General features: G+C 42.8%; 89 protein-coding genes and 1 other RNA gene (1 of these 90 running past the window's edge). 34 read left to right on the top strand and 56 right to left on the bottom strand.

Going from position 1 to position 115,343, the window contains the following annotated elements; translation table 11 throughout:
• Positions 1–1,862, top strand: a 1,862-nt coding sequence (locus tag Q8M62_RS14470) for an MBG domain-containing protein (protein WP_304899083.1), incomplete at its 5' end; no start/stop codon positions are given.
• Positions 1,863–2,117: 255 nt separating this feature from the next.
• Here the strand turns inward: Q8M62_RS14470 and Q8M62_RS14475 are convergent.
• The 18 genes from Q8M62_RS14475 to Q8M62_RS14560 all read right to left on the bottom strand — a co-directional run bounded on the left by Q8M62_RS14475 (position 2,118) and on the right by Q8M62_RS14560 (position 17,974).
• The gene (locus Q8M62_RS14475) at positions 2,118–2,675 is read right to left on the bottom strand and encodes a GNAT family N-acetyltransferase (protein WP_304899084.1); all 558 of its coding nucleotides are present in this window, start codon (positions 2,673–2,675) and stop codon (positions 2,118–2,120) included.
• Positions 2,676–2,693: 18 nt separating this feature from the next.
• Positions 2,694–2,987: a phosphoribosylpyrophosphate synthetase gene (locus tag Q8M62_RS14480; protein ID WP_304899085.1), complete on the bottom strand. Its 294-nt coding sequence runs from the start codon at positions 2,985–2,987 to the stop codon at positions 2,694–2,696.
• A gap of 1,091 nt (positions 2,988–4,078) precedes the next feature.
• A complete protein-coding gene (locus tag Q8M62_RS14485) occupies positions 4,079–5,044 on the bottom strand; it encodes a transketolase family protein (protein WP_304899086.1) in 966 nt (321 codons plus the stop codon).
• A gap of 24 nt (positions 5,045–5,068) precedes the next feature.
• Positions 5,069–5,920 carry a transketolase gene (locus tag Q8M62_RS14490; protein WP_304899087.1) on the bottom strand — a complete coding sequence of 284 codons (852 nt, stop codon included), beginning with the start codon at positions 5,918–5,920 and terminating at the stop codon, positions 5,069–5,071.
• Positions 5,921–5,929: 9 nt separating this feature from the next.
• Positions 5,930–6,379, bottom strand: a complete 450-nt coding sequence (bcp, locus tag Q8M62_RS14495) for a thioredoxin-dependent thiol peroxidase (RefSeq protein WP_304899088.1) — start codon at positions 6,377–6,379, stop codon at positions 5,930–5,932.
• 27 nt (positions 6,380–6,406) lie between these two features.
• Positions 6,407–8,284, bottom strand: coding sequence for a M23 family metallopeptidase (locus Q8M62_RS14500; protein WP_304899089.1), 1,878 nt, complete (start codon positions 8,282–8,284; stop codon positions 6,407–6,409).
• Positions 8,271–8,882 (bottom strand): fumarylacetoacetate hydrolase family protein, encoded by a 612-nt coding sequence (locus tag Q8M62_RS14505; protein ID WP_304899090.1) that lies wholly within the window; start codon positions 8,880–8,882, stop codon positions 8,271–8,273. The genes Q8M62_RS14500 and Q8M62_RS14505 overlap by 14 nt, the downstream gene beginning before the upstream one ends.
• A gap of 104 nt (positions 8,883–8,986) precedes the next feature.
• Positions 8,987–9,646 carry a DUF4377 domain-containing protein gene (locus Q8M62_RS14510; protein WP_304899091.1) on the bottom strand — a complete coding sequence of 220 codons (660 nt, stop codon included), beginning with the start codon at positions 9,644–9,646 and terminating at the stop codon, positions 8,987–8,989.
• Position 9,647: 1 nt separating this feature from the next.
• Positions 9,648–10,322 (bottom strand): hypothetical protein, encoded by a 675-nt coding sequence (locus tag Q8M62_RS14515; protein ID WP_304899092.1) that lies wholly within the window; start codon positions 10,320–10,322, stop codon positions 9,648–9,650.
• Position 10,323: 1 nt separating this feature from the next.
• Positions 10,324–10,593, bottom strand: a complete 270-nt coding sequence (locus Q8M62_RS14520) for a hypothetical protein (RefSeq protein WP_304899093.1) — start codon at positions 10,591–10,593, stop codon at positions 10,324–10,326.
• 541 nt (positions 10,594–11,134) lie between these two features.
• Positions 11,135–11,761, bottom strand: a complete 627-nt coding sequence (locus tag Q8M62_RS14525; protein WP_304899094.1) for an SGNH/GDSL hydrolase family protein — start codon at positions 11,759–11,761, stop codon at positions 11,135–11,137.
• A gap of 131 nt (positions 11,762–11,892) precedes the next feature.
• Complete coding sequence (locus tag Q8M62_RS14530; RefSeq protein WP_304899095.1) at positions 11,893–12,930, bottom strand: LD-carboxypeptidase; 1,038 nt, start codon at positions 12,928–12,930, stop codon at positions 11,893–11,895.
• Between the two features lie 262 nt (positions 12,931–13,192).
• The gene (locus Q8M62_RS14535; RefSeq protein ID WP_304899096.1) at positions 13,193–13,780 is read right to left on the bottom strand and encodes a hypothetical protein; all 588 of its coding nucleotides are present in this window, start codon (positions 13,778–13,780) and stop codon (positions 13,193–13,195) included.
• Entirely contained in the window at positions 13,770–14,282 is a 513-nt protein-coding gene (locus Q8M62_RS14540; protein WP_304899097.1) for an RNA polymerase sigma factor, read from the bottom strand. The genes Q8M62_RS14535 and Q8M62_RS14540 overlap by 11 nt, the downstream gene beginning before the upstream one ends.
• Positions 14,279–15,133 carry an alpha/beta fold hydrolase gene (locus Q8M62_RS14545; protein ID WP_304899098.1) on the bottom strand — a complete coding sequence of 285 codons (855 nt, stop codon included), beginning with the start codon at positions 15,131–15,133 and terminating at the stop codon, positions 14,279–14,281. The genes Q8M62_RS14540 and Q8M62_RS14545 overlap by 4 nt, the downstream gene beginning before the upstream one ends.
• Positions 15,134–15,466: 333 nt before the next feature.
• Positions 15,467–16,810: a D-alanyl-D-alanine carboxypeptidase gene (locus Q8M62_RS14550; protein ID WP_304899099.1), complete on the bottom strand. Its 1,344-nt coding sequence runs from the start codon at positions 16,808–16,810 to the stop codon at positions 15,467–15,469.
• Positions 16,807–17,196 (bottom strand): DUF423 domain-containing protein, encoded by a 390-nt coding sequence (locus Q8M62_RS14555; RefSeq protein ID WP_304899100.1) that lies wholly within the window; start codon positions 17,194–17,196, stop codon positions 16,807–16,809. Before Q8M62_RS14555 ends, Q8M62_RS14550 begins: the two co-directional genes overlap by 4 nt.
• Positions 17,197–17,305: 109 nt before the next feature.
• A complete protein-coding gene (locus tag Q8M62_RS14560; RefSeq protein ID WP_304899101.1) occupies positions 17,306–17,974 on the bottom strand; it encodes a YggS family pyridoxal phosphate-dependent enzyme in 669 nt (222 codons plus the stop codon).
• Positions 17,975–18,023: 49 nt separating this feature from the next.
• On the opposite strand from Q8M62_RS14560, the gene Q8M62_RS14565 reads away from it, so the two are divergent.
• From Q8M62_RS14565 to Q8M62_RS14585, 5 genes are all read left to right on the top strand, one after another.
• Complete coding sequence (locus tag Q8M62_RS14565) at positions 18,024–19,574, top strand: GH3 auxin-responsive promoter family protein (RefSeq protein ID WP_305668188.1); 1,551 nt, start codon at positions 18,024–18,026, stop codon at positions 19,572–19,574.
• Entirely contained in the window at positions 19,571–20,194 is a 624-nt protein-coding gene (locus Q8M62_RS14570) for a LysE family translocator (RefSeq protein WP_304899722.1), read from the top strand. Before Q8M62_RS14565 ends, Q8M62_RS14570 begins: the two co-directional genes overlap by 4 nt.
• A gap of 36 nt (positions 20,195–20,230) precedes the next feature.
• Positions 20,231–20,830, top strand: a complete 600-nt coding sequence (locus Q8M62_RS14575; protein ID WP_304899721.1) for a hypothetical protein — start codon at positions 20,231–20,233, stop codon at positions 20,828–20,830.
• 72 nt (positions 20,831–20,902) lie between these two features.
• Entirely contained in the window at positions 20,903–21,436 is a 534-nt protein-coding gene (locus tag Q8M62_RS14580) for a DUF4136 domain-containing protein (RefSeq protein ID WP_304899720.1), read from the top strand.
• 90 nt (positions 21,437–21,526) lie between these two features.
• Positions 21,527–21,865 carry a zinc ribbon domain-containing protein YjdM gene (locus Q8M62_RS14585; RefSeq protein WP_304899719.1) on the top strand — a complete coding sequence of 113 codons (339 nt, stop codon included), beginning with the start codon at positions 21,527–21,529 and terminating at the stop codon, positions 21,863–21,865.
• A gap of 275 nt (positions 21,866–22,140) precedes the next feature.
• Here Q8M62_RS14585 and ald read toward each other — a convergent pair whose 3' ends face one another.
• A complete protein-coding gene (gene ald / locus Q8M62_RS14590; protein WP_304899718.1) occupies positions 22,141–23,256 on the bottom strand; it encodes an alanine dehydrogenase in 1,116 nt (371 codons plus the stop codon).
• A 428-nt stretch (positions 23,257–23,684) separates the two neighbouring features.
• On the opposite strand from ald, the gene Q8M62_RS14595 reads away from it, so the two are divergent.
• On the top strand, positions 23,685–26,099 hold the full coding sequence (locus tag Q8M62_RS14595) for a thiamine pyrophosphate-dependent enzyme (protein ID WP_304899717.1): 2,415 nt from the start codon (positions 23,685–23,687) through the stop codon (positions 26,097–26,099).
• Positions 26,100–26,129: 30 nt separating this feature from the next.
• On the opposite strand, the gene Q8M62_RS14600 is transcribed toward Q8M62_RS14595, so the two are convergent.
• Positions 26,130–26,810 carry a hypothetical protein gene (locus Q8M62_RS14600; protein WP_304899716.1) on the bottom strand — a complete coding sequence of 227 codons (681 nt, stop codon included), beginning with the start codon at positions 26,808–26,810 and terminating at the stop codon, positions 26,130–26,132.
• A 69-nt stretch (positions 26,811–26,879) separates the two neighbouring features.
• Here Q8M62_RS14600 and Q8M62_RS14605 point away from each other — a divergent pair, with 69 nt between their 5' ends.
• Positions 26,880–27,875 (top strand): acyl transferase, encoded by a 996-nt coding sequence (locus tag Q8M62_RS14605; RefSeq protein WP_304899715.1) that lies wholly within the window; start codon positions 26,880–26,882, stop codon positions 27,873–27,875.
• 266 nt (positions 27,876–28,141) lie between these two features.
• On the opposite strand, the gene Q8M62_RS14610 is transcribed toward Q8M62_RS14605, so the two are convergent.
• Positions 28,142–29,299 carry a sigma-54 dependent transcriptional regulator gene (locus Q8M62_RS14610; RefSeq protein WP_092734408.1) on the bottom strand — a complete coding sequence of 386 codons (1,158 nt, stop codon included), beginning with the start codon at positions 29,297–29,299 and terminating at the stop codon, positions 28,142–28,144.
• A gap of 15 nt (positions 29,300–29,314) precedes the next feature.
• Positions 29,315–29,747: RNase P RNA component class A (gene rnpB, locus Q8M62_RS14615), an RNA gene on the bottom strand.
• 159 nt (positions 29,748–29,906) lie between these two features.
• Here rnpB and Q8M62_RS14620 point away from each other — a divergent pair.
• Positions 29,907–32,339, top strand: coding sequence for a TonB-dependent receptor (locus tag Q8M62_RS14620; protein ID WP_304899714.1), 2,433 nt, complete (start codon positions 29,907–29,909; stop codon positions 32,337–32,339).
• Positions 32,340–32,643: 304 nt separating this feature from the next.
• On the top strand, positions 32,644–33,207 hold the full coding sequence (locus Q8M62_RS14625; RefSeq protein ID WP_304899713.1) for a DUF3109 family protein: 564 nt from the start codon (positions 32,644–32,646) through the stop codon (positions 33,205–33,207).
• 5 nt (positions 33,208–33,212) lie between these two features.
• Here the strand turns inward: Q8M62_RS14625 and Q8M62_RS14630 are convergent, their stop codons facing one another.
• The 8 genes from Q8M62_RS14630 to rocF form a co-directional block, all read right to left on the bottom strand.
• Positions 33,213–33,938: a GDSL-type esterase/lipase family protein gene (locus Q8M62_RS14630; RefSeq protein ID WP_304899712.1), complete on the bottom strand. Its 726-nt coding sequence runs from the start codon at positions 33,936–33,938 to the stop codon at positions 33,213–33,215.
• Positions 33,938–34,291, bottom strand: coding sequence for a translation initiation factor (locus Q8M62_RS14635; RefSeq protein ID WP_304899711.1), 354 nt, complete (start codon positions 34,289–34,291; stop codon positions 33,938–33,940). Before Q8M62_RS14635 ends, Q8M62_RS14630 begins: the two co-directional genes overlap by 1 nt.
• A gap of 54 nt (positions 34,292–34,345) precedes the next feature.
• Positions 34,346–35,200, bottom strand: a complete 855-nt coding sequence (locus tag Q8M62_RS14640) for a universal stress protein (protein WP_304899710.1) — start codon at positions 35,198–35,200, stop codon at positions 34,346–34,348.
• 75 nt (positions 35,201–35,275) lie between these two features.
• Positions 35,276–36,184: a 1,4-dihydroxy-2-naphthoate polyprenyltransferase gene (locus Q8M62_RS14645; RefSeq protein ID WP_304899709.1), complete on the bottom strand. Its 909-nt coding sequence runs from the start codon at positions 36,182–36,184 to the stop codon at positions 35,276–35,278.
• 16 nt (positions 36,185–36,200) lie between these two features.
• Positions 36,201–36,785 carry a glutathione peroxidase gene (locus Q8M62_RS14650; protein WP_304899708.1) on the bottom strand — a complete coding sequence of 195 codons (585 nt, stop codon included), beginning with the start codon at positions 36,783–36,785 and terminating at the stop codon, positions 36,201–36,203.
• Positions 36,786–36,858: 73 nt separating this feature from the next.
• Positions 36,859–38,649, bottom strand: coding sequence for an arginine--tRNA ligase (gene argS, locus Q8M62_RS14655; protein WP_304899707.1), 1,791 nt, complete (start codon positions 38,647–38,649; stop codon positions 36,859–36,861).
• Between the two features lie 74 nt (positions 38,650–38,723).
• Positions 38,724–39,134 (bottom strand): GxxExxY protein, encoded by a 411-nt coding sequence (locus tag Q8M62_RS14660; RefSeq protein ID WP_304899706.1) that lies wholly within the window; start codon positions 39,132–39,134, stop codon positions 38,724–38,726.
• A gap of 31 nt (positions 39,135–39,165) precedes the next feature.
• Entirely contained in the window at positions 39,166–40,116 is a 951-nt protein-coding gene (gene rocF / locus Q8M62_RS14665) for an arginase (protein WP_304899705.1), read from the bottom strand.
• Between the two features lie 194 nt (positions 40,117–40,310).
• On the opposite strand from rocF, the gene Q8M62_RS14670 reads away from it, so the two are divergent.
• Positions 40,311–40,754 (top strand): hypothetical protein, encoded by a 444-nt coding sequence (locus Q8M62_RS14670; RefSeq protein ID WP_304899704.1) that lies wholly within the window; start codon positions 40,311–40,313, stop codon positions 40,752–40,754.
• A gap of 99 nt (positions 40,755–40,853) precedes the next feature.
• On the opposite strand, the gene Q8M62_RS14675 is transcribed toward Q8M62_RS14670, so the two are convergent.
• Entirely contained in the window at positions 40,854–41,231 is a 378-nt protein-coding gene (locus Q8M62_RS14675) for a PH domain-containing protein (protein ID WP_304899703.1), read from the bottom strand.
• Positions 41,232–41,730: 499 nt separating this feature from the next.
• Between Q8M62_RS14675 and Q8M62_RS14680 the strand changes: the two genes are divergently transcribed.
• Positions 41,731–43,119 carry an arginine decarboxylase gene (locus Q8M62_RS14680; protein WP_304899702.1) on the top strand — a complete coding sequence of 463 codons (1,389 nt, stop codon included), beginning with the start codon at positions 41,731–41,733 and terminating at the stop codon, positions 43,117–43,119.
• Positions 43,120–43,206: 87 nt separating this feature from the next.
• Here the strand turns inward: Q8M62_RS14680 and Q8M62_RS14685 are convergent, their stop codons facing one another.
• On the bottom strand, positions 43,207–43,929 hold the full coding sequence (locus Q8M62_RS14685; protein ID WP_304899701.1) for a DUF5715 family protein: 723 nt from the start codon (positions 43,927–43,929) through the stop codon (positions 43,207–43,209).
• Between the two features lie 541 nt (positions 43,930–44,470).
• Between Q8M62_RS14685 and Q8M62_RS14690 the strand changes: the two genes are divergently transcribed.
• Positions 44,471–45,331 (top strand): Bro-N domain-containing protein, encoded by an 861-nt coding sequence (locus Q8M62_RS14690; RefSeq protein ID WP_305668189.1) that lies wholly within the window; start codon positions 44,471–44,473, stop codon positions 45,329–45,331.
• A gap of 85 nt (positions 45,332–45,416) precedes the next feature.
• Here the strand turns inward: Q8M62_RS14690 and Q8M62_RS14695 are convergent, their stop codons facing one another.
• From Q8M62_RS14695 to uxaC, 5 genes are all read right to left on the bottom strand, one after another.
• Positions 45,417–47,198, bottom strand: coding sequence for an acyl-CoA dehydrogenase (locus tag Q8M62_RS14695; RefSeq protein WP_304899699.1), 1,782 nt, complete (start codon positions 47,196–47,198; stop codon positions 45,417–45,419).
• Between the two features lie 131 nt (positions 47,199–47,329).
• Entirely contained in the window at positions 47,330–47,908 is a 579-nt protein-coding gene (locus Q8M62_RS14700) for an O-methyltransferase (RefSeq protein ID WP_304899698.1), read from the bottom strand.
• 397 nt (positions 47,909–48,305) lie between these two features.
• Entirely contained in the window at positions 48,306–49,487 is a 1,182-nt protein-coding gene (uxuA, locus tag Q8M62_RS14705; RefSeq protein WP_304899697.1) for a mannonate dehydratase, read from the bottom strand.
• A gap of 149 nt (positions 49,488–49,636) precedes the next feature.
• On the bottom strand, positions 49,637–50,458 hold the full coding sequence (locus Q8M62_RS14710) for an SDR family oxidoreductase (RefSeq protein WP_304899696.1): 822 nt from the start codon (positions 50,456–50,458) through the stop codon (positions 49,637–49,639).
• The gene (gene uxaC, locus Q8M62_RS14715) at positions 50,458–51,897 is read right to left on the bottom strand and encodes a glucuronate isomerase (RefSeq protein WP_304899695.1); all 1,440 of its coding nucleotides are present in this window, start codon (positions 51,895–51,897) and stop codon (positions 50,458–50,460) included. The genes Q8M62_RS14710 and uxaC overlap by 1 nt, the downstream gene beginning before the upstream one ends.
• 183 nt (positions 51,898–52,080) lie before the next feature.
• Between uxaC and Q8M62_RS14720 the strand changes: the two genes are divergently transcribed.
• Entirely contained in the window at positions 52,081–53,106 is a 1,026-nt protein-coding gene (locus Q8M62_RS14720) for a LacI family DNA-binding transcriptional regulator (RefSeq protein WP_304899694.1), read from the top strand.
• Between the two features lie 268 nt (positions 53,107–53,374).
• Here the strand turns inward: Q8M62_RS14720 and Q8M62_RS14725 are convergent, their stop codons facing one another.
• The 4 genes from Q8M62_RS14725 to Q8M62_RS14740 all read right to left on the bottom strand — a co-directional run bounded on the left by Q8M62_RS14725 (position 53,375) and on the right by Q8M62_RS14740 (position 61,129).
• Positions 53,375–55,051, bottom strand: coding sequence for a RagB/SusD family nutrient uptake outer membrane protein (locus Q8M62_RS14725; protein ID WP_304899693.1), 1,677 nt, complete (start codon positions 55,049–55,051; stop codon positions 53,375–53,377).
• 19 nt (positions 55,052–55,070) lie between these two features.
• On the bottom strand, positions 55,071–58,088 hold the full coding sequence (locus Q8M62_RS14730) for a TonB-dependent receptor (RefSeq protein ID WP_304899692.1): 3,018 nt from the start codon (positions 58,086–58,088) through the stop codon (positions 55,071–55,073).
• Positions 58,089–58,397: 309 nt separating this feature from the next.
• Positions 58,398–59,747 carry a Gfo/Idh/MocA family protein gene (locus Q8M62_RS14735; RefSeq protein ID WP_304899691.1) on the bottom strand — a complete coding sequence of 450 codons (1,350 nt, stop codon included), beginning with the start codon at positions 59,745–59,747 and terminating at the stop codon, positions 58,398–58,400.
• The gene (locus Q8M62_RS14740; protein ID WP_304899690.1) at positions 59,747–61,129 is read right to left on the bottom strand and encodes a DUF1080 domain-containing protein; all 1,383 of its coding nucleotides are present in this window, start codon (positions 61,127–61,129) and stop codon (positions 59,747–59,749) included. The genes Q8M62_RS14735 and Q8M62_RS14740 overlap by 1 nt, the downstream gene beginning before the upstream one ends.
• A gap of 171 nt (positions 61,130–61,300) precedes the next feature.
• On the opposite strand from Q8M62_RS14740, the gene Q8M62_RS14745 reads away from it, so the two are divergent.
• The gene (locus tag Q8M62_RS14745; RefSeq protein WP_304899689.1) at positions 61,301–62,464 is read left to right on the top strand and encodes a class I SAM-dependent RNA methyltransferase; all 1,164 of its coding nucleotides are present in this window, start codon (positions 61,301–61,303) and stop codon (positions 62,462–62,464) included.
• 210 nt (positions 62,465–62,674) lie between these two features.
• Here Q8M62_RS14745 and Q8M62_RS14750 read toward each other — a convergent pair whose 3' ends face one another.
• Positions 62,675–63,418, bottom strand: a complete 744-nt coding sequence (locus Q8M62_RS14750) for a DUF1080 domain-containing protein (protein WP_304899688.1) — start codon at positions 63,416–63,418, stop codon at positions 62,675–62,677.
• Between the two features lie 191 nt (positions 63,419–63,609).
• Here Q8M62_RS14750 and Q8M62_RS14755 point away from each other — a divergent pair, with 191 nt between their 5' ends.
• Positions 63,610–64,509, top strand: a complete 900-nt coding sequence (locus Q8M62_RS14755) for a neutral zinc metallopeptidase (protein ID WP_304899687.1) — start codon at positions 63,610–63,612, stop codon at positions 64,507–64,509.
• Positions 64,510–64,639: 130 nt separating this feature from the next.
• Here the strand turns inward: Q8M62_RS14755 and Q8M62_RS14760 are convergent, their stop codons facing one another.
• Positions 64,640–65,866 carry an Nramp family divalent metal transporter gene (locus tag Q8M62_RS14760; protein WP_304899686.1) on the bottom strand — a complete coding sequence of 409 codons (1,227 nt, stop codon included), beginning with the start codon at positions 65,864–65,866 and terminating at the stop codon, positions 64,640–64,642.
• A gap of 87 nt (positions 65,867–65,953) precedes the next feature.
• On the opposite strand from Q8M62_RS14760, the gene Q8M62_RS14765 reads away from it, so the two are divergent.
• From Q8M62_RS14765 to Q8M62_RS14815, 11 genes are all read left to right on the top strand, one after another.
• Positions 65,954–66,970 carry an alpha/beta fold hydrolase gene (locus Q8M62_RS14765; protein WP_304899685.1) on the top strand — a complete coding sequence of 339 codons (1,017 nt, stop codon included), beginning with the start codon at positions 65,954–65,956 and terminating at the stop codon, positions 66,968–66,970.
• A complete protein-coding gene (locus Q8M62_RS14770; RefSeq protein WP_304899684.1) occupies positions 66,960–68,201 on the top strand; it encodes a DNA recombination protein RmuC in 1,242 nt (413 codons plus the stop codon). The genes Q8M62_RS14765 and Q8M62_RS14770 overlap by 11 nt, the downstream gene beginning before the upstream one ends.
• Positions 68,202–68,360: 159 nt before the next feature.
• Positions 68,361–69,707, top strand: coding sequence for a Trk system potassium transporter TrkA (gene trkA / locus Q8M62_RS14775; protein ID WP_304899725.1), 1,347 nt, complete (start codon positions 68,361–68,363; stop codon positions 69,705–69,707).
• 3 nt (positions 69,708–69,710) lie between these two features.
• On the top strand, positions 69,711–71,159 hold the full coding sequence (locus Q8M62_RS14780; RefSeq protein ID WP_304899683.1) for a TrkH family potassium uptake protein: 1,449 nt from the start codon (positions 69,711–69,713) through the stop codon (positions 71,157–71,159).
• Between the two features lie 459 nt (positions 71,160–71,618).
• Positions 71,619–72,182: an RNA polymerase sigma factor gene (locus Q8M62_RS14785; RefSeq protein WP_304899682.1), complete on the top strand. Its 564-nt coding sequence runs from the start codon at positions 71,619–71,621 to the stop codon at positions 72,180–72,182.
• Between the two features lie 274 nt (positions 72,183–72,456).
• Entirely contained in the window at positions 72,457–73,554 is a 1,098-nt protein-coding gene (locus Q8M62_RS14790) for a FecR family protein (protein WP_304899681.1), read from the top strand.
• Positions 73,555–73,714: 160 nt separating this feature from the next.
• The gene (locus Q8M62_RS14795) at positions 73,715–77,176 is read left to right on the top strand and encodes a TonB-dependent receptor (protein WP_304899680.1); all 3,462 of its coding nucleotides are present in this window, start codon (positions 73,715–73,717) and stop codon (positions 77,174–77,176) included.
• 28 nt (positions 77,177–77,204) lie between these two features.
• Positions 77,205–78,761, top strand: coding sequence for a RagB/SusD family nutrient uptake outer membrane protein (locus Q8M62_RS14800; protein WP_370690531.1), 1,557 nt, complete (start codon positions 77,205–77,207; stop codon positions 78,759–78,761).
• Positions 78,762–78,868: 107 nt separating this feature from the next.
• A complete protein-coding gene (locus Q8M62_RS14805; protein ID WP_304899679.1) occupies positions 78,869–80,233 on the top strand; it encodes a Gfo/Idh/MocA family protein in 1,365 nt (454 codons plus the stop codon).
• Positions 80,234–80,324: 91 nt separating this feature from the next.
• Positions 80,325–82,067 carry a GMC family oxidoreductase gene (locus Q8M62_RS14810; RefSeq protein WP_304899678.1) on the top strand — a complete coding sequence of 581 codons (1,743 nt, stop codon included), beginning with the start codon at positions 80,325–80,327 and terminating at the stop codon, positions 82,065–82,067.
• 11 nt (positions 82,068–82,078) lie between these two features.
• Positions 82,079–82,783, top strand: coding sequence for a gluconate 2-dehydrogenase subunit 3 family protein (locus Q8M62_RS14815; protein WP_304899677.1), 705 nt, complete (start codon positions 82,079–82,081; stop codon positions 82,781–82,783).
• 94 nt (positions 82,784–82,877) lie between these two features.
• Here Q8M62_RS14815 and Q8M62_RS14820 read toward each other — a convergent pair whose 3' ends face one another.
• Positions 82,878–85,334 (bottom strand): ligase-associated DNA damage response DEXH box helicase, encoded by a 2,457-nt coding sequence (locus Q8M62_RS14820; protein WP_304899676.1) that lies wholly within the window; start codon positions 85,332–85,334, stop codon positions 82,878–82,880.
• Entirely contained in the window at positions 85,324–86,916 is a 1,593-nt protein-coding gene (locus tag Q8M62_RS14825; protein ID WP_304899675.1) for an ATP-dependent DNA ligase, read from the bottom strand. Before Q8M62_RS14825 ends, Q8M62_RS14820 begins: the two co-directional genes overlap by 11 nt.
• A gap of 131 nt (positions 86,917–87,047) precedes the next feature.
• Here Q8M62_RS14825 and Q8M62_RS14830 point away from each other — a divergent pair, with 131 nt between their 5' ends.
• Positions 87,048–87,560 carry a hypothetical protein gene (locus tag Q8M62_RS14830; RefSeq protein WP_304899674.1) on the top strand — a complete coding sequence of 171 codons (513 nt, stop codon included), beginning with the start codon at positions 87,048–87,050 and terminating at the stop codon, positions 87,558–87,560.
• A 172-nt stretch (positions 87,561–87,732) separates the two neighbouring features.
• Here Q8M62_RS14830 and Q8M62_RS14835 read toward each other — a convergent pair whose 3' ends face one another.
• From Q8M62_RS14835 to Q8M62_RS14865, 7 genes are all read right to left on the bottom strand, one after another.
• Positions 87,733–88,359: a hypothetical protein gene (locus Q8M62_RS14835; RefSeq protein ID WP_304899673.1), complete on the bottom strand. Its 627-nt coding sequence runs from the start codon at positions 88,357–88,359 to the stop codon at positions 87,733–87,735.
• A 200-nt stretch (positions 88,360–88,559) separates the two neighbouring features.
• A complete protein-coding gene (locus Q8M62_RS14840) occupies positions 88,560–89,156 on the bottom strand; it encodes a hypothetical protein (RefSeq protein WP_304899672.1) in 597 nt (198 codons plus the stop codon).
• Between the two features lie 12 nt (positions 89,157–89,168).
• Entirely contained in the window at positions 89,169–91,478 is a 2,310-nt protein-coding gene (locus tag Q8M62_RS14845; protein ID WP_304899671.1) for a TonB-dependent receptor, read from the bottom strand.
• Between the two features lie 456 nt (positions 91,479–91,934).
• On the bottom strand, positions 91,935–92,369 hold the full coding sequence (locus Q8M62_RS14850) for a hypothetical protein (protein ID WP_304899670.1): 435 nt from the start codon (positions 92,367–92,369) through the stop codon (positions 91,935–91,937).
• Between the two features lie 67 nt (positions 92,370–92,436).
• The gene (locus Q8M62_RS14855) at positions 92,437–93,618 is read right to left on the bottom strand and encodes a class I SAM-dependent rRNA methyltransferase (RefSeq protein ID WP_304899669.1); all 1,182 of its coding nucleotides are present in this window, start codon (positions 93,616–93,618) and stop codon (positions 92,437–92,439) included.
• Positions 93,605–95,002, bottom strand: coding sequence for a sodium:solute symporter family protein (locus tag Q8M62_RS14860; protein ID WP_304899668.1), 1,398 nt, complete (start codon positions 95,000–95,002; stop codon positions 93,605–93,607). The genes Q8M62_RS14855 and Q8M62_RS14860 overlap by 14 nt, the downstream gene beginning before the upstream one ends.
• A gap of 11 nt (positions 95,003–95,013) precedes the next feature.
• Positions 95,014–96,633 (bottom strand): ABC-F family ATP-binding cassette domain-containing protein, encoded by a 1,620-nt coding sequence (locus tag Q8M62_RS14865; protein ID WP_304899667.1) that lies wholly within the window; start codon positions 96,631–96,633, stop codon positions 95,014–95,016.
• 173 nt (positions 96,634–96,806) lie between these two features.
• On the opposite strand from Q8M62_RS14865, the gene Q8M62_RS14870 reads away from it, so the two are divergent.
• The 5 genes from Q8M62_RS14870 (at position 96,807) to Q8M62_RS14890 (ending at position 109,643) form a co-directional block, all read left to right on the top strand.
• Positions 96,807–99,938 carry a PKD domain-containing protein gene (locus tag Q8M62_RS14870; protein ID WP_304899666.1) on the top strand — a complete coding sequence of 1,044 codons (3,132 nt, stop codon included), beginning with the start codon at positions 96,807–96,809 and terminating at the stop codon, positions 99,936–99,938.
• Between the two features lie 52 nt (positions 99,939–99,990).
• Positions 99,991–103,152 carry a PKD domain-containing protein gene (locus tag Q8M62_RS14875; RefSeq protein WP_304899665.1) on the top strand — a complete coding sequence of 1,054 codons (3,162 nt, stop codon included), beginning with the start codon at positions 99,991–99,993 and terminating at the stop codon, positions 103,150–103,152.
• A gap of 29 nt (positions 103,153–103,181) precedes the next feature.
• Positions 103,182–106,319, top strand: coding sequence for a PKD domain-containing protein (locus tag Q8M62_RS14880; protein ID WP_304899664.1), 3,138 nt, complete (start codon positions 103,182–103,184; stop codon positions 106,317–106,319).
• A 62-nt stretch (positions 106,320–106,381) separates the two neighbouring features.
• Positions 106,382–107,392 (top strand): UDP-glucose 4-epimerase GalE, encoded by a 1,011-nt coding sequence (gene galE, locus Q8M62_RS14885; RefSeq protein WP_304899663.1) that lies wholly within the window; start codon positions 106,382–106,384, stop codon positions 107,390–107,392.
• An 85-nt stretch (positions 107,393–107,477) separates the two neighbouring features.
• Positions 107,478–109,643, top strand: a complete 2,166-nt coding sequence (locus Q8M62_RS14890; RefSeq protein WP_304899662.1) for a TonB-dependent receptor domain-containing protein — start codon at positions 107,478–107,480, stop codon at positions 109,641–109,643.
• A 32-nt stretch (positions 109,644–109,675) separates the two neighbouring features.
• Here Q8M62_RS14890 and Q8M62_RS14895 read toward each other — a convergent pair whose 3' ends face one another.
• The 4 genes from Q8M62_RS14895 to Q8M62_RS14910 all read right to left on the bottom strand — a co-directional run bounded on the left by Q8M62_RS14895 (position 109,676) and on the right by Q8M62_RS14910 (position 114,855).
• Positions 109,676–110,626, bottom strand: coding sequence for a YihY/virulence factor BrkB family protein (locus Q8M62_RS14895; protein WP_304899661.1), 951 nt, complete (start codon positions 110,624–110,626; stop codon positions 109,676–109,678).
• Positions 110,627–111,685: 1,059 nt separating this feature from the next.
• Positions 111,686–112,099, bottom strand: a complete 414-nt coding sequence (locus Q8M62_RS14900; RefSeq protein ID WP_304901642.1) for a PPC domain-containing DNA-binding protein — start codon at positions 112,097–112,099, stop codon at positions 111,686–111,688.
• A 210-nt stretch (positions 112,100–112,309) separates the two neighbouring features.
• Positions 112,310–114,004 (bottom strand): gamma-glutamyltransferase, encoded by a 1,695-nt coding sequence (gene ggt, locus Q8M62_RS14905; protein ID WP_304901641.1) that lies wholly within the window; start codon positions 114,002–114,004, stop codon positions 112,310–112,312.
• A gap of 191 nt (positions 114,005–114,195) precedes the next feature.
• Entirely contained in the window at positions 114,196–114,855 is a 660-nt protein-coding gene (locus tag Q8M62_RS14910; protein WP_304901640.1) for a metal-dependent transcriptional regulator, read from the bottom strand.
• Positions 114,856–115,078: 223 nt separating this feature from the next.
• Here Q8M62_RS14910 and Q8M62_RS14915 point away from each other — a divergent pair, with 223 nt between their 5' ends.
• Positions 115,079–115,343, top strand: partial view of a TonB-dependent receptor gene (locus Q8M62_RS14915; protein WP_304901644.1) — the 5' portion only. It continues 1,991 nt past the right edge of the window; the window shows 265 of its 2,256 coding nt (coding positions 1–265); the start codon lies at positions 115,079–115,081; its stop codon lies off the right edge, out of view.

Genomic DNA, 115,343 nt, shown 5'->3' on the forward strand with positions numbered 1-115,343 from the left:
GTATTGCAAGAGCAGCAGGAGAGAATGTGGGTACTTATACCATCACGCCGTCCGGCGCTGCTGATGCGAACTATACGGTAGGATTTGTGACTGCACAGTTTGCGATCACCCCGGCCACCTTAACGGTAACTGCGGACAACAAAACCAAGTATGAAGGTCAAGTCAACCCTCCTTTCACAGTATCCTACTCAGGTTTTGTTAATGGCGATGATGAAGGCGATCTTCTTGGTGCTTTAGTTTTCTCTACAATTGCCAACGTAAATTCTTGTAATGGGAACTTTGATGTAACTCCTTCAGGATTGACCTCAGGTAACTATAACATCAATTTTGTTAAAGGGACTTTGACTATCCTAGGCGTAACAATCGACGCTTCAGGCAGCAGCACTCCAGTGCCAATGGGTCAGGCAGCAAATCTTACAGCTACTATATCACCAGCTGTAGCAGGTGTAAGTGTCACCTTCACGGTGACGAATGAAGCTGGCGCAACAGTCTACACGACAACAGTGTTGACCAATGGTTCCGGGATAGCGACAGCAACTACTGGAACTCTTGAAACTGCCGGGGTATTGAAAGTAACTGCAACAGTTGGGACAGGATGTGCAACTTCCACTGCTTATATCCCAGTATATGATGCGAGCGGAAGCTTCGTAACAGGCGGTGGTTGGATTAATTCACCAGCTGGTGCCATGCCGGCAAATCCAACAGCAGTTGGTAAGGCCAACTTCGGATTTGTTTCCAAATACAAGAAAGGTTCTAACCAGGTTGACGGAAACACTGAATTTCAGTTCCAAGCTGGTGCAGTCAACTTTAAATCAACGATGCATGAATCTGGTTCTTTGGTTATTTCAGGTAAAAAAGCAACATACCGGGGTACAGGAACTATTAACGGAGAGTCAGGATACAAATTTGTTGTCGTGGCAATTGATGGAAACTGGAATGGACAATCCAATCCGGATGCATTCAGAATCAAAATAACCACTACTTCAGGTGTTACCATCTATGATAACCAAATCGGTAAAGATGAAAACACTGAGGATGCAACCATCCTCGGTAACAACGGAACCGGCGGCGGATCAATCGTAATCCATGAAGTGAAGAAAGGCAACAAGCGTGTATCTACTGAACTAATCACCGTAGATTGGAACACTCCAGTAAAAGTGATTAAGGAGAAAGTAGATCAAATGAGCGCCACCTGGTTTGAAAGTAGAAAACTACCGATGACCCTAGATGCAGGCAACTATGATCCATTGACTCCAGGTATCTATGAACTGAAAGTTGGACTGTCTGAAAACGACTTCTACGAACTCGAAGAGCCGATTTCTGTAAATGTCCTAGTCTTGGACAAACCACAGGCGCTTGATATCACGATCAGCAATGATAAGGTAGCCAAGGATGCAAGATCCGGACAGGTAATCGGTACGCTGAGCACTATCGATCCGGTTGACGCTATCCATACCTACGAAATTGCTGAAAATGCAAATCTGACACTCGATGGTGACAAGGTGATCTGGACAGGAACTTCGGTACCTGCACAGTTGACGCTGACAGTATTCAGTACTGACAGAGCGGGTCAGACTATCAGCAGAGAGATCAAACTCAGAAAAGAGTTGAAGCCAGGTGAGTTCTTTATGTATCCAAACCCAGCTACTACCGAAACCAACATTATGTTGGATCTGGACGAAAGCGCAACTGTTGCATTCCAAGTTTATGATGCGATAGGCAGATTGGTGATCCAGGATGAGGTGTACAAAGAAGGAAGCTTCACCCATACCATTAAGGTGGATGGATTGGCACCGGGCATGTACACGGTACAGCTGAAGGTTGGAAATATGGTAATGACCAAGCGATTGATCAAAAAGTAATCGCCAGGATCATTTCAAAACAAAGAATCCCGCTTCGAAAGAGGCGGGATTTTTTGTTTTATAGTAAATCGCTCACAGATGACACGGATGATCACAGATTTTGGCCACGAAGAGGCTCGAAGACGCTAAGTTTCTTTGTGGTTAAAAGCCTTTGCGTCCACTGCGACTCCGCGGTAAAAATTAAAGTTTACAAAAAGCTCACAGATGTCACGGATGATCACAGATTTTTGCTGCAATGGCTCGATGGCATTCAAATTAAAGCGTACGGACTATATTCTTTTTCATGATCTGAATATTTCTGTACTCAGGAAAGATGCGTTCAAAATCTAGCGTATAAGTCAGAATTTCACGATAGCCCACTTTTTCATAGAATTTTCTTGCTTGCATCTGACATTCCATTGCCTCCAGCCAAATAGCTTCCAGGCCATTTTCTACCGCAACTTTTTCGCAGTGATCCATGAGGATCCTTGCGATTCCTTTACCATGAACTTCAGGATGGAGGTAAAGTCGATGGAGCTTCATTGCATTGGGTATTTCCAATTCCTTGGGAGAAAGTGGAAAGTCATACTTGAGTATACCAATTTTTTTACCTCCCAATTCAACAAAGAAATAATGGCTTGTAGGTCGCTTGAGTTCTTTGTGTAAGGTATGCCGATTGTATATCAGATTCACATACCAATCTCCCTGATCTTCCCAGATATACCGATAACCTGATCGATACACTTCGTCCATCAACTGGTAGAGAACCTGTTGATCTTCTGCCTGAATAGGATTTAAAAGTAGTTTTAAGCCGGAATCAAGGGTGATATTCATCCCCGAAAATAGGAAAACCTATTTGAATTTTTCCATCAACTCGTCGGTCATATCATCGGAATAAACTCCGTATGAATTGACGACTACGCCTTTTAATTTTCCGTCAAGGGAGGAGATAGCATACAAAATTGCTTCATCTGATGGGTCTGTATTTCCTTCAAATCTGAATGTCTGATCCACTTCAAATTGAGAAGGGAGTAAGCAGACATCTCCGCAAATCAAGCTGTCAAATCGGATATTGAAATCCTCGGTGTATCCTTTTTTTCTGAGTTTTTCAAGCGTTTCTACCAGTGTGGTTTCGTAGTGTTGCATAGAGTTAAAAATTTGTTTCTATAGTTTACGAGACCAGCGCTATAAAGTGCTAATAATAAAAAACCTTTTGCCACAAGGACGCGAAAAGGAGCAAAGGGTTTTTACCACGGAGAACACTGAGAAAAGCTAAAACTTTTTGGTTTTTCGCTACAAAGATTGAAAAAGAAAATTCTCCCACAGATTAGCACAGAAAAATTCACAGATAAACACAGATTTTTTCTGCTTGCTTTTCCAAGTCAATAAAGCGAAGCGCATACTCTGTGACCTCAAAAAAGGCAACTAGAGCACTAAATGAATGAGGTTCTTTTTACTTTTAACTTCACAAAACTTTTCTCTTAGGGAACTCTGTGGTAAAAATTTTCCTTTGCGAAAACCTTTGCGTTCATGGCGGCTCTGCGGTTTAAAAACAAAAAACTTTCCCGCAGCTTAACGCAGATAAATACACAGATTACCACAGATTATTTCTGCTTGCTCTATAGTAAATACCAAGTCAATCAAGCGAAGCGCATACTCTGTGACCTCAAAAAAGGCTACTGGAGCACTGAATGAATGAGGTTCTTTTTACTTTTAACTTCACAAAACTTTTCTCTTAGAGAACTCTGTGGTAAAAATTTTCCTTTGTGAAAACCTTTGCGTTCATGGCGGCTCTGCGGTTTAAAAACAAAAAACTTTCCCGCAGATTAACGCAGAAAAATCCGCAGATTTCCACAGATTATTTCTGCTTGCTCTATAGTAAATACCAAGTCAATCAAGCGAAGCGCATACTCTGTGACCTCAAAAAAGGTCAGCTATAGAATGATCGATTGAAGTTCTACAATTGATCGAATATCTTGCTTAATAAACTCTCCTTTTTCTTTGCGGTAGAAACCTTTGCGCTACTTCGTGTTCTTCGTGGTTTAAAAACAAAAAAACCTTCGAGTACGCCGCGGCGCACTCAAAGGTTAGTTTATTGGAATTTTTCCAAATTAATTAAGCGAAGCGCATACTCTGTGATCTCAAAAAAGGCTACAAGAGCATTGGTTGACTGAAGTTCATTTTACCTTTTGACTTCATGAAACTTATCCCTCCGTGAACTCAGTGGTAAATTTGCCTTATTTCTTCCTCGCCAAAGCTCTTTTTGCAGCTTTCACAATATTCTCAGCATTCAGCCCGTATTTTTCCAGCAGTTGAGTCGGGGTTCCTGACTCGCCAAAGCTGTCATTGACACCCACATACTCCAAGGGCGCAGGATGGTGACGGATCAGCGTATTCGCAATGCTGTCACCCAAACCACCGTTGATCTGATGCTCTTCGGCAGATACCGCGCAACCTGTCTTTTTCACAGATTCCAAGATCGCTTCTGTATCCAATGGTTTGATGGTGTGGATGTTGATCACTTCGGCGTAAATCCCTTCTTCACGCAGCATGGCTTCTGCAACTACCGCTTCCCAAACCAAATGTCCGGTTGCGAAGATGGTCACGTCCTTGCCATCGATCATTTTCCATGCCTTTCCGATCTCAAACTTCTGATCGGCAGGAGTGAAGATTGGCCAGCTCGGTCGTCCAAATCTCAGGTAAACCGGGCCTTCGTACTCAGCAATTGCCAACGTAGCGGCTTTCGTCTGATTGTAGTCGCATGGGTTGATCACCGTCATGTGAGGGAGCATTTTCATCATGCCCAAGTCCTCCAGTATTTGATGAGTCGCTCCGTCTTCTCCAAGTGTCAAACCTGCGTGTGAGGCGCAGATTTTCACATTTTTGTCGGAGTAGGCCACGGATTGACGGATTTGGTCATAGACACGTCCGGTGGCGAAATTTGCAAAGGTACCTGCAAAAGGAATCTTACCTCCGATAGCCAAACCTGCTGAAATGCCGATCATATTGGCTTCTGCAATTCCTGTTTGGAAGAACCGATCCGGGAATTCCTTCTGGAAATCACCCATTTTCAGGGAACCGATCAAGTCGGCACAAAGTCCTACTACGTTGGGATTTCTTCTTCCTGCTTCCAAGAAACCGTCACCGAAACCGGAGCGGGTATCTTTTTTTTCTGTATAAGTATATTTTAAGTCTAAGCTCATCTTCTTGTGTTTTGGGAATGGGAATTAATAATCGCCGAGGGTTTCTTCCAATTGGCCCAATGCTTTGGCCAATTGTTCGTCGTTAGGCGGTGAACCGTGCCACTTGTGCGTGCCCACCATGAAATCGACCCCAAAGCCCATTTCGGTGTAAAGCAGGTTCAGGACAGGCTTTCCTTTTCCGGTTAAGGACTTGGCTTTTTCCAAGCCTTCCAAGACGGACTTCATGTCATTCCCTTCTTTGATCTCATTCACTTCCCAGCCAAAGGCTTCCCATTTTGCCTTTAGATTCAACAGATCCATGATCTTTTCGGTAGGGCCATCGATCTGCTGACCATTGTAATCTACTGTAGCAATCAAATTGTCGACCTTATGGTGTGCCGCATACATGGCAGCTTCCCAAACCTGTCCTTCCTGCAATTCCCCGTCACCCATCATGACATAGACTAATTTGTCGTCTTTGTCGATTTTCTTGGCCTGAGCCACGCCCAATGCCACCGATAGTCCCTGACCCAATGAGCCGGAGGCAACACGGATACCCGGAAGGTGTTCGTGTGTCGCAGGATGGCCCTGAAGCCTGGAATTCAACTTTCTGAAGGTCTTCATCTCCGCTACAGGAAAATAGCCGCTGCGCGAAAGCACAGAATACCAGCCTGCCGAAAGGTGTCCGTTTGAAAGAAAAAAGACATCTTCGCCTTTTCCGTCCATTTTGAAATTGGGGTCGTGTCTCAGCTGATCAAAGTAGAGCGCGACGAAAAACTCAGCACATCCAAGCGGTGCTCCCGGGTGACCGGACTGAACGGCGTGAACCATTCGCAACACGTCTCTTCTGAGCTGGGTACAGATTTTTTGGAGTTGTTCAATTGATTGTTTTTCCATTACATCGATTTATTTTAGGATTTGAGCAGTATGGTTTTTGGTATCGACTTTCTCGATTACTTCTGCAATTTTCCCCTGCTCATCGATCACAAAGGTGGTCCGGGCGGTGCCCATATACTTTCGGCCATACATGGATTTTTCAACCCAAGTACCATAGGCTTCATGCACTTTCAGATCGGTGTCGGCGATAAGCGAAAAGGGAAGGGATTGCTTTTCAATGAATTTTTGATGGGATTTTTCGGCATCGGAGCTAATTCCCAAGACTACATAACCTGCTTTCAGTAGTGTGTCGTAATTGTCGCGCAGGTTGCAGGCTTGGGCGGTGCAGCCTGGAGTTGCGTCTTTGGGATAGAAGTAAAGTACTACCTTTTTCCCTTTGTAATCGGAGAGTTTGACGGTTTCTCCCGTTTCAATTTTTGCTTCGAATGCTGGGGCCATTTGGCCTACTTCTAATGACATAATGATTTTGGTTTTGTGAAACAATGATTAGGAAATGGTGCCTTTCCATTCGGCAACGTTGCCGGCCATGTCGGTCACCTTGAGTAAAACAGCTCCCCGAAGTGGTTGTTTATTCAAAGTTTCAGACCAAATCACGGCTTGCTTGTGCTCATAGCGCATCAAAATCCATTTTCCATCTACAAAAGCTTCAAAACTCTTAATTCCGGATAGGTTATCCTTAATCGTAAATCTCATTTCCTGACCATTGACTCTAATCGGTGTAATTGTTGGTTTGACATCATCCAAGGCCAAAACAAAACTACCAAAATTTCTGGTTTTGAAGCGGATTTGGCCTTCTTCCCATTCCCCTCCGACAAAAGATCGGGAACCATTGGGTGAACGCGCGTACACATGGGTCCTGCTTTTGTTGCCGGTATAGCCACTTACATCCCAAGTCAGCTCTATTGGATTCCATAGGTACTCGTTGGTTTCATGCAGGCGGAGTACAGGCGCGTTTGCCGGCCCGGAAAGGTTTACTCTCAAGTATAAATCTTCCAAAAGGCTATTTTCTTCCGTTCGGATTTTAAGTTTGTCGATCGCATGCAGATGCTCTTTTCCAACCGGAAAATGTCCAATCAAGTCTGGTATCAGGATTTCTGAACAAAGGTCAATTTTGGATGGAATACCAAATCTTAAATCCCACAGGTAGGTGCGAGTCTGAGAATCCTGATAAGCAGGAAGGATTTCATAGACCGTATTTCCGATAAAAAATTGAGCTAAACCTCCCTTAGTCGTCTGAGCAACCTTGATCTTCATGTGATGCTTTGCATAGCTCGTTTGAGCTTTGGCAGGGGCTGCACCATCTGAGATGGTAGAGTCAAGATCGGCCCCCGTCAAAGTCATATTAACTAGGCGAGCATTATTATTCGCATCCAGAAGTTTTATGGTTACCGCCTTTTTCTGTCCGGCGGCAAGTTCAAAGTAACCTGTTCCGGGAGAGTTTGGAGTGAAGTACTCAAACTTCAAATTGGACTGATGATATAATTTAGTGAAGCGATTTTGATGCGTATGCAAAAGAAAATGTCGGGTATAATTGAAGTCCACTCGATCTATATTCATAGAATAAAGGAGTCCAGATTCATCGGAAACTTCAAATTTTGGGAAACCGTTTTGGTTTTCCGCTCCGTCTAGTTTGTCGTAGGCTTGAATTTCCAAACCAACTCTACCAGTTACTCGGATCGTTTCCGGAATCCGGTAGCTAGCGCCACTCAGAACAGGTGTAAGTTCGATCCGTTGAAATTTTCCATTCACTCGGCTGTCAATTTCCAGCGGGACGATTGCAATTTTTTGAGGAGTGGGAGGAATGTTGTCCAAGATTTCAGTAAATCCCGCCAAAAGTGGATCCATAGCCCGATCCAAACTGTCACGAATTTCGAAATGAAGATGCGGACCGCCTGAACTTCCTGTATTTCCCCCATTGGCAATTAGCTCCCCCTTTTTGACAGGCAGTTCCCCAACACTCGGAAATACCTCCAGTTCATTAGCTTTAGCTTCATACATCTTCTGCCTTATCCATTCGGTCAGCTTGGGATTGAAATTGCGCAAGTGACCGTAAAGTGTGATATGCCCAGTGGGGTGCTTGAGGTAAATGACATTTCCATAGCCAAACGAGGAAACCTTGATCCGGTGAATCCAACCATCCGCTGCGGCATAAATCGGCTCGCCTTCAGTACCACCAAATTTGTAATCCAAACCTGTGTGGAAGTGATTGGGCCGTAGCTCTGAAAAGTTACCGGATAGGTAATTTCTTCCTCCTGGTTTGACTGGCGATCTGAAAATTCCTTTTTCGATTTGTTGGGCCGAGAGTCCAGAAACTGTCAAAAAGGCAAGAAATAGGGCAAAAGAGGGTACTTTATTTAACTTCAAAATCAAGCATTTTTTCTGTTCCAATAAAACCAGTCAGGTGATCCCCAACTTTGACGGGCCCAACTCCGGCGGGTGTACCGGTGTAAATGAGGTCGCCTTTCTTCAACGTGAAGAATTGGGAAACGTAGGAGATTATTGTAGCAAAATCGAAAAGCATCAGGCTAGTGTTTCCCTTCTGTCTGAGTTCTCCATTGATTTCGAGGTGAAAGTCAATGTCTTTCAGGTCTTTAAAATCAGTGACCGGCTTAAAGTCACCAATTGGCGCAGAACCGTTGAATGCTTTTGCGATTTCCCAGGGAAGACCTTTGGCTTTGCATTGGTCCTGAAGGTCACGGGCTGTGAAGTCAATTCCCAAGCCGATTTCATCGAAATACCGATGGGCAAACTGAGGTTGGATGTATTTTCCTTCTTTGGAAATTTTGAGAACGAGTTCTACCTCGTGGTGAATATTTTCGGAGAAATCCGGATAAAAAAAAGGCGCACCAGCTTTCAAAAGAGCGGTGTCCGGCTTGAGAAAAACGACAGGTTTACCGGGTTTTTCGTTTTTGAGTTCTTCAATATGAGCGGCGTAATTTCGGCCGATGCAGATGATTTTCATGATGGTTTTTGCGGGGTTTTGCCAAAGCTCTTCAAGCTTTGATGCCGTGAAATTAAGCATATCTGCGGTAAAAAATGGACGAAAACTTAGGATAAAGGAGAATTTTAGGATGAAGGTTCGAAGCGGATCAGGAGATTGCCTGAAGCATCAAAAAATTCCAAAAAACCTTTCGGGGTAATTTGATATTCGACGGTATTACCTGTAAACCCAAAATCTGCCCGGGGAGGAGGGTTTTGGGCAAGGCATATCTTATCGACATCCAATCGGTAGTACTTATCAGCTAATTGAATTTTTCTTTCACTTACTTCTCCCAATCCAGTTAATCCACTAGCGCAACCTCCAAAAGTCACCAACGATCTATTCACTTTATTTATACGGATACTTATTGGAAAATAAGCTTGCCCGGGAATTGGAACATTTCGCCAGTTGCCTTCTATTCTGCTTATGAAATCTTTCTTTTTTTCAAGGACTGAGTTAAGTTTATATTTTTCAGGAGGAGTATTTTCTTCGACCTTGACTTTGAGTTTGTAGAAATATTCTTCCTCAAATTTGAAGCCTTTGATTTCGAAGTTTTCGCTTCTTCTATTCCATCTGGAATAGTCTAGATTCTCTGATTCTTGAGTTAACAAAAAAATTCCCGGTTCTGCATAGGGTGACAATTCTCCGTTGAGCAGATAAGGGTAAATCCAAATGGTTTTTGTTTCCTTTTCAGCACAGGAAAAAAGGAAGAAAAAAATGAGGTAAAAGAATTGCTGTGGTTTCATTTCATTTCAATTTTTCCCAAACTGCAATTTCCACTTTCTCTTCGCTGTAAAAAGTAAGGACATTTCCTTCTCGTTTAAAGATTGCACCAATTCCTGGAAAAGGAGGGTATTGAAGTTCGTTAAAACAACCTTTTGCCGTGGAAGTTAACGATCCAAAAGATAGAATTTTATTAGGTCCTACTTTTCGAATTTCAAGAATTAGTTGATTGCAACCATCCGTGGATACTGCCATCCTAATTCCGGGTAGTATACTAACTGATTGCCCTTTCGGGAATTTTTCGTTTGGAAGGCCTTCACCCATAAATATTTGGACTTTCCATCCTCCTTCGATAAGGTCATAATTGTCCTTTTCTTCAGCTAAAACCTGAATTAATTTCCTTTTAATATCACCAGTAGTCGTGTTTTCGATTTTTCTAACCAGAATCTTTTGGATAAAAGTTGGTTTAAAAGTAAATCCCTCTATTTCAAAAGGTATTCTTTCTAAAGCAGGCCAGTTAAAATCAAACTCCTCTGCATAGCTAATTCCTAAACATGGAGATGGTATGTTGGAGGAGTGATCACATTGAACAGGATAACTGTATACCCAAAAAGTTTCTTCAACGCCCTGCGGCTCCTCATTTTCCGAACAGGAAAAGAAAAAGATTAATCCGATAAGAATAAAATAAGCCTTTTTCATCTCAATTTACTTTTTCTAAAACCATAAGTTCGCCTTCAATTTTATCGAAAAATATAAGGTCATTTCCTTCCCTTTTGAAATTTTTATTAATCCCAATAGTAGGGGCAATTTGAGGAGGACAGGGTAAAAGAGACTTCGGAAGCGATTCAAATTCAAGGATTTTATCTGATCCTACCTTCCCAATTAAAATACCTACTTGGTTGCATCCATCGCTGGTAAGTATCATCCTGGGGAATTCATGAAATCCGATTGCACGACCTTCCAATTTCACTTCAAATGGAAATAGATTCGCCTTGAATCTTTTCACCTTCCAATTCCCAAGCAACAAATCAAAATAATCCCTTTCCTGAGAAATGATTTTCACAAGTCTCCTTTCCACAAGCGTTCCAGGCAGATTTTGAGATCTAAGGATGCGAAGCTTGTATGTGTGACCGGGAAGAAAGTCGAACCCCACAATATCGTCTGGTATTTTTTCAAAGCTTTTATGAAAAAAATCAAATGGATCAACTTGAGAAATAACAAAGCAATTTTTTGAGGATGAAATTGAGGGATGGCAGGGGACACTAAATCCATAAATCCAAATATCCTCAATTGTATAAGGACCTATATCCTCATTTTTGACACAAGAAAAATTGAACAGTAAAACAAAAGAAATTATTAGCCAAAAATAGGATCTCATGAGAAAGATAAATTTAAGCTCTTATCAAACTTAAATTCTATCCCTTAAAGCAACTCACTCAAAATTGCAAAATCTGAAATTTTTATTCTCAGATTTTGCAAAGAGAAGTAAAAGGCTGAATCCTTTTCAAAGCTTAAAACTTGATTTTTTTAACTTCTTTGAGAAGTTTCTCCATCCATCGTTGATATACCAAGCCTGAAGGGTGAAGTTGATCTTCTACCACCATTTCAGGCCTTGCACCGATGGCACGGTAGTCTTCCGTAATATCAATAAAAGTGATTCCGTACATTTTGCAGATGGCTTTTTTGGCTGAGTTATAGGTATCAATTTCCCTTGCCACTTTCCCTTGATCAGACTTTCGGTTGATTGCAAAAGGAGTTATGCCCCAATCAGGAATCGAAAGAACCACGACATGACTTGTGTTTCCCCTGGCAAAAGTAATTGCACGGTTCAGCATCAACTCAAATTCCTTTTCAAAGTCTTCAACAGGTCTGCCACGGTATTGATTATTTACCCCAATCAATAACGTGACTAAGTCGTAGCCTTCACTTTTTGTGTCGGTAGCCTTGATTCCCATTTCCAATTCATCCACAGTCCAACCGGTTTTGGCGATGATCTGAGGATCGGAAAAATTTAACTTTCCTGCCTTAGATAGTGTATTTACCAATTGTACAGGGTAGCGGTCTTTTTCCGAAACTCCTTCGCCAATGGTGTAGCTGTCGCCGAGTGCGAGGTAGCTTAGATTTTTGGTGTTTGACATTGGGCCGGAATTTTCAGTGGACTTGCAGCTTATTATAATTAAAGCCAATACTAATGGAATTGCGAATCTCATAGAGTAAAGAAAATTGAATGGGATCTAATTGGAATATCTGAAAGCAAATAAAAACCTAATCAAGAAAAGACTTGCTCCAAAATCGAAAATATCCCTGCATCCGCATCCATTCTGACTTTGGCACCCACAGGAATAATAAACTGCCTCGGAATGTGCCCAATCATTGCACCGGTGTAGGCCGGAATATTCAGGGGCAGGATATAGTGGTCCATGATCTGATCCACAGACAGACTGCCATACCCTCCGCCAGGCTTGCAATCCGAACATTGCCCGAAAATAAAGCCTTTGATCTTGGCTAAAGTACCATTCAATTGAAGGGTACTCATCATCCGATCGATGCGGTAAGGGTCTTCTCCAATGTCTTCGATAAATAAAATAGAATCTTTAAAATCAGGATAATAGGGTGTTCCTGATAAAGAAGTCAATACAGTCAGATTTCCTCCCAGAATTCTCCCTTCAACGGTTCCACCTTTAAGGGTTTGAATTCGATTTCCTTTGGAAACGAGATCGTCGCCTTTGGTCAATTCATTTTGATAGGTTACCAATTCCTTCTCGAAAAAGACCTTTTCAAACTGTTTTACATTAAAGCTGTTCCAGCTGCCTGTGCCATTTTGACCGTGAAAGGTGATCAAACCGGTTTGGCTGTAAATCGCGCAATGCAAAGCCGTGATATCCGAATAACCCAAAAGCGGTTTCGGGTTTTTTCGGATCAGATTGTAATCAATTAAAGGTAGGATTCTTGCGGCTCCGGAGCCTCCTCTAATGCAGATGACGGCCTTCACCTCGTCATCAGCAAACATGGCATTCAGGTCTTTAGCGCGTTCTTCATCAGTTCCGGCAAGATGGCCAAATCGGTTTTTCAGGTTTTCGCCGAGTTTCACTTTGAACCCCAGTGCCTCCATGGCTTCTTTGGCGTAGGTGAATTCCATTCGATCGGCTGTGGCAGCTGACGGGCTAATGATTCCTACGGTGTCGCCTTTTTGGATTGATTTAGGCAACAGCGTGCGAAGATCCATTGTCTCTTTGAAATCAAAACCCAAAGCAGGAGTACTTGCTGCGAGCAACCCGAGAGATTTGATGAAAGTGCGCTTGTTCATGATTGGAGGATTTTGGGTGAAAATAAGTGCTTTTTCCGAGGGCTTGATAATTAATTAGAAAGTGCTCAAAAGTTTCCAGATTTTAATTTTCTATTGTTAGTTCAAATCACATTTTAGATTTTTAAAAAATTCCCGCAGATTAACACAGAAAAGGACACAGATCTGCGCAGATTTTTTTGATTGAGAAGGTGTAGTAAGATCTTATATTCTCTTTTTGTTCAAAAGTCTCAAAGAAAAACCCTGCCAAATGACAGGGTTTTGTTTAATTTTTTGCGTCCAACAAAAGCTTCTCCAACTGCTCCATCATTGGTTTGAGTGTTTTATCATATTTCCTGATCCGCCTCCTGATGCTGAAATGCATAAAACCCAAAATCATTAGCGTCAACCCAACATGTATTGCTATTCTTATGCCACCTGAAAGTGGAGCAAGCAAAACAAAATAGGCGATATTAAGCGCAACTGCTAAGAGAACAGCATAGAAATACATGTGCTTTCCTGCGATTGTGTAGCGCTGACGAAGTTTTTCAAGTTGGATTTTTAAATACTCCCTGTTGGAAAAACTGTCAGAGTCGTCGCTAGGCTTAACCACAGAACTGAAACTTAACCAAGCTACCCAAATCATCGCCACGGCAATTACCAGAAGGCTCAGCAAAATAGCTTTGCTCTCTTGCCAAGGCATAAATATGAACAAGAAAATGAGTGTGGCAGGTGTGATGATTGCAATGGATATTTTTTCACGTCTTTGTTTTATTTCCGTTTTTTTTAAACCATCGATCAAGCCCCTGAGGTCAAAATCATCTGTTTTTTGGCTCTGCCAAAGTTGTTGGATATCGTTGAAGTTAGTTTGCATGAGGTTGAGGATTGAGTTTTTGGGTTAGAGCTGCTTTGATACGGTTGACTTTGACCGAGACGTAGTTTTCAGAAATCCCGCTAATCTCGGCTATGGCTTTGTAAGCGGTATTTTCCAAAAGAAGTGTTGCAATCACCCGATCCAATTCAGGCAGCTCGTTGATTGCTTCGTAGAGCATTTGAATGCGGATTTCCTGTTCTGAGTTATAGTTTTCGGGTTCGCTCAGATCCAGATTTGCAGGTATTTCGGTTTTCTTTTCTTCCTTTTTCTTTTCCCTTGCGGAAAAAGTCAGGGCAGTGTTGTAAGCAATCCGATAAATCCAGGTGCTGATATCGCTTTCGCCTTTGAAGCTGTCCAAGTGCCGCCAAATCTTTATCAGAATTTCTTGGAAGAGGTCATTTGCCAATTCCTTTTCCCTTGCAAAACCAAGGCAAAGTCGGTACACCTTGTCTTTATGACTTTGGTATAATGCTTCGAATTGAAGTTCTTTAGTGCTCTTCATTTGATAAATGCGGTCACTTTTTCCATAAACCATTCCGGGTTGTCCCACATGATGAAGTGGTGAGCCGTCGGCGCCATTTCAATTTGGACATTTTCCGCAAGTTGGTATTGGGTCTCAAAAGTTTTTTTGGCGCTTTCTTCTGTTAATCCGTAGGCTTTGCCGGAATGCCAAGCTCCAAGAACCAAGATTGGTGTATTTATTTCAGCCAGATCATCTCGATAATCAGTCGTCATCAGTTCGTAAAGTGCCTGACCTGTCGTCTCCCGATCACTTTCCATTGACCATTCAACTGCGATGGGTAGTTTTTCTTTATTAGTAGTCATCATCGGCATAGACGCTTCCTGTTGAGCTCGATATTGTTCAGCACTCTGAGCCATGATCAATTCCTTCATCTGAGTGGCCATTCCGACCATGTTTTCTTCAGTTGCTGCGGGATTAAAGGCAGCGGAGTAAAAGGGAAAGGAGTCGACGATGATGGCGCGATCGATTTTGTCAGGGACGCTCCGGGACAGCCTCAGCGAAAGAAATCCGCCAAGGCTGTGACCGATTAGGGTGACTTTTTCCGTTTGTTTGGAGATGTAATCCGTGATTAGGCTTTCCATAGTGAAGAGGAAACCATCCTGCATTTCGATTTTCGGGTTCGTGCCAAAGCCAGGAAGCGTTAAGATATGGCATTCGAAGTTTTTCGAAAGTTCGGCAACTGTCTCGTCCCAAACTTCACCGGAAGACGCCAGTCCTGGAATGAGGATGATTTTTGGGCCTTTGCCTGAAACCTGGACATCCAAGCCTTGAGTAAATGCAGTGGATAAACTGCCAAAAAGGATAAAGTAGAGAAGAAATAGCTTTTTCATATTGTTTGCTTTTTTTCTTCTTTAGACCAAGAGGTGTTGGAAACCTTACAAAAATTTTTAAAAAAAATTTGACAAAGGCATCAAGATGGAAGACAGAAGTCAGAAGACCGAGGCCGCAACGACCTCACCCGGACGAGCAACCTGATTTTCTCTAAAATATCTATTTGTAAACCACATAGTCACAAAGAAATTATAGTGAAAGAACTTTAAGGAATGATAAACTATGTGCTCCTATGAATCTATGTGGTAAAAAAACTAGGATACAACTCACCACTTACTTTTTACCACTCACAACTTCCTGACCTCCTTGCTTCCCAACTTCCCAACCTCCCACTACAACATCTCCCTCACCATCACCAGCACTTTTTCCATTTCTTTCCGGACAGCGGAAGCGGAGTAGGGGTAGTTGGAATTCATAAATGCCATGCAGTAGGTTTTTCCGCTTTTGGTTTTGATCAGACCCACTAGGCTGAGGTTGTTACTCATGGTTCCAGTTTTGGCAAAAACGTAGGGTTCAACGGCCTGATAGCTGTTTTTCAATGTTCCCGTTTTTCCGCCAGTTGGCAAGAGGTCATAAAGTTGAGATTCTGGAAGAATCCGGTATAGTTTCTCAAAAAGTGCGACCATGGATCTTGGGGTAAATAAGTTATGTCGGCTGAGGCCGCTTCCATCTACCCATTTGGGTTGATCGGGTAGATCTGTCAGATGTGTTTTTAAAATATACTCAATAGCCCGTTCGGTGTCTAGTTCTTTGAAAAGTCGATCCGAAACCATAAACAACAGCTGCTCCGCAAGGAAATTATCGCTTTCAAGCATCATTTCTTTCAGCAGGGGATAAATTGGAGCTCCCCTAAAAATCTTGTGATTTTGAGGGAGACTTTCAGTGGAGTAAATCCATTTTTTCCCAGTGGCCTCTGAGGCCAAACGAACAAAGAGATCGGGATTGTTCAGAAAAGGAATAGCCCCTTCTCTGCCCAAAAAGGTAGCAGGGTTATACGCAAAGGTATTGCTGTGGAAGTCCCGTTCCAGCTCTTTGATGGGCTTGGTGGTGGTGCGGATAGCAGATTGGAATAAGCTAGGAAAAACCTCCGGACGATTGCCGATTTTTTTGACCTGAACCAGATTGCCATAGATCGGCAGCGAACTTCGTTCGGCTGAATAGTCATAGAAGTAATCGTCCCATTGCCAGCCATAGCCAAAGGAAGGTGAAACTTGATTGACATCCGAAAAAACGACTACAGAATAGGATCCCAGAAGTTTTTGAATATCCGGCTGCTTAAATTTCTTGTATTTCCAGCTTGGATCGCCGGAACCCCAGATTTTGATAGTATCTCCTGATGTCACATAGCGAAGCGTCTGTGTGCTGTCCTGAAGGATCAAAATGCTTGCAAATAGTGTCCATAATTTGGTCGTAGAAGCAGGGACAAACCGGATTTGGCTATTTTTCTCAAACAAGACAGCTTGAGAGTCTAGGTCATAAAGCATAAATCCTGTCAAATGTCCGCTGAAAAAGCTCTGATCACCGAGCGCAGATTCAAGTTTGACGAACTGATCTCTCGATAGTTGCGCAAAGGAGTAATTAGTGAATAGAAAAAAGGAAATTAGGAGAACGGTAATCGACTTATAGAGCCTTAGCTCTTTCTTTTTGTATTGAAATAATTTGAGAGGACTGATCATTTGGATCCGGGACTGGTGAAACTACCCCAAAACAAGCCTAGCCAACCCAAAATAAAGGCTACGCCACCTAAAGGCGTAATCGCTCCCAGCCAAGTGATTCCACTCAGACAAAGGACATAGAGCGAACCTGAGAAAATTAAAATTCCAAAAGTAAAACCCCAATAGCCTAAGTTCAGTTTTTTCCATTCCGGCTTGATCATAGCCAACATTCCCAAGCCAAATAAGGCCAGAGAATGGTAAAAATGATATTTGACCGCAGTTTCAAAAGTTTCCAATCGACCGGAAGCTTCCAGCATTGGTTTCAAACTATGGGCTCCAAAAGCTCCGATTCCTACGGCGATCGCTCCGAAAATAGCTGCGGTTTGGATGATAGTTGTTGGTTTCAAGTATGGGGTGGTTATTGGTTAATAGTTAATGAGTTATTTTAAACCTAAAATTGATCGGTTGAGGCTTGAATTTGGTGAAAATCCGAAATCCGAAATCCCACATCCGAAATCAATTCCGGCTTCCAAATATCGCTGAGCCGATCCTCACCATTGTGCTTCCCTCTTCCTGAGCAATCTGATAATCACCGCTCATTCCCATGGATAGTTCTTTCATTTCAACAAATTCAGGAAGATTTCGATTTTTTAAGTTTTCGAAAAGTTGCCGGAGTCCGCGGAATTCTTTCCGGATTTGATCTTGCTTATCAGTGAAAGTGGCCATTCCCATCAAGCCTTGAATTTTCACATGAGTTAATTCGGAAAATTCTTTTGATGCAAACATTTCCTCCAATTCAGCCTGATCAAACCCGAACTTGCTTTCCTCTTCGGCAATGTGCATCTGAATCAAAACGGAGAGCTGCCGGTCGATTTTTTTACCCTGTTTATTGATCTCCTGAAGTAATTTGAAGGAATCCAAGCCGTGGATCAGATGAACAAATGGAGCGATGTATTTTACCTTGTTACTTTGAAGATGTCCGATCATGTGCCAACGGGTGTCGGCAGGCATTTCCGGTTGTTTGGCTTGTATTTCCTGAACTTTATTTTCTCCAAAATCACGAATTCCGGCTTTGTATGCTTCCCTTAAATCTTCAAGTGGCTTAGTTTTACTCACTGCAATCAACTTGCATTCCGGATTTACAAATGATTTTTTTACGAATTCAAGGTTGGCTTTAATGTTCATTTTCTAATTTTAGACTTACACTTTTATCCCAATCGGCACTTACAAAGATATGGCAATCATCAGCACTTTGCTAAAAAAAGGCATCCGCCTCAGAGAGAGTTTAGAACAGGAATATTCCAGTCCAATCGATCTCCAAAAGCAACAATTGAAAAAGCTTTTGCTTAAGGCTGAGCGAACAGAGATTGGAAAAAAATATGATTTTCACGGGATTTTGAACACTTTCCGATTGGGCAATGAAGAATTCTATGAGCGCTATAAGGATCAAGTTCCAATTTATGACTATGATTCAATTCATGCTGAATTTTGGCAAAAACTTCAGGAAGGCAAGAAAAACATCACTTGGCCGGGTGCAGTCAAATATTTTGCTTTGAGCTCGGGCACTTCAGGGGCTACATCCAAATATATTCCTATCACCAAGGATATGGTAAAGGCAATACGTCGGACAGGGGTGCGGCAGATTTTGAGTCTTTCCAAATACGATTTGCCGGACTCATTATTTTCCAAAGGGATTTTGATGCTTGGAGGAAGTACGGATTTGGACTTTAATGGCACCTATTTTTCTGGAGACTTAAGTGGAATTACAGCCAGCAAGCTTCCGATTTGGCTTCAACGCTTCTATAAGCCGGGTAAGAAAATCGCACGGAACAGGAATTGGGGAGATAAGCTGGATCAAATTGTGAAGAAAGCAAAAGATTGGGATATAGGGATTATCGTAGGTGTTCCGGCCTGGCTGCAGCTGTTGATGGAAAAGATCATTACGCACTATGGAGTGAAGGATATTCATGAGATATGGCCTAATCTTCAGATTTTTGTGCATGGTGGAGTCTCATTTGAACCTTACAGAAAAGGCTTTGAAAGCTTACTTGGCAGGCCCTTGATCTACATCGAGACCTATCTGGCTTCAGAGGGGTTTTTGGCTTTTCAGGCTATTCCAAACCGTAAATCCATGCGTCTGGTACTCAACAATGGGGTTTTTCATGAATTTATTCCCTTTTCGGAAGCAAATTTTGATGAAAATGGAAATGTAAAAAAGACAGCTAAAACGCTCAAAATCGATGAGGTCGAAGAGGGTAAGGATTACGCGCTGCTGATCACAACGTGTGCTGGTGCATGGCGGTATTTAATCGGTGATGTGGTCAGATTTATATCCAAAGAGGAGTCTGAAATCATCATTACCGGCCGAACGAAGCATTTTCTCAGTCTCTGCGGTGAGCATTTATCGGTAGACAATATGAATAAAGCTATCGAACTGGCAGCTGAGGAGCTTAATTTCCGAGTGAAAGAATTTACAGTATTGGGTGTTCCTTACAAAAACCTGTTTGCTCATCATTGGTTTGTAGGTTCCGATGACTTGGTGGATTCAGAGAAGCTGAAAGAAGCGCTTGATTCTCATCTTAAAGCCCTCAATGATGACTACGCCGTCGAACGAAAACATGCGCTTAAAAAGATAGAAATTGATGTTTTGCCCTCCTCCCTATTTTATGATTGGATGAGAGCTCAAGGAAAAGAAGGTGGTCAAAATAAATTCCCACGGGTTTTAAAAGGGGAGAAGGCGGACAGTTGGCAGCAGTTTTTGAAAGAATCAACTTCCGGCCAATGATACAAACACTTTGGGAGGGAGTCAGTATGGGACTTTTGCTTTCGGCAATTGTAGGCCCGGTGTTTTTCACTTTGATACAAAACAGCATGGAGCATGGATTTAGATATGCGGCCGTGCTGGCCTTGGGAATCCTTCTGAGTGATACAGTTTATGTAATCCTGACATTTTTTGGAATCAAATTTTTAGCAGAGGCTATTTATTTCCAACTGATTTTAGGCTACGTCGGAGGGTTGATCTTGATCGGCTTTGGAATCAGCTCCTTGTTAAAAAAGAAAATTTCCCGACCAAACACCGGAGGGATTGAAATCCCAACAAAGCGAAAGCGGACTGCATTTGCAAAAGGATTTGGTGTAAACGGGGTGAATCCATTCGTACTTCTTTTTTGGATTTCGATCGCAAGTTTAGTCTCAACCAAAGACCTATGGCAGGGAGCAGACATCAGCGCTTACTATTTTGGGATTTTGCTCACTGTTTTTGCAATAGATTTATTAAAGGCTTTTTTAGCTAAGCAACTGTCGCACATGATGACACCGCGGCTGATGTGGTTGCTAAACAAAGCGGTAGGGCTAGTGATGATATTCTTTGGTTTGCGATTGATCTGGCATACTTTCGGGAGCTAAACCAAACCTTCGATCTCACTTTCGGTTTTATAGAAAATGAAAAAATCACCGCTTATCATAAGCTTACTCGTAGTTTTTATTCTTTTGCTGACCTCAGAGGCCTTCGCACAGGAAATTCCGGCATTATCCGATTTTAACCGAACCCGATTGGACTATAATCAAAAGGGAATGATAATCCTTGGATCCTGGGCTGTTGGAAATATGGTTTGGGGTGGGATAGGAGCGAGTCAGACTATCGGGCAAAACAAAGCCTTCCACCAAATGAACCTCTATTGGAATTCAGTCAACCTGATGATTGCAGGATTTGGCTATTGGCAGGCTACCAAGGAGGTGCCCGGGACTGATTTTTGGGCGACAATGGAGGGACAGCAGGGAATTGAAAAAGTCTTGCTCTTAAATGGAGCCTTGGATGTGGCCTACATGGCTGGAGGGTTTTTTATGAAGGAGCGAGGACTTCGAAAAGGCAACGACCGACTTATCGGTTTTGGAAAATCAGTCATTCTTCAAGGTGCTTTCTTATTGGCTTTTGATGGAGTGATGTACGGCTTTCATCACGTTCATGGAAAGGAGCTTCCGAATTTGGTCCAAAATATCAGTTTGGGGCCTACAGGTGTATATTTCAGAATGAATTTTTAAAATAATGCTTTATTTTGAACTAGTTTTTGAATAATCCGTAATTTTAGTTATTTCCTTTATAATCCTCGTATTATGAAAAACCTATTCCCATTACTCGCTCTGGTTTTTATTTTGGGTTCTTGCAAGGTTTCAGAAGTCGTTTCCGTGGATACCCTTACAAATCCTGAAATGATGAAAGCGTATCAGACATTTAAAATGATAGAAGAGGATTATTCTGACAAAAGGAATGAACAGATCAAACTTTCGTTTAGAGATAAGTTGATTGAATTTGGATTTGAGGAGACTTCAGAAAATCCTGATTTTTTGATTCAGGGTGTCATTGTTTCGAGAGATTTTATTAAAGAAGGAGGACAATTTTATACTTCGTCTATTCCGGGCCCTTTTTATAGTGCCAGTAATTCAGGTAATTCGATTCCTAGCGCTGGCAGTAGAGGAGTGATTAATCGTGGAATGATCGGAAAGGTCATTTTCCTTATTCAAGATTCCAAAACAAATGAAATCGCCTGGATGGGAATCAGTTCAGGAGTCGTTTATGGGGGTAGTCGTCAGTTTGAACTCGATAAAATGGATCTTGTACTCCATCAGTTACTGACTTCGTTATACTGATAATGAAGCGAGGTAGTCTAATGCGTAGAAGGTGGAGTCTGTAAGAAATGAGGGCAAAGCTTAGGTTTAAAATACTTTTATCTTTGTCCTATGGAAAATTTATCGCCTTGCCCTAAGTGCAATTCCGAATACACGTATGAAATGGACAACTTAATGGTCTGTCCGGATTGTGGATATGAATGGGATCCCAATGAAATGCCGGAAGTTGAAATCGGGCTGGTGGTAAAAGATGCAAATGGGACAATGCTCGCCAATGGAGATTCGGTGGTAATTGCAAAAGATCTTCCCGTAAAAGGTGCTCCAAAATCAATCAAAGCCGGCACTAAAGTCAAAAATATCCGACTCGTCGAAGGCGACCATAATATTGATTGCAAAATCGAAGGTTTTGGTTCGATGGCACTGAAATCGGAGTTTGTAAGGAAAGCTTGATTTTGAGTATGCAGTCTCAGTTTTCAGTAGGCAGATTAAAAAGCTTTAGCTTTTTTCTTTGTGGACTTGAAAAGGATTAATTCCCTTTTAATTCTTGGAGTTCTGTGAAGGATTGGTACTGCCTTTTCTTTTTTCCTTGGTGCATTCTTTGCGGTTAAAAAACTCACCATGAAAGCGGTTTCGCCCTGAGCGGAGTCGAAGCCTGTTGTCTATATGACAAAAAAAATCCCTCCGGAGTGAACCAGAGGGATTTTATCAATTTAAAAGCTTTTAGATTAAGCCAAATATTTATCTACTGGCGTGTAAGGCATATTGAATGCCTGAGCGACTGCTTCATAGACGATTTCTCCATTGATTACATTCAAGCCCGGAACCAAATCAGGATTTTCCTGCGCCGCTTTTTTCCATCCTTTGTCAGCCAATTGCATAGCGTATGGCAAAGTGGCATTGGTCAAGGCCAGCGTAGAAGTATAAGGAACTGCTCCAGGCATGTTGGCTACGCAATAGTGTACCACATCATCAATGATGTAAGTAGGATTTTCGTGAGTGGTTGGTCTGCATGTCTCAATACATCCACCTTGATCCACAGCGACGTCAACCAGGACTGTTCCAGGTCTCATTTCCTTTAACATATCACGGGTGATCAGGTGAGGAGCTTTTGCCCCCGGTATCAAAACAGCCCCGACGATCAAGTCATGGTCTTTGATGAGTTTGCGAACATTGTATTCGTTGGACATCATCGTTTTTACATTGGCAGGCATGACGTCTGCCAAGTATCTCATTCTTGGCAGCGATACGTCCATTATGGTGACATCAGCTCCCAATCCCGCTGCCATCCAGGCCGCCTGAGTACCTACGATTCCACCACCCAGAATAAGAACTTTTGCCGGAAGCACACCCGGGACACCACCCAAAAGGATACCCCGACCTTTTAATGGCTTCTCCAAATAATTTGCTCCTTTTTGGATTGCCATTCTACCGGCTACCTCAGACATTGGAACCAGCAGCGGAAGACTTCTGTCTGCTTTTTCAACAGTCTCATAAGCCAAACAAACTGCTTTGCTTGCAACCATTGCCTTGGTCAAGGGCTCATACGAAGCAAAGTGAAAATAGGTAAACAACAACTGATTTTCCTTGATCAATTTGTATTCAGATTCGATCGGCTCTTTGACCTTCATGATCATTTCGGCGATTTCGTAAGTAGCTTCAATGGTTGGTAGAATTCTGGCACCTGCAGCCTCGTACTCAGAATCCAGAAAACCGCTTCCTTCGCCCGCTGTATGCTGAACATAAACGGTATGACCTCTCTTGATCAATTCTTTTGCGCCAGCCGGAGTGAGGGCCACCCGGTTTTCGTTGTTTTTAATTTCCTTAGGAACACCTATTATCATGACTAGTGTATTTGGATTTGAATATTCGCTGCAAAGATAAGAAGCAAAGAGAATCCAAAAAGTCGATTAAAAAATAGTGTTTGGTATCGATTTGGTGAAATGATGTATTTCCAAAGTTTATTTCACTTTTCTTCTGGATAATACAGATTATTCCAAAATTTAATTTTTTAAAGATGAATATTTCGAATATTTTTTTCTTAAAACTTTTATTGAGGGTATTTTTCTCAATTGTTGATTTTCAAACAAAACGATTGTTTGTTACAAAATCTCAAAATAAAATTTCATTGAGCTGAAAATTTAGCAATTGATTCGAAATTTTTGATTGTTAAAATGTAATCCCGAAATTTGCATCGAACTCAATTTTGGCTATTTTTGATAGTAACAAGCACTAATTCAAAGCCCAAAGTAACCCTTAGATTAAATTACAAATGGCAATAACCAAATCACAAACACATTTTCCAGTGATCTCACCCCTTCACAAAGAAGAAGTTTTGAAGGATTTCAAATTGGCTGTCACCAGTAGACATGCTTCTTTGATGGGACGAAAAGAAGTCTTCATGGGAAAAGCGAAATTTGGGATTTTTGGAGATGGGAAAGAGCTGGCTCAGATTGCGATGGCTAAAGCTTTTCAATTGGGAGATTTTAGATCAGGATATTATCGCGATCAAACTTTTATGATGGCAATTGGGGAGTTGAACGTACAGCAATATTTTGCGCAGCTGTATGCACACACCGATGTGGAAGCTGATCCCGCAAGTGCGGGACGATTGATGAACGGACATTTTGCAACCCGATCCATCGACGATAACGGTGCTTGGAAAGACCTCACCAAAAAGTATAATTCAGCAGCTGATATTTCACCTACAGCGGCTCAAATGCCCAAGCTTTTGGGTTTGGCATACGCATCCAAACTTTTTCGTGAAAATAAAGGACTCAAGGGGCTCAGTCAATTTTCTGTCAATGGAAACGAAGTAGCTTGGGGTACCATCGGCAACGCATCCACCTCTGAGGGGATGTTTTTTGAATCTATCAATGCTGCCGGAGTACTTCAGGTACCGATGGTAATCTCTGTATGGGATGATGGATATGGTATCTCGGTGCCTAAAGAATATCATACGACCAAGGGAAGCATTTCCGAAGTATTGATGGGATTTGAGCGGAATGAAAATGAAAAAGGATTTGAAATCATCCGTGTAAAAGGTTGGGACTATGAAGGATTGAAGCAAGCCTTCAGTCATGCCGGAAGTGTGGCACGGACATCCCATGTTCCGGTTTTGATTCATGTGGAAGACATGACCCAACCGCAAGGGCACTCCACTTCCGGATCGCATGAGCGCTATAAATCAGCCGAGCGATTGCAGTGGGAAAAAGATTGGGATTGCATTGCCAAATTCAGGGAATATATCATTTCAAGTGGTATAGCTAGCGATGATACGCTTGACCAAATTGAATCAGAGGCAAAGGTTGAGGTTAAAAAATTAAAAGAGGCAGCTTGGAATGAATTTTCGGGTGAAATCAAAATTGAGATTCAGGAAGTCCTCCAACTGTTAAAATCTACTGCTGAAAAAAGCACCCGGAAAGTTGTGCTGCTCCAGTTGGTGGAGGATTTGTCAAAAACAATCAATCCCATCCGAAAGGATGTCATTGCTACCGTGCGTAAAGCCTTACTCTTGTTAAGGTTTGATTCTGAAAGTATAAAAAGTGAACTCAAGCTTTGGTATAAAGCTCAGGAAGAAAAAAACTTTGACCGATACAACAGTCATTTGTATAGTCAAACCCAATGGGCGGTTGATAAAATTGAGGAGGTTCCGGTAGTCTACAATGAAAAATCAGCCATGGTAGATGGGCGAGAGATTTTACAGGCATTCTTTGATTACACCTTGGAAAAAGATCCCCGGTTTTTTGCATTCGGAGAAGATGTGGGAAAAATCGGTGACGTTAACCAAGCCTTTTCAGGGCTTCAGGCAAAGTATGGTGAAAGTCGGGTATCAGATACAGGCATTCGCGAATGTACCATCATCGGTCAGGGAATCGGTACTGCGCTGAGAGGTCTGAGACCGGTGGCCGAAATCCAATACTTGGATTATTTGCTCTATGGTTTGCAAATGCTTTCGGATGATTTGGCTTCACTGCTCTACAGAACCAAAGGAGGTCAAAAGGCACCCTTAATTGTAAGAACCCGGGGACATCGACTCGAAGGAGTTTGGCATTCCGGTTCACCGATGGGGATGATTCTTTCGTCGCTTCGTGGGATGATCGTATGTGTTCCCAGAGATATGACTCAGGCTGCAGGGATGTACAAGACACTATTGGAGGCTGATGAACCTGCCATCGTAATCGAGTGCCTCAATGGATATCGACTTAAAGAAAAGATGCCGGCTAACCTGGGGGAATACAATGTCACTTTGGGTAAACCGGAAATTCTCCGTGAGGGTAAGGATTTGACCATTGTCACTTACGGAAGTATGTGTCGAATAGTAATGGAAGCTGCGGATGTTTTGGATGAAATCGGGATTTCCATCGAAGTTATTGATGTTCAAACACTGTTGCCGTTTGATACCTTTGGAATAATAGGGGAGTCTATCAAAAGCACGAACCGAGTTATTTTTGCAGATGAAGATGTGCCAGGAGGGGCTTCAGCATTTATGCTACAGCAAGTAATCGAAAATCAGGACATATTTAAATCTCTGGACTCCGAACCACAAACAATCGCAGCCAAAGCGCACAGACCGGCTTATTCTTCCGATGGTGACTACTTTTCAAAGCCAAGTGTAGACGATGTGGTGGAGAAGGTTTATCAAGTGATGCATGAATCCAATCCGAAAAAATTTCCAGCCCTGTAACCATAAAAAAAGCCCTTTTAAGGGCTTTTTTTATGGTTTATTTCTTGTGATCTGTCTCAATGTGACTTCTGGACTTGAAACTTCATTACTTCGATTCAAAGCCCGATCTTGAACCTGTACATCAATTCTGATGGTGTCATTTCTAAAAATGGACTCCCATCCGGATGATAGCATTCGATACTTAATGTTGCCTTCTACAGCTTGTCCTTCTTCTGTTGTCAGGATTCTTGGAAATCGTCCGTTGAAAGTAGTGAAGAACGGAGGGTTTTGCCATCTGAACTCAGTGAATCTGCCGCTTCTCTTGATGTAGAATCTTACAAAAATATTGTATTGGTTTTCGTTTTGTTCTACCCAGATTGTGTCTTTTACAACTGTATTGTTGATAATCGGATCTATGACCCAATCGATAGGATTGTAGCTTGGTGCTCCGGCAGGTCTTTTGGAATAAGTAATCAGATTGCCCGCCGCATCTCTTTTGTATGTCAGTGGATTAAAAGGCGGGTTAATATCCGAAGGCGAAAGACCTAGGTCTCCCTCAGCATCCTTGAAGTTTACACTTATAATCAAAGAATCAGCACCGGAGGTAGGGACATATTCAATGGTTGAAAATTCAATTTCTGGAACGCTCGGAAAATTTTCCGGTGGACTGATGCAAGAGGTCCAGCCAAAGGCTGTGATCAACATAAATCCTGAATAGTTTTTGATTCGCATCGGCTCAAGGTAAATTTACTCCCGAAAATAACGTTAGTTTTTCTCAGTAAAAACGCAAAATATAAAACGATGCAAGATTTTAAAAGTTTTTCGGAATATCTACCCTTTTTGGGGGATAGTCAGTTTGATGATCTTGCTTTAGCATTATTTCAATATCAATCTGCTGAAAATGAGGTATATAGTGCATATCTCAAGGCGAGAAAGATAGATTCAAAAAGCATAAATTCAATTGAAGCTATTCCTTTCCTTCCCATTCGGTTTTTTAAGGATTTTCCGGTGGTATGTGGACGGGCAGGGGATTATACCTCTTATTTCTTGAGCAGTGGTACTACAGGTATGATCACCAGCAAACATTTCATATGGTCAGAAAAATGGTATTTGGATCATGCCCTGCGGATTTTTAAAAAACAGTACGGAGAAATTACGGATTTTCATGTTTTAGCATTGCTTCCTGCTTATTTGGAGAGACCAGGTAGTAGTCTCGTCTCTATGGCAAGCCATTTCATCGAAAGATCTGAATCTGAGCATTCGGGATTCTACCTTTATAATCAGGATGAATTGCTTGGGAAGTTAGAGTTACTAAAAAAAGATTCAAAACAGGTTTTACTCTTGGGAGTGACTTTTGCCTTATTGGACTTGGCGGAATCCGGAAAAGAATTTTCACCCATGGAAAATCTGATCGTGATGGAAACAGGGGGGATGAAAGGACGAAGAAAAGAGATGATTCGAGAAGAAGTTCATGATATCCTGAAATCTTTTTTCCATGTAAACGCCATACATTCTGAGTATGGGATGACAGAATTGATGTCACAGGCGTATTCCAAAGGAGAAGGGAAATATACGCTTCCCGGCACAATGCGCGTTATGCTTCGGGATGTCAATGATCCACTCAGTTGGTCAACTCGATCTCAGGGAGGAATCAATGTTATTGATTTGGCAAATTTTCATTCTTGCGCTTTTATTGAAACGCAAGATTTGGGAAAATTCGATGAAAACGGATTTCTTGAGGTTTTGGGACGTTTTGATAACTCAGAGATAAGGGGCTGCAACTTGTTGGTGCAGTAATTGCTATCTTAGGATTTATTAGACATATTTGAAAAGATAAAAATTAACTTGTGATATCGCGCATGCCAACCCAAGGGGAGGAATTTCAATCATGCCAGATTCCAATTGGCCTTTAAAAAAAAACAAATACAAATGAAAAGATTAGCCACGATAGCATTGATGATTGGAATTTTAGCCTTGGGAGCATGTGCATCCAGCAAACCCTGCCCGGCTTATGCTAAAGCCCCGACAACGCAGAATCCCAATAGCTAAAAAATATGCTGACCTTAATAGTCAGCATATTTTTTTATGTCTTCCAGACTAATCACAGGCTCTCCCAGGATTACCAGTCGTTCGATGACGTTTCTAAGTTCTCGAATGTTTCCGGTCCAAGGAAACTCCTGAAGTTTAAGTAAGGCATCCTTTGCTATTCTTTTTTTCGCATCTCCGTTTTCCTGTGCGATGTCGTCAAGAAATTTTTCCACCAAAAGCGGAATGTCTTCCTTGCGATCTTTCAAAGCTGGTACCTGTACCAGGATTACACTGAGTCTGTGATACAAATCCTCACGGAATCTTCCGGCTTCTATTTCTTTCTTTAAATCTTTATTGGTAGCTGCCAGTACCCGCACATCTACTTTGATGTCTCGGTCACTCCCTACACGGTTGATCAGATTTTCCTGAAGGGCGCGGAGCACTTTAGATTGAGCAGATAGGGACATATCACCAATTTCATCCAGAAAAAGAGTTCCGCCCTGAGCCTGCTCAAATTTGCCGTTTCGCTGCTTGTGAGCTGAAGTGAAGGCTCCTTTTTCGTGTCCAAAAAGCTCTGATTCAATTAGTTCTGAAGGAATGGCTGCACAGTTTACAGCAACGAAAGGTTCCGCCTGACGATTGCTTTTTTGGTGGATCCAATGGGCTACCAGTTCTTTCCCGGTTCCGTTAGGTCCGGTAATCAGGACCCGTGCATCCGTTGGAGCTACTTTTTCTATGGTGTCTTTTACCCTTGCGATTGCAGGAGATTCGCCCACCATGTCAAACTTCTTCGAAAGCTTTTTCTTCAAGACTTTTGTCTCCGTGACCAGTTGCTTTTTATCCAGTGCATTTCGGACAGTTAGTAAAAGTCGGTTTAGATCGGGTGGTTTTGGAATGAAGTCAAACGCCCCCTTTTTGGTGGCTTCTACGGCGGTCTCAATACTTCCATGGGCTGAGATCATGATGAATTGAGGTGTGCGTCCCATGGCTTTTGCCTGATCCAACACCTCTATTCCATCCATCTTGGGCATTTTGATATCGCAAAGGACGAGGTCGAAATCTTCTTCCTGCATTTTTGCCAAACCCTCCTCACCGTCTTGAGCTTCGGTGACTTCAAATTTTTCGTACTCTAAAATCTCCCTGAGGGAGGCGCGAATAAATCGCTCGTCATCAATTATCAGAATCTTCGGCATAGCGTAAAGTAAGGAAAAAAGTGCAAGTCTGTAAGCCGGGTCCTGTCTCTTCCAAATGTTTTGGAAGATACTTGCCATTTATCTAGCCCCGATCTCGCGATCGGGATCCATCGATCTACCCGTTCCGCATAAAGACGAGCAGCCTTTCCCAGATTTGCATCCGGAGCGGAACCTATTTGATCTTTCAACCCATAAGGTTTGCCTTGCCTCCTTTGTCACCATCGGAGCGGTGGGCTCTTACCCCACCTTTTCACCCTTACCCTTCAACAGGCTCAGGGACAAGCCCTGTGTTGAGTGGCGGTTTGTTTCTGTGGCACTTTCTGTCCTTCGGCTGTCTCCGGCCGAAGTCCTTCCCGTTAGGAAGTATGGCGCTCTACGTTGCCCGGACTTTCCTCTCTCCCGTCCCGATAGCAATCGGGTTCGAGACAGCGGCAAGTCGACTTGCACGCTGCAATTTACGGGATTTTCATTCATTTGGGTGCATTTCATTTTCAGCTTGCCTCTGATTATAATTTTGAAAAAAACTTACGTCTGATTATTTGGATTAAGTATAAATAAGGAATACTTTTGGGCTATCAATAATCAGTCTAAATAAAATCAGATTCTAATGCTTGTAAATGCTTTGATGCTACTCTTTGTGGCTTTCTCACACCCGAGTCCAAGACCCACTAATGATTCTTATAAAATTGATATCGCTGATGCTGTTGTTTCTGTCTCAGGAAAAGTAAAAACTCCGAGTGGACAACCTGTTTCTTATGCCAATGTTGCTGTAAAAGGAAGTGTTAAGGGGGCATTCACTGATTTAGATGGGAATTTTCAACTGTTTGACTTGAGTGATGGCAGTTATGAAATCGAAATCTCTGCTGTGGGGTATAAAACCATGAACCAACTCATCACTGTAGTCGCGGGTAAATTGGTCAATCTTGAAGTGGTCTTTGAGGAAGAGGATGTGCAAATGCCTCAATTCGCAGTAATCGCAAATCGTGACAGGATTTTCTCGAAAGTTCCTGGCTCAGTGGACTTTTTGGATAAGGCTGAAATCAAGAATTTACATCCCATTTCAGGAAATGAGGTATTGAGAAGAGTAGCCGGTGTACACGTCGTCGATGAAGAAGGTGCAGGAATGCGCGTCAATATCGGAATCAGAGGCCTTGACCCTGACAGAAGCAGATCGGTATTGGTTTTGGAAGATGGTGTTCCTGTAGCATTGGCTCCTTACGGAGAACCGGAAATGTATTATTCGCCTGCCATTGACCGTATGGCAGGGGTGGAAATCCTGAAAGGTTCCGGACAGATTCTTTATGGGCCTCAGACAATTGGAGGTGTGGTCAACTACATCACACCCAATCCTCCTTCAGAACAGGAAGGCGCTGTAAGGATTCAGGGTGGTCAGGGAGGTTTTTATAGTAATTTGATCAATTATGGAAATACGTTTGGCAATACGGGATTTCAGGTCAATTTATTAAACAAAGGTGCCAAAAACATCGGGCCGACTGAGTTTAAGATTACAGACTTCAACACCAAATTTTTATTCAATTTCAATGAAAAGTCTGAATTGGGATTGAAGCTTGGGCTGTACAATGAAAGCTCAAATTCCACCTATATTGGCATCAATCAGGTCATGTACGATCAGGGAGGTAATGATTTTGCAAGATTAGCACCCGATGATCAGTTGGATGTACAGCGCTATTCAGTAAGCTTCAATCACGTTTACCGATTTAATCCCAATGTCAAATTGAGAACTTTGGCTTATGGCTATACCACTACCCGTAACTGGAATCGGCAGGATTTTTCAATTAATGCAAACAATACTCCTCCGGCAAACTGGACCGGTGTAGTATGGGGAGATCGATCGATTCCCGGAGGCGCTATCTTCATGAGAAACTCTACAGGGAATCGCAACAGGCAATTTGCTGTCGGTGGAATTGAACCTCGACTGGAGGTGAATCATTCTCTTTTCTCCTTCAAAAATGAATTAATCGTTGGCGCAAGGTATTTGGAGGAGAAAGCCTTAGAGCAACGCATAAATGGCACAAAAGCTGGTGTTCAAAGCGGTAATCTGGTAGAGGATGAGCAGCGCGATGGAAAAGCCTTGAGTGCGTATTTTCAAAATTCAACCGATGTTTCCGAAAAGCTTTCCTTCAATGTCGGAATGCGGGTAGAAAACTTCAATTATGATCGGAATATTTTCCGCAGGAATTTCTCAGGACGTGGTATTCGGGATACCGTGCTTGTAGCAGGCAGCAACATCACAGAAGTAATACCAGGTGCAGGTTTCAACTTTAAACCCGTGAAAATGGTGACAATCTTTGGAGGAGTGCACAAAGGATTTGCCCCTCCAAGAACCAAAGACGCGATCACCTCAACCGGTGATGCCTTGGACTTGGAAGCTGAAAAAAGCTGGAATTATGAACTTGGCCTGAGATCAGTACCGACACCTTGGCTATTTTTGGAGGCTACAGCATTCCTGATGGATTTTAGCAATCAGATTATACCCGTTTCTGAGTCCTCTGGTGGTTTAGGTTTTGGTGTGGTCAATGCCGGTGCAACCCGTCATCAAGGGCTGGAGGGATCTGTTAACATCGATATTTCCCAGCTTTTGAATTCTAAAAAATGGAATGTCCTCTACGATGTAAATGTTACCTACGTCAATGCCTTCTATAATGCGGATCGATTTATTTCTGACATCAATATCAACGGAAATCGAACTCCGTATGCCCCCGAATGGCTTGTCAATTCTTCCTTAGCTGTAGAATCAAATTCGGGATTTGGTGCGCGACTGACAGCAAACTATGTGGGAGCTCAATTTGGCGACGAATTGAATACCATTGTACCTTCTGTAGACGGCCTGATCGGAGAGATCCCTTCCTACTTTTTATTGGATGCGGTTCTTAGCTACAAGATTGCTCCATGGAATTCTGCGTTTAATCTAAGTATTAAAAATTTAACAGATGAGCGGTATATTTCCACAAGAAGGCCACAGGGCATCCGAGTTGGCCTCCCGAGATTTATCACGGCTGGCTTTGAAATAAATTTTTAAAAACTTTTTAAAAAAGTTAAAACAAAGGTTAACCTCATCTGTTATACTATCATTAAAGGCTTTAATAGCTTTTCTTCATAGTGCTGGGTTGAGCCGCTCCGAAAGGAGCGGTTCTTTTTTTGCCTCATTTGGCCTATCTTTTTCCATGGAAAAATCGACTCAAAAGAAATTCAAAAGATTAATTCGGAAGGAAAGCTGATTGCAAGTCTGATAAAGGGAGTCTACGTGAAAAAGAAGACAAATGAGCGTAAGCCAAAATAAACCTTTCCTCAGAAAGACTTACTTTTGGGAAAAATACTGAGCTATGATTTTGGTGGGAAATGCGGTGTTGTCCGATGATATCAAGGAAAATTTTTTTGTTTGTGATCTTGAAGCTTGCAAGGGTGCCTGCTGTGTAGAGGGTGATGCGGGAGCGCCACTGGAAGACGATGAAACCAGAATTCTGGAGGAAATCTATCCGATAGTCAAAGACTACATTACTGAGGAGGGGAGACAAGCCATAGCAAATCAAGGAGTATGGGTAATCGATAAAGATGGCGACAAGGGAACGCCTACGATCGGAGATAACCGAGAGTGTGCTTACGCACTTTATGATCAGCGAGGGATCTTAAAATGTGGAATTGAGCAAGCCTATTTAGATGGGAAGATCTCTTGGAAAAAGCCGATTTCCTGTCACTTATACCCGATTCGAGTCACGAAATACGAACAATTTGATGCCTTAAATTACGATCGCTGGCATCTGTGTGATCCGGCATGTCAATTGGGACAAAGTCTGAAAGTACCACTCTATCGTTTTTTGAAAGATGCATTGGTGCGAAAGTATGGGGAAGCGTGGTATCAAGAATTGCTGGAAGAAATCGAGGGCTAATTGACTTAATCCAATTTCAAAAAACCATTTTTTACTAAACCTTCGATGGCAAATTCAACGATTTTTTGGTAGCCTTGGTCTGAGGGATGAATTTTATCTAAGGAAAAGAAATCTGATTCGATATCAATTGTAATCGGATCAAACAGAACGAGGTCAAATTCCAGAGCAATTAATTTCATTTCATTCTGCAAGAACCCCCGTTGCTGCTTCAAGTAGCTTCGCAATAAATTTGGAAAAGCAGGAAAAAGTTGGACAGGTGGAATGTCAGACAAATAGATCCATTGCGGGTTAAAAGTCGTTTTGATAGACTGAAGCAGAGTTTTCAGATCAGCAGAATAATTTTTTGGATGAGTCAGTTGGAAACAATCATTAGCTCCCAGAAATAAGAAAACTCCTTCAAAATTTCCGGTGAAAGAATTCAATGAATTTCCAAATTTCATAAGCGCCTGATTCACAAGGAGTCCATTTTTCCCAAAATTGACCACCTGAAACGCTCCACCGAGTTGGAAACTTAAATGACCTGCAAGACTGGATTTGGGATTGCTGGCACCGACTCCTGCGGCGGTTGATTCACCTAGGATCAGAATTTTACGGTTTCCGTTTCCCAAAACAAGATTTTCTGTCATTGAAGGGAGAGAAGGACTATTTCGCTTTACTTGATAAGCCTGAAAAATCAAAAAAGGCAAAACCGGATATAGTTTTGCCTGAAATTTGGCGTAATCAGAGATCATCAACCTCCTGATTTTTTTGCACCATAACCAGCCTGAACCAATAGCTGTAAAATTTTATCCCGATGATCTCCCTGTATAAGGATTTCCCCGTCTTTGGCAGAACCACCTACACCACATTTGTTTTTCAATAGTTTCCCCAACTCTTTCAAATCCTCATCGGAGCCCACAAAACCTTCAATCAGTGTTACTTGCTTTCCTGCCCTGGACTTTTTGTCCAACAGGACTTTAAGTTTTTGCTGGGTGGGTGGGAGGGACTCCGTTGAATCTTGGTCGCCAAGACTGTATTCAAAATTATCACTCGTAGAGTAGACTACTCCATCACGTTTTTTCCAATCGTTGCCTTTCTTGCTCATGATCCAACTAAAAAAGCCCGCACATACCGTGTAGGCTTTAAATTAAAACTGCAATTACTTTGTCTTATAAGTCCAAACTGGTCTTTTTGAATGGTTGACTACATCTTCTGCAATGCTCCCTGTGATTAAGTGCAGAAGTCCTGTGCGTCCATGGGTTGTCATGGCAATTAGATCCGCATCAACATCGTCAGCAAACTCGATGATTCCTGATTCTTCGGAAAGTGAGTTGTACACCTCAGCTTTGATGTTTTCGAAACGATGCTTTTGAGCAAATGCACGAATGCGATTCATAGACTCTCGGGTAGTTTCAAAGTTACCCGGAGTATTTACCACCACAAAGTAAAATTGTGCATCAAATACGGATTGGATTCGCTTGATCCGATTTGCTATTTCATCACTTGAATCTCTAAAATCGGAGGCAAAGACTACTTTTTTCATCTTTGAAACTTCAGTTTCAGCTTTAATGGTGATCACGGGACATTTAGCATTCCTGACCACTTTTTCGGTATTGCTTCCAACTATGACTTCTTCCAATCCAGAGGCACCTTTTGAACCCATTACAATCAAATCCGGGTCCTGATCATTAATGTACTCGGAAATCCCTTTAAATACGGATCCCAGAATCATTTTCGTCTTTACTTTAAAAGCTTCCTCAGTATAACTCTCTTCAATCTTTTTAAGCTGCTTTTTTCGGGCCTCGACCAATTCCATAAAGAAAATCTGATTTTCGAATTCAGGAATTGATTCCAAACCGCCACCCATTGTTCCCATACCTGTAGCAACGGGGGTTTCGATAACATGAAGTACAGTCACCTCAATATTGGGGTAATTTGAGGATAACCCAGTTGCAAAATTCAGTGCGTAATTTGCTGTTTGGGAAAAATCAAAAGGAACCAGGACTTTTATCATAATTGCTTTGGGCTTTAAGTTTTCACCAAATTAGCCAAAATAGACCATGAAAAACCAATTTTTATCAGGATTTGATTAGACTAAAAGTCCGATCCCAAAAAGGATTACCCATAGTAGGGTACTCATCGCCATTTTTTTCAAATAAGGATCGGTTTCTGCGGAGTTTTTTGCCTTCTGAACTCCTACACCTACTTTGAGCATGAGAAAATATGCCAGAAATGCCAGTAAGGTGTACCATTCCCTGGTGGTGGTGGTAAAAGCAATCAGCCAAAAATTTCCGGACATGATAAGCGCCCAATTGTATTGAATGGCTTTCTGTCTTCCTATTCGAACAGGGATGGAGCGCTTGCCTGCTTTCTCATCCGATTCAATGTCTCGGATATTATTAATGTTGAGCACTGCGGTACTGAAGCATCCCAATGAGATAGCGATGATTACAGTCATTGGCTCAAAACTCAGCGTATGGAGGAAAAATGTTCCTAATACACCCAATAAACCGAAAAACACAAAAACCGAGATATCGCCCAATCCGGCGTATCCATAAGGATTGCTTCCCGAAGTGTAGGTGATCGCTGCCCATATGGCGGCCAAACCCAAGCCCAGAAAAAGTGCAAATAGTTTCCAATCCTGCACTGCGACAAAAAGCAGCAGCAATCCCGAAACCAAAGACAATGCTCCAAACAAATACATGGCGCGCTTCATCTCAGGCAGCGATATTAAGCCTGATTGAACCGCTCTCACGGGACCTTGCCTTTCGGCAGAATCGGCGCCGTGAACAGTGTCGCCGTAGTCATTGGAGAGATTGGATAGGATTTGGAGAAAAATGGTAGTCAGTGAGGCCAACACCAGAATCTCCCAACGGAAGCTTTCCTGCCAAGCCGCTAAAAATGAACCCGCAAAAATACTAGCCAGGGCAAGGGGCAAAGTACGAAGCCTGACTGCGTGCAGCCAGGCTTCTTTTTTAGTTTTTATTTCTTTTTTCAAAGTGTAAATCCTTGAATTAAGCTCCGATTAATTTTAAAATTTCTTCATCAAGAGGCGCTACAGAGGAAGGGAAAAATTTCACCAATTCACCTTGTTCGTTGACGAAATATTTACAGAAATTCCAACTTGGTTCCTCATTATTCCATCCATTCTGAGTAGCATCTGAAAGCCAACGGTACAGCGGGTGCTTGTCAAATCCCTTTACAGAGATCTTTTCAAACATTGGAAAAGTAACCCCAAATTCCGCATCGCAAAAGGCTTTGATCTCCTCATTGGATCCGGGCTCTTGCCCTCCAAAATTATTGGCAGGGAAACCCAAAATCATGATTTTATCTCCGTGCGCGGCATATAATTCCTGCAACTGTGCGTATTGTTTGGTGTAGCCACACTTGGAAGCGACATTCACCAGCAACAGTTTTTTGCCTTTGAATTCTGAAAAATCAACTTCTTTACCGTTGATGTCTGTTAACTTAAAATCGTAAAAGGAACTTTCCATAGATTGGTCAAATGAGGGGTTTAATTCTGCTTGATTTGTGGGTCTTTCCAAGGTTTTGCCACAGGCGAATAGAATGATGCTGATAATAAGTAGTAGTGTTTTCATTTTTTAAATAATTAAGTATCAGTCCGAACGGAGTTGAAGGTTCCTCGACTCCGTTCGGACTGACACTGCATGATTACATTCGTTCAGGGACTGCTATACCGAGCAAACTCATTCCCTTTTTGATTGTTTTGGCAGTCATGGAAGAAAGTGCAACGCGGAAGGTTTGAATTCCAAGATCCTTTTCGTGAAAGATCGGAACATCCGCATAGAATCGGTTGTATTCCTTAGCTAAATCAAACAGGTATTGCGCAATTACCGAAGGAGAAAGCTCCTCAGCAGCCAGTTTTATTTTCTTTTCATAGTCATTCAAAAGGAGAATCAAAGCAGCTTCCGATTCGGTCAGTTCGCTGATTCCTGTAAAATCAGGAGCGGAATAACTAACCCCGATTTGGTCTGCTTTTCTCAAAATGGCCGCTATCCGCGCATGCGAATACTGAATGAATGGACCGGTGTACCCTTGAAATTCAATGGATTCCTGTGGGTTGAACAACATTCGTTTTTTCGGATCAACTTTCAGTAAAAAGAACTTCAATGCACCAAGTCCAAGGATCTCATACAGTTCTCTAGCCTGCTCATCGCTGAAGCCCTCAATCTTGCCCAACTCTTTGGTGTGATGCTCGGCCGTTTCGATCATTTCCTGCATCAAATCATCTGCATCGACCACTGTTCCTTCCCGTGATTTCATTTTGCCGGTAGGCAAGTCCACCATACCATAAGACAAATGATACAAACCGTCACCATAAGATCTTCCAAGTTTTCGCATGATCTTAAACAATACTTCGAAGTGGTAATCCTGCTCATTTCCAACTACATAAACAGATTTGTCAATCTTGAAATCTTTGTATTTCAAGTCGGCAGTACCCAAGTCCTGCGTGATGTAGACCGAGGTGCCGTCTGCACGTCTGACCAGTTTTTCATCCAGTCCTTCTTCCGTCAGATCCACCCAAACCGATCCGTTTTCCTTTTTGAAAAAGATCCCTTTTTCCAAGCCTTCTTCTACAATATCTTTTCCCAGAAGGTAGGTGTCTGACTCGTAGTAAAACTTATCAAAGGTGACTCCCATCTTTTTGTAGGTGGCATCAAATCCCGCGTAAACCCAATCATTCATCTGTCTCCAAAGCGATACTACCGCTTCGTCATTGGATTCCCATTTGCGAAGCATATCCTGTGCCTCAAGCATGAGGGGGGCGTTTTTCTTGGCCTCGTCTTCCGATTGACCTTTGCTCACCAGATCTTTGATTTGCTTTTTGTATTCCTGATCAAAAATCACATAATACTTTCCCGCCAAGTGGTCGCCTTTGAGTCCGGATGATTCAGGTGTTTCCCCGTTACCAAAGTGCTGATAGGCCACCATGGATTTGCAGATGTGGATGCCACGGTCATTGACGAGGTTGGATTTGATGACCTCGTAGCCGGTGGCTTTGAGAATCTCTGCCACTGAAAAACCGAGGAAATTATTTCGTAAGTGACCGAGGTGAAGCGGTTTGTTAGTGTTGGGCGAGGAATACTCCACCATGACCTTTTGACCGTTGGCAGGCAATTGGCCAAAATTAGGATTAGAATAGATTTGCTGAAAAAGATCGACCCAGACCAATTCGTTAAGCTCCAAATTGAGAAAACCTTTAACCACATTGAATCCAGTGACGCTTGGGATGTTGCCTTTAAGGTATTCTCCGATTTGGTTGGCGGTGGCTTCGGGGTTGACCTGAGAGATTTTCAAAAAAGGAAAAACTACAAAGGTGTATGTTCCCTGAAATTCCTTCCGGGTAGGGGCAAGGGCTATTTGATCCAATGGCAGATCATGATTGTAAATGTTCTGAAACGCCAGCTGTATGCCTTGAATTATATTTTCTTGAATGTTCATTTTTTAACCGCAAAGGTTTTTAATCACAAAAGATTTTAACCGCAAAGAGCGCAAAGGTACGCAAAGAAAGTAATTTAGAAGGGCCTTGGACCTTCTGTTAAAATGACCCTTTTTATTCCGGATTTTAATTGGTAAACATTGAAATTGAGAATTAATCCCAATTTGAACTTTCCAAGTTTAAGATAATTAATGACCTGTGCCACATGAACATTAGTGATCTCTTTCACAGATTTCAGTTCTAAAACGAGTTTATTTTCGACAAGAAGATCCATTTTATAACCTAAATCCAAAAACAAATCATCTATTAGTATTGGCATATTTTTCTCCATTTCTACCATTATACCAGCATTGGTTAATTTGTGAAACAGAACTTGTTTGTAAACGTTTTCCAGAAGGCCAGGACCAAGGATTGAATGTACTTCAATTGCAATTCCAAGGACAATATTGCTAAGTTCATCTTCGCTATGGTTGCTGTACTTACCCATCTTTGTGTTTCTTGGCGTTCTTCGTGGTTTTTTAAAAATGGTCTACCAATGACTTTGTGGTGATCTCCAGCACTTCGAAGGCCGCTTCGGCCATAGTATTTTCCGTGTCGAGCGTAGGATTTACTTCCACGATTTCCCAGCAGCAGACACGCTTGTCTTTGATCAGTTCGGCATTGAGTTGAATGGCTTCTTCAACCGTCAGCCCATTGGGAACAGGTGTTCCCGTACCGACAGAAATGGAGCTGTCGAGGCTGTCTACATCGAAGGAAATGTAGATTTGCTCGCAATCTTTAAGCTTTTCCAAAGCCGCAGAAGCAATTTTTTCAATTCCTTTTTCTCGTACTTCCTGTGTGCTGAAATTTTTTATCTCATATTTTTTGATCAAATGATTTTCCGGAGCCTCGGTATCTCGAACTGAAATGAATACGATGTCACCAGGTTCAATTTTAGGAAAATCCCCACCTATCTTTTTGATTTTCTCCCAATAACTAATGGTCTCCGGACTGACCTCATTGACCTTGCAATCCAGATTATCCAACTGACTGACCATAGCGAGTGGCATCCCGTGCATATTGCCGGAAGGAGTGGTAAAAGGGGTATGTAGATCGGCATGCGCATCAATCCAAATTACCCCCAGGCGTTTATCGGGATGGGCAGCTTTGATGCCCATGATGGTTCCTGCTGCAGTGCTGTGATCACCGGCCAGCACGATGGGAAATTTCTTTTCGAGACGAAGCGATTCAATGGTAGAATAGACGTTTTTCAGAACCTGATACACTCCATCGATGTATTTACCATGCGGATGTTTATTTCCTTTCCAAAGAAAATTATTAGCGTCAGGGACATTGATTGGGTCGAATTGGGTAAAAAAGTTTGACTTTTTGTCCAGACTTGCAATTTTCAAAGCATCGATCCCCATACTGGCTCCGCGTGTTCCTGCGGCAATTTCAGACCGTACTTCTACGAGTTTTATTTTTCTCATTTTGAGGGTTACTTGGGTTCATTCAAGGTGGTGATATTAAGCCAAAACTAGTCAAAAGGCCTCAAAATTCAATTTTTGGCAGAATTGGATTTACTTGCGGGATATATAATAGTCTATAAAAATTATAGGGTATATAGGAATATAGAAATTCAACTTCTATATTTGAACCACCATTATCACAAAATCCCTTTTACATGAGCGCAGTTGCCCAATTTGTCGATTCGGAATTGAAACCAAATCCTTGGACAGTAAGTAATTCCCCTGAGTTAGCGAAGATTAAAGTAAGTAATCAGGAAATTCTTAAGATTTTTTCTCAACCTGTGGCTAATCACATGCAAGGGATGTGTCGCTTTGAAAATGGGTTTGAGCAACTTTTGCCTTTGTTCCGCGGCCTGATTCTATTGGGGAAACCAAACTCGCTCAGCCTGATCTATGATTTTGACCATGCGCAGGTATTCTTTACTTTTTCTAAGACTGAGGAGAAAGCAGTGGTTCATTTCTTCAACCAAATCATCGAATTGCTAAAAAGAGAAGTGAAGTTCAAGGAGATTCTTTCAAAAGTCATCGAAAACAACAGACGCTTTCAAGCCGAACAGTCATTATTGCAATTAGCTTTACATGGTGTCGCTTGGGATTAAGTTTGCATGTAGTCAAGTCATCCTTTAAATCAAAAATCACCTTTCAGGAACTTCCGGAAGGTGATTTTTTGAGTGTATTGGATTTTTAATTAAAGCCAATCATATCACCCTGCCTGCAAGGTATCGTTGTACTTCATAGATATCGATGCTCTTGTTGAATTTCTTCGATACAGAGGGCAAAGCCTCGCTTGAGATCCAAATTTTAAGTTCGGCATCCAGTTCAAAAGTGCCAGCAGTCTCCAACGAAAACCGCGTGATACTTTTGTAAGGCATAGACTTGTATTCCACTTTGCTGCCCGTTACGCCTTGCACATCGATCAAGATCAATCGTTTATTGGTGAAAATGAAGGTGTCACGGAAGAGCTGAAACCCCATGTCGATTTGTTCTCCGTCTGCCAGGAGACGACCATACTTTTCTACAAGTTTCTCGAAGGAAACTTCACTGGAATTCCCCAATATTTTATTGAATAGACTCATAAAATGGTTGTAGTTGACTTAGTTTGAATTTGAGTTGAAGTTAGGTAATTCTACCTGAGTTATGATCCATTTCTTGGCTTTATCCTGACTGAATTAGCCCCAAACTCCCCAACTTTCTATCCCCACAACACATGATAATTGAATTTGATAATTGATCATTGAAAATTTGCCTCCCGTTGTCCTGCTTCTCCAGAAGCCGAATCACTTCATTACCTGCCTGCCGGAGGTAGGTTCAAAATTTAATATTCGACATTCGAGATTTTATAACTTCCTAACTTCCATACCTTCAAACTCGCAAACCCCATACTACATCGGACAATGTTAACCAAAGGAATTTGGCTACCTTTTTTTATAGCTGCTAACCCTAGTCGATTTTTAACACAACATTATCTTTTTCCATCAGTTTGATAGATGTGGGGGTTTTTTCATTTTCGATTTGATATCCCCCGATAAAAGCGCAATTTTTGCAGCCTCACATTATTCAAACAATCCCAGGTAAATGAACCGATACATTGATCTAATCCAACAGACTTTTGATTTTCCTACCAAAGAGTTTCATGTAGAGAACAATGAACTCTTCTTCAATGGAGTCAATCTGATGGAAATCATTGACACTTATGGCACACCGCTAAAGCTGACCTATCTGCCAAAGATTTCGGAAAGCATCCAAAATGCAAAAACCTTTTTTGGTAATGCGATTGAAACTCATAACTATCAGGGGAAATATACCTACTGCTATTGCACCAAGTCCTCGCATTTTAGCTTTGTGTTGGATGAAGCGCTAAAGAATGACATCCATATCGAGACGTCCTCGACTTTTGATATTCCCTTGGTGAGAAGTCTTTTTGCAAAAGGGAAAATCACCAAAGACACCTTTATCATCTGCAATGGCTTCAAGCGTGAGCTCTACAAAAAATACATCACCGAGCTACTGAATGACGGATTTCACAACTGCGTGCCTATACTGGACAATATCGGCGAGATCGACTATTACCTGGAGCATGTGAAAGTTCCTTTTCAGGTGGGAATCCGTATCGCCGCAGACGAGGAACCTAAATTCGGTTTCTACACCTCCCGTCTCGGTGTGAGGTACAACGATATTCTGAAACTTTACGAAGAAAAAATCAAGGATCATCCTTTGGTCAGCCTGAAGATGCTGCACTTTTTTATCAATTCAGGCATTAAGGACACGGCGTACTACTGGTCCGAATTGACCCGTTTTATTCAGAAATATGTAGACCTGAAAAAAATCGCTCCAACGCTCGATACCATGGATATTGGTGGCGGTTGGCCGATCAAGACGAATGTGTTTTTCGATTACGATTACCAATACATGGCCGATCAGATCGTCAAAAACATCAAGTGGATGTGCGCCAAGAACAACACCACGGAGCCCCATATTTTCACCGAATTTGGCAGCTACACAGTAGGAGAGAGTGGGGCAGTGCTTTATTCCGTTCTGGAAGAAAAGCTCCAAAACGACAAAGAGCTTTGGTATATGATCGACGGTTCTTTTATTACCCAACTTCCGGACAGCTGGGGACTCAACCAAAAGTACATTATGCTTGCGGTGAACAACTGGGATGAAACCTACCAAGGAATTTCGCTTGGCGGCCTGACCTGCGACAGCATGGATTATTATAATTCCGAAGCTCACCAATTCAATATTTACCTGCCTAAAATCGAACCCGGAAGAAAGCAATACATCGGCTTCTTCCATACCGGGGCCTATCAGGAATCCCTGGGAGGCTACGGCGGGATACAGCATTGTCTGATTCCTGCACCCAAGCATGTCTTGATCGATCGGGATGAAAACGGAAACATCACTCACCGCCTCTTCGCCAAAGATCAGACAGAGGAGAGTATGCTGAAGGTGTTGGGATATTGAGGAGCTGGAAGGAAGTAGGCAGTTTGCAGTTGGCAGTGGGCAAATCCTTGAGAATTGAACATTGAATTTGAAAATTGATCATTTTCCTCACCTCACCGTCACATGATAGCAACTCTGCTTTCGCTCCTTAATGAAGAATATTTTGTTGGCAGCTTGAAATTCATTCAGCACTGTTTCCAGATCTTTTTGGGCGGAGCGGTTCCCGCCTTTTTTCCCATTGAATCGGATGTAGGAGATGTCAAAGGAGACTCCATAGGAATGCGAACTGATACCTGCCGTGGCATTTCGATTTCGCTTTCTTAGGTTTTGCTGTTGTTCGGGAGTTCGGGTGACGGACGAAACCGTAAAAAAACTTTCTTGCTTGGTAAGTGATTGAAAAGCTTGACCAATCTCCTCCAAAATTACTTTCGAGCGTGGAGTTACGTAAGGGTGGCTGTGAGTGAGTTCATCAACCCGATATCCATTTCCTTCGGACACCAAAACCAACTTTTTTTCCTGGATGAGTTGGGTGAAGTGTTCTTCACTTTCGATCAGACCAAATCCGTTGTTTTCTCCGGCGACAAGGTGGTTGTCGTATTCTTTGGTTATTTCTCTGGTAGGCACTACAATCTCCGGATTGGGTATAGGAACTTCCACCACGATGGGTTCAAATATTGGTTGCGGTTCTGGTGCTGGAGAATGGTTGGTTAAGGCGGAATAAGTCTTTTTCAATTGCCTTTTTATTGCCGGTAAAATTTCATCGGAGGCCAATGCTGCTACTGAAAAAAGTACAAAAAAAGAGGCAAGAAGAATTAGGGGAAGTTTTTTCATTGATACTTGGGTACTTTTATTCCGGATGGGTGATGTTGAAATCCGGGCGATTCACAATGCACAGGTTAGCAAACATTAATCCACAAATGGCGAATTTGGGTTGATTTGAGAAATAGAAGGGTATTTTTTGAAGAATGGTCTTAACCATCTCTGAAGGTCAAGGCAAAAGGATTTTTCAACTGCAAAGATTGATGAAGGTTCGCGAAAAATAGATTTTTTAAGGGGATTGAACTACTCAGGAATGCCTTGACAACCACATAGTCACATAGAAACCATAGCTTAAGATCTTGAGAAATGATAACCTATGTGCCTCCTATGTTTCTATGTGGTTGTTTTATATTGCGAAGATTCAAGAAGGTTGCGAAGGGATTTTCATTTGGCAGATTTCATTTTTAAATCAAAGTGCGACAAAGATTGACTTAGAATTTCGGTTTTTCAACCTGGAGAAATAGCCATTTTTCTATCTTTAAATTAAATTCAGGACGATTGAAAAAACAAATTTTTGAAATCTATTTTCTTACCTTTTGTAAATCCTCGAACTATGAAAAAGGAAGCCATTAAACTATTTGAAGAAAAGCAAGTGCGCACGCTTTGGGATGAGGAAAAAGAGAGATGGTATATTTCAATTGTTGATGTGATTGCCGTCTTAACAAATAGCACCAACCCAAGAAAGTATTGGAGTGTAATGAAAACTAGGCTAAAAGCAGAAGGAAGTCAGTTGGCTACAAATTGTAGTCAACTGAAAATGAAATCTGCTGATGGCAAATTTTATCTTACCGATGTAGCTGATACCGAGCAACTTTTCCGTTTAATCCAATCTATTCCTTCACCCAAAGCCGAACCGTTTAAACTTTGGTTGGCTCAAGTGGCATCAGAGAGGCTTGACGAAATGCAGGATCCTGAATTGAGCATTGATAGGGCGCTTGAGCAATACCTGAAGCTAGGTTATTCTGAAAACTGGATAAACCAACGCCTCAAAAGCATTGAGATACGGAAAGAGCTTACTGACGAGTGGAAGAAGCGTGGTTTGAAGGAAGGGGTCCAATTTGCCACGCTTACAGATATTATCACAAAAGCTTGGAGCGAAAAATCCACCAAAGAATACAAAGTGTTAAAGGGATTAAAAAAGGAAAATCTTCGGGATAATATGACCAATACGGAGCTGATTTTAAACATGTTGGCAGAAGCGTCGACCAAAGATATCTCCGTGGCAGTAAACCCAAAAGATTTTGAAGAGAGTAAAAAAGTAGCCAAGCAAGGTGGGAATGTTGCAAAAGTGGCACGACTGGAATTGGAGGCCAAAACAGGAAAAAAAGTTGTTACTGCCATTAATGCTAAAGATACACTGCTTGGAGTGAGAAAGAAGGATGGATTAAATCATGAAAAAGGGGAGAAGGAATAGATTTAGATGTAAAACTATATCAGTGAACTAGATTTCGAACATTCAATCCAAGTATTCTAAATTTTTATTTTGGGACTTAGTCATATCAAAACCATTCCTTCCGCATCACAACAGTCGGATAGGTATTGGAATGAAACCGCTCGATCAGGCCCTTGATTTTTGGGAGTTCGTATTCCATAAAGTAGCGGGCTGTCTCGATCTTGCCGAAATAGAAATCCTGTTCGGTTGCACCAGTGTTCAAAGCTTTCTGTGCTGTTTTGGCCTGCTCAAGCCACATCCAAGCGATGCAGATGATTCCGCTTGATTCCAGAAAAAGCGTGGCATCTGACAGAAAAATCTCCGGCCCCTGATTCATTTTGAATAGGAGTTGCGCTGCCCCATGATTGAATTTTTTGAATTGACTTTCAAAGGTTTGTGTCAGTTCACCTAAAGCTGAATATGCTTTTGAGGATTCAATACTTTCCCCGATTTCCTTTTGCAAAAGCTTCCAGCCCAAACCTTCCTGAATCAGGACTTTTCTCCCTAATAGATCCAAACCATGAATTCCTGTTGTCCCCTCATGAATCGGATGGATGCGTGCCTCACGATAATATTGCTCCACCGGGAAATCGGTGGTGTAACCCGCACCTCCCAAAACCTGCACTGCGGCTGAGGTACTTTGCACTCCCATCTCAGATGGATAACTCTTGGCAATAGGAGTCAGCAGATCCAATAGTACCTCCATCTCATTCTTCAGAACTTCATTTTCTTCATGCGCGATTTTATCGGAAAGGATTGCGCAATAAATTAAAAGTGCCAAAGAACCTTCTACCACGCTTTTCTGGAAAAGCAGCAGCCGCTTTACATCCGCATGCTCGATAATTGGGACCTGCGCTTGGCTGAGGTCCTTTTCATTGATTTTGCGGCCTTGGGGTCGTTCCTTGGCATATGCCAAAGAAGCCTGAAACGCCGCCAAAGCGATCGCCACTGCATTCATACCCACGCCCAATCGCGCCTCGTTCATCATCTGAAACATATATTTCAATCCCTGATTGGCCTCACCTACCAAATAGCCTTCACAGGCATCGTTGCTTCCAATCATCAAATGGGCAATAGGTGCGCCCTTGTAGCCCATTTTGTGATAGATTCCCTGAGTCAGCACATCGTTTGGCTCACCCGAGATCCGTTTTTTAGGGACGACAAACAGAGAAATGCCTTTGGTGCCGGCGGGTGCGCCCTGTATCCGGGCAAGCATCAGGTGGATGATATTGTCGCAGGCATCATGATCTCCTGCGGATATGTAGATTTTCTGTCCTTTGATCCTGAAAACTCCCGGTGCTTCAGTTGGGAAGGCTGTGGTGGAAATGTCTGAAAGCGAACTGCCAGCATCGGGCTCGGTTAAGGCCATCGTACCTTGCCAAGCTCCGGAGTACATTTTCGGAGTGAATTTCTCGATTAATTCTTTTGAGCCAAATGTCCGGATAAGGTTGGCTGCACCGGTGGTCAAAAATGGAAAAACGCTGGCAGAGTAGTTAGCCGCCTGAAATATAAAGCCCGATGCAATGTGAATTGTCCAAGGAAGTTGCTGCCCGCCTTCTTCATAAGAAAACAGCGCATTGATCCAGCCATCTTGACCAAATTGTCGGATGATGGTCTTCATGCCTGGGTTGATTCGAATTTTTCCATCTATAAGTTGGGGTTCATTTCGATCCATTTCAGTGAGGAGAGGGCGCAGAGACTTCTCGGCAATTTGTTCTGCTGAGTCCAAAACCAATCTAAACGTCTCCTCAGAATGATCCGCGAAATAGGGGATTTGGGTTAGTTCAAGACAGTTTTGGTTTTCAAAAAGCTGGAATTGCAGGTCTCTTTTGGAATAGAATCGGGTCATGAGGGTTTAGGCTTTCGGATAAATATCGGGTAATCTCTGAAATATTCCATTGGTTTTATTCTCTCACAGATTTCTCAGATGGGCACAGATAAATTTCCCATCTGTGGTGATCTGTGGCATCTGTGAGCCTTTTAATATTTTCTAGTAGCCACAATAATCCCCGTGGACCAATTGAGCTTTGTGATGTTTAAGAAAGGGTAAGACTCCAGTTTTTTGACAAACTTTTCAGCTTTTTCAGGGTGTCCCTCCGGCCAATTCGGTTGAGGCAACATATCATCAACAATGTACAACCCACCGATATTCAGCATTTCCAATACTTCATCAAGCAGAAGATATTTGCCATGCCAGGTATCAGCGAAAATGTAATCAAATCGACTGTCCCTGTTAGACTCTACCCATTTTTCCCCATCAATCAATTCCAGTTTCAGGCGAGGATCACTGCCTAAAAATTTCCGGGCAATCGACAAAACTGAATCATCAAAATCGATAGAAGTAAGCATGGCGTTTTCATCCATTCCATCCAGTATCCAAGCCGTCGAAAGTCCTGTACCCGTACCCAATTCCAAAAATTTCCCTCCAGGTTTGGTTACTGCCAAGGTTCGAAGAAAAGAACATGCAGCAAGGTCGGATGCCATTGTAAATCCACTTTCTTCGGTCGCTTTTTGGATTTCAAGATAGGATTGAGGTAAAGGATCGTAGCTTTCGTTCATAAGATTTGATGGTAAAAGGGCTCGTTTATAATTCGAATAAAATGGAAAAATCCACCTGAATCGTTTCAGGTGGATCTATTGAAATATTAAGAATTTTATTGATCAACTATAGTCAATGTGTTTTGAAATTAGAACCCAGAAACAAAAGACAAGAATTTTAAATATCAGCTCCTCGATATTTACATTCTCGAGGTTATATCTATTGGATTTATAATCCCTTTTGAATGGATGTCATATATCGGTCATTCAGAGCTGGATTTAACAACGAAAGAAAGACGGTGAACACTATAAAACTGCATGCTGACTGCCTACTCAGTACTCACCCTTCAGCACTCACAACTTACAATTTACAGCTTCCAAACCTCCCCACCTCCTAACTTCCTATCCTCCAAACCTCCTAGCTCCCCGCCTTTTTCACCCAAAGTAAAGCCTCTTCCACACCGCGGATTTCGGCCAGACCTTTGAGTCTGCCAATGGCAGAGTAGCCCGGATTGGTCTTTTTATGTAGGTCGTCCAACATCTGATGTCCATGGTCAGGGCGCATGGGAAGACTCTTGCCTCGTTTTTCCTGCACTTTCAGAATCTCATCAATGACTTCTACCATGGGTACATTTCCTTCGAGGTGGTTGTCTTCGTAGAAGTTTCCTGCCGCGTCTCTTTTGGTGCTGCGCAAATGTATAAAGTGGATGCGATCCCCAAATTCACGGACCATCGCCGGAAGATCATTGTCCGCCCGCACTCCGTAGGACCCGGTACAGAAAGTCAGTCCATTGTGATGGCTTGGAGTTTCTGAAAGTATTCTGCGTGCATCTGAAGCCGTACTGACGACTCTCGGAAGTCCATAAAGTGAGAAAGGTGGGTCATCGGGATGGATGCAGAGGTAGACTCCCACTTCTTCTGCTACGGGCGTGACAGCATCCAGGAAAAGTCTGAGATGTTCTGCCAGTTTTTTGGCATCGATTCCTTCATAGGTTTTGAGCATTGCTCGAAACTCATCTAAGGTATAGCCAATTTCAGATCCCGGCAGACCTTTCAGAATGTTTTCTTTGATCAGCTGCTTTTGCTCATGATCCAATCCTTCATAGTAGGACTTTACTTTCGCTATTTCTTCTGGGGAATATTCTGAGGCCGCTTCAGGTCTTTGAAGAATAAATAAGTCAAATGCCTGAACCGCCTTTTTTTCATAAAGAAGTGCTTTTGCTCCGTTAGGAAGTTCATATTCCAGGTTTGTCCGGGTCCAGTCCAAGATTGGCATGAAGTTATAGCAAACAGTGTAAACTCCTTCTGCAGCAAGATTCCGGAGGGTTTGCTTATAGTTTTCGATGACCTGCTCAAAGTCTCCTGTGCGGGTTTTGATCACTTCATGTACCGGAACTGACTCTACCACAGACCAAGTAAGGCCTGATGCTTCGATCAGTTGCTTGCGCATTCGGATTTCTTCCCGACTCCAAACTTCCCCGTTGGGAATATGGTGAAGGGCATTCACTATCCCGGTGGCACCGGATTGTAGAATGTCCCGCAAACTTACCGGGTCTTTGGGGCCATACCAACGCATGGTCTGTTCCATTTTATAGCTCATGGAAATGGGGGTTTTGTGATTGGTTATTTGGTTATGGGTTACTGAGTTATTTGTGAGTGGGATTTGGGTAAGTGGTGAATTGTTAAGAGTTAAAAGTTAATGGTTTATTAGGATACTACTAACTACTAACCTTTAACTATTAACAGAAATCAAACACCCGAATACGCACTGAATCCTCCATCCACGGCCACAATAGTCCCGGTGACAAAAGCAGAAGCATCGCTGCAAAGCCATTGCAGGGCACCCAAAAGATCCTCCGGCTTTCCAAAGCGATTCAAAGGGGTATGTGTAATAATCTGGTTTCCGCGTTGGGTCAGACCGCCGTCTGCCTCTGTCAAGAGCGTTCGGTTTTGCTCGGTCAGGAAAAAGCCCGGAGCGATCGCATTGACCCGAAAATCGGGACCATGTTTTTGGGCGAGCTCCACTGAAAGCCATTTGGTGAGGTTGTCAATGGCAGCCTTGGCAGCCGCATAACCCATCACTCTGGTCATAGGTCTGCTTGCAGCCATTGAGCTGACATTCAATATATTTCCTTTGCCTTGCTTAAGCATCAATGGAAGCAAAGCCTTGATTGGAAGCACCGTACCGAGGTAGTTTAAATCCATCACTTTTCTCAATGAAGCAGTATCCAAATCCAGGAAATTCTGATCGGGGCGGATCACCGCTCCGGGCATATTTCCACCCGCCGAATTGATCAAGACATCGATATGTCCATGGTGAGATTCGATGACTTTGGCGACTTTTTCAAGGGAATCCTCATCGGTCACATCGGCAAAATAGCCGAAAGCCTTTCCTCCTGAAGCATTGATTTCATTGACTAATTGATCTACTTTTTCGGGGCTGCGACCAAGGATCAATAGCTCAGCACCTTGAGAGGCCAAGTGCAAGGCCATCGTGGTACCCAAGACTCCAGTAGCACCTGAAAAGGCGATTTTCTTTCCTTCCAAGGAAAAAAGATTAATAGAGGGCATTAAAGTTTATAGTTAGATGGAGAGAAATCGAAGTAATTTTTAGCGTTTTGATAGCAAATATCTGTAATCAGTTGACCGAGCCACTTTTCATCCCAGGGGAGTTCGCCGTTTTCTACGTCTTTCCCGAAGAGATTGCATAGGATTCTACGGAAGTATTCATGGCGAGGAAAAGAGAGGAAGCTTCTTGAATCTGTCAGCATGCCGATAAAACAGCTCACCAAGCCCATGTTGGAGAGGGTGTTGATTTGCTTTTCCATGCCGTCTTTTTGATCGAGATACCACCAGCCCGAACCGAATTGGATTTTTCCTTTGACCGAGCCGTCGTTAAAGTTTCCGATCATCGTTGCCAAAACTTCGTTGTCCCGAGGGTTTAGGTTGTAAAGTACGGTTTTGGCCAATTGATCCGAGGAATCGAGGTGGTTTAGAAAATCAGCCATGGCAGTGGCTTGATCATAATCTCCGATGGAATCAAAGCCGGTGTCAGGGCCCAAAGTTTTGAGCATTCGGGAATTTGTATTTCTCAATGCACCCAGGTGAAACTGCTGCACCCAGCCTTTGGCATGGTACATTTTACAAAGCTTCTGAAGGGTTTTGAACTTGAAATGCTGGATTTCTTCTTTTGTAAGTGGATTTCCACGAAGGGCTTTTACCAGAATGCTATCCGATGAAAGCTGCTCATCCTTGGAGAAAACCAGACTTTCCAATCCATGATCAGAAAGTCGACATCCTCTGCTGTGAAAATAATCTACGCGATTGGATAAAGCCTCGATCAATTTGTCAAAGGAGGTGATCTCAAAACCTACAACGTTACCTAATTTCTGAAGGTAAGCCCGATAGCTTTCTGCGTTTTCTATGGCAAAAGATTTATCTGGTCGAAATGCGGGGTAGAGTTTAACTGGCCTATTTGCTGAATGATAGCTGATATGATCGGCTAAATCATCGCAAGGATCATCTGTGGAACAGACTACCTCCACATTCATTTTCTCCAACAAGCCTTGTGCTCGAAAATCGGGATTTTGAAGCATCTCGGAAGTTTGGTGATAAACCTCCGCTGCATTATTCCCATTGAGTAATTCATCAATTCCAAAATACCGCCTCAATTCCATGTGAGACCAATGGTAAAGCGGATTTCGCATGGTGAATGGAACAGTTTCAGCCCATTTTTGGAATTTCTCCTGATCCGAAGCGCCTCCTGTGATGAAATGTTCATTGATTCCCAGCGTGCGCATCGCCCGCCACTTGTAGTGATCACCGGCCAGCCAGACTTTGGAGATTGTCTCAAATTGCCTGTTTCCAGCAAGTTCAGCAGGAGGGAGGTGATTGTGATAATCTATTATCGGAAGGTTTTTGGCGTAGTTGTGATATAGGATTCGGGCAAAGTCAGAGTGCAGTAAAAAATCCTCTGTTAGGAAGGAATTTTGGGTTTGAGTAGAGATCATATTGCAGGGTCAGGAGAGGCTTTACAGGAATAGTATTACTAACCTAAATTTACCCCGAAAACGTACTTGACGGTTATCAAAATACGGAAACGTTTGCGAAATTATTTAAGTGGATAAATTTCCTTATTTTAGAACAGTTGAATTTATTCGACAAAGTTAAAAGCACTATTAACCCAAAATACCATGAGTTCCGGAGTCAATTTAAAAGCACTTGCAGCTGAGCTGAAACTTTCACCCTCCACGGTGTCACGTGCATTGAATGACAGCTATGAGATCAGTGAGGCGACCAAAAAGAAGGTCGTATTCATGGCTGAGAAGATGAACTATCAGCCCAATCCATTTGCCAGAAGTCTCAGAGAAAACAAGAGCAAGACCATAGCTGTGGTCATGCCGGAGCGGATGAGCAGTTTTTTTGCAAAGGTCATAGACGGAATAGAGGAGGTAACTCAACAGCATGGCTACCATCTGCTGGTTTATAGCACGCATGAGGATGTAGAGCGGGAAAAAAAGATCATCAACCTTCTGATGAACGGTCGGGCTGATGCCATCGTCATGTCTGTTTCCAGTCAGACAAGCGATGTGTCACATTTGGCGAGATTGCATGAGCGGGGCTTTCCTTTGATCTTTTTTGATCGAATTTGCCCGGATATACCTACTACCAAATTCATCACCAATGACTACGAGAGTTCGTATGAAGGCACGAAGCATTTGATTCAACAGGGATGTCGAAAGATCGCCTTTTTGATGCTTTCCAAAGAGTTGTCCATCACCAAAGAGCGGTATCGGGGTTATCTGGATGCGCTGAAAGCTGCGGGACTTTCCCCTACACCGTCTCTCCAAGTCACCTGTGCACATGACGAAGAAAAAAACATTGAGGCAATTCGTGCCATGCTGACTTCTGCCGACCGGCCTGATGGCTTGTTTTCCTCTGTAGAAAAATTGGCTCTTGCGACCTACCACGCCGTAAAAAGAACTGATATCAAAATTCCTCAGGATCTTAAAATCATCAGCTTCTTTTCCAATCTCAGTATAGCAGGACTGTTGACGCCATCGCTTACGACCATCACTCAGCCTACGTTTCAGATAGGTGAAGAATGCGCCAAGCTATTGATCAAAAAGCTGACTAAACCCCGTCAGCCGGATTTGCCAAATCAGTTGATCAGTATTCCATCAAAAATCACGATTCGATCTTCGACTATTGCGGTCTAGGAATTGGTTTTTATGAACATTCGGTTTTCCAACAGTAGGCAAATTTAATTTTGGTTACCGGACGATTGTCAGATGACCGATGACCGATGAAGCCCAAAAATCAAGTGTTTCGAACATTTTTTTTTAAACTACTGGTAAGATTTCGGAAATATATTAGTTTATCAATTTGTTTGGTTTCTTAAAAACGAAAAACAGCTCCGATTTTCGGAGCTGTTTTTTTGGATAGACCTGTCAGGTTTTCGAAACCTGACAGGTATTTTAAATTCAATCAATACCCGGTATTCTGAGGGAAGCCTGATGCCCCACCTTCTGCCCGGTCGATCTGATTCTGAGGAATCGGTCTCAACACATGGAAGTCCTTGATATTTGGAGCTGCCTGCGCATTGTGCTGCTTCACACGCTGAACCAAAACACCCCAACGCTTCAAATCCAACCATCTGAATTGCTCACCGGTAAGTTCCCGAGCTCGTTCTTCCACGAGGAAGTCAAATGTCATCTGAGCGGGAGTAATTTCCATAGCAGCAGCTTTGCCTGGGAACGCAGCTCTTCTTCTGACCATATTGATAGCCTCAGTCGCTTCTGCCACTTTTCCCTGACGGAAAAGAGATTCAGCCAGTAGAAGGTAGGTCTCTCCCAATCGCATGGCGATAAAATCTCGGCCCCCTTCAAACTGCGTCAAATCGGCTCTTCCCGGATCCAAATGCTTTTTCAATCCTGGGAATAATCTTTCGTCATATCTACTTGGTACCAAAACCTGATACTTTTTCTTGGCTCGCTCTGCGAGTGGCATTTCAAATCCCGGAATATAAATCGCAGTATCACCCAAGGCAAAAGTCACGCTTGGCTTGGACAGGTCAAAGGAGGTATTGAATGTCCCGGGTCTGTTGGAATAATAGACATCAATAAATGATTCTTTATATCGGCTATCATTTACACGGTCACCAAATACCGTATTGATGGCATAAGGGGTCATACGATAGCGTTTGAACGGACGTCCATTTTGGGTATCTCTTCTCATGCCTGCCTGCACATCATATTCCATCAGGAAGAAAACATGGGAGTTATTTCCTCCACCGTTTGTCAAGGGGTCACGGGTATATTGAATGGACCAAATTACCTCATCATTCCGTTCGTTATTAAACTGGTGAACCTGACTGTAAGCTGGTAATAGTCTGAAGCCGTAATCATTGATCACACTTTTCAACAAAGGTTCTGCGCTGGCATAATCGGTAGGCTTGGCAGCTTCAGAAGTAGCTCTGGTGAGGTATACTTTTGCTAATAGATTTTGTGCCGTTGGTCTAGTTACTCTTCCGAACTGGTTGGAAGCTTTCACCGCCTCCAAGTCAGGAATTGCCGCCTGCAGGTCTGCTACGATGGCATCATAAATTGCCGCCACAGGAGCTCTGGTAACTTTCTTATTTGGCACCTTATTTTCAGAAAGCTGCAAATCTACCGGACCAAAGAGTTGAACTAATAGGAAATAGTTGTGTGCTCTAATAAACTTGACCTCAGCAATCCGTTGTTTTTTGATTGCGTCACTCACTCCGGTCACATTGGCGGCCCGATCAATCACTGCATTACAGGTATTGATTCCCCGATACAATTCATCCCAAAGTTCCCGGACGTGTCCATTTTGGGAATCAAACTCATTAGTGTAGGTGTTCATGAATTTCCAGGAACCATCTGCCCCATTGGTATAGATATCCGTTCCGAATTCAGACATGTTATGTCCTCTTTCAGTTCCATACCACGATCTCAAGGATGTGTAGGCCGCGTTTACTCCGTCTTGGAGTCCACTTGCTGTATTTAAGTAATCATTCCCGATTTGCGAGATTACATCTTCCTGTAAGGCATCCTGACATGAAAACGCAAATGAAAGCGTCAATGCCAATGCACTTGATTTGATCCAGGATTTGATTTGATATGAATTAGTTATTTTTTTCATGGTTCAATTTGCTTGGAGATTAAAACTTCACGTTGACACCGAATGTGAACTGAACAACCGGAGGGGTTACGTTTGCTGTTATTGCACCAGCTTCTACTCCCTGCTCTCCATCCATAAATGTCTCAGGGTCTATTCCTTTGTGGACGGTTCTGTATTCTGAGAATATAAATGGATTTTGTATACTGCTGTACACTCTCAGGCTGCTAAATCCAATCTTTTTCAAGGCTACATCACTGAAGGTATATCCGAAATTGATGTTTCTGACCTTAACAAAAGAGCCATCGAAATAAGCCATGGAACTGCTGTATTTTGGGAACTCCTGATTCTCGTTTGGCCTTGGATACGCGTTGGTAGGATTGTTTGGAGTCCAATAGTCCACAGCCAAGTTATTGTATCGGCCAAACAGGTTATTGTTGCTCGTGTGGAAAAGTGATCTGATCATTGATCCTTGTCTGGTGAAGATGAAGAAAGACATGTCAAATCCTTTGAAGGAAAATCTATTGGTCATACCCAATGAGAAATCCGGAACCGCTGATCCAAGAAACTGTCGGTCAAGGGAGTTGATTCGTCCATCCCCATTGAGGTCTTGTACTTTAATTTCCCCGGGCTTATCACCGAAGGTTGCAGCCAAATCTTTCTCGGATGTTTGCCAAATTCCGACTTTCTTCAAATCGTAGAATATTGTCAAAGGCTTACCGATAAATCTGCCTGCGGCGATGTCATCTCCATTAGGCAGGGAGATAATTTCTTCTCTGTTTCTGGTGAAAATGAAATCTGTTGACCAAGTGAAATTTCCTTTTTCCATATTCAGAGTAGATAAGGTAAGTTCTACCCCTCTGTTTTGAGTTTCACCGATATTGGTAATGAATCCCCCAAAACCAGTCGAGTTAGGCAATGGCTGTGGAGCCAACAAGTCTGTCGTATTGGTAATGTAATATTCGATGGAACCCAATACACGACCTTTGAAGAATGAAAAGTCAAAACCGCTGTTGAATGTGGTTGAGGTTTCCCACCTTAAATCCGGATTCCCAATCGAATTTGGTCGGTAACCAAATGCAGCCGTATTATCCCACGCGTATGAAGTTCTTCCCAAAAGGGCCTGAGTTTGATAAGGATTTATCGCTTGGTTACCGATCGAACCGTAACTTATTCTGAACTTAAGCAAATCCACTTTGGTAGAATTTTTCAGGAAGGATTCCTGATGCATGTTCCATCCAAATGCCACGGAGGGGAAATAACCGAATTTATTGTTTTCACCGAATCTTGAGCTGCCGTCAGCCCGAATGGTACCTGTCAACAGGTATTTTCCTTTATAGTCGTAGTTCAGACGTGCCATATAAGAAAGTAATGACCATTCAATCAAGTTGGTATTGGCACCGGTAATTTGGGCTGCATCACCTAAGCGATGATAAAGTTGAGAGGGCGCAGGGATACCCTGTACATTGATATTTGTTTCTTCCCTTCTGTCCTGTTGGAAAGATTGAAGTGCTGTGACATTGAAGTTGTGAACAGAATTGAATGTTTTGTTGTAGGTCACAATGTTTTCCAATGTGTAGTTAAATTCAAAACGCTCAAAAATACTTCCTGTAGGAGGTCCGCCTCTTCTTGCATTGGTTTGCGAACCGGTAAATCTTCCCACTCTTCGAATGTTCAAATCAGGACCGAATACCACTCGGTAATTCAATCCTTTGGCTATTTCCCAGTTACCGTAGAAGCTGGTAAAAGCACGGTATCTTCTGGTTTCATCCAATTGTGCTCCGGGTACGATCTCGGCGAATGGATTGGTTCTTAGTCCGTCTGTAGTTGGTAAGAAGATCAAATTACCATCGTCATCGTAAGGTTTTCCAAGTGGGTTTTCAGCCAAGGCACCGCCCAATGGATTGAAATTTTCTCCATTTCGATCACTGCGTGTAAATAGGGTAGAGGTTCCTATTTTAATCTTGCTGGTGATCGCGTGATCCAAATTCACTCTGAACGTGTAACGGGTAAAATCCTGATTATAAATAATACCAACATCCTTGAAATAGTTAGCGGAAATAAAGAAGGTGGTTTTGTCACTACCCCCGCTTACACCAACTTGATGGCTTTGAATATTTCCGGTTCGAAGTAAGCCCGCAGGATAATCTGTGCTTCTTCCTAAGGCGATGCTTTCTAATTCGATAGGCTCAAAGATTTTTGCATCAGCCTCAGCTGTGGCAGGGCCTTCAGGGTATCTGCCGGTGGCTCTCCGGGATTCTCTTTTGTATTCGGCAAACCCAGGTCCGTCGAAAACTTCAATTCTTCCCAACTCTTTATTGGAGCCATAGTACGAGTCAAAAGAAACTACTGTTTTGCCTACATTACCTCTTTTTGTGGTAATCAGAACGACACCATTAGAACCTCTTGAACCATAAATTGCAGTGGCAGATGCGTCCTTTAATACTTCCATAGAAGTAATGTCCTGCGGATTGATATCATCAAGACCGCTTACAGTGGGAATTCCATCGATCACATAGAGTGGCTCATTGGATGCGTTGAACGAACGACGCCCACGGATCCGGACCTGAGGTGCAGAACCGGGCTTGGATCCTGCCTGAGTCACATCCACACCTGCTGCACGGCCTTGAAGAGCCTGACGGGCATCGGTGATTGGGAGTTCTTGGATTTCTTTAGTCCCGACCGAGGAAATCGCACCGGTCAACTGGCTCTTTTTCACTGTTCCGTATCCTACGACTACCACTTCCTCAAGGTCAGAAAGGTCGGGAGAGAGGCCTACGTTGATTTGGCTTCTGTTTCCTATGGATTCCTCCTTGGGATTGTAGCCGATAAAGGAAAATACCAGCACGCCTGAGGCTGGGCCGGAGATGGAATACTTACCATCTAAATCTGTTGTGGTGCCAGTAGTGGTGCCCTTAAGGAGAATAGTCACACCCGGAAGGGGTGATCCTGTTTCATCCGAAACGGTCCCGGTCACTTGGACATTCTGTGCTTGTGCATAGCCTACACTAAGCAACAGCATCAACACCACCGATAGGCAGGTGTAAAATTTTGTACGCATAAGTAAAAGGGGTTATTGTTATAAGATAGAATTGGTTCATTAATCAGGTAGAATTTGGTTATTCATTTTTAAGGCTTTTCAAAATGACGAGCGGAAAATAACCTCAGTTTTCCTTCTTAAAAGGTAGACAGAAGGATAGGGATGATCAAACCCTAAAAGCCCGTAATTACGGAATCGATTGCGAGATGATTTCGGAATTAGAAAAAGACGAAGACAAATTCCTTTTTTTGAATTAAGTAAAAAAAAACACCTGCATCCGAATCGAAAGCAGGTGTTTGAAATTAAGAAAACCAATCTTTGTTTACGCAACTATATTTTTGGAGGCTCCCAGCCTTTTTGATATTCCCTTGTCCAAAGCGCTTTTGCTTTTTCCGAGTTCTGAATGTGGCCATTTTTAGGATCACAGATCAAGCTTTCTCCGGTTCTGCTGCTGATATTTGCCAAGTGGCAGAGCAGGGTGGAAACCGCACCTTCTTCGATATTGGAATTTTGCTTTTCCTTTCCTCTCACTGCATTGAAGAAATTGACCACGTGCGTGGTGCTCATGTCTCCGCCACCCCCGAGCTGCGTACCGCCTTCCGAGCCGCCGCCCATGTTTTCTTTTACCAGTTTTCCACTTCGGTCAAACTGCTTGTATCCGCCTCGATCCACATAGACCGATCCCTCAGTTCCGTAAATGATTGTACCCCGGTCGGAACCATACGTTTTGTAGCTGTTTCGGCTTTTTCCATCCCATTGAATGACTTTGTTGTCACCAAATTTGAATGTCGCATCCATCGTGTCGTACATCGTCCATCCATCTTCGGGATAGTGCATTTTGCCTGCTACCACCATCACCTCACTTGGATAATCCACTTGGAGAGCCCAGCGTGCCACATCCAATTCATGTGTGGCATTGTTGCCGGTTTCGGCCGTTCCGTAATCCCAACCGTACCAGTGCCAGTTGTAATCCCAAGTGTCGTGCATGTAGGGCTTGCGGGGAGCAGGGCCTTGGAAAAGCTCCCAATCCAAACCGGCAGGAGCGGCCTGAGCTTTAGGGTTAGGAACTACACCTCTATTATTGCTGTAGAAAGCCTTTGCCATAAATGCCTTTCCGATCGCTCCGTTATGAATGGCGGCGATGATCTCCCGGCTTTCAGGCGCAGAGCGCTGTTGATTCCCCATTTGGACTACTTTGTTGTACTTCTTTTGCAGGGCAATCAGCAATTCGCCTTCGCGTGGATTGTGGGAGCAAGGCTTTTCTACATAGACATGCTTCCCCCGCTCTAAGGCCAGCCAAGTTCCCGGAGCATGCCAATGATCCGGAGTTGCATTGATCAGGACATCGACTTCCTTATCATCAAGCACTTTCATGATATTTTGCTCCTGTTTTGGTGCATAGCTGATGTACTTCTCGAAGTTTTTGGCTGCTTTTGGCATTTGAGATTGCATGGCATCACAGATGTAAAGCAAGTTTACATTGCTGGAAGTCAATCCAATTGGCTCGTAAAATGCCCCCAATCTTCTTCCCAATCCTGCAATGGCGACATTCAGCCGCTCATTTGCACCGATGATTCTTCCGTAGGATTTAGCAGAAAATCCGACAGCACCCAAGGCCGAAAGGCCTATGGTCGCTGCGGTACTTTTCCTGATAAACTCTCTTCTATTTTGCTTACTCATTAGTTAAGCGTTTTGATTTTGATGTTTTTGAAGCTCACTTCGTCACCGTGGTCTTGAAGCAGGATATGTCCTTCAGCAGCCTCCCCGAAGTTTTCCCAGATTTTGTATTTGCTATTGGCTACCAAGTCTCTGTATTCCTTTGAACCTCTCACATATTCTACCACTTTCACTCCGTTGAGGTAGTGCTCCACCCGGTTGTCGGGATAGACGACCACGCGACCTTTGTTCCATTCGCCGATTGGCTTCATGAAGCGGGGTTGCTTGTCGGCTTTGATCAGATCATAAAGAGAAGCAAGCGTGCGATTTCCCGCGATTCCCATTTTTGCATCAGGATGCTTTTCATCGTCGAGAATCTGATACTCCAGACCGATTGCTGAACCTTTGCTCTCCTCAGAAAGAGTCACAAAGTACTTCAGGCCACTATTTGCACCTTCGGTCAATTTAAAGTCAAAAGCCAAGTCAAAGGCTGAGAATTTTTCTGTGGTTACGATGTCTCCTGCATTTTGGGATTCGCTGCCGTCTGTCTTGGAGATGGTCAGTATGCCGTCTGCCACATTCCAACCAGACTCAGGGAATGTTTCTTTTTTGGCGCCTCTCCAACCTTCACTATTTTGACCGTTGAAAAGTAGTCTCCAGCCCATTGCTTTTTCATATTCTGTCAAGGTATTTAGGCTGTTGCTGACCACGGGTAGATCTTTTTTGAAGGCTTGAGATTGAAGATTTTCAGTTTGTATTTTCACATTTTTGAAATAGGTTTTCCTTCCTGCCTGAGTAGAATCCCGGATGCTGTGCACCTGTAGACCGATGAAACCTGTTTTGTCCATGTCATCGACTACATAGGCTACTTCCTGACCATTGATCCAGGTTTTGAGTTCGTCGCCGATAGCTTCGATGCGGTAGTGATTGTATTCACCCATTTTGAAGGCGGTTTTTGCCTCAGGGTTCAGTTCCAAAGGATACAGCCATCCTCTTCTTGCCTCGTCGTAGATTCCTCCGGACCATGCCCGCTCAGTTGGATCAGCTTCGATCTGATAGCCAAAGACCAAGCCTTTGCCCTCTCGGGCAGCCGGATCAAACTGGCCTCGGGCCATTACGCCGGAGTTGCTTGTCACATCTTCTACTTTTAGGTCGAGTTCGAGGATAAAATCTCCGTAGGTCGCCTCTGTAATCAGAAAGGTATTGGGAGAACCGGCCACTGAGGTTCCGATGATTTCACCGTTGACAACTTCATAAGGAGCTGTTCCGGCTACTACTTTCCATCCGCTCAGATCTTTACCATTAAATAATTCTGTCCAACCATCTTCAGCTTTTTGCTCTTGGGAGCAGCTGAGCAGGGCAATGCTTGTTAGAACGAAGAGACTTTTTCGTAGGGAATAGTTCATTGAGTTTTGGGTTTTTGATTTGTTTAAAATTCCAGATAAATGCCAGTGGGGACAACACTTCTGAATTTCAATTTACGGAAACGATTGCGAGTTATCTTTACCAATTATGGATAAATGGTCTTTTACTGGCATTTTTCAGGAAACTCCCAAATCACTTGCTTACTTTTGCGCATGATTGATTTTAACCTGAAAGGAAAAGTTTTTATCACCTGCAAAGATCGCTCGGTGAGTTATCTGGAAAAGGAAGTTCGAGAGTTGGGTTTTGTTCCTACTGCTGTCATCCGTACGGGCATCGAACTCCGGGCCAGTCTAGAGGACTGCATGGACCTCAACCTTCATCTGAGGACTGCATCTCATGTGCTCTATGAAATCAAATCTTTTTACCTCCAAAATGCGGATGACATCTATCGCAAATTCAAGTCCATTGCCTGGGAGGAATATTTGGATGTGGATGGGTATTTTTCGGTAAACTCGGTGGCCGAAAACGAATCAATCACCACACCTCTAATTGTCAATGTAAAAGTAAAAGATGCCATCGTGGACCGTTTTCGGGAGCAAAAGGGCAGAAGGCCGGACTCAGGATCTGATTTTGATGGCTTGGTGATTCAGGTTTATTGGAAAGAAACGCAGGCTTCGGTCTATATCAATACATCCGGTGAAACGTTGGCAAAGCATGGCTACCGTAAAATTCCCGGCAAAGCACCTATGATGGAAGCTTTGGCAGCTGCCACGATCTATGCAACGGAGTGGAATACCCGAGTGCCATTTATCAATCCGATGTGTGGATCCGGTACATTGGCGATCGAAGCAGCGCTGATGGCGACTAAACGCTACCCTGGCCTCTTTCGAGATCATTATTCCTTTCAGCATGTCCTGGGCTACAGTGAAGAAGCTTTTTTGGCCAAAAAGAAAAAACTCGAAAGCAAGATCGTGGAGGCAACCGAAGTTAAGATCATCGCTTCGGATATTTCCTTGCAGGCGATTTCATTTGCCAAAGAGAATGCGGTCTTTGCCGGAGTTGATCACATGATCGAATTCCAGACCTGTGATTTTGCTGAGACGGAAATTCCTGAAAAGCCCCGAGGTGTAATCATATTCAATCCGGAATACGGAGAGCGATTGGGAGAGAATGAGGAATTGGAAATCACTTACAAGCGGATGGGAGACTTCATGAAGCAGAAGTGTGCTGGATATCGGGGGTATATTTTCACCGGAAATCTGGAACTTGCCAAGAAAGTCGGCCTGAAAGCCAGTCGAAGGATCGAGTTTTGGAACGGGACGATTGACTGTCGCTTGCTCAAATACGAGCTGTTTGAAGGAAGCAGAGAAAGATAAGAAGGCTTATTGTTGAATTGATAAACTGATAAATGGATCTATGTTCATTAATAGCAGCGCTTATCAAATAAATCTATGCATTTCAATTCAGCATTGACTCCTGCCAAACTGTAGACAATTTGCAGCCTAATACTTCGCTCGCAGCCGACCGCTTTCACTGAAATTTTGGCCTTCAAACTTTAGCTTTCAAACCTACCTTTCGACAAACACTTACTTCACGGCTTTAATCCAGATATTCCTGTAAAGTACATCATGTCCCTCGGCCTGAAGTTTCAAGCCACCCGGAGTATCGGTGATGCCTTTGCCTCCATCATTTCCCCCGTCGATGCCTGAGTTGGGACCGCCCCATACTTGGGTAATTTCTACATCATCGTGGATTTTAACCCCGTTGAAGAAGACCGTAACCCGAGCTTTTTCTGTCTTTTGGCCATTTTCAAATCGCGCTGCACGAAACTTGATATCGTAGGCATTCCATTTTCCGACTCCATTATATTCTTCCGAAGTCGGTAGGTGCTCATTAATAACTGCAGCCAATCCATGAAGTCCATAATCTCCATCCAATATTTGGATTTCGTATCGGTTCTGAAGGTAGACTCCGCTGTTTCCTCCTTCATTTTTAATTAAAAACTCTACATGTGCTTCGAAATCGCGAAACTCTTTTTTTGTCACAATATCGGCTGCACCATATTTTCCTCCGGCACCTGCAGGATCATTGCTGCTAATTGCTTTGCCACCTGTCACAGGATCTGTCACTTCGGGCCACTTGATCGGCATTTCTGCGGCAAAGCGGGGTCCTTCCCAATATTTCCAGTTTTTCTTTAAAGATTTGGCCGTTCCGTCCAGGTAAACTTTGGCTCCTTTTGGGGCTTTTGTTCCAAGGTACGAGGCATCTTGAGCACTTGCAGAGAAGGTTAATAGCAGCGAAATCGCCAGGGCAAACAAGGTAATTTTCATAGGTTTTGGGTTTCGAGAATAATACTTGAGAATAAAACTCTTAGGTTGAATTTCAGGAGCTCAATTTGGTTAATTTTAAACGATTTCAAATGGAAAAATTATGAAATCGAGCCTGACTAGAATATTATAATTTGGATGAATAGCTGTCATGCGAGATTCCATATGGCCTTTAATAAACAACTAACAAGCATATGAAGTGGCAAGGAAGAAGACAAAGCTCAAATGTTGATGACAGACGGGGGCGGGGTGGACCAAGAATGGGAGCAGGGGGATTTAGTCCCATGCTTTTGGGTCCGCTGTTGAAACTGCTGTTTTCCAAGACCGGGATGATTATCGCCGGTGTTTTTATTGTGGGCTCTATGGTGATGGGTTATAATCCGCTCAGTCTTTTGGGAAATCTGATTGGTGGTGGAGGACAGGGATTTACCACAGAATCAAATTATACTCCAACGGCTGAGGAAGATGAACTGGCGGCCTTTTCTGCAACGATGCTTGCAGATACAGAAACTGTCTGGAACGAACTTTTGGAAAATTATCGAGAGCCAACTTTAGTATTATACACAGGTTCGGTGTCATCCGCCTGTGGATCAGCGTCCAGTGCTACGGGTCCGTTTTACTGTCCCGCCGACGAAAAATTGTATATAGACTTGAGCTTTTTCCAGGATATGGAATCGAAACTTCGGGCAGGCGGAGACTTTGCCTATGCCTATGTGATCGCGCACGAAGTAGGCCATCATATCCAAAAAATCATGGGATTGACCGATAAAGTGCATAGCATGCGTGGCAAAGTGAGTGAAAAGGAATACAACCTCAATTCCGTTCGGTTGGAGCTTCAGGCTGATTTCCTGGCAGGAGTATGGGCGCATCACAGTCAGCGAAAAGTAGGTATGATGGAGGCAGGTGACCTAGAGGAAGCACTAAATGCAGCCAATGCCATCGGCGATGACCGACTTCAAAAACAGTCCTCCGGTCGTGTGGTACCGGATTCATTTACCCACGGCACCTCGGCCCAGCGAATGAAATGGTTCAAAAAAGGATTTGACACGGGAGATTTGAGTCAAGGAGACACGTTCAGTACTCGGGATCTATAATACCGATACTCCTTTTAACCATATAGAAATTTGAAAGCATCAAGTCTTTGAAAATTAAAATCCGGTGAGTGGAAAAATGAATTGTAAAAGCTTCTTCACAATTCACAAAATGCGTTGATGATTAATATTCTTAAAACCAGCCAAAAACAGCTCCCACGCTTTTCACACCCAATACCAGCGTGATCAGCCAGATAAAAATGGCTATTCCTGTGGCAAGAGGCGTGTTTTTGTTTTTTCCCAAAACGGAATGCTGAGCCGCAATCCAGATAATCCAGCCGCTGATTACCGGAAGAAGTATCCCGTTGGCCAATTGGGCGAGGGTAATCAATTGAACCGGTTTGATTCCAAAGGAAGAAAAAAGAAGTCCTAAGCCTACAATAATTCCCATGGTGACACGCATAGGCTTGGATCTGATTTCCTGATCCCAAGCCATGATTCCGCAAACCACGAAACCCGCTGCCAAGGGTGCAGTGAGCGAAGAGGTCAATCCTGCAGAAAGCAAACCAAAGCCCATCATATAGCCTGCAAAACTCCCAAACACAGACTCCAATCCCTTTGACACATCAATTGCGGAAGTAATTTCGGAGCTGGTATTTGCTGCGCCGACGATTAAAATGGCCATGGAGACTATTCCTCCCAATACCACCGAAACCACAATATCTCTGCGCATTAGCGGAATATCAGCCTCCTTTTTCCATCGCTTGTTCACCAGAGAAGCATACAGGAAAAGATTGTAAGGAACCACTGTCGTACCGATCAGTGCTACCAGAGTCGGGATTTCGGCTTCGTTCCATTTTGGAATAAATCCCGATATAAGTGAAGAAAAATCCGGTTTGGTCAGGATGGCGGTGATTGTAAAAGCAACCGACATCAATATCACCAAAGCTACGAGCACCCGCTCCAGCATTTTATAGCTTCCTGTCCAAAGGAGTAAAAACGCAATCAGTCCCAAAATGAAGTTTCCAACCTGCAGCTGAAGCCCAGCGAAACTCCAGGTAGGGGCTTCCCAGTAAAATGCAAGACCCATATTAGCCCCTGAGATATTGCCGGATTCATAGGCGGCATTGCCCAATACGATCGCCAAAAGCACCAAAACCATCGAAAAAATCCTGAACAAAGGTTTTCCTTTTTGATTTCTCAGCAAGGTGCTTAAATCTGAACCTGAGACAATCCCGATTCTTCCGGACAGTTCCTGCAGGATCACGGTAGCAATGATGGAAAGCGCCATCGCCCAAATCAGGGAAAACCCGAAATTTGCGCCAGCCAGTGTGCAGACCGTTACCGTACCCGGGCCTATAAAAGCGGCGGCGATGAGTGGACCCGGACCAATGGATTGAATGAATTTTTTAAGGATCAATTGGGTAAATTTTCGGAAAATAGGTAATTGGTGAGAATATTTGTAAGCTTTCGTGTTTAACGTAGGTAAATACCCAGAACCCACTTTATGATTTGGATCAAACGAATAGGGAAGCTTTTAGCCGTTTTGCTTCTGACTTGTGTTTTCTTCTTGCTCTTGCTTTACAGAAGTGATATTCCTGCGGAGGAAATTTCCGCAAAATACCGAACAGCTGAATCACATTTTATTGAAATAGACGGGGTCAATGTTCATGTTCGATTCATGGGAGAAGGGGATCCTATTTTTTTACTTCATGGGAGCTTTTCTTCCCTGCACACTTGGGATGTTTGGCAGCAAGAGTTGAGTCCTTATTTCATGACTATTTCCTTGGATTTCCCAGGTCATGGTTTGACTGGTCCGGACAAATTAAAGCGCTATACAATACAGGATTACAGTGAGTTGGTTCTGGCCCTGGCAGAAAAGCTTAATCTGGAAAAGTTTCACTTGGCAGGCAATTCAATGGGAGGAGCAGTGGCGCTTCAGGTGACTACCTCAAGGCCTAATCAAGTGTTGACTTTAAATTTGGTGGATGCTTCTGGCGCTCCCCGGATGCAAACCCGAAGCATTGATTCCACCCAGACTTCAAGTAGAGGAGGTGGAGCGTGGGTGTTTAAACTGATAGAGAATCCGATCTTTTCGCAAGTTTTTCTGAAGTGCACACCAAAGTTTCTTTTTGCCATGAATATGAAAGAAGTGTATGGCGATGCTTCTAAAATCCGCGCTGAAACGACAGAACGATACTTTGAGCTGATGCTTCGTGAGGGAAACAGAGCAGCAACCCTGGATCGTCTGAGTATGCCAAGAAAATCTGCTATCGATTTTAAAAAGCTCACGATGCCGACATTAATACTTTGGGGAGGTAAGGATTCTTGGATACCTGTTTCGCAGGCTTATGCTTTGGAAAAGGCGATTCCAGGTTCCAACCTGATTATCTTTGATGAGGCCGGTCATGTACCTATGGAAGAAATCCCGACGGAATCTGTCGCAGAATACTTGTCCTTTTTAGGGGTGGAGGTAAGAAAAAACTACCTTGAACCACCTAAACAAATGGTCTATGTCGATTGAAATTTTACTTTTTGCAGTACTTGCTTTTCAGGTTTTAATCATTGGATTGGTTCTTTTTCGTAGGAAAAATGATCAGGAAAGGCTTTTTCTCCAATCTGAACTCGCCCGGATGAGTAAAGAGTTGGCTCAGGCTTTGGGCGAAGCCCGAAAGGAATCCAATGAAAATCTATCCCAGCAGTTTCGCCTTATTTTTGATAATCAGCGTGCCGGGGCAAGGGATCAAAGCGAGGCACTAAAGGGATTTGGTGAGGTGGTGAGGGGCACGATGCAGGATTTGAATTCGCTTCAGCGGGAAAAGTTTGGGCAGTTGACGCTCAAGCAAGATGAATTGGTGAAAAACACCGAAATGCGACTGGAGAAAATCCGCGAAACAGTCGAAGAAAAACTCCAAAAAACGCTTGAAGTGAGGCTTGGACAATCTTTTGAATTGGTGAGTAATCAACTTCAGGCGGTCCAAAAAGGACTCGGCGAAATGCAATCTCTGGCCAATGGGGTAGGAGATCTCAAGCGGGTTCTGAGCAATGTGAAAAGTCGGGGGATTTTGGGAGAATACCAGTTGCAGGCATTGCTTGAAAATATGCTTGCCCCAGATCAGTATATTCTGAATGCTGCTGTCAACGGAACTCGTGACCGTGTGGAATTTGCCGTGAAAATGCCGGGTCAGGATGAAGTCGTGCTGCTTCCGATCGACTCAAAATTTCCCCAGGAGTCCTATCTGAGATTGGTGGATGCATATGAAATAGCGGATAAGGCCGCAATTGATTTTTACAGACAGGAACTGATCAAGGCGGTGAAAAAATCCGCCATGGAGATTCAAGGAAAATACATTCATCCCCCTGCGACGACTGATTTTGCGATTCTTTTTCTTCCGGTGGAAAGTCTTTATGCGGAAATTCTCCGGGAACCCGGCTTGGCGCAACAAATTCAACAGGATTATAAGGTAATCGTGACAGGTCCGACGACGCTTTCGGCTATTTTGAATTCCCTTCAAATGGGATTCAGGACTTTGGCAATCCAAAGAAGAAGTTCGGAAGTATGGCAGGTTCTTGGGGCAATCAAAACAGAATTTGGGAAGTTTGGGGAATTGCTGGAAAAGACCCAAAAGAAAATCCACGAGGCCAATTCCGAACTGGACAAACTGGTAGGAGTCAGAACACGCGTGATTCAACGCAAACTGAAAGAAATTCAAGAACTGCCGGAACAGGAAAGCAAAAATCTACTGGAAGACTAAGCAATCGATTGCTAAAAATTAATTAGAAATAAGATGGGAGCGAAAGGAGCTATTTCTTTATCTTTTGGGTCATTTGGTAAAAGAAAAAAGCTTAAGCACTGAAAATCATTCAGAAAGCTTCTAATTTTGCCAGCCTTTCGGATTACTCTAAAAACCTCTATGGGGATGCACATTGTAATTGCCGGCGCAGGAGATATGGGATATCACTTAGCCGAGCAATTGAGTTTTGATAATAAGGATATCACGCTGATAGATACCGAGCGCGACGTATTGGATTATGTGACCTCCAAGCTTGATGTGTTGACCATTCAGGGTGATGCCACATCGATTGACGTATTAAAGCAAGCCAATGTGGGCAGGGCAAGCATGGTGCTTGCGGTGACTACCTCTGAAAAAACAAACATTGTTACGGCTGTTTTAGCCAAGCAGCTTGGTGCAAAACGGGTAATGGCACGAGTAAGAAATCACTCGTACCTGAATGAGGAAAATGTACCTTATTTCCATAATCTGGGGATTGACAATCTGATATCTCCTACCATGCTATGTTCAAGGGAGATTTACAATATGATCGAAAATTCCAGTTTTACGGAAGTTTTCGACTTTGGGGGTGGGAAATTGAACATTGTAGGCATCACATTGGATCAATTTAGTCCGCTGGTCAATCAGCGGATCATGGATACGAAAGCCGATCCGACCTATGAGGATATTCGCATTATAGCCATTGTTCGGGATCAAAAGACGATGATTCCAAGAGGAAGTACGATCATCCGAAATAATGATCACGTATTTTTTATTTCGAATAAGAAAAACACCGAAACCATCCAGGAAGTCTTGGGTCAAAAAAAGGTCAAGATCAAGAACATCATGATCATAGGTGGAGATGACATGGCGGTGACCACGGCGATTAAGCTTCAGGATAAATATCGGGTAACCTTGGTCAACAAAGACAAAGAGCGATGCAAATGGCTTGCAGAAAATCTTCCGGATACCTTGGTTATTAATGGTGATTACAAAAATATTGAAATGCTGGTGGAAGAAGGCTTAGAGCAGATGGATGCATTTCTTGCCTTAACCGAGTCATCTGAGACCAATATTATCACGAGTCTTTCCGCAAAAAATCACGGAGTTTATAAGACGATTGCTCACGTGGACACCCGCGAGTACATTCACATTTCGCACAGTATTGGGGTTGACTCTCTGATCAACAAAAAGTTGGTGGCGGCAAATGAGATTTCAAGATATTTGAAAAAAGGTACGGTAGAGGCTGTGTCGGGTATTTATGGAGTCGATGCCGAATTCATTCAATACAGCGTAAGCCGAAACAACCGCTTGACTAAGCATCCGCTGAAGGATTTGCACTTTCCTGAAACTGCCATTGTTGCCGGGGTGATCCGGGGAGATAAGGTGTTTATCCCGGATGGAGATTTTTTACTTCAATTAAATGATAAGGCCATTGTTCTTGCACTTCCTGAGGCTAAGTTGTCACTAGAAAAACTCTTCCACTAAGGGATGCTGCATTTTAAGGCAATCGGTAAAATCATGGGAGCCCTCCTTTTTTTGATAGGGGTTCTGATGCTACCTGCGGCGGCGATATCCTGGATTTATGAGGAGAATTCCAACCCGATTATGATCTCGGCAGCGATTTCACTTTTTATTGGAATGATTGCTTTTTTCTCTTTTTCCAAATACGACCAATTGGTCAGAAAACGGGAAGGCTACTTGATCGTAGTACTAAGCTGGATTTTCATGACGGGTTTTGGGATGCTCCCCTTTATCCTGTCCGAGGAAGTGACTAGCGTTTATGATGCACTTTTTGAGACTGTTTCAGGGCTGACCACCACAGGAGCATCTATTCTGACAGACATCGAGGCAATACCCAAAGGTTTACTCTTTTGGAGAAGTATGACTCAGTGGATTGGCGGGTTGGGAATCATCGTTTTGACCGTTGCGATTTTTCCTTTGTTGGGAATTGGTGGAATTGAGCTATTTGTAGCAGAATCTCCCGGACCTACTTCCGACAAAGTTCACCCCAGAATTTCTGAGACAGCCAAGCGACTTTGGTATGTTTATGTAGGGTTGACCGTTGCGGCCTCTTTACTTTTTTGGGCTGGGGGAATGACATTTTATGATGCGGTGAACCATGGCCTGACAACCTTGGCTACAGGTGGATTCTCGACCAAAAATGCCTCAATGGCCTATTATGATTCGGCTTTTATTCAGTATACGGCTATCTTTTTTATGTTTTTGGCGGGTACCAACTTTACCTTGATTTACTTTGGTTTGATTGGCAAGTTTAGTAAGGTAATCCGAAGTGATGAATTTAAAGCCTATACGTTTGCGCTTCTATTTTTGTCTGTGATTCTCTTTCTTCCGATCTATACTCAGTCAAACATCAGTGCTGAATTTGCCTTTCGAAAGGCTGCTTTTCAGGTGGTGTCCCTCGTGACCACCACCGGATTTGTCTCAGATGATTATACCGGCTATGGTGAGGGAGTTGCTTTTGTTTGTTTTATGTTACTCTTTTTGGGAGGTTCGGCAGGTTCTACGGCCGGTGGGATCAAGTTTGTGAGGCATGTGACCTTTTTGAAAAATTCCTGGCTGGAATTCAAGCGAATTGTGCATCCAAGAGCCATTGTACCATTGATCATCAATGGGGAGCGGGTTACGGGAAGGATCATCAATAATATCATGAACTTCCTGTTGATCTATCTTTCCACCTTTGTCATCGGTTCACTCATTATTTCCCTTTTGGGCTACGATTTGGCAACCTCATTAGGGGCTGTTGCTACTTGTTTGGGGAATGTCGGCCCCGCTATCGGCCAAGTGGGGCCTGTCGATAATTTCGCGTTTTTTTCGCCCGCTGCCAAAGTGGTTTTATCCTTTCTGATGCTCTTGGGCAGACTTGAATTGTTTACGATTTTGATTTTGTTTACGCCTTTCTTTTGGAGGGCGAATTGAATTATGTGATTATCCGCTAGGATGCACGTAGTATGGGAATTGGCCCAGTAAGTTATGGATCCTCGTCCATAGACTATGGTCCATAGCTTAGCATATCTGTCCCCCAATTTAAATTTCAATGGCTAGGTGCAAGTTCACGGACACACATAATTTTAAATATGGATATACGCTATTCTGCCAGTAGGCGCATTTTCCATAGGTTAGGGGCTGGAAGTCCGAAGACATGAGACCGAAGAGATCCTGAAAATTAGAATTTAGGCCAATTTCCAATAATCGCTTTGATCTACTGGCAGAGAAGCGGATACACATAATTTTAAATTAACTTTTCGTCCAACAGGATTCTTTTTTTAAAAAAAAAGAATAAGTTTAGTAATCCTTAAGTTTTAATTCAAATTTTTATTTTTACTCATAATGCGTAGTGAAATATCTGATAATCTTGTTTTTAGCGAATCTGAAGATATGGATCAATGGCTTCAATTGAAGCGCGGCGAAAAGGAGGGGTTAGCAAGGATTTATTCAAAGTTTTCCAGTGAGCTTTTTAGATATGGCATGGCCATCAAGCCAAACCGAAGTTTTATAAAGGATTGCATTCAGGAGTTATTCATTGATCTCTGGAAATACCGGAATACTTTAGCTCAGACTGATAATGTTCGAGTGTATTTGATTAAGTGTTTATCAAATAGGATCAGTAAGGAAATTTCAAAAGAAAAAAAGATTATTTGGGAGGGAGAGATTTCTGCTTTTGAAACTGTTTTTTTAGAGGAATCAGTTGAGGATAGGCTGATTGATTTTCAACGTGATGAGGATCTTCACACCAAACTTAAAAATGGATTGGAAAAGCTTCCAGTAAGACAAAGGGAAGTTATTCAACTCTTATTTTTTGAAAAGCAGAACTATGAAGAGACGTCTAAAATATTAGGTATTAATGTGGATTCCTGTTATACTTTGGCTTGGAAAGCCATCAGAAGTTTAAAGAAAAGTATCATTTTCACGCTTTTTTGGTTGATGGTTACTGGAATTTAATTTTTGATTTTCTTGAATTTATTCTGAAGCCTAGATTATTTTTTATAGTCAATTGTAAAGCCTTTTTTCGTTTTCCTAAAGGGAAAATAAGAATTTTTCAACATTGCTGAGGATCGATTTTTATTTTTTAAAATTCAATAAAAGGCCTGGTATTTTATTTCTAATTAGGCAAAAGAAAGAGTTTTTTAAGAAAAGTGAAAAAGTGAAAATATTCTTTGAAATGGAAGGATAGAATATAAGGTTTTGATGCTTTCTAATTTAAAGAATAAAAAAATTGGATATTTCAAAATTTACAGTAGAAGATTTTGCTCTGAATAAGGAGTTCAGAGCTTGGGTTTTTTCCCCTTCCCAAAGCCTAAATGAATATTGGAAAAGGCTTTTTGAGAAATATCCTGCTCAGGTAAAAAATGCAAAAATTGCTAAAGAGATATTGTTGAATATTAATTACCCGAAATATCAGTTTTTAGAAAGAGAGTCTTTGGAAGTTTGGGATAGGATTGATCGCGAAACCGAGGAATGGGAGAAAAAAAAGACAAAAACAGTAAAAGTTGTTTCGTTGAATTCACAATCCCTGTTGGGTAAGTATGAGAATTCAGGAAAACAAATTGTTTGGTTTTCTCAAGAGTTAAGGGTTGCTGGAATTTTACTTGTAGCGTTTAGTATTAGTTTGATTTTTGGTCTTTTTTTTACGAAAGAACCTGTTAGGACAGAATATATCGCTGACTTGGTTTATGATGAATATTCTGCACCTCCAGGAGTGAAGTCCACCCTTACGATGCAGGATGGATCTAAAGTGTTGTTGAATTCCGGAAGTTCAGTCAGATTCATAAAAAATTTCGAAGAGGATAAGCGGATAATTTACCTTGAAGGCGAGGCCTATTTTGAAGTTGCCAAAGATACCCTGAGACCATTTTCAGTAATTACAGGAGAGGTAATAACAACGGCCTTGGGCACCTCCTTTAATATTTCGGCGTACCCGCATGAAGTTTTAAAAATTGCCCTTGTTGAAGGAAAAGTCGCAGTGGATGTAGTCCAAACAGAGGATTCTAGAGTTTTACTGGAAAAGGGGGAGGCATTAAAAATAAATACGAATTCATTTGAAGTTAAAAAAGAACTGTTTGATTCTGAATTGGTCATTGCTTGGACCAAGAAGAAGATAATTTTTCAGCGTGTAAAGTTGGCTGAGGCAGTTAGAATCCTTGAAAACTGGTATGGAGTGAAATTTAGGTTTCAAAACACCCCAAGTCCTGATTTGGTACTTTACGGAGTCTTTCAAGATGAAACCCTTGAAAATATTCTTGAGGGATTAAGTTATTCAGCACGATTTCAATATAAGATTAAGAATGATGAAGTAATAATAATTTTCAATTAACCCATATAAGAAAGCCTATGACAAAAAAAACAAAAAGAAACCGGAGATGCGCCAACATCCCCGGTTAAGTTAAAATCCGGAACCCAAATCAAGCAATGATGAAATTCCGGAAAAGTTTATTTAACCAACAAGCATTAGTTCAAACAAACCCTGCAAAAATATGAAAAATCGTTTATTGTTATTTGTTATTTACATGACAAAGCTATTTACTTATGTGTTTTTGATTCAAGTTTTGACCATGAGTATCCTTTTTTCAAAAGATGGAAAGGCTCAGATAAAGTCAATAGAGCAAGTCAAGGTCAAATTGTCGCTTAATGAAATTCCAATTGTAAGCGCATTTGCTGAAATTGAAAAAGAGACAAATTTTAAATTTGTATACACTAATAAGGAAGTCAGTAATTTGGGTAATGTGTCTCTCTTTGGAGATGAAGCAACATTGTATGACGTATTAGTTTCAATAGCAAAACAAACGCAATTGGAGTTTAAGCAAATAAATCAAACTATAACTGTTAAAAAAACGAATCCTAAGATTGCTGTTTCAGAGCCAGTTACTATTCAAGTTGAAGACAAAGTTATTACGGGAAAAGTACTCGATGAAAATGGACTCCCTTTGCCTGGGGCAACAGTTTTGGTTGAAGGGACAACATCAGGGACGGTCACCAATATCGATGGAGAATATACCATAACTGTACCTGATGGAGCGGTATTATTATTCTCTTACATTGGATATACTCCAAGCAGAGTGGTGTCAGGAGCTCAAACGGTAATAAATATTACTTTGAAGGTAGATTCTACATCACTTGAAGAAGTACTGGTGATTGGATATGGAACTGTTAAAAAGTCGGATTTGACCGGTTCTGTGGGACAGGTTGGTGCAGATGCCTTGGCCGAAAGACCCTCTCCATCTTTGAATCAAGCTTTGTCCGGAAGAATATCCGGTGTTCAAGTAAATACCAACTCAGGTCGTCCGGGAGGAAGAACTACCGTTAGAATCAGAGGCTTCAGTTCAATAAACTCATCTAACAATCCGCTATATGTGGTAGATGGAGTGATGCTTCCTGTGGGAAACCAAGAACAGGCTAGCAACGCAATTGACTACATCAACCCGAATGATATTGTTTCGGTAGAAGTCCTTAAAGACGCTTCTTCTACTGCGATTTATGGATCAAGAGGAGCCAATGGGGTAATTTTGATCACAACTAAAAAAGGTAAGTCAGGCGAAGGAACGGTCACCTATAATGTTGACGTAAGTGTTCCTGTGATTGGGCCTAACAGACCTGAAGTTCTTAATGCCAAAGAATATTTGGCGGTAGAGGATTTAGCATGGAAGAACATGCAAAAGTATGATCCCGTAGGATGGAATGCGGGAAGATGGGCATATCTCAACCCTGCTTTGAGAAGAACTGATCCCCGGATTTTTGATGCCAATGGAAACCCATTGTTTGACACTGATTGGTTAAAAGAAACTACTCAGAATAAGCTTTCTCAAAACCATCAACTCGGCTTTCAAGGTGGCAATGAGCGGACCACCTATTCTTTATCATTGGGATACCGTGATGATCAAGGATTGATCCAAACTTCTTATTTGAAGAGATATTCTGCCCGCTTCACCATTGATGATCAGGTTAAAAAATGGTTAAAAGTGGGAGGTACACTCAGCTATAATAATCAAGCCGAAAACTTGGTTGATACCGGAGATGCTGTTGCCAGACAAATAGTCGAAGACTTTCCATTTCTGCCCGTAAGGTATGCAGATGGTACTTTTGCAAATAACAGAGATTATCCTTTCGCTGAAGGGACCATGAGTTCAATGCACAGGTTGCAAGGCACCAGATTTATTTTAAATACCCAGACCACTACAGGTAGTATTTATTCAAATATTAAGTTTGCCGAAGGCCTGGAAATGCGGACTGTGCTTGGAGTCAACATCCTTACACAGGAGAGAAACCAGTCGGTAACCAGAACATTGAATATAGGACAAAACGGAAACGCCGCCAGAGCATTAAGATCCGACAGTTTTTGGTCCCTGGAAAACTATCTGACCTATAGCAAAGTATTTGCAGATCGCCATGCATTCACTGGAATGGTTGGTATTTCTTGGCAGGAAACCAATTTCAACAGTATGGTAGCCAGTATTGCAAATTTTTCGACGGATTATTTCACTTTCAACAATCTGGGAGCGGGAAGCTTAAATCCACAGGTAGGTTCAAATGCATCGAGACAAGCATTGAACTCATACTTTGCAAGATTAAACTACATTTTGGATGATAAATACCTATTGACGTTTACAGGACGTGCAGATGGATCTTCCAAATTCGGAGAAAATAACAAATACGCATTCTTCCCGTCTGCGGCCGTAGCATGGAAAGTGTCCGAAGAGGGCTTTATGAAATCAAGCTCGACAATTTCGAATTTGAAATTAAGAGCGAGCTATGGATTGACCGGTAACTCAGAAATCCCACCATATTCTTCTTTGTCGCTGCTGAGTGCAAACTATGCTACAATCTTTAATGAAAGTCGAGTAGGAGGTACAGGACTTAACAGGTTGTCTAACCCTAATCTGAAATGGGAGAAAACAGCCCAGTCAGATATCGGGATTGAATTGGGGATGTTCCAAAATAGAATCACGGTGGAGGCCGATGTCTATTACCGAAAAACTACGGATATGCTACTGGATGCACCTGTTCCTCGGACCAGTGGATTTGCGGTAATCCGTAGCAACGTCGGTTCAATGGAAAACAAAGGAATAGAATTCACTTTGAATACTGTGAATGTGGAAAAGGGGAATTTTACATGGAACACCAGTTTCATGATTTCGGCAAACAGAAACAAAGTTCTTTCCCTTGCTACACCGGCAGATATTTTCGGAGTAGGCGGCCCGAATTTCACCAATCAAACCAATATTATTCGAGTAGGAGAGCCAGTAGGAGCTTTCTGGGGACTTGTAAGGTTGGGGACCTGGAGTGAAGCTGAAAGAGCACAAGCAGCCGAGTTTGTGAGTTACAGAAATGGATTAACCATGCTTCCGGGAGATATCAAATATTTGGATGTGAACGGAGACAATGCAATCAATGACTCTGACAGAATGATTATCGGTAATGGAAATCCAGATTTCTGGGGCTCTTTTATGAATACCTGGAGGTTTAAAAATTGGGACTTGATGCTGGACCTCCAATATTCTGTCGGAAATGATGTGTTGGATATGACCCTTCACCCAAGTGAAGATCGTCAAGCACTGGCCAACAGTTATAGGTCTGTATTAACAGCTTGGACTCCTACCAATCAAAATTCTCCTATTGCTGAAATTCGTGATACAAGAGCTGGTTATGTCACCAATGTGGATTCTCATTGGGTAAAAGATGGGTCCTTTCTTAGAGGACGGAATTTATTATTAGGATACACTTTCCCTACAGAAATAGCTAACAGAATTAAGCTTTCAAGATTAAGAGCTTATACGACGGTTCAGAATTTCTTTTTGCTAGTAGGGGATGATGTTACCGGAGATCCGGAGGTTACTCCGATTAGAGGAGGAGATGGAAATAACGTCTTTTCTCAAGGTATGAATTGGCATGCATATCCTAAGCCAACAACATTCTTGTTTGGACTCCAAGTATCCTTATAATCATAGTTTTACTTAAAGAGATTTTAAAATGAAAAATAACCGAATTTATAAAGCACTTAGTATGCTCTTTTTTGGAGCTTCTTTAGCTGGAGTTATGGGTTGCTCAGATTTTCTACTCGAAGAGGATCCATCTAACTTAACTCCTGAAAGTTACTACACTATACCGGATCATGCTGAGGCAGCATTGGCTGCTGTTTATGCCGATCTGAGGTTTATCGGTGGAGATGGGGGGATTTTTTCTTCCAATTGGCAATTGCTGGAAGCTCCTACAGGAACCTCCACCACAGAAACTGCCCAGAACTCGGATTTAAACAATTTATATGGATTGATTTATGATGGAAGAACACAACATATCATTAATTATTGGAATGGGCTTTACAGGGTAATAGCGCAAGCAAATTTGGTGATCGACAGGGTTCCGGCCATTACTCCTATGAACGAAGCTCAAAAGAAGCGAGTTTTGGGTGAAGCAAGGTTTTTAAGGGCTTGGGCATATTTTGGATTGGTAAGACTTTGGGGGGATGTTCCCTTAATTACCTCACCTCAGACTGCAAGTTCTGAAAATTTCAAACCTGCACCAGCTTCAAAAGAGGCAATTTATGCTTTGGTGGAGGAGGATCTCAAGATCGCTGAGTCAGCTGGATTGCCTTGGATGGATGTCAGTGGACGTGTTTCTTTGGCCGCAACAAAGTCTCTTATGTCTCAGGTTTATCTCACAATGGCTGGTTTTCCGCTAAGTAAGGGAGCTTCCCACTATCAGTTGGCAGCATCCAAAGCAGAAGAGGTTATTAACTATTCCAAGGGGAATCCATCGATGTTAAATCTGTTTCCTGAATACGCAAATCTCCGAGATGAAAAGCTCGGAAATCGCGTGGAACATATTTTCCAGGTCCAATACAATGTAGTGGTTGCGGGAAATCCAATGAATAATATGTTTCCGAATTTCAAGCCGGTAACTTTTCAGGGTCCATCCGGAACAGGAAGTACAGTGCCTACCATACAATTCTATAAATCGTATGAGCCGGGTGATTTAAGAGCAGTAAATCAAGTGGGTTATTTCTATACTAGCTATTTTACCAATGGGAGTGGAGCTCCATTTGATTTGGGAGCCCCATATATTTTCAAGCATTTCAATCAGACAGCTTTAGGCAAAGCTGGTACTCCCGGGACAAGAGCAAATAACCTCAATCTCCCGATCATAAGATTTGCTGAGGTATTATTAATTTATGCAGAAGCTCAAAATGAACTGGCCGGTCCAAATGCGCTTGCCCATGAAAGCCTGAAAAGGATACGGGACAGAGCTAATTTGACAACTCTTGCAATCGGTCAATTTACAAAAGATAGCTTCCGTGACGCAGTGTTAAGGGAAAGGTGGCATGAGCTCTGTTATGAGCAGATCACATGGTTTGATATGCTTCGATTGAGAAAAGTTTATAATGAGGCGACTAATGGTTTTGATAATTTTGTTGGCCATGTCAATCTAAGTTCGAAAGAGCCACTCCAGACCAAGCACCTATTAATGCCATATCCTCTACCGGAAATGCAGAATAACCCAAATTTAGTCCCTCAAAACCCGGGTTATTAAAATTCCAAAAGACTTATTAATCCATTTTAATGCCTTAAAACACTTCCCAATTGATTTCTGATCAATTGGGAAGCTTTGGCTTTTGGTAAACCTAAACTATTAAGAAATTGAAAAATAATGCTCAACGTAATTCCCGAAGGAAGTTTTTGTTGGCCACAACAGCATCTTTGATTGCCTCTCCTTTGGTGTTTAGTCTTCCGGGACTGGCAAATCCATTCGCGAAAAAGCTTAGGCATGTTTCCATTGGAGTTGGGGGAATGGGTCGGCATGACTTGCAACGTTTTATAGCCCATCCCGATATTGAAATCATTGCCATCTGTGATGTCGATGAGGAAAGACTGCAAAAAGCTGCTGAGTTGGTTCCAAACGCCCGCCGATATAAGGATTGGAGAGAATTGTTCAAAAATGAGAAGAATAATTTTGATTCAATCAATGTCAGTGTTCCCGACCACAATCATTTTGCAATAGCTTTTGAAGCAATTAAGAAGAAGAAGCATGTGTATTGCCAAAAACCGATGTGTCATGATGTCTCTGAAATAAGGCAATTGACAAATGCAGCAAAAAAAGCGGGAATCGTAAGTCAGCTGGGGACACAGCATGCCTCGGGAAAAGGTGACCGTACTGCCGTCCAATGGATCAAAGAAGGGCATATTGGGAAAATCAAAAAGGTATACCTCTGCTCCAACAGACCGGGAGCCACGGAAGCGTATCGTTTTCCGGGTCCCCGTCCACAGGCAGGTCAAGATCCTCCAAAAGTACTGGATTGGGATCTTTGGACTGGAACAGCTCCGATGAGGCCTTATAACCCAACTATATATCACCCATCTAAATGGCGAGCTTGGCAGGATTTCGGAACCGGTTGGTCTGGAGATATAGGATGCCACATTTTTGATGCTGTATGGAAAGGTCTGGGACTTGAAGCTCCTTTTTCGGTTCATGCAAGGGTCCAGGAATCCTGGCAAAATTCTCCGGAAAGGAGGGCTGATACCTGGCCACAAAGCAATCATATTACTTGGGTATTTCCCGGAAATGAAATGACAGTATCAAATGAATTGACTGTTGAATGGTTTGACGGGGAGTTTTATCCACCTGAAGAAGTAAGGGCATTATTCTCAATAGAAGATTACCCTGCGGAATCTGCAATGCTGGTTGGAACGAAAGGTTCCATGCTTATTCCGCATACCAAAATGCCTTTACTTCTTCCCAATGAGAATTTTGGGCATATGGTTTTTCCTGAATTGGAGGAAAGAGATCATTACCATCATTTCGTGGATGCCTGTTTGGGGAAAACGCAAACTGAAAGTCATTTTGCCCATTCAGGCCCTATGACGGAGGCAATTATATTAGGAACAGTGGCCATCCGAGTCCCAGGTAAATTATTGAATTGGAATGCCAAAACCATGAAGATTCCAAATGTACCGGAGGCGGAGCAATTCCTGAAAAGGAAATATAGAAAAGGATGGGAAGTTTGACCTTACGCCCTGACTCTTTTACTTAAAAAAGTAATAAATCTGAACCAATTTCCATCTGGAGACCCGGTTCAACCGAAACCTAACATACCGTATGAATTTCCAAATAAAACCAAATAAAGATTCCTATGATGTCATTATCGTCGGCTCAGGAGCCGGGGGAGGTATGGCTACAAAAATATTGTCAGAAGCAGGTCTTTCCGTTGCAGTGGTGGAAGCCGGAGGCGATTGGGATCCCGCAAAAGAGGAAGATCGAACGCAACTGAGATTTCCTTGGGAATCACCAAGACGCGGGGCCAGTACACAGATAAGACCTTTTGGTGACTTTGATGCTGCCATTGGCGGCTGGGATATGCCGGATGAACCCTACACCCGAAAAAACGGAACCCAATTCGACTGGTTCAGGTCAAGGATGCTGGGAGGCCGAACAAATCACTGGGGAAGAATTTCGCTTCGGTTTGGCCCTGACGATTTTAAGAGAAAAAGCATCGATGGATTGGGTGATGACTGGCCTATTGGTTACGATGAGATTAAGCCTTACTATGACAAAGTCGACCGGTTAATTGGAGTTTTTGGTTCCAGGGAGGGTATGAGAAACGAACCGGACGGGAATTTTCTTCCTCCGCCCAAACCGAGATTGCATGAAATGTTTTTGATGAAAGGGGCAAAAAAAATCAATGTTCCGATTATCCCATCTCGTCTATCCATTTTAACCAGACCCATAAACAAAGATCGTGGTGTATGTTTTTTTTGCAGACAATGTAACAGAGGTTGTCAGGTTTATGCCGATTTCTCTTCCAGTACATGTCTGGTAAAACCAGCCATGAAATCGGGTCAGGTTGATTTATTTACCCATTGTATGGTCAGAAAGGTCACTTCAGACGATTCCGGGCTTGCCACGGGGGTATCCTATGTGGATAAAAGGGACATGAAAGAGTATAAACTAAAAGGAAGGATCGTGGTCTTGGGTGCTTCTGCCTGTGAATCTGCTCGTATCATGCTCAACTCCAAATCTAAAGTCCATCCCGACGGAATGGGCAATTCCAGCGGAATGGTGGGCAGGTATCTCCATGATTCTACTGGTGCGAGCCGTTCGGGAATTATACCCGAACTGATGCACCGAAAGCGGTACAATGAAGACGGGGTGGGAGGCATGCATATCTATACACCCTGGTGGTTGGACAATAAAAAACTTGACTTTGCCAGAGGATATCACATTGAATTTGGAGGAGGGATGAATATGCCTTCCTATGGCTTCGGATCAAATATGGATGCAGTAAGAAAACATATTCTTGATGAATTTGGGCAACCAAGTCCAAATGGTGGCTATGGCGAGGGTTTGAAAAGGGACATTAGGGCAATGTATGGAAGTACGGTAAGCATGTCAGGTAGAGGTGAAAGTGTGCCTCAGTATGACAACTACTGTGAGATTGATCCCACGACTGTAGACAAATTTGGGATTCCTGTCCTGAGATTTCACTACAAATGGACGGATAATGAAATCAAGCAGGCAAAACACATGCAGGATACATTCGAAGAATTGTTGACCGCATCAGGGGCGACATTATTGGGGAATAAACCGGGACCCGAGACTCAATATGGGCTTTTGGCTCCCGGACGGATCATCCACGAAGTAGGCACCACCCGTATGGGGAGTAATCCGGCGACTTCAGTGGTCAACAGCAATTGTCAGGCACATGACTGCAGAAATCTCTTCGTGGCGGATGCGGGCCCTTTTGTCTCTCAGGCCGACAAAAATCCAACTTGGACAATTTTGGCTCTTTCCTGGAGGACGTCCGATTTTATCATCAAAGAACTGAACAGCAAAAACCTTTAATCCAAAGAATCATGAACAGAAGAGAAAATCTAAAGCTTTTATTCGCTGGTTCTCTGGGTACTGGACTGGTGCTGACAGCATGCAGTCCCGATGAAAAATTGGCGGATCTATCTCCCAAAATAGGAGGTACACCGGGCGGCAGGGTTCCAGAGGAGATCGAACGGGACAATTCCCTGCTAGCAGGCAAGTTTTTGACCGATCCGGAAATGGAGCAGGTGAAAATTCTGGTGGACATTGTGATTCCCAAAGACGATGTCTCCCCGAGTGCTTCGGAGGCTAAAGTCCCCGATTACATTGAATTTATGCTGAAAGATCAACCAGGAAATCAGACGGCTTTCAGAGGTGGCCTGATGTGGTTGAACTTGGAAGCCTATGAGCGTTTTTCAAAGTCGTTCATTGAAATCTCCCCAAGCCAGAGAATGGAACTCATCGAAGAAATTGCCTGGCCGGATAAAGCGAAAACAGAGATGGGGACTGGGGTAAGATTTTTCAACCTCGTACGGAATATGACAGTTTCCGGCTTTTACACTTCGGAAATCGGTTTTACGGATATTGGTTATGCAGGAAATATTCCCAATGTATGGGAAGGGGTGCCACAGGATGTGATGGATCAGTATGGGCTATCATTGGACGAAAAATACCAAAGTGTTTACCTGAAATCGGAAGACCGAGGCACCATTCCTGACTGGGATGATCAGGGTAATCTTATAGCTTAACCAAGCGTAGAATGAAAAAAATTAATTAGATAGATTGGGTAATTCATGAAAACCTGTTTAGTATCTAGACAGGTTTTTTCTTTTGGTAGGTTTACTATTCCACCTCAAACTGAGCCATAATCTTCGCAACTTTATCCTCGACTGTCTCCGATGAAAGATTGGTCCGGCTGAGTCGGTCTACCATGATTGGAAAGGAAAATGGCGTAAACTGCACCGGGTGCTTGACCACCAACTGCTTTTGGTTAAGCTTTTTGATGGCTGTGATAAACATGTCCTGCTCCATTTGCTGATTGAGCGCTTCTTTTTTGGCTTGTTTCAATAAAAGATTATCCGGATCATACTGCTCAAAAACCTGATAAAGCAAACCCGAATTAGCCTGAATATGCTTAAAAGTCATTGGCTTACCGGGGTAACCCTGAAATACCAAACCTGCAATACTGGCAATTTCACGGAATTTCCGACGGGACATTTCACTTTCATTGACACAGTGTAGGATGTCCTCCTCGATGTTTTTCAGGGAAAAAATATCTTCTTCCAAAATATCCTCAGCCGATATCGCAGTGTCTGTAAGCAATTCAAATCCATAATCATTCATGGCCATATTGAACGAAATCGGAAAATTTAATGAAATCCGGTAGGCGATCAAAGCACTCATTAACTCATGCATCATCCGCCCTTCAAAAGGGTAGAAAAACAAGTGATAGCCTTCTTTACTCCGATGTGATTCAATCAAAAACGAATTTTGATCCGGAACGATGGAGAGTTTATCCTGCAAATCCAAAATTGGCAAAACCCGCCTCAATTCTTCCGATTTGATAATTCCGGAGTTGTATTCCTGAAAGATCTCCAGAATCTTATCTGAAAGCATCGAAGAAAGCGACATCCTCGCACCCATCCAACTCACCACGTTATTGGTCTTTTTCTCAGATAGCTTAACAAAGGCATTGAGGTCTTTCACTTGGAGCAATTCCAAAGGTCTTCCTGCAAAGAAAAACCGATCCCCAATCTTCATTTTAGCAATGAAATATTCCTCAACCGTCCCGAGATAAGCACCATTTTTAAACTTTACTTTCAGCATCGCATCTGAGACGATCGTCCCCATACTCAGGCGATGTTTCATGGCAATTCGCTTGTTTTTCACTTTATACAAGCCATCATCATCCTTACTCACTTTCAAGAATTCCTCGTAATTGCCCAGGGAATTTCCTCCCTTGGTAATGAAATCCATCATCCAGTTCATCTCTTCCTGCCTCAGTTCGGTGAAGGAGGCGGCCCCTTTTACTACTGAGAAAATAAAATCGGGATCAAATCCTTCTCCTACGGCCAAAGTCACCAGAAACTGAATCAATACGTCGTAGGGCAATTGCGGTGTAAACTGCGATTCCATTTCCTCCTTTTCGATCGCATCCCGAAGCGCGGCGGCTTCGATCAGTTCCAGCGAATTGGTGGGGACAAAAAATATCTCGGATGGCAATCCCGGCTGATGCCCTGCACGGCCGGCTCGTTGGACAAACCTTGAAACGCCCTTTGGACTCCCAATCTGTATCACTCGATCCACGGGACGGAAATCAACTCCCAAGTCTAGACTGGAAGTACAGACAACCAATTTAAGTTTTCCTTCATGCAGTGCATTTTCGACCCATGCTCGCACTGAATTATCCAGTGAACCGTGATGCATGGCGATCCAACCTGCCCAATCTGGTCTGGCTTCGAGGATTTTTTGGTACCAAATCTCAGTTTGTGATCGGGTGTTTGTAAACAATAAAACTGTCCTTCCGGCCTCGATAATCGGAATGACTTGATCCAACATCCGGATTCCCAAATGCCCGTGCCAGGGATATTTTTCTATTTCCTCCGGAAAAACTGACCGAATCAGAATTTCCTTTGCTACTTTGGCCTTGACGATGTGGATGGGGTGATTTTCTCCTAAAAGTGCCTTGGCAGCATCCTGAAGGTTACCAATCGTCGCAGACACCGCCCAACGCCGAAAAGTCTGAGGACTGATCGCCTGAATGTACTCCAAGGCAAGCTGAACTTGGACGCCCCGCTTATTGCCAACCAACTCATGCCACTCGTCTACGACAACTACCTGAAGAGATTGGAATAATTCTTTATGGTCTTTCTGTGAAATCAGGACATGAAGTGTCTCCGGAGTAGTGATGAGGCATTCCGGTGGATTTCGCTTCATTGCGGCCCGGGTCTTGGCGTCGGTGTCACCGTTTCGCACCATCACCTTCCAGGGAAGCCCGATGGTTTCGCAGACTTCCTGCATGGCTTTTTGGATATCTTGTGCCAAAGCGCGTAATGGAGTGACCCAAATCAGCTGAATCCCGTTTTTTTGAGGCTTTCTCCAGGTGGTGGGATGGTTTTGGATGTATTCCAAAAGGACGGGAAACCAAAGGGCGAAGGTCTTTCCCGAACCTGTAGGCGCATTGAGAAGCCCTGATTTTCCATCCAAATAGTCCTGCCAAGTCTCAATCTGAAATGGAAATGGTGTCCATCCCTTTTTATGGAAATAGTCGAGCCCGACCGAAAGTCGCTTATCCTCCATACGTTTTCAACAGGGCTTTCAAATCTTCCAAGGTGTTGGCTTCTTCTTTGGGTTTATCCCTCCTCCAGCGCAATATTCGGGGAAATCTCAGTGCAATCCCACTTTTGTGACGGGGACTGTCCTGAATTCCTTCAAAGGCAATCTCAAAAACCAATTCGGCCTTGACCGTGCGCACCGGTCCAAATCGCTCTCGGGTATTTTTCTTGACAAAAGCATCCACCTCCCGCATCTCCGCATCGGTCAGGCCTGAATAAGCTTTCGCAAATGGTACGAGACTATCTCCATCCCAAACCGCAAAGGTGTAATCGCTGTACAAATCCGCCCTTCGACCGTGTCCTTTTTGCGCATAGATCATTACCCCATCGATAGTCAGTGGTTCGATTTTCCATTTCCACCAACTCCCTCGCTTTCTCCCGGTTTCGTAGGGTGAGTCTTTTCGTTTCAGCATCAGGCCTTCGGCCAAATGATCCCTGGAAAGCGCCCGAACTTCACCTAGTTCCTCCCAGGAGTTTGCCTGAATCAGTTTTGGAAGATGAAGCCGCTCGTGAGGGAAATCAAAATGAAGCCGTTCCAAAAGACTACGGCGGTGTTGAATTGACAAATCCCGAATATCTTTTCCTTCAAATTCCAAAAGGTCATAAGCTAAAAGACTCACAGGAGCCTCCAGCAACTGTTTTTTGCTGATATTTTTTCTTCCAATCCGAGTTTGAAGCAAGGAAAAGGGAAGCGGTGTTCCATCACGGAAAGCCATGATTTCCCCATCGATTACGGTTCCGTCAGGGAGGCTTTCAGCCATTTCCAGCAGTTCGGGAAACTTGTCATTAACCAGTTCCTCACCCCGACTCCAAATGAATGTTTCACCATTTCTACGAATCAATTGTCCTCGGATCCCGTCCCATTTCCATTCGGCTTGCCAATCTGCGATGTCGCCCAGTTCATTTGCTATGGTTTCCAGAGGATGAGCGAGGAAAAATGGGTAAGGTTTAGAGCTATCCTGTTTTATTTCCTCTTGATCGAAAAGTGCAGGAAAGCTAACTTCTTGTGGATTCCAATTTCCCATCAAAGCATGCGCAATGTTGGATTTGTCAAGTTGGAGTACCTTGGCAAGTGCCTGACTCATCAAACTCTGACTGACCCCGATCCGAAACCCGCCCGTAATGATTTTGTTAAAGACAAATCGCTCAGTCTGATCCAGCTTTGACCAAGCATTCTGGATATTTTCCTTTTTTACTTCTTCAGGAAGCATTTCCAAAGCTTGAAGAAATTCAATCCATTGGCCTAAATTTTTATCGTTTTCCTGAGTGGTTTTGGGTAAAAGCAAGGCAATGGTTTCCGCTAAATCTCCCACAGCATGGTAGCACTCGTCAAAAAGCCAATCAGGAATTCCGGCCAGCTCCTGACACCAATTCCTCAGCTGTTTTGTGGACACTTGTCTTTTTGGTCTTCTGTGAGAAAAAATGGCAACTGCCCATACTTTTTCTTCATTTTCGGCTTTTTCAAAAAAATCAACCAAAGCCTCGACCTTGTCACCTGTTTTGTTGCTTTGATCCAGACGGGTAATCAGTTCGGCAAAATACTTCATGAATCGAGTGAGTGAAATTTTTTTGCTTTGGTGACTTTGGACACGCTAAATGTAATTGAATGTGATAATTTTAATGCGTAATCGAACAGCAGGCGAAAGCTTTTCGTTACCCATTCAAAACACCGACAAGTATGAAAAAGTTAATCTTTGGTTTGATGATTGTAATGGGCCTTTGGTCTTGCACTTCACAAGAACCCGATCAATATACTGGCCAATCTTTGGAATTTGAATTATTCAAGTCCAGTGAATTTGACTACAAAGGGACTTTACTGGTTCAGGAATTGACCTCGGGTGACTTGGAGTTTGTGATTCAACTGGAGGGGGCTAAGTCTTCCAGTTCGATTTCATTTCCAAGCCACCTTCATTTCGGAGGATATGATCAGGCTGAAGCGCCGATTGCGCAGCTCTTGACACCTGTTTCAGGAAATGATTTGAAAAGTGTAACAGTCCTTAACTTATTATCAGACGGATCAAAATTGACTTTTGATAAAATAAAAAATTTTGACGGTCATGTTAAAATTCATTTGGCGAATGACGGTCCTGACTATAGCGTGATCCTCGTAGCCGGGAATGTTGGCGCCAACTTCAATGCAGAATCAGTATTTGATCCCTCAAAAATTACAGTGTGCGGTAAAAATTTCTGATCTAAAATTTCTCATAAAAACTAAAAAAGAGGCTGTCTCAAAAGGACTGGTGGTGTCAGCCTGAGCACCTGACCAACGAGAGTTGGGAAGTACGAAGGCCGTTTGCAGCGAATGCAATCGTATTTCGACTTCGATCAATGTGACAAACAACAGTTTTGAGACATCCTCATTTTCATTTGATTACAACTGGAAAACTCAAATTCATTCGCTCAATCCCACCGGCAAAACTTGGTTCAACCATATGAGGATCCGCCGTGCCGGGAAAGCCTTTATTCAGATTTGCCCGAAGGATTAGACTAAAATTGACTGTGTCGGGTTTTGCGTCAGCTTTTATGCTGAGGAGACCATTCAGTCCGATTCGTTTGCCATTTGAATCTCCATATTCAAATTTCAGAGGAGCTTTATCGCCTAAGAAAGCATCACCGAGAAAAAAGAATTGATAGAGTTCATGCCTTTGGTAAATGATACTGTGCATGTCAACTATTTTGCCACTGGGAAACTCTTTGGCATAAGACAAGGTAGAATAGCGATAGGTATTTCCTCTCACCAAAAAGAGTGTATCATTAATTACAGCAGTTGTAGATCCACTGTGTAGATTTAAATTCCATTGCCCAAATCCCTGATAAGTTGCAATTATTCCACGAGTCAGATTCGAGCCTGTGATATCTTTTTCTCCTGAACTCTCAAAATTCAAGGTAAACGTTTGCCACTCATAGTTTTCCGGGATAAATGGTCTATTCTCATCGGAATTACAGGAAATGAGAAGAAGCACAACACAGATTTTGAGTAAATTTTTCATGGCTAAAGCATTTGGTTCATCTAATTTCAATGCTAGCCGAATCAAAAAAAAGTTGGGAATACTAGTAGGTAAAATTGTTTTTGCAGTTTCTGCAAATCCATTTTTCAGGAAAAAACTTACTTAGGAATCTTGGGGTTTGTACTGGATATCATAAAAAAAAGCAGCCCAATTGGGCTGCCTTTTTCATTATAAATATTTTCTTAGTTGATCACAACTGGAAAAGTGATATCCAAGTCAGTTTCACCACCCGCTTGTACAAAATTTGCAAAATTAGGGTTTGAAGCACCTGGGAAGTTTTTGTCCAAATCATGTCTGAGGATCACTCGCATCTGAGCATTGTTGGTACCTGGGGAAGAGGACACCACCAGCTTATTTCTTAACCCTATGCGTTCTCCACTTGGGTCATCATAAGTGATGGTCATGATATTTCCTGAAAATGCTGTACCAAGGAAAAAGAACTGATGCTCATCGGCTTCTTCGAGGATTTCTTTGGTGATATCTTCTTTCTCTATGCTATTGTAAACCTCGATAGACATTCTGTAAGTCTTCCCCTTAGTCAAATTGATAGTCTGAATAGTTGGCGAAGATCCAACTTCAATTCCCTGAGGATCGCTTGCCTTGAATGAAGTAATAGCACCTATTGGACTTCCACTTGAATTCAATTCCTGAAAATTAAGTGTTACGTCTGTGATTACTTCACCGTCATTCTCTTCTTCGGGATCATTACTTTCGCAGGAAGCGAAGCCTAAGGCCAAAGCAGCAAATAAATAGATGGGTAGTTTTTGTAATTTGTTCATACTAGTAATTGGTTAAAATTGATAATTGAGTTTGAGTAATATATTCCGACCCATGTCCGCCGTGAAATAGCGAAATCGGTTCATGTATTCTTTGTATTCTGTATTAAAAACATTGTTTATCTGTACTCCAATATTCAATTGGTTTTCAGATAATTGTAATTTTTTCTGATATCCTAAATTGAATAGTGCATAGGCGGGAGGAGCAGTCGCCAAATCAAAGTCAGGTTCTCTTTTTTGTTGAGCAACCAGCACGTTTCCAATTGTTAGCCGATCGGAGTTGGGGTTTGAGTTTTTCCCAAAAGCATAGGAAATTCCCCAATCCATTCTGTCCGAAGGAATGAAAGGGAAGTAGTTTCCTTCATCCAAATTCTTTGCCCGGATGATTGATCCTTTCAGATAGCCATTTATTCTTTCTGAGAAAGTGTAACTTCCTGATAGGTCAAATCCATAGAAAAAAGCATCAGCCTGTAAGTACTCGTACACATTGAAAGTACCCCTAAGTGATACAAATGTTTCACCGGTTGGATTGAGGAAGATGTAGTTTTTGATATGATTGGCATAAGCGGTGAGCTCTACCAATACTTTTTCGCTTTCATATTCCAGTCCATTTACCCATTTCAGGGAATTTTCCGAAACCATGGTGGGGTCTCCAATTTCCACCGCAGCGGCACCATGATGAAGTCCCTGACTAAACAGCTCATTTACATTAGGCGGTCTCCAGGCAGTTCCAAAATTACTTGTAAAAGCAAAGTGAGGGCTTAAGTGATAGAGTCCACCGAAGAACGCGGAGAAATTCTGATATTCAAGTTCTGCTTCTTGGAGTTCACCACTTACAAATCTTGCCGCATCGAATGTTCGAAAATCATATCTAAGTCCTCCCTCAAGTTCCAATGGTCCTTTGAGATATTTTTCGATCACATAAACACCAAGATTGAGCATGTCATAATTTGGAATCAAAGGCGTAACTCCCGTTCCGGGAATATTGCTGTTGGCCTGTTGGATTACATTCAATCCAAAGGAGCCGCTCCAGTTGGTTTTAAGGTTGTGATCCAAAAAGATATCCACAGTATTGGTGAAAAGCTCTAAATCCAAGCTTGGTCTTGAATTTAATTCACCTCTCCGACGGTCAAATTCTTGGCGGCTATTCAGCTGAAAACCATATTGAAAATTAAGTTTCCAGTCGGTATTTAGGTGGTAGTGTGATTTTATTTTAGTCAAATGATGTAATACAACCTGCTTTGGATTATCAATTTTATAAGTGAAATCCGCATTTGTAAAAGGCCTGCCGTTTTCAATAATGTTTACCAAATCCGAAAGATTTCCTGTATGGGCATCTCTCAAAATCCCCAATTCGGTATTGAAGAAGCTGTAGTAAGCTTCAACTCCCAATTTCTTTGAGCTGTAGCCGACAGATCCGGAGAAATTGTATTCAGACATGCCGGTATTTGCTTGGATATAGTCAGGAGACTGTACATTCCCTGCTCTTTTTACCGATCCTTGAAGTCTATAGCCGAGGCCCTTTATTTTTTCGGAACCACCCAAATGAGATGCAGCAAAGTTTCCCATTCGGCCATTGCTTGCACCAAGGAGATTAATTTCTGTTGAATGCTTTTTGGATGTCGGTAGGGAAGGAGGATTCACCAAAATCACGCCTCCCATAGCTTCTGGCCCATATCGCACCGTTTCAGCACCTTTAATTACGGTAATTTCATCTGCAAGGAATGGGTCAATTTCAGGCGCATGTTCAGCACCCCATTGCTGTCCCTCCAAGCGAATGCCATTGTTCAGGATCATGATCCGATTGCTGTGCATTCCGTGTATGACAGGCTTGGAGATGGTATTTCCAGTGGAAAAAGTGGTCACACCAGCTACCCGTTTTAAGCTTTCTCCAAGACTTTCGCCCCGGGACTGAAGCAATGCTTCTCCGTACAAGGAGGTCACCGCAGTGGTAGTTTGTACAGCTTCGCGATGGCCATGAACCTCAACTCCGCCGAGATCCAATGATTCCTCTTCCATTCGGAACGTTTGGTTTGTGGTGCTTCCTGTCAAATTCAGCGTTTGACGGATTTCCTTATGTCCAAGATATTGAACTGTGATCGTATATGTGCCTGGGCAAAGTTCTCGGATGATGAAGTTTCCGTTTTGATCTGAAACAGCTCCCGTTCGAGTCTCCAATATCCAGATGTAGGCTGCTTCAATGGAATTGTCATTTTCCCGATGAAGGATTTTTCCTCTCAAAATAAGATCACACTTCTGGGCATAGGATTGAATGCCAAAAGTCAATATGACCGCTATTAGAAGGATGACTCTGTAGTGTAACACGGTTGCAAAAGTAACTGCTTCGAAAGAATTAAACCAAAGTTTATGAAACAAAGTTGCAAAAAGTGTTAAATGGTGAAAGAAGGATTTCGGATGTCGGATTTTTCCACACAGCTAAGTAGAATGTTAATCCCGAAGGGATGAAATAATTATAGAAATAATTTAAGGAAGATAGTTTTAATACCGCAAAGGGGTGATATTATTCAATCCATCCAAAGGGGATTGTTTTAAATACAACATGTCACCCTTCCAGGGTTATGGGAAAAGATCCTAATCTGATTTTTCTACAAGAATTACACCCTTTCGGGGTTTAAGAATTTATAGATTATACTTCAAAACCAAAAATCTATTTAGATCTGTGTCTTTTTCTGTGACAATTTACATGCTGCAAGTGGGGCTGTGGGACCTATCAAAAAAAAAATCCGGCTGTCGGCCGGATTTCAATGGAATTTTAGAAAATTAATACAGCCATGCTGCCCAAGGAATTCTACTTAAAATCAATACTAATCCGATGGCGTACATCATGTAAATACTTCGGAATTTTGATCTTGAAGTAGCCAGTTTCTTAGCCCTGATGTAGCCGATACTTATTACTACTATTGCGATGATATTAATTAACGGATGTTCTAAAGCAGTAAGTCTTGCAGCTGAATCTGACATCGCGCCACCAGCGGTAAGGAGCGAAAAACCGAGTGGACTTACAAAGTATAAAATCAAACCTACCAAAAGTTGAACATGAGCGAAGATAAAGGCGATCATAGCGATCTTGCGATCCTTTTCGGTGAAGGCTCTTCCTGAAAGCGAACCGATCAGTGCATAAATAATGACCAATATCAACGCAAGTAATGCGAGATAGGCTATTCCAGAGTGAAGATGTTGAAGTCCGGTGTACATGGTGTTGTGATTTTTGGGTGAAATTAATGCAAAAGAAATTAGGGAAAGCGTTAATTGGTTTAAAATCTCACTCAATATAGAGTACTAAGCCTTTGAGGTATTCTGTTTCGGGATGGAAAATGTTGATCGGATGATCCGCGGGTTGGGAGAGTTGGTGCAGGACTTTTACTTTTCTTCCAGTCTCCATGGCTGCTGCGGCGATGGTGTGTGTAAAGAGACTTTTATCCACCACCTGACTGCAGGAGAACGTGAAAATGATTCCTCCCGGTTTGATTTTGCGGATTGCTTCCGCGTTTAATCGCTTATAAGCCTGCACCGCATTGTGTCGGGCTTTGATGTTTTTTGCAAAAGCTGGGGGATCAAGTACGATCAGATCAAAGTCATCTCCAATTTCCCGGATATATTTGACTACGTCTGCCACGATAGACTCATGTTTTCCTTTAAAACCGGGGTTTAACCCGACATTCTGTTCAGTGAGGGCAATGGCTTTGGAAGAAATATCAACTGAATGGACTTCTGAAGCACCTTCATTTAGGGCCAAAACGGAAAATCCACCGGAATAGCAGAAGGTATTCAACACCTTTTTTTGGTTGGAATAAGTCGAAACCAGTTTTCTGTTTTCCCGCTGATCAATAAAAAATCCGGTTTTTTGTCCTTTTTCCCAATCAATGCGATAGGTTGCTCCGTACTCCTGCACCAAATCGGTCTCCGCTCTTCCCCAAACCCATTCATTGGATTCGATGCCAAGATTCTTGGGTAGCGTCTCCGCGCTTTTGTCATAGACTCCCTTCAGCTTTTCTCCCAAAACAACCTGAAGTGCAGCCGAAATCTCAGCGATGTGCTTGTGAATTCCGATATGATGTGCCTGAATTACCGCTGTTCCATTGTAATAATCTACTATCAAACCCGGAAGCAGATCTCCTTCTCCATGGACCAATCTAAAAACGTTAGTCTCTTCATTATCAGTAAGTCCAAGGTTTTTTCTTAAGGCATAGGCTGAAGCAATTTTTTCATTCCAGAAGGCTTGGTCAATAGCTCTATCTTCAAAGGAAATAATCCGAACCATAATCGATCCCTGAGAGAAATGCCCAATTCCGAGGAACTCGTCTTTGGCAGAATATACCGATACCAAATCACCACTTTCCAATCCGGGATCTGCTTTGGCAATAGCACCTGAAAACACCCAATGATGACGTCGCTGAAGGGAAAATTCCTTGCTTCGCTGAAGAATAATTTTAGGATAACTCATAAGTCTCTGTGGGCTTGTTTGGGAAAAGGTAACTGCCAAAAATCATGGTAAAGATACTGGCTAAAAGTCCAAAAATATGGGATGCAATTTCAAAATCGAATTTATCGCAAATCAGGTAAGTGCTCATCCCGATAAACATGGACAGAATTGCTCCTGTTTTGGAAGCTTTTTTCCAATAAAGTCCTGCCGTCAATGGTGCAAATAAGGAAACCAGCAAAAGAATTGATGCCCCGGCCACCAGTTCGTAAATGTTGGAATCACGGGAAGCCATGTAAGTGGCAAGGAGGGCTACAAACAAAACACTAAGTCTCAAGATCCAAAGTAAATGAGCATCCTGGAGAGTTCCTTTGAACAGGGGGCGAATCAGGTTCTCTGAAATCAAAGCTGCCGGAGCCAGTAAACCTGAACTGGCTGTACTCATAATCGCTGAGATTAAAGCACCAAAGAAGATGATCTGAACGGGCAAACCGCCATGTGCCAAAACCATCGACGGAAGTAGCATCTGCTTGTTTTCGAGGTAGAGTTCGGGATAAAGCACCTTTGCTCCCAATGCAATAAATAGAGGTAAAAGCCCAAAAGTGAGATAAAAGCCCCCGGCCAAATAAGTGGATTGAACGGCGACTTTTTCAGATTTGGCAGACATGACCCGCTGGTAAATATCCTGGCTGGGAATGCTTCCGAGTCCCAAAATGATCCAAGCCCCGAAATAATTCACCCAGGAAGTAAAACCCGCGTCGGGAAAAAACTGAAAACTTCCTTCGGGAGCCTTGGACAAAATCTCAGTGACGCCACCTGCTTCCCTGCTGATCATCACCGTCACCCACACCAGACCAATGATAATCATTGCAGTCTGAATAAAGTCAGTAATTGAAATGGCCCACATTCCTCCGAGAAAGGTATATATCACTACAATTGCTGCGGAGAGTATGATTCCCTCCAATAGACTTAAATTGGTAACAGTGCCAAAAATTAAACTCAGGGCAACCAATTGGGCAGCGACGTAGCCAAAAAATACGGGAACCATGAAAATGGTCGCAAAGAACTCGACTTGTCTGCCAAATGCTTTTTTGAACACATCTCCGATGGTCAATACCCCCATTCTGTACATCGGGCGCAGGTAAAACATGCCGAACAAAATTAGGCAAAGGGCTCCTCCGAATGGATCTTCTATAACACCCTGAAGACCCTCTTCTAGGAAGACAGAGGATGCTCCGAAGATTGTTTCGGATCCAAACCAGGTGGCAAACAGGGCAGAGGCAGAAAGAAAAAGAGGCAGGGATCTCCCTGCCAATACAAAGTCGTTCGAATTTTTAACCAACTTGGAAGCCCAAGCTCCAACTGCAACTGTAATTGCCAGATAGAGGATGATCGCAGTCAGCAGCAATTTATTAGAGCTTAGCTTTTTCCATACATTTTTTCGCGAATTGCCTTGATCTCCTCACTTGCGAGGTAATCATCGTATGGCATACGGCGATCTATTGTTCCTTTCGGGGTAAATTCGATGATTCGGTTACAGGATGACTGCACAAAGGCATGATCATACGAGCTCATCAAAACGGTCCCGTTGAAATCTATGATTGCATTGTTGAAAGCCGTGATAGATTCCAAATCGAGGTGGTTGGTCGGTTCGTCCATCACCAGCAGGTTTGGATTTTGCAACATCATACGGGAGACCATGCAGCGGACTTTTTCACCACCTGAAAGGACCGCACATTTTTTAAGTGATTCTTCTCCTGTAAAAAGCATTCTACCCAGGAAAGTCCTCACGTGTGCTTCCTCCTGATTGCCGGAATATTGTCTCAGCCAGTCGATCAGGTTCAGATCAGTTTGGAAGTATTTGGAATTGTCATTGGGTAAATATGCCTTATTGATCGTCACTCCCCATTTCATTGAGCCTTTGGTTGCCGGTATTTCTTCCATAATGGTTTGGAAGAATTTGTTGACAGCCTGTTTGGTTTTGGAGATGAAGGCGATTTTGTCTCCCTTGTCCACCATCAGGTTCACGTCAGTAAAATAGGTTACGCCGTCTGCTTTCAGTTCCAGATTTTCAGTCATAAAAATCTGATCCCCAGCCTCACGCTCCGGCTTGAAGATGATGCCCGGATATTTTCTGGAAGAAGGCTCGATGTCATCGATATTGAGCTTTTCGATCATTTTCTTACGTGCCGTGGCCTGCTTGGACTTCGCCACGTTGGCGGAGAATCGATCGATGAAGGACTGCAATTCCTTTCGCTTGTCTTCTGCTTTCTTGTTGGAATCCGATCGCTGCTTGAGAGCTAGCTGAGAAGATTCGTACCAAAATGTATAGTTACCGGAGTAGATTTTGATTTTGCTGAAATCAATATCCACCACGTGTGTGGAAACAGTATCCAAGAAGTGTCTATCGTGGGAGACGACGATCACGATATTTTTGAAGTCGAGCAGGAAGTTCTCCAACCACTCGATGGTATCGGCATCCAAATCGTTTGTAGGTTCATCGAGAATCAGGATATCAGGGTTTCCAAATAGAGCCTGTGCAAGAAGAACACGTACTTTTTGATTACCGGCCAATTGATTCATAGGCAGGTAATGCAGATCCTCTGAAATTCCCAAACCGGAGAGGAGGGAAGCTGCATCGGATTCGGCATTCCATCCGTCCATTTCGGCAAACTCTGACTCCAGTTCAGAAGCTCTTAATCCATCAGCTTCGGTAAAGTCCTCTTTGAGGTAAAGGGCATCTTTCTCCGACATGATGGCATAGAGTTTTTGATGTCCCATCAGGACCGTCTTCAAAACCTCCACTTCATCAAATGCAAAGTGGTTTTGGCTCAAAACAGCCATTCGCTGTCCCGGAGTGATATTTACTGATCCACTGGTGGAGTCGATCTCACCGGAAAGGATTTTCAAAAAGGTGGATTTTCCCGCACCGTTGGCACCGATCACCCCGTAGCAGTTGCCATGGGTGAACTTGAGGCTGACCTCATCAAAGAGGGTACGTTTGCCAAACTTGAGGGATAAATTATCTACTGAAATCATGGAGGTATTTTGCTTTTAAGAGGCGCAAAGATAGGAAAATTAATTTTTTTAGTCTTATCTCAAATAGAGTCATCTTCACCTCTTTTCGGCATTCATCAAATTTTCCCAAAGAATAATTTTTCAGATTGTTATATTCCACCTTTCTTAAAGGCCCTGAGATTGATATGAAGTTTATGATTACGCGGTTGGTTTTGATTTTTATGCTGTTGGGCTATGGCTTTTCAGCATTTGGTCAACTCTCCACTGTAGGCAAGGAGTTTTGGGTTGGCTTCATGGAAAACAACCGTGTCCCCGGTTCGGGCAATAATCCTGGATCACCTGATTTTGCCGTCTTGGTCATTACTGCAAATGAAAACACCTCAGGAGTCTTGGAATATCAAAATGTTTCCACCCCATTTTCACTTACGGCCGGTCAGCAATTTACACTAAGGGTACCATCTCAGGATTTGGATCTGCTGCACCGAACATCGGGAGTGGTGGAAAACAAAGGAATTCACATCACTTCCACCGGAAAAATTGCGGTTCATGCATTTAATGAACGTTTTCGGAGTGCTGACGGTACGGTAGTGCTACCAATAGGTGCCTTGGGAAGAGATTATTATGTCACTTCTCATTTTGAAGTACTTACTGCGAGTGTGAATTACAACGGGAATATCAATAATGAAAGTACCCTTCTCGTAGTAGCGACAGAAGATAATACGGAAATCGAAGTCACTACAAGTGTCAACTCCATCAGTGGCAACCAAGCCGGTACACCATCAACAATCACTTTGAATCGTGGACAAAGCTATCAGATCAAAGCGAGGGGCGACCTGACCGGCTCGAGAGTGCGGGTGATTGGTAATAATGCAGATGAATGTAAAAAAATCGCAGTTTTTGGAGGGAATAAGTGGACTTCGGTGGGGAATTGCGGTCAGGCAAACGACCATCTTTTCCAGCAAGCATATCCTGTAAATACTTGGGGGACGAGTTTTGTGCATGTGGCCTTATCGGGAAGGACTTCCGGGGAATTAGTCAAGGTTCTGGCATCTGAAAACAACACAGAAGTTTTGGTAAACGGAACCTCCCGTGGAACCATAAATAGGGGAGAATTTTTAACCCTGGATTTTGGGATCAATGAATCCGGGAAAATTGATACTTCAAAGCCCGCTTCGGTTTCTGTTTTCTCCAAAAGTATGGCCTGTAACCAACCTAATGCCCCTGGGGCAATGACCGGTGACCCATTTATGATCACTTATAGCCCAAGTGAGCAGTTTTTGACCGGCTTGACTTTTAACGCCATTAATTTGCCATCGATTACCAATCATTATGTCAATGTGGTAGTGAAGACCGGAACTGAAAATTCAACTTTTCTCGATGGACAAAACGTCGGAGGTTTTTTTTCTACCCTTCCAGGTGATCCTTCTTTCCAATATGCCCGAATCAATATTTCACAGGGAGTGCATCAACTTCGAAATGTAAATGGATTTGCAGCCTATGTGTACGGATTTGGTGAATTGGAATCCTATGGATATGCAGCAGGAGCGGCTTTGGATAATCTGAATTTTGTGGCAGATGCGGCCTACGAGTTTGACGTGGATGGGGAAAAAGTTGCTTGTCTCAATCAGGAGGGTACTTGGACGATCAATTCTGAAAATCCCGACTTCGAATACTTTGTTTGGGACTTTGGAGATGGTACGCCCACAGTGATTGGTCAGGAAGTAGGGCACACATTTGAAAAGCCAGGTCTCTATGAAGTAAAAGTTTTAGCGGCCTTGTCTCCTAATTCATGCGATGAGCAAGAAGAAGTAACTTTTGAGATAGAGGTTTTGGAAGCTAAGGCCGAGCTATTGGGAGAGGACTCAGTTTGCCCGGAAGTGGAAGAGGTAATGTACCGGATAAAAGATCTCCTCAACATTTCGCGGGGTACTTTTGAAGTGGAGGGGGGAGTGATCGTGGAAGATTATGGGGATTCGGTGTTAGTCAACTGGGGCTTAGCAAATCCGGATGCCAAACTGATATTGATTCCTTATTCTGAAAATGGCTGCCCCGGAGCTCCTGTAGAATTGCCGGTAGTCATCAATCAAAGAATAGTAGTAAACGCCGCATTAGGAGAGCAAAAAGTTTGTTTTGATCCGGCGGTCCCACATGTCTACACCGCACCCAATGCCGTGAGTGGCAGGGGATATGACTGGACTGTAACAGGCGGTCAGATTATTTCCGGTCAGGGCCTATCAAAAATCGAGGTGAGTTGGGATCAACCGGGACTCATTGGGACTGTAGAATACACTGCCTTTAGTATGACAGACTCTCAATGTGAAGGAAAAGCGGCTTCCATTCAAGTGGAGGTCGCAAATGAGTTTATAGCCGAAGTTCAAGGAATCACAGCAGTCGGGTGCTCGAGCGAAAAAACAGGTCAGATTACCTTGGATATCCAGGGAGGTATAGGGCCTTACAAGTATACCTGGCTTCATGACCCTACGCTGAATTCCCCGATAGTCTCCAAGCTTTCGGCAGGCACATATTCCGTAAAAGTTTTGGATCAATTAGGCTGTGAGCGCTTGATTGAAAATATTGAAGTCGAACAACCGGCGCCATTGGCGGTCACACGACTGACACCTGTCGGAGCTTCTTGCTATGGTAAGCCGGATGGTCAGTTGACCTTGAATGTCACTGGTGGAGTAGCCCCTTATATTTTTAATTATCAAGGAGTAAAAACATTTTCAGGATCGATTTCTTTTGCTGATTTGCCTCAGGGTAACTATGCCTGGGAAATAAAAGACAGCAATGGTTGTGTCATCCCTGTGAATTTTGAAATAACCTCTCCTCTTGCCTTGGAAGTTGAAGTCAGAATGGAAAAGCCTGCCTGTCCAGGAGGATCTAATGGAGAATTGTTTGCTTTTCCCAAAGGAGGAGATGCTCCATTTATCTACCTCTGGAGAGATACCAGACTGAGCGGAAGCGCTGTAACTGGACTCAAGGCAGGTACTTATGAGCTTGAGGTTCGGGATGCCTCAGGCTGTGTTAGTATTGGAGAAGGAACAGTAAAAGAAGCAACTCCCGAAGTGCGGATGCCGACCGGATTTGATCCAAGGCAAGCTCCGGGTGTTTACATGGGAGTTTCAAACTGTGAGACCGAATTTGAGTTATGGATCTATAATCGGTGGGGTCAACTTATTTATTCCGGAAATTCAGGCTGGGATGGCACGGTTTCTGAGAGTAAGGCCCCAAGCGGAACCTATTCATATACTGTCACTTACCGATATGTTTTGGAAGGGAAGCCAGAAGTAGCTAATATCAAAGGATCTTTCACCCTAGTAAGATAGAAAAGTGCCAGTTGCCCTAACCCCAACCCATTGAAAAAGTTATTTTATTGAAATGAAGCACAAAGAAAGATTAATGATCTTTTTCTTGTGCATTTCATTTTTCATAAGCTTCAGAGCCAATGCTCAGCTTAGCACACTTGGTAGAGAATTTTATGTGGGATTTATGGAGAATAACAAAACCTCCACCGCTCCCGATCAGGCCTTAATTAGCATTACGGCCAATGAAGATGCCACCGGTACCTTAACCTACGGTGGCAATGTGATTCCTTTTGCTCTTACAAAAGGAAAAGTTTTTACACATGCCATCCCTTCTCAGACATACGATTTGCTTCATCGAAATTCTGAGGTTATTGAATCCAAGTCGCTAAAAATTTTTTCAAACGGAGACATCGCAGTTCACGCTTTTAATTTAAGGACCAATAGTGCTGACGGTACAGTTGTCTTACCTATTACCTCCCTTGGAAAAGAATACTTTGTCACTGCGCATTATAATCCTAAGTCTAATACATCCTCCGATTTAGAAAGTACACTTTTAGTAGTTGCCATAGAGGATGATACCCGGGTGGAAGTTACTCCCACTACTTCCACGGTAAAGGGAAACCCTGCCGGTAACCCCTTAATATTTACATTGAACGCGGGCCAGACTTATCAAGTCAAAAGTGAAGGTGACTTGACAGGAACTCGTGTGAGGGTTACCAATGGGACGGATGGGGACTGTAAAAATGTAGCTGTTTTTGGAGGAAATAAAATAACTTATGGCGGCTCTTGTGTCTTAACCGGTAATCTTGAACTGACTGGTGATCATCTTTTTCAACAGGCTTTTCCTGTTTTCACTTGGGGAAAATCTTTTACTCATATTCCGCTCTTGGGTAGGACCTCCGGAGAAATCGTCAAAGTTCTTGCTTCTGAAAACGGAACCGAAGTCATTGTCAATGGCCAATCCAAGGGGATTATCAATCAGGGGAGTTTTCTCGAAGTGGAATTTGCGAAGGATGAAGTTGCTATGATCGAAACCTCTAAGCCATCAGCTGTTTCGGTGATCTCAAAAAGTTGGGTGTGCGATGAAGTCTTTAATAACAAATTAGGTGACCCCTTTCTTCTTACTTACAATCCTAACAATCAAAAAATCAAACAGGCAATTTTTAATTCTTTGAGTGGAGCGGGTTTTATCAATCATTACGTGAATATACTTCTTGAAACTTCCTCAATTAGTTCTACTCGACTGAACAACAAGCAAATAGATTCTGAATTTAAACCCGTTCCGGGCAATCCACAATTATCGTTTGCAAGAATCAAACTGGCAGCAGGGCCAAATTCAATTTCCAATCCCGATGGATTTATTGCTTATGCCTATGGAATGGGAGTTCAATCTTCGTATGGGTTTTCGGCGGGTGCTAATCTGGAGAGTACAAAGTTTGAAGCGACAAGTAATTATGATTTTGAGGTGATAGGAGACCAGGTGGCTTGCATGAATCAAGAAGGCATTTGGTCTATTAATCCTGAAAATGAAAACTACACGCTTTTTACCTGGAACTTTGGAGATGGATCGACTTCAGTTAATGGTCAGGAGGTAGCTCATACTTTTAAGTCTGAAGGCAAATTCCAAGTAAAGGTTCTCGCTTCTTATGGGAGTGCTAGTTGTGGGGTAGAGCGAAATTTCGTTTTCGAAGTTGAGGTGAAAAAAGTTTCTTTAGAACTCATAGGGCCAGAAAGTACCTGTTCGGCGCTAGCTATAACGTATACCTTGGAGAATCCATCGAATTTTGACCGGATCATTTGGGAGGCGGTGGAAGGGGGGGAAATAGTATCCCAAACAGAGGAATCCATTACAATCCTATGGCAGGAAGCGTCTGAGGAGGGGAAAATTGTTGCAATTCCGGTTGCTGAAAATGGCTGTTTGGGCGATGCAATTGTGAAAACGGTAAAACTTGGAGTAGCACAGTCTGAAGATAGCCCAATTGGCCCGACTCAAGTCTGTGGGCCAATTTTGTCAGAAGTAAACTATGAAGTCCCAAATGCTTCATCACAAAAAAAATACGAGTGGAGCATAGTAGGAGGTGAAATTAAATCCGGTCAAAACACCTCGAAAGTGGAGGTGTTGTGGGGCATCAATTCTCCTGAATTTTCTATTTTTTATACTGAGACGCCATTGGAAAATACCACTGAGGCCTGTCCCAAAATATCCAAAACTCTTGTAGTCGATAAAATCGAACCTTTGAAGATCGATACAATCAATACCACTGCTCCCAATTGTCCCGGAGAGGGTGGAGGTTCTATTGTTATTAAAGTTTCGGGTGGATCAGGAGAGCAAGATATCATTTGGTCTCATGTGCCTGACTTAAACTCCGGAACTGCAGATAATCTGAAGGCTGGTCTATACAAAGTCACTGTAAAAGACCGCTCAGGCTGCGGAATTTTAGTTCAGGAAATTGAATTAAAGGAGCCGGAAAATTTAAGATTTATTGGAGAACCGGAGTATTTCCCAATCACATGCTCAGGTGCAAGTGACGGTGGATTTAAGGTTAAAGTCCTCGGTGGCTTTCCGCCTTATTCAGTCGAGGGGATTGAGTCAGCTTGGGATGGTGATTTTTTAACTGTTAGCGGATTGGCCCAGGGAAAATTTTCACTTTACCTAGTAGACGCAAAAGGATGTAGTCTCCCTGTTGGAGGAGAGATTAAAGGAGTTCAGCCACTTACCTTGAATTTTGTTCAAGAAAGTCCAGGTTGTCCCGGAGGCAACAACGGATCTCTATCAGTCCTCGTCACAGGTGGAGTTCCTCCCTATAAATATTCATGGGCTGAAAGTGGTGTTGCTGTAGCTTCTTTTACCGGTAAGTCATCTTCCAATAGTAGTGCAGTACTCCGGGCAATTCCTTCCGGAGAATATACGGTAACAGTTACTGACTTTAATGGTTGTAGTTTGGTGTCCTATGGAATTGTAGAGGAAGTTAAGCCTCAAGTTAGGATGCCAACTGGATTTAAGCCCCAAGATGGATCTTTTAAGCCAGTTTCGAATTGTTATCTAGACTTCAGAATGCAGGTGTTCAACAAATGGGGTCAGGTAGTTTATTGGGGAACTGAGGGATGGGATGGAATGCTAAAAGGTAAAGAAGCACCTGTAGGGACTTATTCTTATATAGTAATTTATCAATTCCCCGTGAATGGGGAATTCCAAGTTGAAGAAATTCATGGAGGTTTCGCTTTGATCAGGTAAATTGAAGCAGATTGTGGGGAGGAGAAATTATGAACCCAAAATGGTGGATTAATAAATTATGCCTTTTACTGTTTTTCGTTCTGGGAAACGGTTTTTTTGCGTTAGCCCAGCTTAATACAGTGGGTCGTGAATTTTACATTGGTTTTTTGCAGAATGGCAGAAGTCTGGATTCTGTGAATGTCCAGTCTGAAAAAGCGGTGTTGATTATCACAGCAAACGAAAAATCTTCCGGCACCATCCAAACACCCCTTCAGACAGTTTCATTTGATTTGGCCAAAGGCCAACGACTGATAAAGGAATTTGACGGGATGGCTGAGGGATTGATTCACACCGAATCCGAGCGAGTCAGCCAAAAATTTCTGCACGTAATTTCTACAGGCAATATAGCTGTTCATGCCTTGAATGGCAGGTCTTACAGTACAGGTGGTACGGTGGTTTTGCCGGTAGAATCGCTCGGCCTCGATTATATGGTCATGTCGCATCATGAAAAACCATTTGTTTCCAATTCCAGCCTGAATCATACCACACTCGAAAGTTCGATGGTCATCGTGGGGACAGCGGCAAATACACAGGTAGAGATCATTCCTTCGGTTCGGACCTCCACAGGAGTACCGGCCAATTATTCCTTGAAAATAGTTTTGAACGAAGGGGAATCTTATCAGATCAAATCCGATGAAGATCTGACGGGGACCTTGGTTAAGGTACTGAATGATAATAATACAAATTGTAAAAATGTTGCTGTCTTTGCCGGCAACAGGATGTCCAGTTCGGGTACTTGTGGAACGACCGGAGACCACTTTTTTCAGCAAACCTATCCGAGCAAAACCTGGGGTAATTCCTTTATTCATGTTCCTCAAAAAGACAGGACTTCGGGGGAATTTGTGAAGGTTTTGGCTTTGGAGAATGGTACCCGAGTAGCAGTCAACGGTGTCTTAAAAACCACCCTAAACGCCGGAAAATTCATCCGGCTTGAGTTTGGAAAAAATGAAGTGGCCAGCATCGTGACCTCCAAACCCAGTTCGGTTGCAGTCATTTCCAAAAGCGGTTTCTGCAATGAGTTTTTCGCTGCCTCACTCGGCGACCCCAACTTTTTTTCCTATTCCCCAAACGGGCAAATGATCAAGGAAATCCAATTTTCGACTGGACTTCTTTTTGGTCGCTTCAACCCTAAAATCGACCATTTTCTGAATATTATCATTCCAAAAGGCGCTTCTAAAAAGACCTTATTGAATAGTCAAAATATCAGTAGTCAGTTTAAAGTGGTCCCGGGAAGCAATTATGAGTTTGCGCAGGTTCAAATTCCCGAAGGGGTCAATCAGCTGGTAAATCCAGAGGGGTTTATCGCATATGCTTACGGATCGGGTCAAATTGAATCTTATGGCTTTGTGGTAGGGACAGGAGTGGAAAGTATTCAATTTGAAACAGACACCAAATATCCCTTCGAGGTTATCGGGCAAAAAGTGGCCTGTTTAGACCAATTGGGAACTTGGGAAATTTCTCCGGGAAACAAGACTTACACGGAGTTTACCTGGTCGTTTGGAGACAATACACCCGTAGCGGTCGGTAAAAAAGTTTCTCACCTTTTCGGAAAACCGGGAAAATTTATTGTCACAATCCTCGCTTCAACCGGTGAAGGACTTTGTGATAAGCAGGAGACATTTCGCTTTGAAGTGGAAGTAAAGGATCTTAATCCTATCCTGATCGGACCGACATCTGTTTGTCCTTTGATAGATGAATTCACCTACACACTTGAAGACACAGCCAATATGGATCGGGTAAGTTGGGAGATCAGTGGAGGAGTTATTCTTGAAAAAACACCCAACTCGGTGAAAGTTAAATGGGGTGATCCCAATCCAAACGCAAAACTGACGGCAACTCCATATACAGATCAGGGATGCCCTGGCAAATCCTTGGTGTTGGATGTGGCAATTACAGAGACGATTGAGCCTGCCTTGCCCCTTGGCAGCTCTGGACTATGTGGCCCAAATGAGGTTTTGATTTATAAAGTGCCTTTTCAGACTTCAGGAAGGACCTATACTTGGACAGTTTCCGGTGGGAATTTGATATCAGGACAAAATTCCCCCCAAGTAGCAGTTCTCTGGGAACTCAACGCCCCTTCAAAAACCATTTTCTTTGAGGAAACCAGTACGCTAAATGGTGCATGCGCAGGAATTTCTGAAGTGTTGGAGGTGAAAATCTATCCGGAATTCAAGATGAATGCCTCGGATGTGCTCAATCCGGCTTGCCCTGGTGAGAGTAATGGAAGCATCAGATTAAACCCTGTTGGAGGATCAGGAAGCTATAAATTTCTTTGGAAGCATGATCCAAATTTGAAAATCGGAAAAGCCGAAAACCTGCCTAGCGGCATCTATGAAGTGACCGTTTCGGATCAGACAGGATGTGATTCCAAGCTATTGAAGTTTGAATTGACTCAACCTGAGCCTTTGAGTTTGGCAGGACCTGTTGAGGTGTATGAGAATTCTTGCTTTGGCGCTTCAGATGGGGGATTTATTATTCCCTTAAAGGGAGGGAATCCCCCCTTTGTGGCAGCGGGCTTTGAGTCATTGTGGGATGGAAAAGAGTTAAGAGTTTTTGGTCTTGGAGCTAAATCATACGATTTGACTGTGTTGGATAGCCGGGGTTGTTCCATTAAGATTTCATCTACTATACAAGGACCTGAAGAGATTTCAGTTATTGCAAAAGTCGGAAATCCGGGTTGTGAGGGAAGTTTGGATGGTGAACTGGAACTCAAAATAGAAGGGGGAGTAGGGCCTTATACTGTGCTATGGGAATCCGGTCAAACTGGACCGAGGATCACCGAACTTCCATATGGAGAATTTGGATATACCGTAACGGATGGAAACGGATGCGTCCTGAAAGGAATGGCCGTAGTAAATCAGGCAAGACCTGAAGTGAGAATGCCGACAGGATTTAATCCGAAAGAAGGAGTTTATCAGCCCATTTCCAATTGTAGTATTTCGTATCGCTTGACTATTTGGGATCGTTGGGGAGGGATGATTTACTATGGAACCGAGGGTTGGAATGGTTTGATTAGAGCGGTCGAAGCGCCTTCCTATACCTATTCTTACCACATTCGGTACACCTATTTTTTAGAGGGGAAAGAGACCTCCACTGAGAAAAGCGGAACTTTTATGTTAATCCGCTAAGTTTTTGCCTGTCTGTCTGGAGTATTTGAATAGTTTTGCTTCAGAAAGATTTTTAAACACCCATGAAGAAAATTTTAATTACAGGAGGAGCAGGATATATTGGTTCTCACACTGCTGTTGAACTGTGGAAAGCAGGAATGGAACCGATAATATTGGATGATTTATCCAATTCAGATCCTACGGTTTTGGATCGGCTCGAAGAAATTACAGGGAAAAGATTCGCCTTTTATCAGGGAGACTGTAATAAAAAATCCTTGCTTAAGTCAATCGCTGAAAAACATAAAATTGAAGGGGTGATTCATTTTGCAGCGTTTAAGGCAGTGGGGGAGAGTACGCAGCAGCCCTTGAAGTATTATAGAAACAATGTGGGTTCATTGCTTGTCTTGTTGAAATTTATGGAGGAAAAAGGCATTAAAGATCTTGTTTTTTCTTCCTCCTGTACGGTGTATGGACAGCCGGAGGTGCTTCCTGTGACAGAATCTACCCCAAGACAGGAGGCGGAAAGTCCCTATGGAAACACCAAAAAAATCTGTGAAGATATTTTGGTTGACTGTGTTAAAAGTGAAATGGGGATTCGGGTGATTTCGCTTCGTTATTTCAATCCAGTCGGAGCACACCCAAGTGCAAAAATCGGAGAATTGCCATTGGGAACGCCAAACAATCTGGTTCCTTTCATTACACAAGTAGCTGCAGGAATCCGTGAAAAATTGACTGTTTTCGGGGACGATTACGATACAGTAGATGGCAGCTGTGTACGGGATTACATTCATGTGGTGGATTTGGCAGAAGCTCATGTCAAGGCTTTGGCCTATCTCAATAAACAGGAGAATAATTTTTACGATGTGTTCAATGTGGGCACAGGCAATGGAAATTCAGTTTTGGAAGTCATCCATGCATTCGAAAAAGTAAGCGGAGTGAAGCTTAACTATCAGGTCGGTCCAAGAAGACCCGGTGATGTAGTGAAAACTTGGGCAGACACCACCAAAATAAATAATGTCCTGGGTTGGAAGGCAAAGTATTCCCTGGAAGATTCCATGCGTGACAGCTGGAACTGGCAGAAGAGTTTAGACTGATAATTTGGACCTTCCTCGGAAATTTCATTTTCGAGGAGGAGTTCTAGGGTTTCAAATTATTGGACTTTAAAAACAATTACAAAAGATGCGAAAACTTTTTGGATTGGTGCTGATATGCTTATGGAGTTCATTTGCTTCGGCCCAACATAGGTATATTCTCAAAGTTATAGACCAAGAAAGCCTAAAGGCACTTCCTGGGGCCAGTATTCATATTCTTGAACTCAAGAATGTTGGTGTTACTGAACAAAATGGAACTTGGGTTTTTGAGGACATCCCCTCAGGGACTTTCACGTTTGAAGTCAACTTTGTAGGCTATGAAAGCCAAAAATTCAAACGCACTTTTCCATCTACTACTCAAGGTGAAACTATAGCCCTTCACCCAGAAGAAGATGAAATGGAAACAATACTTATCGAATCCACGAGATCAAGTCGGGTGATTTCTGATATTCCAACGAGAGTAGAGGTCATTGCAGGTGAGGAACTAGCCGAAAAAGGAAATATGAAACCCGGTGATATCCGGATGTTGCTGAATGAAAGCACGGGAATTCAAACCCAGCAGACTTCGGCTACAAGCTACAACTCCAGCATAAGGATTCAGGGTTTGGATGGGAAATACACACAATTGCTTCGTGACGGACTACCGCTGTATACCGGCTATTCTGGTGGACTAAGTCTCATGCAGATCGCACCTTTGGATTTAGCTCAGGTTGAGGTGGTCAAAGGTTCCTCATCCACCCTTTACGGCGGCGGAGCCATTGCAGGACTTGTTAACCTGATTTCCAAAAAACCAGTTCAGGATGGTGGAATTGATGTCTTAATCAATGGAACTTCTGCCTTGGGACTCGATGCCAGTGGATTTTATTCCGAAAAATTCGGTAAGTTGGGAAGTACTTTTTTTGGATCTTATAATAAGAGTTCCGCTTACGATCCAGCTGATATTGGCCTAACGGCAATCCCCAAATTTGACAGATTTACCCTCAATCCGAAGCTGTTTTGGAATCCTAACGTCCGTAGTGAACTGGTATTGGGGGTCAATTGGACCAAGGAAAGCCGACTAGGTGGCAATCTGGATTTTATTCAGGGAAATAAGGTGACAAATCCATATTTTGAAAACAACCAAACAAACCGAGTTTCAACACAGCTGACCTACAAACAAGATCTAGAAGAAGGAGTGAGGCTAAGCTTTAAAAACAGCTTCAATTTCTTTAATCGGGAAATTGCCATACCTGATTTTGAATTTGGAGGAAATCAATTTTCAAGTTTTTCAGAAGTTCACCTAAGTAAATTTCGAGATCATTCGGAATGGATAGGTGGGATTAATCTTTGGACAGAAAATTTCAGGCAAAATCCGGGTGACTCCGATCAAGTCCTGGATTATTGGCTAAATACTTTTGGCGCATTCCTTCAGAATCTCTGGAATATTTCTCCGGCGTGGACTCTGGAATCCGGCTTCCGCGTAGATGCTCAAAAGGATTATGGAGTTTTTGCCCTGCCAAAGGTTTCACTGATGGTAGAGCCAAGTGAATTACTTACTTTCCGAATGGGAGGAGGCTTGGGTTATAAATCTCCGACAGTTTTTACAGAGGAAACTGAGCGGTTGTCATTCCGCAATGTTAGGCCCATTGATCCAAGACGATTGGAAGCAGAACGTTCAGCAGGTGCTAATTTTGATGTGAATTACCGAATGGCAATGGGTGAAGAATTGACTCTCAGTACCAATGTTTTGTTTTTTTATACGCGTATCAATAATCCACTCATATTGGATTTTGATGGTTCTTTTTATACTTATCGACAACCTGAAGGCCAGCTTCAAACACAAGGCATGGAGGTAAACTTGAAGTGGGAATACAGGGATCTAAAGTTGTTTGTCGGGTATACCCTTGCTGATGTCAGCCTGCGGATCAATCAACGTAAGGAGGTATATCCCCTAGTAGCTAAACACCGACTCAATAATGTATTGATGTATGAAAAACACGAAAGTTTCAGAGTAGGTTTTGAGGCCTATTACTTCAGTCCTCAATTGCTCAATGATGGAGCTACCGGTCAATCCTATTGGATCCTTGGCTTAATGACTGAAAAGAAGTTAGGAGGTAATTTTTCGATTTTCCTGAATTTTGAAAATTTTCTCGATACTCGGCAGACAGGCTTTGATACCATTTTTACAGGTAGTATTTCAAGGCCTGAGTTTCGGGATATCTATGCGCCTGTGGATGGGTTTGTTATCAATGGAGGAATTAAGTTTCATTTATAAAGTTGAATTAATTGGTAATCCTGAAACCGTGATTATGAATCTGGATTGCCCAATTCTTCGCTCCCCTTTTCGATAATGACCTCTTTTGTCACCACTTTCATGGCGAAATCAGAAGGGTGGATTTCCGCCTCGTACTTTTCAGCATATACTCTGGTAAATGCTGCTCCAAAGAAAAGTATCAGGCAGGAATAAGACACCCAAAGTAAAATCAGGACCACCGAGCCTGCTGCACCATAAATCGAATCGGGATTTGCAGCTCCAAAATAAAAGGAAAGCAATATTTTCCCCAAATTGAACAGTACGGCGGTCATAAAACCTCCAAGCCAAACTGATCTCCATTTGATCTCCATATCAGGCATAAATCTAAAAATCAACACAAACAATAATCCCAAAACAAAAGTGGATAGACCAAACTCAAAGCTCTGGGCCAGATAAACTAAGCTGGGTTCCCAAAGTTGGGCAAGGAATTCGCTCAATACCGTTAATGCCGTGGAAACCACAAAGCTGATGATCAATAGAAAGGCAATCACCATCACAAATCCCAAACTCAAGGCTCGGTCCTTTACTACTTTCCAAATTCCCGCATCCGGATCTAACTTGACACTCCAGATTTCATTCATTGAAATCTGAAGCTGATAAAATACCCCCGTAGCGCCAAAAATCATTATTGCGACCCCCATGATGGTGGCAAAGACGGACTGTCCATCATTTCTTGAATTTTCGATAATGTCCACCACCGATTGGGCAGCCTCGGGGCCTATGGCCTCTGAAATCTCCTCAGTGATCTCTCCCTGCACGATTTCAGTACCCCAAAAAGTACCCACCAAATTGATGATAACGATAAGTAATCCGGGTAAGGATAACACCGCGTAATAGGCGACCACGGCTCCCAATCTCCATGGATTGTTTTTATTCCAGAGCTTACCTGTCTCCAATAAAAGTTTGGGGAGGTGCTTTATTTGAAATCCTTGTTTTTTTACCATTATGATATTTCTTGGGGTTTAAATAGGCAATAAAGAAGCCAAGAAACGATTTCGATCAAAATCATTCCATACAAGGACTTTAATCTAGTGAAGGAGAGATCCGTTTTTCTGTTTTAAAAAGAATTTAGGCTTGGATTGGAGTTTGCCTATCCCGTTATCTAACATCTGTTTAGTTGAGAAAAAACAAACTTTGCCTAATTCCCGATTGATCGATTAGAGGATTTTCCTATTTCCAGATAATCAGGAAGAAAAAAGGATTAGAACAAATAATACGGGTAAACTTTGGTTGGTCATGCATCGGTAATTTTTGTATTTTGAAAAATATATGCTGAACAAAATATCTTTTGTCCCGATGGGACTTATCTCCGATTTTGTCATTAATCAAGGATTAGAGGCTAAAACCTTCGGCTAAAAGATGATTCGTCCATACGGGACTAAAATGAGGAAGCAACGACCTGTGTTACAATTTATCATTGTTTATCGGGGTTGAACCATATTGCTAGAAGGACCAATTGTCGTCCATAAAAATGTCGTAGGCATGAGTGATTTCATGTGTTTATAATTTGATTTTTATTTGCCACATGGAATGCCCTAAATAATCATTCCCCTGTGTGAGATGCCATTCTCATGGGCATTTCATGTGTTTATAATTTTTTCTTTAAGGCCACATGGAATCTCGAATGGTCGATAATCATCCCAGTGTGTGACTTTTTAGTCATGCCTGTCTGCCTCAGGCAGGCTCGATTTCATGTGTTTATAATTTGATTTTTATTTGCCACATGGAATGCTCTAAATAATCATCCCCCTGTGTGAGAGTTTTTTCTCATGGGCATTTCATCTGTTTATAATTTGATTTTTTTGGTCAGATGCCCGCCTGTATTCGGACAGGGAATCTCGCAAGTTTGATAATCATTCCAGTGTCTGACTTTTTAGTCATGCCTGTCTGCCTCAGGCAGGCCTGCTTGTGGCAGACAAGCTCGATTTCATGTCTGAAAAATTACCTGATTAGAACCGCACAAACCTCCATTTATCGAATCGATGACTACTGCTCCTATTTATTTATTTATTTATTTTCTTCACTACCAGCTCTTTATACCCAAAAGTTGGGTCTGTTTCTCGATGGTAAATATGATTTGGATCTTCGCCGATCACCACTTCCAAAGTGGTGTAGACAAGGTTGCCATCGAGCAAATGTCCGCCAATCGTGCGTCCGGTACTATCACTTACAGAAAGGTGAACATGATTTCCCTCAGTACTGAGCAAACCAGTAAGTGACACCACTTCAAAATGTCCTTCCCCTTGACTGCCATCAGGTTGATTGGCAAAGCGAAGGTTATATTGGGTAAGACTGCCTACTGCCGACATAATAAAACCCGCTTCGATCTGATTGTTTGCAATAAATTTCTTTAACTCAGGCAACACATCATCACCGGGATGAAGGCGGATTGTATGTACACGAAGGGAAGAATTCATCGGAGTGGGTTTATTACACTGAAGAAATAACAAACAAAACAATAAGGCTAAGGTCGTTTTAGAAAATCGCATGCATTGGGTATTTGACAAAGAATAGCACCAATTTAAAATTGGTCTTGATATATATGAGTGGTTACAAACTCCTCGACAAAAGTCCAAACTCCACGCATTGGGAGATAGGGCCTCCAAATTACAAATTTGGAGGAGCAATCAATACCCTGCCGCCTGCCCGTCTTTTCTGGATTCTGATGCTCCGATATAGACTTTGCGGACCTTGTCGTAATAGATCGCTTGATAGCCGCCATAGGGCCCAATGCTGTACTCGATGCGGTGGCCCATTTCTTCCAGTTGACGGATGACTTCATAAGAAAAACCGCTCTCCAAGTTGAGCGAACCTCCTGTGGTCATCTTGGATCCTGTGGGTTCGGACGAACCGTTATGCCGCATTCTTGGTGCATCTCCGGCTTCCTGGAAATTCATTCCAAAATCAATCAGATTGACCACAATCTGTGTATGTCCCTGAGGCTGCACCGAACCTCCCATCAAACCAAAACTTAGCCAAGGATCTCCGTCTTTGGTGATAAATGCCGGAATAATTGTGTGAAATGGTCTTTTGCCCTTGGCCAGCGAATTCCAGTGGTTTGCGTCTTGTACATTGAACTGTTGCCCGCGATTTTGCAGGACGAAACCCAATCCATCCGGCACCATGCCCGACCCAAACTCATCGTAAATGCTTTGAATAAAAGAAACCATGTTGCCGTCTTTGTCCGCCACGGTCAGGTAAGTCGTATTTCCCTTTTCAATATCTCCTGCAGGGTAGGATAGGGCCGCTTTGTTGGGATCGATGAGTTTGCGGCGCTCTGCTGCGTATGCTTTGGAGATCAGTAGCTCCATAGGGATTTGATTGAAGGCCGGATCGGCGTAGAACTTTGCCCGATCTTCAAAAGCCAGTTTCTTCGCCTCTGTGAGTACATGTAAGTATTCCGCACTTCCAAAGCCCATGGACTTGATGTCATATCCTTCAAGGATGTTGAGCATTTGCAGCACGGCAATGCCCTGACCGTTTGGGGGAAGTTCCCACACGTCATAGCCCCGATAATTGGTACTGACGGGATCGACCCATTCCGAAGTGTGTTTTTTCAGGTCTTCATATCGAAGATAGCCCTCATTTTCTTTCATAAATCGGTCGATGGTCCGAGCGATTTCTCCTTCATAAAAAGCCGATCTACCTTCCTTAGCAATTAGAGCATAGGACCTAGCTAAGTCGGGATTCTTGAATATTTCGCCTTTTTTCGGAGTGGTTTTGCCGTTGGGCATGTAGGTTTTGCGGAAACCGGGAATGTCCTGCATTTCCGGCCAATGACTGTTCATCTGCCAGGCAATTACTTCTGAGACGGGGAAACCACTGTTTCCGTAATCGATGGAAGGCTGAAGTATCTCCTGCATGCTGAGTTTGCCGAAGCGCTTGTGCATCTCAAACCAACCGTCCACACATCCCGGAACTGAAACTGGAAGCGGGCCAAGAAGCGGGACATAGCTTAATCCTTTTTCCTTGAAAACCTCCATCGTCAGACTCTCGGGAGCTCTTCCGCTACCATTGAATCCGTAGAGTTTCTTCGTTTTTGCATCCCAAATGATCGCAAAGACATCGCCTCCAATTCCGCAGGCATTGGGTTCCACCAAGCCAAGCATGGCATTGGCAGCGATGGCAGCATCCATGGCCGAACCGCCTTTTTTCAAAATATCTAAGGCAACTTGCGTGGCAAGTGGTTGGCTGGTTGCGGCCATCCCGTTTTGTGCTAGGACTTCAGATCGAGTGGTGAAAGTTTTGCCGGTGACCCGGTCTTGGGAAAATGAGAGTAAGGGAACTAGGATTCCAGCGAGGAGGAGTGATAAGGCTTTCATTGCTTACAAAGTGTTTTTTTTTTCAATTCTTCAATTTTCTGATTTTATCCTCAAACCAGTCAAGGGTTTTGTCCGAAAGTATAACAGTTGACCAGTAAAAATAAAGCGAACAGCATTAGTGGCTTTTTAGTGTTCAAAACCATACTTTCCATAAAAGAACTGAACTTTATAATTCAACTAAAATAACAAATTTATTCCAATACCCTTACCAATAGCCTTTCTGATACTTTTTCACTCAGAGTTTCCATAGGGTGATCCGGATAGCTGACGACAATGCTCTGATCGTAGGCTTCCCGCGAAATCACTTTCAGATGGACTCCCAGACTGAGCTTTCTGCTGTTTAGAAATTCCAAAAACTCTGTCGAGGAATTGGTCAGTGCAGTAAGTTGGACGGTTTGATTTGGTTTGCAGGATGAAAGTGGGGTATAAGAAAACTCCTGCATTCTTCCCTGATTATCAGGTATTGGTGAACCATGCGGATCGATAGTCGGATGACCCAGCATTTCATCCATTCGCTCAAAAAATTTCGGGGCATGAATATGCTCGATCTGTTCGGCCACTTCATGCACTTCTTCCCAACCAAAGCCCATTTTTTTCACCAAAAACATTTCAGTCAAACGATGCTTTCGCACTATCAAAGCTGCTTCTTTTTGACCTTTTGGAGTAAGGATGACAGGTTTGTATTTCTCATAAATCACCCAATCACTCTTCTGAAGGCTTTTTACCATGCTATTCGCTGTGGGCATGCTGACTTTTAAGCCATTTGCCAAATCCGAAATATTGACCTCTCCTTGCCCATTTGAAAGGTTATAAAGTGCTTTTAAATAATTCTCTTCGGTAGAGGAAGCCATAGCTGGGAATTTGATCCGGTCAAAAGTACGACAACGTATATTAGAAAAACAAATTTGTTAGAATGATCTAACTTATTACTTTTGTGTATCTAATAAAAATATCACTCGAAAACTTTCAATGCTTTTCTCCAGTCTATCCATAAATTTTAAGATCTCTTTTTCGGAATATTCGATTAAATGCAATAATGTTGCATTTATGATTCAATCAATTCGAAGAAGCTCAATGCTTATGCTTTTATTTTTCACTCTGAATTCAGTTCTTGCACAGCAAAGTGTGAAGGGGAGAGTCTTGAGTGCTAAGGGGCCCTTGGAATTTGCCAATGTCCTGATTAAGGAGAAAAGCCTCGGTGCGGTAACTGACAGCCTTGGGAATTTTGAAATAAATAGGCTTGAAGCGGGTCTGTATACCATTCAGGTTTCCTTGATTGGCTTTGAAAAACAGACAAAACGGATCACTGTTCCCCTAGAAAGCAATTTTTTGACTTTTG

The sequence above is a fragment of the Algoriphagus sp. genome, from assembly GCF_030694375.1.
GTDB lineage: Bacteria > Bacteroidota > Bacteroidia > Cytophagales > Cyclobacteriaceae > Algoriphagus.

Coding starts and splice junctions, on each gene's coding strand:
- Q8M62_RS14475 (WP_304899084.1), bottom strand. CDS start 2,675: ATGAATATCACCCTTGATTCCGGCTTAAAACTACTTTTAAATCCTATT.
- Q8M62_RS14480 (WP_304899085.1), bottom strand. CDS start 2,987: ATGCAACACTACGAAACCACACTGGTAGAAACGCTTGAAAAACTCAGA.
- Q8M62_RS14485 (WP_304899086.1), bottom strand. CDS start 5,044: ATGAGCTTAGACTTAAAATATACTTATACAGAAAAAAAAGATACCCGC.
- Q8M62_RS14490 (WP_304899087.1), bottom strand. CDS start 5,920: ATGGAAAAACAATCAATTGAACAACTCCAAAAAATCTGTACCCAGCTC.
- bcp (WP_304899088.1), bottom strand. CDS start 6,379: ATGTCATTAGAAGTAGGCCAAATGGCCCCAGCATTCGAAGCAAAAATT.
- Q8M62_RS14505 (WP_304899090.1), bottom strand. CDS start 8,882: ATGAAAATCATCTGCATCGGCCGAAATTACGCCGCTCATATTGAAGAA.
- Q8M62_RS14510 (WP_304899091.1), bottom strand. CDS start 9,646: ATGAAACCACAGCAATTCTTTTACCTCATTTTTTTCTTCCTTTTTTCC.
- Q8M62_RS14515 (WP_304899092.1), bottom strand. CDS start 10,322: ATGAAAAAGGCTTATTTTATTCTTATCGGATTAATCTTTTTCTTTTCC.
- Q8M62_RS14525 (WP_304899094.1), bottom strand. CDS start 11,761: ATGTCAAACACCAAAAATCTAAGCTACCTCGCACTCGGCGACAGCTAC.
- Q8M62_RS14530 (WP_304899095.1), bottom strand. CDS start 12,930: ATGAACAAGCGCACTTTCATCAAATCTCTCGGGTTGCTCGCAGCAAGT.
- Q8M62_RS14535 (WP_304899096.1), bottom strand. CDS start 13,780: ATGCAAACTAACTTCAACGATATCCAACAACTTTGGCAGAGCCAAAAA.
- Q8M62_RS14540 (WP_304899097.1), bottom strand. CDS start 14,282: ATGAAGAGCACTAAAGAACTTCAATTCGAAGCATTATACCAAAGTCAT.
- Q8M62_RS14545 (WP_304899098.1), bottom strand. CDS start 15,133: ATGAAAAAGCTATTTCTTCTCTACTTTATCCTTTTTGGCAGTTTATCC.
- Q8M62_RS14550 (WP_304899099.1), bottom strand. CDS start 16,810: ATGATCAGTCCTCTCAAATTATTTCAATACAAAAAGAAAGAGCTAAGG.
- Q8M62_RS14560 (WP_304899101.1), bottom strand. CDS start 17,974: ATGAACATTAAAGCCAACCTTGAATTCGTAAAAAAATCATTTGTAAAT.
- Q8M62_RS14565 (WP_305668188.1), top strand. CDS start 18,024: ATGGCAATCATCAGCACTTTGCTAAAAAAAGGCATCCGCCTCAGAGAG.
- Q8M62_RS14570 (WP_304899722.1), top strand. CDS start 19,571: ATGATACAAACACTTTGGGAGGGAGTCAGTATGGGACTTTTGCTTTCG.
- Q8M62_RS14575 (WP_304899721.1), top strand. CDS start 20,231: ATGAAAAAATCACCGCTTATCATAAGCTTACTCGTAGTTTTTATTCTT.
- Q8M62_RS14580 (WP_304899720.1), top strand. CDS start 20,903: ATGAAAAACCTATTCCCATTACTCGCTCTGGTTTTTATTTTGGGTTCT.
- Q8M62_RS14585 (WP_304899719.1), top strand. CDS start 21,527: ATGGAAAATTTATCGCCTTGCCCTAAGTGCAATTCCGAATACACGTAT.
- ald (WP_304899718.1), bottom strand. CDS start 23,256: ATGATAATAGGTGTTCCTAAGGAAATTAAAAACAACGAAAACCGGGTG.
- Q8M62_RS14595 (WP_304899717.1), top strand. CDS start 23,685: ATGGCAATAACCAAATCACAAACACATTTTCCAGTGATCTCACCCCTT.
- Q8M62_RS14600 (WP_304899716.1), bottom strand. CDS start 26,810: ATGCGAATCAAAAACTATTCAGGATTTATGTTGATCACAGCCTTTGGC.
- Q8M62_RS14605 (WP_304899715.1), top strand. CDS start 26,880: ATGCAAGATTTTAAAAGTTTTTCGGAATATCTACCCTTTTTGGGGGAT.
- Q8M62_RS14610 (WP_092734408.1), bottom strand. CDS start 29,299: ATGCCGAAGATTCTGATAATTGATGACGAGCGATTTATTCGCGCCTCC.
- Q8M62_RS14620 (WP_304899714.1), top strand. CDS start 29,907: ATGCTTGTAAATGCTTTGATGCTACTCTTTGTGGCTTTCTCACACCCG.
- Q8M62_RS14625 (WP_304899713.1), top strand. CDS start 32,644: ATGATTTTGGTGGGAAATGCGGTGTTGTCCGATGATATCAAGGAAAAT.
- Q8M62_RS14630 (WP_304899712.1), bottom strand. CDS start 33,938: ATGATCTCTGATTACGCCAAATTTCAGGCAAAACTATATCCGGTTTTG.
- Q8M62_RS14635 (WP_304899711.1), bottom strand. CDS start 34,291: ATGAGCAAGAAAGGCAACGATTGGAAAAAACGTGATGGAGTAGTCTAC.
- Q8M62_RS14640 (WP_304899710.1), bottom strand. CDS start 35,200: ATGATAAAAGTCCTGGTTCCTTTTGATTTTTCCCAAACAGCAAATTAC.
- Q8M62_RS14650 (WP_304899708.1), bottom strand. CDS start 36,785: ATGAAAACACTACTACTTATTATCAGCATCATTCTATTCGCCTGTGGC.
- argS (WP_304899707.1), bottom strand. CDS start 38,649: ATGAACATTCAAGAAAATATAATTCAAGGCATACAGCTGGCGTTTCAG.
- Q8M62_RS14660 (WP_304899706.1), bottom strand. CDS start 39,134: ATGGGTAAGTACAGCAACCATAGCGAAGATGAACTTAGCAATATTGTC.
- rocF (WP_304899705.1), bottom strand. CDS start 40,116: ATGAGAAAAATAAAACTCGTAGAAGTACGGTCTGAAATTGCCGCAGGA.
- Q8M62_RS14670 (WP_304899704.1), top strand. CDS start 40,311: ATGAGCGCAGTTGCCCAATTTGTCGATTCGGAATTGAAACCAAATCCT.
- Q8M62_RS14675 (WP_304899703.1), bottom strand. CDS start 41,231: ATGAGTCTATTCAATAAAATATTGGGGAATTCCAGTGAAGTTTCCTTC.
- Q8M62_RS14680 (WP_304899702.1), top strand. CDS start 41,731: ATGAACCGATACATTGATCTAATCCAACAGACTTTTGATTTTCCTACC.
- Q8M62_RS14685 (WP_304899701.1), bottom strand. CDS start 43,929: ATGAAAAAACTTCCCCTAATTCTTCTTGCCTCTTTTTTTGTACTTTTT.
- Q8M62_RS14690 (WP_305668189.1), top strand. CDS start 44,471: ATGAAAAAGGAAGCCATTAAACTATTTGAAGAAAAGCAAGTGCGCACG.
- Q8M62_RS14695 (WP_304899699.1), bottom strand. CDS start 47,198: ATGACCCGATTCTATTCCAAAAGAGACCTGCAATTCCAGCTTTTTGAA.
- Q8M62_RS14700 (WP_304899698.1), bottom strand. CDS start 47,908: ATGAACGAAAGCTACGATCCTTTACCTCAATCCTATCTTGAAATCCAA.
- uxuA (WP_304899697.1), bottom strand. CDS start 49,487: ATGAGCTATAAAATGGAACAGACCATGCGTTGGTATGGCCCCAAAGAC.
- Q8M62_RS14710 (WP_304899696.1), bottom strand. CDS start 50,458: ATGCCCTCTATTAATCTTTTTTCCTTGGAAGGAAAGAAAATCGCCTTT.
- uxaC (WP_304899695.1), bottom strand. CDS start 51,897: ATGATCTCTACTCAAACCCAAAATTCCTTCCTAACAGAGGATTTTTTA.
- Q8M62_RS14720 (WP_304899694.1), top strand. CDS start 52,081: ATGAGTTCCGGAGTCAATTTAAAAGCACTTGCAGCTGAGCTGAAACTT.
- Q8M62_RS14725 (WP_304899693.1), bottom strand. CDS start 55,051: ATGAAAAAAATAACTAATTCATATCAAATCAAATCCTGGATCAAATCA.
- Q8M62_RS14730 (WP_304899692.1), bottom strand. CDS start 58,088: ATGCGTACAAAATTTTACACCTGCCTATCGGTGGTGTTGATGCTGTTG.
- Q8M62_RS14735 (WP_304899691.1), bottom strand. CDS start 59,747: ATGAGTAAGCAAAATAGAAGAGAGTTTATCAGGAAAAGTACCGCAGCG.
- Q8M62_RS14740 (WP_304899690.1), bottom strand. CDS start 61,129: ATGAACTATTCCCTACGAAAAAGTCTCTTCGTTCTAACAAGCATTGCC.
- Q8M62_RS14745 (WP_304899689.1), top strand. CDS start 61,301: ATGATTGATTTTAACCTGAAAGGAAAAGTTTTTATCACCTGCAAAGAT.
- Q8M62_RS14750 (WP_304899688.1), bottom strand. CDS start 63,418: ATGAAAATTACCTTGTTTGCCCTGGCGATTTCGCTGCTATTAACCTTC.
- Q8M62_RS14755 (WP_304899687.1), top strand. CDS start 63,610: ATGAAGTGGCAAGGAAGAAGACAAAGCTCAAATGTTGATGACAGACGG.
- Q8M62_RS14765 (WP_304899685.1), top strand. CDS start 65,954: ATGATTTGGATCAAACGAATAGGGAAGCTTTTAGCCGTTTTGCTTCTG.
- Q8M62_RS14770 (WP_304899684.1), top strand. CDS start 66,960: ATGTCGATTGAAATTTTACTTTTTGCAGTACTTGCTTTTCAGGTTTTA.
- trkA (WP_304899725.1), top strand. CDS start 68,361: ATGGGGATGCACATTGTAATTGCCGGCGCAGGAGATATGGGATATCAC.
- Q8M62_RS14780 (WP_304899683.1), top strand. CDS start 69,711: ATGCTGCATTTTAAGGCAATCGGTAAAATCATGGGAGCCCTCCTTTTT.
- Q8M62_RS14785 (WP_304899682.1), top strand. CDS start 71,619: ATGGATCAATGGCTTCAATTGAAGCGCGGCGAAAAGGAGGGGTTAGCA.
- Q8M62_RS14795 (WP_304899680.1), top strand. CDS start 73,715: ATGAAAAATCGTTTATTGTTATTTGTTATTTACATGACAAAGCTATTT.
- Q8M62_RS14800 (WP_370690531.1), top strand. CDS start 77,205: ATGAAAAATAACCGAATTTATAAAGCACTTAGTATGCTCTTTTTTGGA.
- Q8M62_RS14810 (WP_304899678.1), top strand. CDS start 80,325: ATGAATTTCCAAATAAAACCAAATAAAGATTCCTATGATGTCATTATC.
- Q8M62_RS14815 (WP_304899677.1), top strand. CDS start 82,079: ATGAACAGAAGAGAAAATCTAAAGCTTTTATTCGCTGGTTCTCTGGGT.
- Q8M62_RS14820 (WP_304899676.1), bottom strand. CDS start 85,334: ATGGAGGATAAGCGACTTTCGGTCGGGCTCGACTATTTCCATAAAAAG.
- Q8M62_RS14825 (WP_304899675.1), bottom strand. CDS start 86,916: ATGAAGTATTTTGCCGAACTGATTACCCGTCTGGATCAAAGCAACAAA.
- Q8M62_RS14830 (WP_304899674.1), top strand. CDS start 87,048: ATGAAAAAGTTAATCTTTGGTTTGATGATTGTAATGGGCCTTTGGTCT.
- Q8M62_RS14835 (WP_304899673.1), bottom strand. CDS start 88,359: ATGAAAAATTTACTCAAAATCTGTGTTGTGCTTCTTCTCATTTCCTGT.
- Q8M62_RS14840 (WP_304899672.1), bottom strand. CDS start 89,156: ATGAACAAATTACAAAAACTACCCATCTATTTATTTGCTGCTTTGGCC.
- Q8M62_RS14850 (WP_304899670.1), bottom strand. CDS start 92,369: ATGTACACCGGACTTCAACATCTTCACTCTGGAATAGCCTATCTCGCA.
- Q8M62_RS14855 (WP_304899669.1), bottom strand. CDS start 93,618: ATGAGTTATCCTAAAATTATTCTTCAGCGAAGCAAGGAATTTTCCCTT.
- Q8M62_RS14865 (WP_304899667.1), bottom strand. CDS start 96,633: ATGATTTCAGTAGATAATTTATCCCTCAAGTTTGGCAAACGTACCCTC.
- Q8M62_RS14870 (WP_304899666.1), top strand. CDS start 96,807: ATGATTACGCGGTTGGTTTTGATTTTTATGCTGTTGGGCTATGGCTTT.
- Q8M62_RS14875 (WP_304899665.1), top strand. CDS start 99,991: ATGAAGCACAAAGAAAGATTAATGATCTTTTTCTTGTGCATTTCATTT.
- Q8M62_RS14880 (WP_304899664.1), top strand. CDS start 103,182: ATGAACCCAAAATGGTGGATTAATAAATTATGCCTTTTACTGTTTTTC.
- galE (WP_304899663.1), top strand. CDS start 106,382: ATGAAGAAAATTTTAATTACAGGAGGAGCAGGATATATTGGTTCTCAC.
- Q8M62_RS14890 (WP_304899662.1), top strand. CDS start 107,478: ATGCGAAAACTTTTTGGATTGGTGCTGATATGCTTATGGAGTTCATTT.
- Q8M62_RS14895 (WP_304899661.1), bottom strand. CDS start 110,626: ATGGTAAAAAAACAAGGATTTCAAATAAAGCACCTCCCCAAACTTTTA.
- Q8M62_RS14900 (WP_304901642.1), bottom strand. CDS start 112,099: ATGAATTCTTCCCTTCGTGTACATACAATCCGCCTTCATCCCGGTGAT.
- ggt (WP_304901641.1), bottom strand. CDS start 114,004: ATGAAAGCCTTATCACTCCTCCTCGCTGGAATCCTAGTTCCCTTACTC.
- Q8M62_RS14910 (WP_304901640.1), bottom strand. CDS start 114,855: ATGGCTTCCTCTACCGAAGAGAATTATTTAAAAGCACTTTATAACCTT.